This window comes from Lacibacter sp. (assembly GCF_057361365.1).
This window is the reverse complement of sequence record NZ_JBMQSG010000011.1, coordinates 230,687-346,029: the sequence shown is the minus strand read 5'-3', so window position 1 is coordinate 346,029 and position 115,343 is coordinate 230,687. Positions and strand designations below refer to the sequence as shown.

The following is a 115,343-nucleotide window of genomic DNA, read 5'->3' as shown; positions in this document are numbered from 1 at the left end:
GTTGCAGAGCGTAAACCAACAGTTGGTACAGCATAGCTCACATCGCCCACATCAGTGCTGCCACCTCCAGCATCCATTTCTATTTTCAATGGTTTTACAACGCTGGCATTGGCAACAGGAGGAGCAGGGAAACCAAATGTTGTTTGAATTTTATTAGCAAATTCAACTTCAGCAGATGTGTATTGCACACCGCCTGTTTTGTATAAATTCTTTTGCATTACTTCGGCAAGGGTTCTGTTCAATAACAGATCGTGCGTGCCGCCTATCATTTCAAATTCCATTTTTGTTTCTGTGCCAAGTCCTGCACCGTTCGCCGCATTTACAACACGATTGAAAATGCTTTGCACCTGGTCACGTTTTGGGTGACGTACATAGTAATACACTTCTGCATAATCAGGAATAACGTTTGGTGCTTTCCCTCCGTTTGTAATTACATAATGAATGCGTGTTTCCTGTGGAATATGTTCACGCATCATGTTTACCATATTGTTCATTGCTTCAACACCATCCAATGCAGAGCGACCCCGTTCAGGTGATGCTGCTGCATGCGCAGAAATTCCACGGAAACGAAATTTAGCACTCATATTTGCCAAAGCACTTGTCATGGTTACACTATTATCATTACCGGGATGCCAGTGAATAGCCACATCAACATCTTTAAATAATCCCGCTCTCACCAAATACACTTTACCACTGCCGCCTTCTTCTGCAGGGCAACCAAATACTTTAATAGTGCCGGTGAACTTTTTTTCTTCAATTAGTTTTTTAATGGCGATACCTGATGCCACTGATGCGACTCCAAACAAATGATGTCCGCATGCATGACCTGCATCTTTGCCTGCGCTTATTTTTTCAGGTGCGTTTGTTTGTGATAATCCTGGTAACGCATCAAACTCAGCAAGAATAGCGATAACAGGTGAACCGCTGCCGTATGTGGCAACAAATGCAGTTGGTATGCCTGCAACACCGGCTTCTACATTAAAGCCATTTTCTTTTAAGGTTTGTTGCAATAGTGCGCTACTCTTCACTTCTTTATAACCCACTTCGGCGTAATCCCAAATCTGCAAAGCCATGGTTTTGTATTGCTCGTAGTTCGACTGAATAGAAGTTGAAGCCAGTGTCTTTAACTGATCATCTTTTGTAACAATGGACATCTTTTGTGCCTGTGCAAATGCGAACAGAAACAGGGCGGTAGTTAATAAAACGCTTCTCATGCTGATGTGATTTTTTTGAAAGGCCGGAAGATAAGGAGCAATCGCTACATAAAGTCTGCAGTGGGGGGTATTTAACTCATAAGATCGATCAGGCCTTTAAAAACCAAAATGATTCCAATAATGGTAAGACCGTATAAAGCAAAGTTGAAATCGTTGTTATTGGTAAATTGAAGTACGGCAAATAAGAAACCGGTTGTTAACAGGAACACACCAATGCCACAGTAAATAAACGCCGCATTGCGTTTTTTTTCAAGCCGGTTCTTTTTCCATTCGTTAAAATATTGTTGTGCTGCATCGCCAGCCAACCCTTTTTCAAGTAATCGTTTAAGAATTTCTTCACTGTTGAAGCCCTGTTGCTTTAACGTGGAGATGTGCAGAAATACATCCTGTGGTTGGGTTGGGTTCATGAATGGCAAGTTTTAAGGAAGATAGAAATTTTCGGCGATTCAGTTAAAAGTTGCATTACCTTTTTTTATCCATTCTGCAGCTAGTATCAACGCAATGCCACCGGTATAGGCAAGTATATCTTTCCATTCAAAAGAGGAGCCGAGGATGAGGCGGGCAACTTTTGAATCCTGCAAGCCCAGTTTCTGCACAAGGTTGAAATATTGCGAAGCTTCAACTGCAAAAGCAATGAGTAAAACAGCAATTGCCGTTTTTATGATAGAAGCTGCAAAGAAAGACTTGATAAAACAGTAAATTAGAATTACCACCAAAAGGTCTCCTATATAGGGCCGGATGATGGGATCGTTTAAATAAAGGGCGATGATAATTTCTGTGACTAGAAGAACAACGAAGCCAATGAAATATTTGAAGCTGAATTGAAGTTTCATTCATGTAATGTTAAGAGGATTGCTTGAATCTTTAGTTCTAAAAAAAAGATAATGCAGATTTATCCCTGAGCCACTGAAGGCAGGAAGGTGACTTGCCGTACAATAGTACAAGAGTGCGACGCAACTGCTGCTCCACAATGCTCAACAACCCGCTACCAAATCGGCTTTCTTGTCTTTATCCCCACCTCTGATGCATCGCTTTCCGCACGCCTAATTCACCTATCTTTGCCGCCTTGAAATTGAAGGAGAATTAATGAAGAATATCAGAAATTTTTGCATCATTGCGCATATCGACCACGGAAAAAGTACCTTGGCAGATCGTTTATTACAAAGTACCGGCACCATCAGCGACCGTGATATGATGGACCAGGTGTTGGACGACATGGATCTTGAGCGTGAAAAAGGCATCACGATTAAAAGTCATGCGATCCAGATCAACTATAAACACAAAGATGGCCAGGAATACATCCTGAACCTCATCGATACTCCCGGTCATGTGGATTTTAGCTATGAAGTGAGTCGTGCTCTTGCAGCCTGTGAAGGTGCTTTGTTACTGGTTGATGCGGCACAAGGTATCCAGGCGCAAACAATTTCAAATCTTTACCTCGCTATTGACAACGACCTCGAGATCATTCCCGTAATCAACAAAATTGATATGGATGGTGCGATGATCGAGGAAGTGAAAGACCAGATCGTTGAATTGATCGGTTGTAAACCAGAAGAGATATTATTAGCCAGTGGCCGTGCAGGCATTGGCATTGAAGAGATATTAGAAGCCATTGTAACCCGTATTCCTGCTCCTGTAGGTAAGCCCGATGAACCATTGCAGGCGCTCATCTTTGATAGTGTGTTCAACAGTTTTCGTGGTGTGATCGTGTATTACAGAATCCTCAACGGAAAGATCCGCAAAGGAGATAAGGTGAAGTTTGTTAGTACCGACCAGGAATATGAAGCCACCGAGATCGGCATTTTGAAACTGAAGATGACGGAGAAAAAAGAAGTGACTTGTGGTGACGTAGGTTATATCATTACCGGCGTAAAAAATGCAAAAGAGGTGAAAGTGGGGGATACTATTACACTGGCATCGAACCCCACACAAGAGCCAATTAAAGGTTTCCAGGAAGTGAAGCCGATGGTATTTGCCGGTATATTCCCTGTAGTTACTGAAGACTTTGAAGAGCTACGTGATTGCATGGATAAACTGCAGTTGAACGATGCTTCACTCACCTTTGAACTGGAAACATCCCAAGCGCTTGGCTTTGGTTTCCGTTGCGGCTTTCTCGGTTTGCTGCACATGGAAATTATCCAGGAGCGTTTGGAAAGAGAGTACAACCAAACAGTAATTACTACTGTACCCAACGTGAGTTTTATTGCCTACACTACTCGTGGTGAAAAGATACAGGTGAACAATCCTACTCAAATGCCTGAACCAACGGCAATGGACAGGATTGAAGAGCCTTTCATTAAAGCACAGATCATCACCAAGCCCGATTATATTGGTAATATCATGACGCTTTGTTTGGGCAAGCGTGGTATCCTCATCAACCAAAGTTATTTAACACCAACCCGTGTTGAGTTGATTTTTGAAATGCCGTTGACAGAGATCGTGTTTGATTTTTATGATAAACTGAAATCACAAACCCGTGGTTATGCATCATTCGATTATCATCCGATTGGTTACCGTGATGCTGATATCATTAAAATGGATGTGCTGTTGAATGGTGATAAAGTGGATGCATTAAGTGCACTGATCCACCGCAGCCGTGCACAGGATTTTGGCCGTAAGCTTTGCGAAAAGCTGAAGGAGTTAGTTCCCCGTCAGCAGTTCCAGATCGCTATACAGGCGGCTATTGGTGCAAAGGTTGTTGCCCGTGAAACCATAAGTGCCATGCGTAAAGATGTTACTGCAAAATGTTATGGTGGTGATATCAGCCGTAAACGTAAGCTTCTTGAAAAGCAGAAAGAAGGTAAAAAACGCATGCGCCAGATCGGTAACGTTGAAGTACCGCAGGAAGCATTCTTAGCGGTATTGAAGCTGGATGATTAATTCTTAAGCAACTAAATTAAACTTGATTATGATAGTATAAGCACAATGAAAAGCATTGTGCTTTTTTGTATAGTTACTTTTAGAAAATTAGCCGGGTTCGAAATAACAGTTTCGACTTTTTATCATCCAATAGTTCAACCACTTCAATTTCTCTTATTGATGAGGAATAATTAAATCGCACAGGGATTTCCGTTTGCACCAACTGAATTTTTCTTGTTTCAAATTCATTCCTATCGTTTGGCAGCTCAACATCCTGAATATGTGGATCGTTGAGGGTGATGGAATCTATTCGTTTGCCCTTTTCATTTAACAGTGAAATTTGCCAATTACCGGGTTTTAATTCAATCTCATTCCAGTTGTCAATATTCCCATTTGTTAATCGCTGTTGAATAATTTTCATTGTCGGATTACCTGTAACCGAATCGATGACTGATTCAATTATAAAGTAAATTACCTGTGGGTTATTAGTTGTTGTTTTTTCTTTATTTGAGGAAGCAGTCAATGCCTGTTTTCTATTGCAGTTACTGTTAACCGAAAGCAGAAAAAAGCAAAGAAGTAATTGTAAAAAGAAAGTATATTTATAATATGGCGCTTTCATGCGGCATGGAATTAAGTAACCGTGTAAAAATACTGTATTCACCACATTGTTTACCCAAACAAAGTTTATACTATGAGCGATTTTACACTTAATAGAGAACCCGACTTGGTAGTGACCGCCCGTTTTATTGAAAAGGGAGATGATGCTCCTTTATATGGCGAAGACTACACCGTTAGGTTATACGACCGTGATATTGCAGATGATGATTTTTTAGGCGAAAGCAGGTTAGATGCGAGTGGCCATATTCGCATTGCATTTGCTCATGATGCATTCGTTAACGATGCGGCATTTAATGAAGCAAGACCAGATTTTTATTTTATGATTATGAAAAATGGTCAGCCGGTTTATACTACCAAAGTGTTGGAAGAACTAAGTATTGAAGACTTACAGCAATTCAGAATGGGAGAGGGTGATGTAGTTGACCTTGGAAGTTTTCTGGTAGATGTAAAGTAAAGTTTGCTTTTAACTATAATTTTTCTCCACCTTCTGTGCCATAGAATATTACCCATGTTGCAAAATCTGCACTGAAATCTTCGAAGTGATGTTCTATGCCTGCAGGAACAAACAGCAGGTCGCCGGTTTTGCAATTACAATCAGTTCCGTTTATGAAAAAGCGGCTGGTGCCTGATGCAATGAGATAAATTTCATCCTGGCTGTGCGGTTGTTGCGTGTCTTTAATAAGTGGTGCAAAATATTCAACACGCATAGTTCCGTGTTTCATCAATTCAACAAACGGAAGCGTTTTTTCACTTTGCAATTGAGCAACCGCATCATCCAAAGCAATTTTATATTGCATATCAATTTCTATATTCCTTAAAAATTATATTATTCTGTTTTAACTCTTCAAGCACCGGGCCATAAATTTCTCTATGTGTTGGTATGTGCAGTCCTTTCAATTTTATTTTTTCTTCGAGTATCAGTTTTGCTGCAATGCCCAGCGGCAAACCTACTGTTTTTGCCATAGCTGTTCGCAGGTTGTCTTCACCTTTCACCACTAAACTGCTATTGATTGTTTTTGTTTCCGTATTCAGCTCGTATTCTATTTCATGAAGCATAACAATCATGTCTTTGTCATGGGGTTGCAATGCAAGTTTTTGTTCAATTTTATGCTGCAGAATATCAGCGCTGCATTTTACCGTTACAGGCAAAGCATCTTCTTTTTCTAATTCTAAAAATGAAAATTGCTCAAGAATAATGTCATGATCAGCTTCTTTTACATATAATTCAAGATACATGCGCAGACTTAAATCTTTCCCTTCAATTTGCCGAAGCTTTAGTGTAAACCAATCATTGTACGTTTTGCATTTACTTACAAGGGCTTCATCAGTTTCATTGGTAAGATCAAGATCAACCATTACATCCCAGCCTTTGCAAAAATCAGCATAACGCAATGTCGTTCGAATAAAGGTGCTGCAGTTTTCTAATCCATACAGCGGCATATAACTTAACGAATCACGGTTGGGATACCAGGCAAATGCGGGCAGATCATCCATCTTAATTTCCTTACAGTTTTCAAAAACCTCGTTGTAGGTTCTTTGTACAAGTTGATTATTTTCTTTGTAAGCTGCACCGGCCGATCCGGCCATTACAATATTGCGTGGATTCCAGCTTATTTTATAATGCCAGGGGTTGTCATCACTTTCGGGAGCAACCAATCCGCCACAGTGAGATTTAAATGAAGTGATAGTTCCGCCTTGTGCTCTTATTTCATCAAACAATTGCATGGCGCTCATATGGTCAATTCCGGGATCAAGCCCCATCTCACATAGAAACAATAATTCTTTACTTTTTATCTCTGCTTCAAGATTTTTAATAGCATCATCAACATACGATGCGTTTAACAGGTTTCTCCCTAGGGCCACACAATCTTTCAGCACGTGTATATGCAGGAAGGGAGGTAATAGGGAAATTACAATGTCAGCCGACTCAATAAGCATTCTGAGTTCATCTGCATCCGTTACATTTACTCCAATTGCTTCGGTGTTAGTAGCATTCGCCAGCTTTGCATTGGCTTGTTCAACATTAGCATCTGCTACTACCAGTTTCCAGTTCTTTTCGCTAACAGTTGTTTTCAGATAATCAATTAAAACTGTTGCAGATTTACCTGCGCCAAATACAAGAATCGTTTTCAATCAAAATGAATTTAAGAACGATAAAGTAAGGTGAGAATTTGCATATAACCATGTTGATTTTGTTGGCTGAATCAGTTTTGGGTTTTTGGCCTTCTATCAATAAATTTGCGCTCCCGAGAACTATCGGGGTTAAAAACAATCTATGTCAATGAGAACAATTGCCATGCGTGAAGCCCTGCGGGAAGCAATGCAGGAAGAAATGCGCAGAGATGAGAAAGTGTTTTTGCTGGGTGAAGAAGTTGCAGAATACAACGGAGCCTACAAAGTTAGCCAGGGTATGCTTGATGAGTTTGGTGAAAAACGTGTAATTGACACGCCCATTTCTGAACTTGGATTTGCTGCTGTTGCAGTTGGTGCTGCACAGAATGGTTTACGTCCGATAGTTGAATTTATGACCTGGAACTTTGCTGCATTAGCATTGGACCAGATCCTTAATACTGCTTCCAAAATGCTTGCAATGAGCGGTGGACAAGTAGGTTGTCCGATCGTTTTCCGTGGACCAAATGGTTCTGCCGGTCAGTTGGGTGCTCAGCATTCAACGGCTTTTGAAAGCTATTATGCCAATATTCCTGGTTTGAAAGTGATTTCTCCTTCTAATCCATATGATGCAAAGGGCCTATTAAAAGCTGCTATTCGTGATAACGACCCGGTTGTTTTCATGGAATGTGAGGTGTGTTATGGCGATAAAGGCGATGTACCGGAAGGTGAATACCTTGTTGAAATTGGCAAGGCAGATGTAAAGCGTCCAGGTCGTGATGTTACAATTGTTTCTTACAATAAGATGATGAAAGTAGCTCTTAATGCTGCGGAAGAATTGGCAAAAGAAGGTATTGAAGCTGAAGTGATCGATCTGCGTACCATCCGTCCATTGGATTGGTTCACAATCCTTGAAAGCGTGAAGAAAACAAATCGCCTGGTGATTGTGGAAGAACAGTGGCCTTTCGCTTCAATTTCATCTGAAATTGCCTATCGCATTCAGAAAGAAGGGTTTGACTATCTCGATGCACCCATCCGTCGAATCACAAGTGCTGATGCACCTATGCATTATGCGCCAACATTAGTGGGCGGATATCTTCCCGATGTACCACGTACAGTGAAGCTGGTTAAGGAAGTAATGTACATGAAGAAGTAATGAATTCTAAATAAATGCTTTAAAGCCGGTCAGTTTGATCGGCTTTTTGCATTAAGGCACAAATAAATGCCCGTTTAATTTTTTATTCAAAAGAATTGCAGCATATTTGCCACGGTTTTTCATAGGATATTGGATTTTAAACGAAGCTGGATTTCTATCCGGCTTTCTTTTTTTTCGGAACATGGGAGAGTCAGCCGCATTGCGGAAATACTAAAAAGTGGAAGCAAGGCTCATTACGGCATAAGTCCTTCAACAAAAAGCCGAAGGGTACTTAGAAGTAACCAAACGAAACCGTAAGTGATGAAAACCAGTGAAAGGCCTAATGCTGAAATTTTTACAGCAATCTTCCAGGCCGGCTGCGTAGAAATTGAACTCAACTTCATAGGGATTGGTTTTGGTACGTATCAAAAGTAATCATCATCCAAATCAAAAACAATCGGAGAAAACCTCTATTTTCTTTCGGTAATTACCGAAGCTGCACTAACGCCAGGTACGTAGCTCGGTTGCGTAGAATGTCCATTCAGGGGTTGCTATTGTTTCAGCTGAAGATATTCGATACCATGGGCTTAGATGTTTATCACTAAAATTTTGCAGCACATGAATGTCTTGGGCGGGCATGTAACTTTGGGCCAGCAGGAAGATAAGCTCGCCGGAGGATTTGTGGCGTGCAAAGTCCATCACAATTATTGCATGCCCCGGAGATTCGCCCTTGATGAGCACATCACCTGCCGTTAAATTGGTCCACTCTTTTTGTTTCAACTCTTTTTCAAGTGAAAGAGTGCCGCACATGCCAAACACAGTTTCGAGGTAGGCTTGCCATCCCCGGTTTTTGAATTGATCCCAACAATATTTCTTACCAGTATCATCCGAAAAGCAAATTGACTGTTGCTGTTGCTTCAAAAACTCAGCACGCAGGCGCATTACTGCATCGGCACATTGTTAAAGATCTTTGTTACCTATCGAAATATTTAGGACAGCATATTGAGCTGATTGATTGTGTTTCTTCTGACCATTGAAGAGATAAACAGTCTTGTCGGTTCGTAGGGGTTGATCACGCAAAAAATTACCGAAATCGTTTTTGGGTAAGTATACTCTTTCATAACCATGGGGCAACGGAATTTCTTTCACGTGCTTAATTAAACTGTTATTGTTTAAGCTATCGTTTGTAGAGAAAGCAGGTGTTGCAATGAAACAAACAACTAGAAAGAAAAAAGAAGCTGCACACATACTTGCATGGTTTTTGGTTAGCTTTGAAGCAATTCGAAAAAAATTCCATAAAAGAATAAGTTAAACCAATGAGCCACATATTAATTATCGACGATGAGAAAGCAATCAGGAAGACTTTAGGTGAAATCCTCTCTTATGAAGGATATAAAATTGATGATGCAGAGAATGGTGATGAAGGGCTTAGAAAAATTAAAGAGAAAGCATATGATGTTGTGTTGTGCGATATCAAAATGCCAAAAGTAGATGGTCTTGAATTTTTAGAGAAAGCAAAAGAGATAAACCCAGATGTTCCCATCATCATGATCTCAGGTCATGGTACTATTGAAACAGCTGTAGAAGCGGTGAAGAAAGGTGCCTTCGATTACGTGGCAAAACCACCAGACTTAAATCGCTTGCTTATTACTATCCGTAATGCTATGGATAAGCAAACCCTTGTTACCGAAACAAAGGTTCTGAAGCGTAAGGTGAGCAAAGTGCAGGAGATGATCGGTGAAAGCACTGCATTGAAAAAGATCAAAGACACAATAGATAAAGTGGCGCCAACCGATGCACGTGTATTGATCACGGGTGAAAATGGTTCAGGTAAAGAATTAGTGGCAAGATGGATGCATGAAAAAAGCAACAGGGCCGGTGGGCCCATCATTGAAGTGAACTGTGCGGCTATTCCAAGTGAGTTGATCGAAAGTGAATTGTTTGGTCATGAGAAAGGATCGTTTACATCGGCCATTAAACAACGCATAGGAAAGTTTGAACAGGCAAATGGCGGTACATTGTTTCTTGATGAAATAGGCGATATGAGCTTAACGGCACAAGCGAAAGTGCTACGTGCGTTACAGGAAAGCAAGATTACACGTGTTGGTGGCGAGAAAGATATTACGGTTGATGTGCGTGTGATAGCAGCAACAAACAAAGACCTTTTGAAAGAAGTGGAAGCAAAAAATTTCCGCCTTGATCTTTACCATCGTTTAAGCGTTATTATTATTCATGTTCCTTCATTGAACGAACGAAAAGAAGATATCCCGTTATTGGCCGATCATTTTCTGCAACAGGTGGCTGACGATTACGGACAAACGAAAAAGGGTATCGACAAGAAAGCCGTAGAAGCCTTACAAAAACATAACTGGAGCGGAAACATCCGTGAGTTCAGGAATGTGATGGAACGTTTGGTTATCCTTTCAGGTAAAGTGATCTCTGAAGAAGACGTTTACAATTTTGTGATCCCAAGGGCATGAGCCAATTAATTTATTGCATCAGTGGATTAGGAGCTGATGAACGGGCATTCTCCCGTCTTCAGCTGCCGGGCTATGAACTGCATTTTATCCGCTGGATAGATCCCCAAACAAACGAGTCGTTTGCAGATTATGCCAAACGGATGAGCCAATTTATTACCGAACCAGAACCGATCATTATTGGTTTGTCGTTTGGCGGTATGCTCGCTATTGAACTCACGAAACTGATGATAGTAAAAAAGCTCATTCTTATTTCATCTGTTAAAACCAGGAGCGAAGAACCATGGTGGATGCGAACATCCGGCAAGTTGAAACTGCACCAACTCATCAGGCCAAAACCGCATCCATTACTCTATCCAATTGAAAATTATTTCCTCGGCACACATTCAAAAGCTGAGAAAAAATTGGCCAACCATTTCCGTGAAACTGTTAATAAAGTCTATCTCCAATGGGCCATTCACCAAATTGTAAACTGGAGCAATGTAACAATTCCGTCCAATTGCCTACATATTCATGGAAATGCCGATAAACTGTTTCCGCTGCGAAATATAAAAGCCGATCATGTGATTGATAAAGGCGGGCATTTTATGGTATTTAATAAAGCAGAAGAGATCAGTCGTATTATTTCCGAAGAGTTGCAGCGGAGTTAATACATCCAGAATATTTCAAGGGTGGTTCGGGCTGCAAAACCGAAACCCTTACTTTTGTGAGCATTAAAAAAAGAGAGCATGTCTTTAAACGAGATTCTTTGGATTTTTTACATCAACCTGTTCCTGGTTTTATTTCCTGCTATTGGTTTGTATGGCATGTTTAAAAAAGCCGGTGTGGAAGGATGGAAAGCATTTGTGCCTTTTTACAACACGTGGATCATGGTTGAACTGTCGGGCATGAAACGCTACTGGTTTTTCCTTCAGTTTATTCCCATAGTGGGTTGGTTCATCACCATTGCCATATTGATAGACTTTGTAAAAACATTTGGCAAGTTTGCTTTTTGGGAACATGCGCTCACTGTTCTTGTGCCTATTCTCTATTTCAGTTACATCGGCTACAACAGTACCGATAAATATCTTGGTGCGGAGATCGTACATAAACATAAAAAATCGGTAATACGTGAATGGGTTGATGCGGCCATCTTCGCTATTGTAGCGGCCGGTCTTATCCGCATGTTTATTTTTGAAGCTTATGTTATTCCCACGCCATCAATGGAACGTTCATTGCTGGTTAATGATTTCCTTTTCGTAAGTAAAACAGCTTATGGTACACGTGTGCCCAATACGCCGTTGGCTTTTCCTTTAGTACATCATACATTTCCGGGTATCAAAACAAAATCTTACCTCGAGTGGATCAAGCTTCCGTATCGTCGTTGGTTTGCAAAGCCTGTTAAACGTAATGATGTGGTGGTGTTTAATTTGCCGGTAGGTGATACCGTTATTAACGATGAAGTAAATTTTGGATCGAAAGTAACTTATTATGATGCCATTCAAATGGCAGGTGGCGACCGGAATCGTATCTGGAACGACTATGGTGATATCATCATTACACGACCCGTTGATAAACGTGAAAATTTTATTAAGCGTGCTGTTGCAGTGGCAGGCGATACGCTTGAAATTAAAAACGGAGTGGTGTATATCAATGGCAAAATAAATGACATACCTCACGGTGTTCAAACAAACTATTATTTGAGAACTAAAGGACAACCGCTTGATTACACAATGCTGGAAGAAGAATATGGCATTCGTGAAAGTTTGCGTGAAGTATCACAAATACCGGGCTTGGGCAATAATATCTACGAGATATTTTTAACCCAGGAGCAGTTAGATGCATTTAAAAAACTACCGTATATCGATTCAATTGCACCATTTGTTTCTACTTATTCGGCAAATGGTCCAACCATGGGTGGCGAAGTTTTTCCGAACGATACAGTTTATTGCAAATGGACGCTCGATAACTTCGGTCCGCTTTATATTCCCAAAAAAGGAGCAACTATTCAACTCACACCTGAAATTTACAGCCGTTATCAACGTGTCATTCGCACGTATGAGCATAACGATTTTGAAATGAGTGATGGCAAATTTATGTTGAACGGACAACCAGCTACCAGCTATACATTTAAGATGAGTTATTATTGGTTGATGGGTGATAACCGCCATAATTCACTTGATAGCCGCTATTGGGGTTTTGTGCCCGAAGATCATGTGGTTGGTAAGGCATCGCTTATTTTCTTTAGTTGGGATAGTGGCCCAAGATGGAAGCGAATTTTCCGTTCAATCAAATAAAACCTTATATTTGATACCGAGCTTTTATGATGGATCCTCCGACATGTTCGGGGGATTTTTTGTCTTTTACCCTTTTTTAAATCCACTGTTGTATTCACGGTTTAAGGAGAGGTAATATGCCGAATAAAGCTTCGGTATAAATAAGTGAACATGAATAAACACGAGTATCAATTCGAGTATGAGGTGTACGATTCCATTGATGACCTCCCGGAAGAAGACAAGTGGTTACTTGATGAAGCGAGAGAAGTAACCCAACATGCGTATGCGCCTTATTCCCGTTTCCAGGTGGGTGCTGTTGCGAAACTGAATAATGGAGAGATCATTGCCGGAAGCAACCAGGAGAATGCATCTTTCCCTGCCGGACTATGCGCTGAACGTGTTGTGTTGGCATCTGTTTCATCTTTATATCCTAAAATACCTATTGAAACCATTGCAATAAGCTACTTCAATAACAACGGTGAAAGTAATCATCCCATTTCGCCCTGTGGTATTTGCCGGCAGGCTTTACAGGAGTTTAAAGAGAAGACCAAACAACCGACACGTTTAATATTAGGTGGCATGCATGGCAAAGTGTACATTATTCCAGACGCAGCCATGCTGTTGCCACTTTCATTTACAAGCACCGACCTTAAATAAATCAGAAAAGAGAAGATTGTTTGCCGGCCATTTTTGCTTCATGCTCAAGTAGCCATTGCTTGCGATGTAATCCACCGGCATAGCCAGTTAATTTACCATCGGCACCAACTACACGATGGCAAGGGATAATAATTCCGATAGGGTTTTTTCCATTGGCCGATGCTGCAGCACGAATGCTTTTTACATTTCCTAATCGCTTGGCCATATGCAAATAAGTTACCGTTTCGGCGTAAGGTATTTTTATTAATTGATCCCACACTTTTTGTTGAAATGCGGTGCCTTGCGGACTTAGGGGAAGATCAAACTGTTTTCTAGCTCCAGCAAAGTATTCATCTAATTGTTTGATGGTTGTTTGCAGCGCAGCAGATGTAGTAGTTCCGGTTTCCGTGATAGCAATATCATCCCGAAACGACACAACCGTTAATTGTTCATCTTCCGCTTCCAATAAAATGCAGCCGATGGGCGAATGATAATAAACAATATGTGTTAACACTTCAACCAATTATACCTCCGTTTTGTACTTTCTTATCGGGCGTTAAAAGTATCACTTCTTTGTTTTCATCATACACACCTAATACCAAACACTCGCTGAAAAAATTTCCAATTTGCTTTATTGGGAAATTAATGACAGCAACAATTTGTTTACCTATCAATTCTTCTTTCTTATAATGATGCGTGATTTGTGCCGATGAACGCTTAATGCCTTGCTCTCCAAAATCAATAGTTAATTGATAAGCGGGTTTTCTCGCATTCGGAAATTCAGTTACATCGATAACCGTTCCAGCGCAAATGTTCACTTTTTCGAAGTCAGCCCATGTGATCAACTCATTCATCCGAATCGCTTAATTGTGCAGCAAGTGAAAGAAGATCGTTTTTCTTGTAGGCATTTTTTTCTGAATCGAAACATCTTGCATATTCTTCCAGCATGCGCTGAATGATGCGTTTGTTATTAAGTGGTTTGAAATAAGAAGCTGTGGGAGATACGCTGATGCGTTTAAAATAAGTTTCAACATCCTTATGTGAAAATATCTGGCCCGATGCACCATCCATATAAAACTGGATATGTTCAGGTGGAAAGTCAACCCCCGTATTGTTTTCCGGATCATCATCGAAATACGCCAGTATAAACTGCCGTGGTATATTCACCATGTAAAGATTTATATCGAGCAAGCTTGCCATAGAAAGTACCAACACACCAATGGGTATTGCATTCCCCTTTTTTGATTCCACAAGTTTATGAACCAGGAAATCATCGGGGTGACTGTAGTTGATCTCCGTGCCTTTTATTTTATAATAATTGAACAGGATATTATTCAGCACATTTACTTTCTCCAGCGAAGTGAGGAAACTGTTGAGTTCAAGCCACACATTTCTCCTCATTTTTTCCAGTTCCTGGTAATAGGTAAGTAAATTAAGATCGGGGTATTGATAGCGGCTTACAAGTAATGCCCCGGTAAACAGGTCATGTTCTTTATCGTTGGCCCATGCTTTCAGATCTATTTGCAGATCACGGAAATGAAGGCTGTGAATTAGCATTTCAATTCGCTCCTGGGTATATTCATCAGCAGTTGTTTCCCATAAATGTTCAAGGTTGGGAATGATCTCTTTTCCAAATGAAATGATCTTTTCACTCACTTGTGAATACACTTCATCGTCAGGATCGTCGATGAGGTGGAGTAGGGCTGTTATTTCTTTTGTTTGTTCCATCGAATGGGTTTCAGTAATCTAACGCTGTAAATCTGGATTTTAAATTGCAAAAACTGTCAAACATTTCTAAAAAAAGTTGTTCACAGCGATGTGAATGAAAATAATTTGAAGTGAAAGCAGCTAAAACCGTGCAAATAGGTAATACCACTTAGTGAAGCCCAAGGTTAGTACGAATTTTCGAAACAAACCCTCAACAATTGTAATAAAGACAATTTAAGTGGGGTATCATTGCACTACCAATAGTAATCCAATACCGAAAAACCAAGTCGAAATCCATCCTTAAATCCAATTAAAGACCTGTTAGAATCCTGACCCAATGAATTAACCAAAGCTCGCTTCTGTACCTTAAGAGAACGGACAAAGAAACAGAACAATTTTGAAGCAGCATAAGAGCCCCCGCATAATGGGGGCTTTTTATTTTTCACTTAAGGGAGTTAAGGAACTGTGCAGAATGGCCATGAAGTGAAAACAATAAGTTCTGTATTTTCAAGCCCGGTATTTATACACTCAACTCATCTGCATGCAAAAAAAGTTTACGCTTCTTTCAATTATACTCTTCTCCTTTATTTCGTTTAATAAAACAATTGCGCAGAAAGCGAAGAAAAAAGAACAAACTCCTGCTGTTGTAACCGGCCAGCAAGACAGGGCGTTTTGGGTAAATACGTTGTATAAGATCGCTTATCCTGTTGTGCACAATCTTGCAAAAGGAACGTTGAAACAGAATCTTCCCCTGGAGCAAGGCCCGAATTATTATTTACCTGTTAAGAAAGTTACTTACCTGGAAGCTGTTGGGCGAACAGTAGCTGGCCTTGCGCCTTGGTTAGCATTACCTGATGATGAAACTGCTGAAGGAAAAATGCGCAAACAATTGCGTGAAGAAGTCTTGAAGGGATTAGCGAATGCTGTTGATCCCAATCATCCCGATTATTTAAATTTCAGAACAGAAGGCCAGCCAATTGTTGATGCGGCTTTTATGGCGCATGCTTTTTTGCGTGCACCGAAAGCATTGTGGGAGCCGTTGAGTGCTGTTACGAAACAACGTTTTGTTGAAGAATTTAAATCATTACGCAACAGGAAACCGGCTTATAGCAACTGGTTATTATTTAGCGCACTTACTGAAGGTTTTTTACTAAGCATTGGTGAACAGCACGATCCTATGCGTATCGATATTGCCATACGCAAAATGAAAGAGTGGTATGTCGGCGACGGTTGGTATAGTGATGGAGAAAAGTTCAGCATGGACTATTACAATTCATTTGTCATACATCCCATGCTGGTTGATGTGTTGCAGATACTTGTGCAAAAGAAAATGGCGCAGCAACAAGATTATGATCTTGCTTTGCAGCGTATGGTTCGTCATGCTGAATTCCAGGAACGCATTATTGCACCCGACGGATCATTTCCTCCCTTTGGTCGTTCTATTACTTATCGCACAGCAGCTTTCCAAATATTAACACAAACAGCATTGATGGAAAAACTTCCGGCGCATATATCGCCTGCGCAAGTGCGTTGCGGGTTAACAGCTATTATGCATAAGATGTTTGATGGTAACCAGAATTTTGACCGCAATGGTTGGTTAGTGTTGGGCTTTAACGGACATCAACCGATGGTGGCCGATCAATATACTTCAACCGGGAGTTTGTATTTAACAACCCTTGGCTTTTTAACGCTCGGTCTTCCAGCAGATAATAAATTCTGGACCGATGCTGCTGCTGATTGGACAAGCAAGAAAGCATGGAGCGGCGATGTGTTGAAAAAGGATTATAAAGTAGAATACTGATCTCTATCAGCAGAAACTGTGTAATCGCTCAACCGTTTGCACAATCAATTGAGGCGATAAGAAAGTAAGTTTGGGCAAATGAAACTTCTATTTACGATCACGTTCGCAGCGTTGTTTATACAAGCTGCTTTGTCACAGGAACTCCCCACAGAATTACAAACCCCGGATGTTGTTTCCATCAATCGCATGCCCATGCGTGCATCGGCGTTTGCATTTGAAAATCGTGCATTGGCACAAAGCCGCAACAAAGAACAATCAGCGTATTTTCTTTCGCTGAATGGTAACTGGAAATTTAACTGGGTGCAGGATCCACGCAAACGTCCGCTCGATTTTTATAAAACAGATTTTAATGATGCAGCATGGAGCAACTTTAAAGTGCCTGCCAACTGGGAATTGAATGGCTATGGCTTGCCCATTTATGTAAACCAACCGTATGAATTTGCAGGCAGCACCAGAACAGGTGCAAGAATGACGCCGCCGTTTGATATTCCGGTTGATAATAATCCTGTTGGTTCTTATCGCAAAAAAATAAACCTGCCTGAAAGCTGGAATGGCCGACAGGTGTTTATTCATTTAGGTGCAGTGAAGTCTGCGTTTTTTATATGGATTAATGGAGTAAAAGTTGGTTACAGTGAAGACAGTAAGCTTGCTGCTGAGTTTGATATTACAAAATATGTAAAGCCGGGAGAAAATTTGGTGGCATTACAAGTGTATCGCTGGAGTGATGGCAGTTATCTCGAATGCCAGGATATGTGGCGCATCTCCGGTATTGAACGTGATGTGTATCTCTACTCAACTCCAAAACTTGATGTGCGTGATTTTAAAATAATGAGCACGCTCACCGATAATTATACGAATGGTTTGCTGAATATCAAAACAGAGGTCAACAACTATCGTATCGATCAACGTACCAACCACAGTAAACCTGATACCTTTGCAGTTGAAATAGAATTAACAGATGCAGCAGGCAATAGTGTGTTGAGGAAATCAACAACAGGAATTCAAACGGTGCTGGGTAATTATAAAAGCACAGTTTCATTCAATGAAAAGATCAGCAATGTAAAACAATGGTCGGCTGAGTTACCATATCTCTATACACTTTACATTACTTTAAAAGATAAGCAGGGAAATGTGGTGGAAGTTATTCCGCAACGTGTGGGCTTCCGTTCCATCGAGATCATTAACAATAATTTTTTAGTGAACGGTAAGCGTGTGTTTCTGAAAGGTGTAAACCGTCATGAGCATAATGCTACGCAAGGTCATACATTAACGAAGGAAGACATGCACAAGGATATGGAGATGATGAAGAAATTGAATGTAAATGCAGTTCGTCATTCGCATTATCCGCCCGATCCATACTGGATGGAGTTGTGTGATGAGTTTGGCTTGTATGTTGTGGATGAAGCCAACATTGAATCGCATGGTCGTTATTATGATCTTGCTTACACGTTGGGTAATGACAAGCAATGGCGCATGCCGCATCTCGAACGTATTTACCGCATGTACGAGCGGGATAAAAATCATGCATCGGTTGTTACATGGTCGCTGGGTAATGAAGCAGGCAACGGTGTGAATTTTTATGAAGCATACGATTGGTTGAAACAAAATGATATTCGACCGGTGCAATACGAACGTGCAGAGAATGACTACAACACTGATATGATCGTTCCGCAGTATCCTGATCCGAATTGGTTGAAGCGTTATGCGTCACGTAATCCTTCACGCCTGATGATTATGAGTGAATACGCACACATCATGGGTAACAGCCTCGGTAACTTTAAAGAGTATTGGGATGCGATTGAAAACAATCCCAACCTGCAGGGTGGATTTATCTGGGAATGGATTGATCAATCAATCGATACCGTAAAGAATGGTAAACGCATTATGGCTTATGGCGGCGACTTTCCATTGGAAGGACCGGTGCCGCAACATTTCACCGATAATAATTTTTGTGTGAAAGGTGTGGTAACAGCATATCGTGATTTAACACCCATGGCTGTTGAAATTAAAAAAGTGCATCAGTTCATTAAATCATCGCTGAACAACAATGAGCTGACGATCCGCAACAGCTATTTCTTCCGCACAGTTGATAATGTGCAGCTGACATGGGAACTGCAGGAAGATGGTAAAGTGATTGAAAAAGGAATCATCACTCAGCTTTCTGTCGCACCACAACAATCAACAGTTGTAACACTACCCATCAAATCAAAACAGAAAGAAGCAAAAGAATACTTCATCAATGTGCATTATACATTGAAAGAAGCGGAGCCGTTCTTAGAGAAAGGATATGAGATAGCTTATGATCAATTTGCGTTAAGTGCAATTCCTGTTGTGCAGGATATGATCACCGGTAAAGGAAACCTGCAGGTGAAGCAAACTGAAACAAGTTGTACAATTACCGGCAAAAAATTCGCTGTCAACTTTGATTTGACGAATGGTACAATGGGTTCTTACATCGTTAACGGAACTACTGTGGTTGAACAAGGTCCGAAACCAACTTACTGGCGTGCACCAACCGATAATGATATTGGTGCAGGCTTCAACCGCAACCTGCGCATGTGGCGCAACGCATACGAGCAGGGCAAGTTGGTTACAGCAACAGTAACAAAGCAAGCAGATGGATCATATATCATTCTCTTTAAAAAAGAAGTCGTGAATGGCGATGCAGTGAGTGAACAACAATTCACTGTTTATGCAGATGGAAAAATAAAAATAACCAGCAGTATTGATGCACTGAAAGGAAAGTATCCGTTGCTGTTGCGTGTTGGTAACGATCTGCAGTTGAAAAAACAATTCGATCAGATCAGTTTCTATGGTCGTGGCCCTTGGGAAAATTATTGGGATCGTAAGTCGGCTTCCATGATTGGTTTATACAAACAAACCGTAAGCAATCAATATTTTTCATATGCCCGTCCGCAGGAAAGTGGTAACAAAGCCGATGTGCGTTGGGTAAAGCTGACGAACAAAGCAGGCAAAGGAATTGAGTTTGTGTATGCAGATAGTCTGCTCAACTTTTCTGCATTACCTTACAGTCTCGATGATCTTGATCCGGAAACAGAAAAGAAGCAATATCATTCCGGTGAGTTGATTATGAAAGATAAAATTTATATGCATGTAGATCTGCAGCAAAGTGGTTTGCAGGGTATCGACAGCTGGGGTTCAATGCCCATGCAGCAATACCGCATTCCGTTTGCAGATCATCGCTATACTTACTGGATTGTACCGGTTAAATAAAAAATAACAATGCGCCATTCTTTAGTAAAATATTCCTTTGCAGTTTCTGTTTTGTTTGTTGCAACAACTTCTATTGCACAAACGACAGGCAAGAATTATGTACTCATCAATCCAGGCGATACAGAACAACAGCTTATTGCAAAAGCAGCAGCTGTTACGCCGTCTGCAAGACAGCTGCGTTGGCAAAAACTTGAGTTGACTGCATTCTTCCATTTTGGTGTAAATACTTTTACTGACAAAGAATGGGGGGATGGAAGTGAAAGTCCTTCCATTTTCAATCCTGTTTTGCTTGATGCCGAACAATGGGTGCGTACAGTGAAAGCTGCTGGGTTTAAACAGGTGATCATTACTGCCAAGCATCACGATGGTTTTTGTTTGTGGCCCACAAAAACAACTGCACACTCGGTGAAAAACAGTCCGTGGAAAAGTGCCAAGGGCGATGTGGTGAAAGAAGTGGCTGCGGCCTGTAAAAAATACAATGTTGGTTTTGGTGTGTATTTATCACCGTGGGATCGGAATGCATCTGTGTACGGCACTGAAGCATACAATGATTTTTTTGTAAAGCAGTTAACCGAGTTGCTTACACAATATGGCCGTGTAGATGAAGTATGGTTTGATGGTGCCAATGGTGAAGGACCGAATGGTAAAAAGCAAGTGTATGATTTCAATCGTTGGTACGATGTAATACGTAAACTGCAACCTACGGCAACTATTGCTATTATGGGGCCCGATGTGCGATGGGTAGGCACTGAATCAGGAATGGGTCGTGAAGAGGAGTGGAGTGTAATACCAGCTGATGAAAATATGATGGAGAAAATTGCAGATGGTTCACAGAAAGATGTGGCCTTTGCACCTAAGGGCGATAAGATGCAAAAAGATCTCGGCAGCAGGGAAAAGATAAAAGATGCAAAAGCATTGGTATGGTATCCTGCTGAAACAGATGTGTCCATCAGGCCAGGGTGGTTTTATCATGCGAAAGAAGATAACAAAGTCAAGTCTCCTAAAACATTAATGGATATTTATTTCAGTTCAGTTGGGTATAATAGTGTGTTGCTGTTGAATATTCCGCCAAACAAAGATGGATTGTTATCAGCAAGCGATGTAAAGAGCCTTGAAGGTTTTTCTGCATTACTCAAAAAAACATTTGCAAATAACCTGGCAAAAGGAGCAACAGTTAAATGCAGTAACGGCATCAACACAAATGCATTACTCGATCATTCGTACGAAACATTCTTTACAACCAAGGGAAAAGACACAACTACAACCATTGAGTTTACATTCCCAACAGCAAAAACATTTGATGTGCTGAGTGTGCAGGAGAATATCAGCATTGGTCAACGTGTAGAGAAATTTGTACTGGAATATAAAGACGGTACTGAATGGAATCAGCTTGCAGAAGGGAGTACTATTGGTTACAAACGTTTATTGAAATTTAATGCTGTTAAAGCTAAACAGGTAAGGCTTCGTATTCTTTCATCAAGATTAAATCCAACGCTATCTTCTTTTGGAATTTATAAACTGGCCGAATAAAATATTACGCCAGTTTATAAAAGTTATTTTTTGATTTCTGATGACAGTAGTGGCCAGTCAGGATTGTACACATGTTCCTGTTTCATGATCTGGTCAATTACTTTTACTATTTCAGGATTTTTATCGGCGACATTGCGTTGCTCTGATGGATCATTATTAAGATTGTATAATTCAATCGGGGCATTTTCATTTTTACTTACTCCCAAACGAACGCCTTTCCATTTTCCCCAGCGCACAGCTTGCCTGCCATCATTTTCATGAAACTCCCAATAGAGATGCTCATGTAGTTTTTGACGGCCTTTATTTAAAGTAAGTAAGGGGACAATTGAAATGCCATCGATTTTTTCTTCTACAGGAATTTTTGCCAGTTCTAAAAAAGTAGGATACATATCCCATAACGCAGCAGGTTGTGTAACCACAGCAGGTTTAATTTTCGTTGGCCAGTAAGCAATAAATGGCACACGCATACCACCTTCGTACAAGTCACGTTTAATGCCACGATAAATACCATTGCTGTTAAAGAATTCAGGGTCGCCACCGTTTTCTCTATGCGGCCCATTGTCGCTGCTGAAAATGATGAGTGTGTTTTCTGCCAATCCTTTTTCTTTAACTGCTTTCACAATTTCTCCCACGTACAAGTCCAATCGGCCAACCATTGCCGCAAACTGTGCATGCGGGTAAGATTCAGGTTTCATGTTATGCGGTCTTGTTTTTAGCGCATTACCAGTAAGAGGCTGTTCATCGAATTTTTGCTTGTAGTAATTGTACAAACTGTCGTGCGGACCAATTACATCGCCATGTGGTAATGTATAAGACAAATACACAAAGAAAGGCTTCGATCCTTGCTGGTTTATATATTGCAAAGCCTCTTTATGAATTAAGGCTGCTGAGTAAATTGAATCATATGTTTTGTTTACATCAAATTCAACTTTGTTATGATTATTCCAGAGATAAGGTGGATAGAAATCATGTGCTAAACTTTGATCATTATACCCGTAAAAAAGATCAAATCCTTTTTTGTTCGGATCACCACTGTTCTGGTTAAAGCCCATTCCCCACTTACCGAATGTTGCAGTAGCATATCCATTTTGTTGAAGATAATTGGCAAATGTTTTTGTTGATTCAGGTAATGGTGCTTGTCCTTCAGGTTCAAATTGTTTGTTGCCACGAATAGGCGTGTGGCCTGTATGCAAACCTGTCATTAACGATGCACGTGAGGGGGCGCATACCGATGTGCCGGAATAAAATGAAGTAAATTTCTTTCCTTTTGCAGCCAATACGTCAAGATTAGGCGTTTCAATTTTTAGCTGACCATAACATCCTAATTCGCCATAACCAAGGTCATCCGCAAAAATAAAAATGATATTGGGTTGCTGCGCAAAAGCTGTTGCGGTATTTAGTAGGAAGATCAGCAGCAATAATTTCAAACAGAATTTCATTCAATAATATTTTAGGGCACTATCAATTAGTTAATGACACTTTCATTAAACCGGTTTCAGTTTTATTGGTAAAAGGAACGATAAAATAATTGTCGTCCACAGTTTGCAATAATGGAAGGATAAAGTTAAACTGATTATACACACGAAGCGAAATTGCGTCGAAGTATCCTTCTTTGTTGGGAGAAACCAAAAGCAACCCTTTTTTCTTTGCAACGAGTTCCTGCACAAGTAAAAGAAAAGGCGTGTTGTTTATCACAAACTGTGCATGTGGTCCTGGATGAATTTTATAATAGCGACCATTGTTTTTTACAAGACTGTCTTTTTCTTTTTCCAACCTATTGTTGAGTAAAGTCATACGAACAGCATTAGGCGGCGAATTGTAGGATACATCATAAGAATAGGGAAAATTGATACCGGGTGAACTGGTATTTAAATCTATATTATTACTTCCAATTACCCGGGATCTTCTGCTGTTTAACCAAGGTGAAAAATATAGCCAGCCTGTGTTTTTATTTTTTTCTACTATAAAACTCGAAGCAGTGTTATCCTTAAAAACATCCGGCACAATACTGATAGGTGTAATTTCTTCCAATGAATTGTTTAATCGCACCATAAAAACGCCGGGCCTTACACCTCTAAATGCAAGGGGAGTATGAAGCATTGAATAGATGAAAGTGCTTGAATCCGCACTGTTGTAGCGAACTGTTGGTGAAGCGTAAAGATATTTGCCACTTTCAAATTGTTTCGATAAAATATTTCCCGTCGTTCGGTTGATTTTTAAAAGGTTTAGAATGCTTGAACCAGCTTCGTTCTGCGATGTTTTTACAACAAACAATTCATTGTTGATCAACGTTACTTCTTTTAACTGATCGGTGTGCATATTAAAAGGGAATTTCAGTTTTTGCACTACTTCAGCTTTTTGTTCAGTTTCAAGCTTTACAATAGTGCTTTCAATTCTTTTAATATCATCGAAGTACGAATGGGAAACCAAAAACAAATTATTGTCAACATTAAAAAGCTGGAAAGTGGCTTTGCTTTTATTCCATGATGAATCAACAGGGTCAGTTAAAAGATATGAAACGTCGCTGATAGCTCCGTTTCCGTAAATTTTAAAAATTTGATGATGCAGTGGGCGGTGTGTATGCACATACAATACATAATAATCATTTAGTTTGAGAAGCCGGATGTTGGCATTTTCAGGGGGCCTAATATTCAGTTCCCTTGTTGCCTGTAACTGCAACTGATCGTTAAAAATGTAAACGACAGGTTTTTTAGTATTACTGAAATAGATGAGATGATGAAAACCTTTCACACCAGCAATTAGTCGCAGGTCACCAGCACCTGGCGTTTTTACAACACTTTTGCTATATTGTATTTTTTGTGCCACTGTAATGTTACAGCAAACAAAAAATAATATGGTAAGCAGTCGATACATGATAATACTAAAAAAGAATAGCCGATTTTATAAAAATAACCGGCTATTTCTAAAGGATCTGTTACAAATTATAATAAGACAATGCTAGTTTACCGGCTCATAAATCTCTGCTTCAATGATGCTTAATCGTCCTTTGCTGTTGGCATCGTTACGACTTACACCGTCATCTAATTTTTTGCCAGACACTTCAGTTGTTGTTTCGCCGCTCAAATTACTGGAATTAATTAATTCAATTCGCACTTTTGAACCGGTCAATCGTTTGCATACAATATTGCAATAGCCGAGGCTTGTTGTTGTATTGCCTTTAAATACTTCTTGCCCATCTACCGTAATACGTAATGGATAAGATTTTGTTCGGAAATTATTCAGCTTCAGATTTACTTCACTTACAACCGATGGTTTACTCAACTCATATTCGATCCATGCAGTTGAAAGATTTCCGTTATTATACCAATCGGTTAATTCATTATCATCAAAGCTGGCAAAAGCGCTGTCGCTTTTTGAACCTGCAGTTGCTTTTATAATTTGTAATGCATTTCTTTTTTGAATAAATGATGGAGTAGAAGGAGTAGGGCCACGCTGCAAATTTCCTTTTAACCCATGGAAAGGTAGTTGGATACTCAGTCCATTGTTCACTAAAACTGCTGTTGATTGCAATTGAAGTGCAGCTGGTTTTAAACCATCTGCTGTTGCAGTAAGTTTTATGACTCCTGCTTTTGTAGTGCTTCGTACAAGTACACGGTTTACACCGCATTCGACAGGTAATTCTTTTGCTAAAATATAATTGTCCGGTCCTTGTGCCATGCCGCCTCTCCATTCAGCTTCGCCTTCCAGTTTAAAGTTGATCATGTTAAACGCCACAGGACAACGTTGTCCATTTGCATCAACCACTTCTACTTCAAATAAAGCAAGGTCATGACCATTTGCCTGCATGCCTTTTGGGTGAGTGATTGAAGTCAGTCGAAGTGCAGCTGGTTTGCCCGCAGTTTTCTTTTCAGCAGAACAGATCTGCTTTCCATTTGCATCATATCCAATTGCTTTAATGCTGCCTGGCAGCCAACTAACTTGTTTAAATGTAAACTGGAAGCGATTGCTTTGTTCGCCAAAGCCTAAGGATTTACCGTTTACAAACAATTCCACTTTATCGGCCGATGAAATGACAAATACATCTTTTGTGGTAGTATCACTGTAATTCCAATGACCAATAATGTGAATGCCTGTTTTTTCTACATCAACCCAACCATCCCACATGATCTTATGCGCATAAAAATTTTCTTTGATGATACGCAATGCATCCACTTCGCCGCTTCTTCGATAATTTTCTGCACCACGATGATGTGTATTTGTCTCAGAGAAAATAATGTTCACCCCCCCGGAGCTTACACGCCTGCCTGTGCCCGGTCTTTCTTTCCAGTAATCGTACCAACGTGCAACATTTTCCAAAGCATGCGATTCCATATTGCGGTTGTAGATCTTCGCCGGTTCACCTTTATGTAATGGCCCGTCACCATCTTTATGATAGGGTGGAGAATAATCATCCCAATACTTACGCAGGCCTTCATCTCTGGAATATTCCATTGCCCAAACAGGAATGTTTGCACTCTTGTTGATGTATAACATTTCACCTCCATACTCGGCGGTTTTACTGTCGAGCATTTCACGGCTGCCAATTGCACGGCCGCCAAAAGGATCGTATGCACCCCGAATGGCTTTCATTTCTTTCATATGATCTTCGGTAATGCTTTCATTGCCGCACTCGTAAAATATAATACTTGGATTATTGCGGTTATAAATGATTGCATCACGCATAACAGTCTTACGTTGTTCCCAGCGAGTGCCGGTTACATCCCGTTCCGCATCACCGGCAGGCATTGCCTGCATTAAACCAACACGGTCGCAACTTTCAACATCCTGTTTCCATGGAGTAATATGCATCCAGCGTACAAGATTGCCATTGCTTTCCACCATCAGCTTATTACTGTAATCACTCAGCCATGCCGGTACACTCATACCCACTGCAGGCCATTCGTTTGATGTACGTTGCGCATAACCATGTACTTGTATCACACGATCATTGAGATAGATCATGCCGTCTTTAAATGCAGTTTTACGAAAACCGGTTTTTGTTACAACAGCATCAACAACTTTTCCATTGATGAGTAGGCTTGTTTCTACATCATACAAATAACCATAGCCCCAGCTCCAGAAGTTTAGATTACCCGTTGCAGCCGATGCGCTGATTGTTTTCGTTTCGTTGGGTTGAACAATTAATGGCGCTGATGAAAATGTTTTCACCAAAAGTCCATTCATATCTTTCAACGAAACTGCATAGGATACTGTTTGCTCTTTACCTGATTCGTTTTTTATTTCTGATTCTGCTACAATGGTGGCTTTCCTGTTTTTTATGTCGAAATCTTTGGCGTAGATGTAAGTTCCGGTTGTACCTAGATTGTTATACAAAGGAAGTGTTTGATAAACATTGCCGGCAATATGCAGGAAAACATTTTTACATAAGCCGCCATAATTGGCATTGAAGTTTTTATCGATCCATTGATATTTGGTGTTGGTTGCTTTTTCACGATATTCCCAACTATTATCTGTTCTTACGGCAATGATATTTTCTTCATTACCATACTTCAGCAATTTGCTGATGTCGTAACCGAAAGCAGTTACACCGTTTTCATGCAAGCCAACGTATTTGCCATTTACATAAACAGCGGCAGCCTGGCGAACACCTTCAAATTCAATAAATATTTTTTGATCTTTTGCAGTTAAAGGCAACCTGAATTTTTTCCTGTACCACGCAATGCCGGTTGACAGATCAACGATGTCTTTCTTAAACGCTTCATCTTCGTTCCAGGCATAAGGAAGTGTTACCTGTTTCCATTTCGAGTCATCGAATGATGGACGAATGCACGAAGAATCATCTCCTTTAAATACTTTCCAAACAGCGTTGAAATTGTATTTTGTGCGTTGTGCAAATGAAGTAACGGCTGTTGATAGTACAACAGCAATAAGCAGCAATCTTTTCATGAGTGAATTATTTTAATTTACTTATTTCTGTTCCCGCCAGCAGGAAACAGCCTAAGCCATAATCTTCGAAATCAGGAGTACTTGTATATGAAACAGGTTGTCCGTCTTTTGGTTCTTTACCCGTGCCTTGCACAAAGCCTAATTTACCATCGGGGTGAACGGCTTCTTTGCACATTGCATTCCATGCTTTTGCTATAGAAGCTTTATATGTTTTTTTGTCGAGGATGCCATTGTTTATGCCCCATGCAAATCCATATATAAATAATGAAGTACCAGAAACTTCTTTTCCACCAAAATTATTTGGATCATTCAAACTCACATTCCAATAGCCATCTGCACGTTGCAATGGTAACAATGCTGCACACATATCTTTAAAGTCTTGTAAATATTCGTTGTAATGTGGATCAGACTTTGGAAGATCCTGCAATGTTTTTGCTAACGCTGCAACTACCCAACCATTTCCACGGCTCCAGTAACAATCATCACCGTTTGGTTCTTTATAAGGAGGATCAAAATCTTTATCTCTCCACCATAATTTTTCAGCGGGGTTGTACAAACCTTTTTCGCCATGTTTGTTTTTTGTGTATGCATACATTTCATACATGCGTTGAAAATATGCCGGTTCATTATAGAGGTTGCCAAGTTTTACAAACACGGGCATGGCCATTTGCAATGCATCGATCCAGTTCCAGTCATCAATCTTTGAGGTGATCATCATTGAATCAATAGATGCTTTAATATCTTTTACACGTTCAGGGTTTTGTTTGTTATCGATCAGATACATATCGATATACGTTTGTCCGCAACATTGATTATCGGCATTGCGTGTTCTAATTCCTCCACGCAAACCCCACTTATGTTTTTCGCCCCATTGCAATGTATAATCGTAGTAAGCCTTTTGTTTGTCGATGGCATAGAGAGCCATCAACCCTTCATAATAAACAGCTCTTGTCCAGATATTGCTTGGCCTTTCGATATTCGTAAAAATCGTCTTGCCAGCATCGGGCCATTTGTTCATGAAATACTGGTTGGTAACACGAAGCGTTTTTAATATTTTTTTCTTCGATGGAATTTTTTGCGCTGATGTGGCAATAGTAACAATACAAAACAGCAGTAAGTAACTGATTCTTTTTAGCATAGCAGCAATGTTATAGTAATTAAGCTTCAATATTAATTGATTATGAAACGCATTGCATCCTGCTGCATCCTGAATTGTGGTAAGAACAAAATAGAATTAATCGTTTATCAGTTGCTGACCTATTTACGGTTACCACTTGTTTTGATTTTGGAGTAAACGGTTCGAAAAATGCGGACCAATTTTTTATGAGTTGTATACTTGAATCATCATATTGTTTCGGGAACGATTGCGTAAAAAAACTGGTTTTACAGGACAGGGCAGGATACTGCCGCTGCGGAATTCGGTTATTTTAGTAACCTTAAACCTTTATAACTGCTGCTATATGAAAGAAAAAAAACGAGTACGCTCCTGCGTACTGCTTTTGCTGTCATTGCTATTTGTTTCCACTTCCTTTTCACAATCAACATTTAAAGTTTCAGGTAAAGTTTCTGACGATGCAGGTCGTCCGGTTTCCGGCGCAAGCGTGTTGGTGAAAGGAACTACAATTGGTACCGTCACTGGCACCGATGGTGGATTTGAATTAAATGCTCCCTCAGGAAAATCTGTATTGGTAATTTCTTCTGTAGGCTTTGCCGACCAGGAAATTGATGTCAATAACCGGTCAAGTATTAATGTCTCTCTGGCAACCGGCGCATCTACTACTTTGGAAGATGTGGTAGTTGTAGGTTATGGTACCCGTAAAAAAAGCGATGTCACGGGTTCTGTAGCCGGCATTAATCAAAAAGAGATAAGATCACGACCGGTTACAAATGCATTACAAGCAATGCAGGGTAAAGTGGCTGGTGTTGATATTACATCAAATGAACGCCCTGGTACAGTTGCAAGTATTAATATTCGTGGTGTGCGTTCCCTCACTGCATCAAACTCTCCTTTATTTGTGGTGGATGGTATTCCCTTAACAACAGGAGGAATTGACTATATCAATCCAAACGACATTGAATCAATTGATGTGTTGAAAGATGCATCTGCAACCGCCATTTTTGGTTCAAGGGGCGCCAACGGTGTTGTAATTGTTACCACCAAACAAGGTAAAGCCGGCAAACTTCAATTAAGTTTCAACACTTCAGTTACAACAGAGAAAATAGTGGATTTTGCGCCGTCGATGTCTGCAGGAGAAGCCATCGAATTTCGTCGTTGGGCCTATCATTATTCAAACACAGCTTTATATCCCAGGGGCGACAATCCTACGATAGCTAATGACAAAGTAATATTTGCCGCTTCGGCAGATCCGGCTGCATGGGCTAATATTGAAAAAGGCTGGGCTGGTGGTAAATGGGATGGGTCAAAAGTTGCAACCACCGATTGGAGAGGTTTAGTATCTCAACCAGGTCTTACGCAGGATCATACATTGAGTGTAAGTGGTGGTACTAATAAAATGAAAGCGTATGGTTCTTTTGGTTATTTAAATAACAAAGGCACATCTATAGGCCAAAAGTTTACAAGGTATTCTGGCAAAGCTAGTATAGATATACAGGCTACCGATTGGTTTTCGATGGGTCTTACAATGAATGTAACTAACAGCATTCAGGAGTTTGGTCAATCAAATGGTTTTATCGGATCATTTGTGGGAAGCCCGGCTACAAGTATTTATGAATCTGCAAGAAGATTGTATACGTATGCAGTGCCATACGATGCTACAGGTGCAAGGGTTATTTACCCCGGCGGTGATGTGGCATTTAAAAACGTGGCTGAGGAATGGAAATATAACCAGGATCAACGTAAAACGCTTCGTGCTTTTGGTAGTTTATTTGGACAAGTTGATTTTGGCGGAATACATTCTGTATTGAAGGGATTAAAATACCGGATGAATTTCGGCCCTGATTTTTCTAGCTATCAGGATGGAATTTATATTGACGCACTTTCTGCTGCCAACACTGGTACTAACTCTGCCTCCCTGCAAAAAAGTCAAACTTTTTCTTATACAATAGATAACTTACTATATTATGATAAGGTAATCAAGAAACATAGTTTCGGTCTCACGTTGTTACAAAGTGCAACAAAGTTTGTAGCTGATCCTGTTACAACTATTACAGGAACAGGTGTGCCTTTTGCCAGTCAAAAATGGTACACGCTTAATAAAGATGTTATTCCTGCTGCGAACCTCACAATCGCAAAAAATGCTGATTTAATAGAGCGACAATTGGTGAGTTATATGGCCCGGTTGAATTATAATTTTGACGATAAATATCTCTTAACTATATCAGCCCGCCAGGATGGAGCTTCGCAATTTGCAGAGGGTAACAAAACTTCTTTATTTCCAAGTGCGGCGTTGGCATGGCGCATAAGCAGGGAGAATTTTCTGCAAAATGTTAATTGGATAAATGATTTAAAGCTCCGTGTTGGTGCTGGCGTTACCGGCAATTCGGGTGTGGATGCTTACACTACAAAAGGTGCAGCTACTCCATTATTTTACCCGTTTGGTGTTACAGTTACCGCCGGTTCTCTTCCATCTGCAATATTACCGAACCAGCAATTAGGCTGGGAAAAAACCACGCAGTATAACTTAGGACTTGACTTTTCTTTATTCAAGAGAAAGGTTTCAGCAGTAGTAGATGCATATACTTCAAATACAACTGACCTGTTGATGTCACGTCAAATTCCAACCGTAACGGGTTACACCACTACTTTACAGAATATTGGCAAAACATCTAACCATGGAATTGATATCAATATTAATACTGTAAACATCAGCCAAAAAGATTTCCAATGGACGACAACTTTCAACGCCTCTTGGCAAAAAGAAAAGATTGTTTCCCTTGCAAATGGAAAACAGGATGATATTGTTAATACCTGGTTTATTGGTCAGCCAATTGGCGTAATTTATGGAATCAGATCAAATGGATTATGGCATGTAGGTGATTCAGTTGAAATGAATAAGTTTAATGCGAATCTGCCTGCAAATGCTAAGTTTACTCCTGGTAACGTAAGACCGGTAGATCAAAATGGTGACTATAAAATAGATGCCAATAATGATCGGGTGATTATAGGAAATACAAGGCCAAGATGGATAGTGGGGATGACAAATTCCTTTAATTATAAAAACTTCGAACTGTCAATATTTGTATACGGTCGGTTAAGCTATGTATTTAATACCGGCGGAGAGGCCATGGTTGCAAGAGCCAGTACACGTGCTTTGAATTATTACACAGAAACGAACACGAATTCCGAGTATCAAAAACCAATTTATTCCACTGGATCAGGAGATCTCTATTCTCCTTCTTTGGGATACCAGAAAGCATCTTTCATTAAAATCAGGAATATTTCTGCGTCCTACAATGTAGATGCAAGGAAATTAAAGGGTCTGAAGATGTCCAGCCTCAGGGTGTATATCCAGGCAGCAAACCCGGGAATGCTTTTTTCAAAAATCAAATTCATGGATATGGATGTAGCTGCATTAACAAGCAACCGTGGATTGACATTTGGAATTAATGCAGCATTTTAACTAAAAAAAACTTCAGCTCATGAAAAAGAATAATTTTTTTATTACCATAGCAATCATTGCAGTACTATCAACTGCTGTTTCCTGTAAAAAGAAGTTCTTAGATGAAACTCTTAATACGGCAGTGAGTTTGGATTATTACAAAACTGATCCTGGAATCGTATCTCTTGTTAACGGTGCTTATCATCATTCATTTTGTGTGCCTTTTAATGGCGAGCATATTTTTTCAAATATGAACTATGGAACGGATGAATTTCATATGGGAGGAGATAACTCAAACGCACAACATAATTCTTATGGTAATGGACTGGCAGCCGTTATTCCCAGTATTACAACGAATACTATTACTGCCCAGGCACAATGGGATCATTTATACATAGGCATTGGTCATGCAAACCTGATTATTGAAAATGCAACAGCAAGTGCATCCACTGCAGACCTTATAAAGAAGACTGCTTTAGGAGAAGGATACTTTATTCGTGCATACAATTATTTCAGACTTGTAAGCCAATACGGAGGGGTGCCGTTAAAAACTAAATCCAGTACAACGGTAGAATTAGAATTTACACGTGCAACTCCAAAAGAAGTATTTGAACTTATAATTGCAGATTTCACACAGGCTTTTAATCTCTTATCAAATACAGGTGGCCCTTCTAAGATAACAAAAGATGCAGCTGCACATTACTTAGCGAAAGCATACCTCAGTCGTGCAAGTGAAATAAATAATTCATGGAACAGTGGTACCAAGGCAGCAGATCTGGCGGCCATTATTCCGTTATGTGATGGTATCATTTCCCGTCATCCTTTGGCACCCAACTTTGGCGATTTGTGGAAATATACCGCTCCTAACAGTGCCAATGAAAACCTGAGTGAAATAATCTTTTCTGCACAATTCACTTCAGATCTTTCTGCAAGCGGCTCTAATCAGCAGCATCTTTACTATGGAGGTCGTTATGAAGATGCGGGCGTACCGCAAATGCAGCGGGATGTAAGCGGAGACAGGCCATTTAGTCGTCTTGCCACGGGCTATTTTATGTTCAGAGCGTATGATTTAGTAAATGACTCGAGGTTCTGGAAAAGTTTCCGGACAAAGTACCTCGTAAATAAGGCTGTAGCGCCTTATGTAAATGGAGATATGGGGCTTGTATTTATTATTAATCAACCCGGCGATAACAGGTTTGCATCATATAAAATGCTAAATACCGTACCGTATGAAAGAACGGGCCGTCCAATTGCAAATGTTTATGTAGCCTATCCTGGTGGCACTACAACTGATGGGGCCTTCTATGCAGATGTTCGTTTCCCATCTCTGAGTAAATTCTTTGATGGCTCGAGGGTAGGAGGTATTGCCGATACAAGAGGGCTACGTGATATCACTTTAGCACGAAGTGCAGAAACTTATTTAATAGCTGCTGAAGCTAAAATACGACTTGCTGCTATGGGCACTGGCACGTTTAACGATGCATTGGCTTACATCAATCCTGTTAGAGTAAGGGCCCAATACCAAGCAGGCGAAAACCGCAACGCATATTATGATGGTGGCGGTGCCAGCAATGCAACATTGCAGGGGGGAATACCTTTTTCCTTTGTCGCTGAAAATTCATATGCTGAATCCAACAATTTTAGCCTGCTGGCAACCCCTACAACAGCTACCAGTTTGAATGTAACAACCATTTCTCCATTACCAGCACAGGATGAATATATCATTTCCAAATTGGGTTACACATCTGTTTATGATCGAATGTTGTGTTTTGTATTAAATGAACGTTCAAGAGAATTGGCGGGTGAGTTTAAAAGATGGGAAGATTTATCCCGAACTAAAACTTTAGTAGCCCGTGCTAAAGCCTTTAATCCGGAAGCAGCTCCCAACGTTCAGGATAAACATTTGTTACGCCCTATTCCTCAAACATTTCTTGACGGTATTCAGTTAAACGGGAAGAACCTGACTGGAGCCGAAAAACAAGCAATGCAAAATCCAGGTTATTTGTAATTGGTTCGATAAGACATTTTTAAAAGGCTGCTAAGTGCAGCCTTTTTTCATTGAAATACTTTTGGCATCGATTGAGTGAACAGTCTATCCTTCTCAGGACGGCACATGACGGTTAAACATGTACACTGAATTAATTTAGTACTGTTATTAAATCATTAATTGCTGTATTAATGGTTTAAATAAAAGTTGATTGCTGAAACAAAGATTGCTGCTGTATGTCCATTGCTAAAAAACTTGCTGCTGTATACTGCCATTTCCGGCACCAGTTTTCCCTTTTACACCTCACATTAGCCGCTCCTTTTCAAACAATCGATTTGTATGTTATATCAAATCCGAAATTCTGTATTTATCAAACGAAATAAGAAATGATCTGTAGTATGTCTAAAAAAATAAAACAGGTATTCCTCTTTTTGGTCACGACAAGTTTGTTGTTTGCGTGCCAAAAGAAGTTCGACAAATTTTATGAGCGCCCATCCAATTTAGAGCAGCCTATTTACCAGCAATTGCAGGCAAAAGGTAAGTTTGCAACTTTACTTAAGGTAATTGATAAGGCGGGTTATAAGGGTACGCTGTCTTCAGCAGGGTACTGGACGCTGTTTGCTCCCAATGATTCTGCATTTACAAAGTTCTTTCAAGACAGGGGTATAGCCGGCACTGACAATATCGATTCCGCAATGTCACGAGCAATGGTGCAATACCTGTTAACTTACAATGCATTTACCAAAGAAACATTGGACGACTATCAGTCATCTACCGGCTGGATGCCTAACCTGGCATTCAGACGCCGCACCGCTTATTATACAGGTTTTTATAACGATACAGCGCAGAATGGACAGGTATTGCCATCCGACGCAAAATTTATTCAGTCAAACCGTAACGGTACTGCCAATCCCTATGTAAGCGTTGATAATAACAACAAATACATTACTTATTTTACCGACCAATATTTTACGAACAGAGGATTAACTGCTACTGATTACAATTATTTTTTTCCTAATTCCCAATACAGCGGTTTCAATGTGGGTGAAGCCAAAGTGGTAACAAAAGATATCGCCGCAGAAAACGGCATTATACATGAAATTGACAGAGTCATCTCACCTCTGCCCTCGATTGATGAGTATTTACGAAGCAAACCTGAATATAGTGAGTTTAAAAAACTTTACGACAAATACCTGGTCAGCTTTACCTTGAACGCAGATGCCACCAATCGCTATAAGTTGTTATCGGGTGAGAACAAACAGGTTTTTGTAAAAACGTATAACAGCGCTCTTGCCTTTTCATTAAACAACGAGAATTATCTTAAACTACAGGATAATGATGGACAGCAAAACTGCTGGACAATTTTCGTTCCCACAAACGATGTGCTCTTAAACTATGAGCGAAATGTTCTCCTTGAATATTATCAGTCTTTCGATAATACTCCTCCTTCCATTTTACAGGATTTTTTAAATGCACATATGTGGCAAGCGCCTGTTTGGCCAAGCAAGTTTTCTTCAACTAATAATTTTTTAGGAGAGGAAGCACGCTTTAATCCTCTTACCGAGATAATGGATAAAAAAATATTAAGCAACGGTATTTTTTATGGAGCCAACAAAGTGCAGGAAGCAAATGTTTTCTCCAGTGTGTATTCAAGGGCTTATCTTGATCCCAGGTTTTCGATTATGACAAGGCTGTTGAATACGGATCTGAAATTTATAGTTAGTTTTCTCGGCTCAAGATTTACAGTGTTTATGATGCCTGATGACGTGTTAAGAGCTGCAGGTTACGATTATAACACAAACAGTAACCTTTACACGTTTACATCCGGTACTACCACTACATCAGGAGAAGCTGTCCGTCAGAATTTGCTGCGTATTCTAAATACTAGTGTAATACCTGGCGATTTAGCAGATATATCAAATTCCGCTGGAATTGCAGAAGCTTATAACGGTGAGTTTATAAAGTGGAATAACAACCAGATTATTTCGGTTGGCACGCAGGATAATAGTAAAGTGGTGACAGTAGACAGTTCAAGGACCACAAAAAATGGAAAGGTGTACTATCTCAATGGTTTGCTAACATTCACTTCTGTCAATATCGGAAAACACATTCTCAACCTTGGCGATACATCGGCGGCAATAACTTCTGACTTTAATAATTTCGCCAAATATTTAGTTCGCTCCGATGTATATACAGCAGCAACAGGTGAAATAACCGGTACTGTTGCCGGAACACTTTATACAGTTTTTGTTCCTTCTAATGCTGCTATATCGCAGGCAGTAAAAGATGGCGTTCTTCCTGGCAATACTTCTACAGGTGTACCGAATTTCAATGCTCCGTCATGGACGTCAACTCAAAGAGGCCAGGTGAGCAATTTTATTCTCTATCATATCCTTGCTAAAAGGACTTTAATACCTAATGGAAAAGAGTCGGGGGCTTTCGAAACATTGTTGAAAAATCCAGTAGGAGAAATAATGCCGCTTTCGGTGATCAACCTACCCGGCAGTATGAAAATTACAGACATGAATAACCGGCAGGCAAACCTGATTTTAGCAAAAAGTAATAACCTTTCTAACAGAACGGTCATTCATTTAATCGACAACTATTTAAAGTATACATTTTAGTGAACTACACAAACTGCAATATGAAAAAAATGGTACCGCAACTGATTGTTTTATGCTTTGTTTTTCTTTTTGCAAATACTATTGCAAAAGCACAGGGCACTCCGGCTTCAATCACGGTTCAGGGACGTGTGGTTGACAAGGACAAGAAACCGCTTCAGAATGTTACTGTTGCTGAAGTTGATCGTGATCAACGAACGGTAAGAGCTGTGAAAACTGACGTTGAAGGTAATTTTGCCCTCAGGATTCAAAGCAAGTCAGACTCCCTTACATTTTCGTACATAGGCACGGAAACGATTCAATTAGCTATTGGAAACCGAACCAACTTTAATGTTACAATGAATACTGTTGCGGCAAGTCTCGGGGAGGTAATTGTCATTTCACGTAGAAGAAGTGACAATGGTATGATGCAAATAAAGGAGAGAGATATTACAACTGCTACCACAAGAATTAATGCAAAAGACCTGGAAGAAATGCAGGCCACTTCCATTGACCAGGCATTGCAAGGAAGACTTCCGGGGATGGATATTACAGCTAACTCTGGTGATCCTGGTGCGGGCATGCAAATACGCATCAGAGGCACATCTTCCATTAATTCTTCAAGCGATCCATTGATTGTTGTTGATGGTATGCCGTATGAAACATCGGTACCTGCCGATTTCAATTTTGGTACAGCCGATGAATTAGGATACGCATCATTATTAAATATTGCACCAACTGATATCAGGGACATTACTATTTTGAAAGATGCTGCAGCAACTGCTGTATGGGGCTCAAGAGCCGCAAATGGAGTTATTGTCATCAACACAAAAAGAGGTGCTATCGGAAAACCTGTTTTAACTTATACATTTAAAGGCTCTGTATCAAAACAGCCTAATGCCATTCCCATGCTTACCGGCGACCAGTATTCATCACTGATCCCGGAAGCATATATGAACAGAAATGGAGTTCCTTTAAATACGCAAACTGTAAAGGAATTTCAATACGATCCTAATGATCCTTATTGGTATTATAACTATAGCAACAATACAAATTGGGTAGATGCCATTACAAAGCTTGGTTCTACACACGACCATAATATTTCAATGACGGGTGGGGGAGATAAAGCACGTTATTATGCCTCGTTAAGTTATTTGGGTCAGCAGGGTACAACAATCGGTACAAACCTGAGCAGGATCAGCACAAGAATAAATTTAGACTATAATGTTTCAACAAGAATTAAGTTCCGCAGCGACTTGTCTTTTTCGCATACCAATAATGACAGGAATTATGCAAATAATTTGAGAGACATCGCATATAGAAAAATGCCCAACATGAGCATTTATGAATACGATGAATTTGGGAATAAGACGCCAAACTTTTTTTCTCCTGCTTCAAACATACAGGGAGGATATGCAGGTATTAACAACAGCAATAATATAGTTGGTACTGTTAATCCCGTAGCAATGGCTACCGATGCACGCTACAATATTGTCACGGAAAGAGTAACGCCGCATTTTAACCTCCAGTATTCAGTTATTCCTACAGTATTGCAAGCCGTTTTTGATGTTCAGTTCGACATCAATAATACCAAGAACAAGTCTTTCCTACCGCAAACTGCTACAGGCCGCCCGTGGACAGAAACTTCGGTGAACAGAACTTACGATGGTGATGTAGATGTATTTAATGTGCAAACAAAATCAAGCTTAATTTTTACACCAAAAATAAAAAGCACGAAACACGATTTAATGTCGTCGCTTATCTTCTTCACTTACGACAATAAAGGGATAACACAGGAAGCACGTACATCTAACACGGCATCATCACTTTTTGTAGATCCATCTAATCCTTCACGAACTCAAAACAATGACCTTGCGCTAAGTTCAGGAGTTTATCAAACAAGGAGCATTGGTGCAACATGGAGTACACAATATAATTTTCTCGACCGTTACATTATCAATGTAGGGTTGCGGGGTGATGGCAATTCAAGATTCGGTGCCGATTACCGTTATGGATTATTTCCGTCTGTCTCTACCCGTTACCGTTTGTCTGGTGAACCATTTATGAAGAAGTTTGAAAAATGGATGGATGATTTAAGCTTTAGAGCCAGTTATGGTATTAGTGGTAACGCCCCTCGAAAAGACTATACCTTTTACAATACATATTCAAACTTCGACTGGGGTTATCTAGGTCAGGCTGCTGTTTATCCTGCTAATATGGAATTGAAAAATCTGCGTTGGGAAACTATAACAGGTATGAACGTAGGTATTAATTTAAACATGTTCAAGAACAGAGTTATTCTTGACGTTGAGATGTATAAAAACCGCACAGAAAATCTGTTTTTTGAAGGGTTGCAAATTTCATCATTTACAGGTTTCAATGCAGTAAATATGAATGTGGGTACACTCGATAATCAAGGGTGGGAGTTGGGTTTAAATACTATTCCCTTTAAAAGTAAAAACTTAACGGTCGATTTCAATTTCAACATTTCACGTAACGAAAATATCATTCGTGAAATATCACCATTCTATCCAACAGAAAAAGGAAACATCACAACTAACGGTCAATACAAAACCTACATGCAGGTTGATAATCCATTTGGTTCCTTTTACGGTTTCAGATACTTAGGTGTATATAAAGATGAGCAGTCAACCATCGCAAAGGGTGCAGGCGGCAAACCCATCATCGGCCCCAATGGCCAAACAGTTTATATGCGGTTTAATTATCCTAGTGTTGATTATATTTTCAAACCCGGTGATGCTATTTACGAGGATATTAACCACGATGGAAATATCAACTATATGGATGTTGTTTATCTCGGTAACAGCAATCCTAAATTCACTGGTGGCTTTGGTAGTGGAATAACTTACAAAGGTGTTTTAAAATTTACTGTGTTCTTTAATTATCGTTATGGATACGATGTTGTTAACCAAACGAAAATGACAACGACAAACATGTATGGTTACGATAACCAAAGTACTGCAGTTTTAGGAAGATGGCGCAAGCCCGGCGATGAAACAGATATTCCAAGAGCCTTATTTGGCTCGGGTTATAACTGGCTTGGTTCCGACAGGTACGTAGAGGATGCTTCCTTTGTTCGTTTTAGAACAGCCACTGTTCGTTATACTCTTCCGCAAACTCTTGTAAAAAAATTAAAGCTTAAAAATTTGAGCGGCTATTTAACGATGGAGAATTTGTTTACATGGACACGTTACACCGGCCAGGATCCAGAAGTGTCAACACGTGGAAGCGATCCGTTTCGTGTAGCAACTGATCAGTCAATGACGCCTCCTACAAAAACACTTACACTTGGATTAACCGCTTCGTTTTAAAGTAAAAAACTAAGAAAATGCAGAAACTGCGTAATAAAATATTTAAATGCTTGTGCTTGCTGGTTATCCTTTCTTCGGCAAGTTCCTGTAAAAAATGGCTGGCGCTCGAACCAGAAAATGGAATTATTCGTCAAAACTTTTGGAAAACAAAAGAGCAGGTGCATGCTGCAGTTTTGGGTTGTTATGCTTCTCTTCTTATAGGTCCATCAGGAAGCGGCCTTAATTACGATAGGGGAATAACTGAAAATCTTTTTCTCTGGGGCGAGTTAAGAGCAGACATGTTAACGCCTTCCACCGGTATAATAAATGAGGAGCTTGATGTGATGAATGTCAATATTCTTGAAACCAACAGCATTACCAACTGGAGGTCGGTGTACAGGACAATTAATTATTGCAATACTGTTATTGATTTTGCGCCGGAAGTATTGAAAAACGATGCAACATTTTCGCAACAGGCTTTGAACAGTTATTTGGCTGAAGCCAAAGCATTGCGGGCATTAATGTATTTCTATTTAGTGAGAACATTCAAAGATGTACCCCTTGTATTGAAAGCCACTTCAAGTGATGACCAACTTGAACAGTTGGCGAAAAGTACTGGAACAGTAGTGCTACAGCAAATTGTAAAAGATTTGAGCGAAGCAGAAACAGATGCACTTCTAACTTATAATAACCAGGCGGCAGATAAGGGAAGAATCACCCGTTTTACAGTAAACGCAATTCAAGCCGACGTATATCTATGGATGGAAAAATATCCTGAGGCGATTGCGGCCTGCAATAAGGTTATTAATTCAGGAAGATATGGCTTAGTGTCGGGCAATTCAAATTGGTTTCCAACTGTATTTTTTAATGGCAATTCAAACGAAGGCATTTTTGAAATTCAGTTTGATAAACAAAAACTGAACAGTTTCTATCCAATGTTTCGCACCAGGCCTCGTTTCCTGGCTTCAAATATTGTAACAGATCCTAATGACGGTCTATACCAGGCAGATCCCTTGGATCCTACAAAAAAAGATATCCGCGGCGAAGGTGCGGCTGCCAATTTTGGTGATAGTCGTATATGGAAATACGTGGGTGTTGATGACAATAATGTTCGTGCAGAAGCGGAATCGTATGCACATTGGATTGTTTACCGGTATGCAGATATCTTACTGATGAAAGCCGAAGCTTTAGCAATGACCGGCAGCGGTCAACAGGCTCTCGATTTAATTGATATAATACGCCAAAGAGGACGAGCTTTAAATACGGGTGGAAGCTCCGGTACAGGCACCTCACGCATTGTTGATCCTTCCAATACACAAGCTGTACTTGAATATCTTTTAGAAGAAAGGGCTCGTGAGTTTGCCTACGAAGGCAAAAGGTGGTATGATGTTTTACGCTTTGCTAAAAGAAATAATTACCAGCAGCTTAATATTTTGCTGGAGATGGTTTCAAGAACAGTTCCGGGAAATCTTCAGCAATCGGCTATTGCTAAATTCAGAGACTTTAACAGTCATTATTTGCCAATCAACCAATACGAATTGCAAACAGATAAAAATTTAGTTCAAAATCCATTCTATAAATAATTTGAAATGCGTACAAAATATTCTTTCATCATAGCAGTTGTAGCGTGTATAATTACATTGGGCAATTTAAGCAGTTGTAAAAAACTGGTAATTGTTACTGCTACCACTGATGATGTAAACATTTATGACTACCTGCTCAAAGACCCCGGCAATTTTTCGGAGTTTGCAAAAATGGTAGATAAAGCAGGCTACAGCAGTTTTCTGAATGCTTATGGTTCGTATACTGTTTTTGCGCCTACTAACGCAGGCGTGAAAAAATTCCTTACAGATATGGGTAAGACTTCTATTGATGCTTTTACTCTAACTGAAATACAGGATATTGTTAAGCTCCACATGATCCAGGATACTATCAACACGAATTCTTTCACCGATGGTAAACTGCCAAAAGTGACGATGTTAGGTCAATACTTGTTGACAGGTGTTACAACTGTTAACGGAGTTTCAAGCTATACTGTGAACAGGCAGGCACTCATTGTTCAACCAAATGTTCGACTGGCAAATGGCAATATACATGTACTCGACAATGTTTTAAGAGCTGCTACAAAGACTGTTGCACAAACTGTTGAAGCAAATCCTGATTTTTCAATCTTTACGCAGGCTTTGAAAGAAACAGGTTATTTCGATTCACTAAACATTTTAAACAATCCCGATACAACACGACGCTATCTTACAGTAATAGCGGAAAGTAACCAGGCACTTGCAGATTCAGGAATTACAAGCTATGCAGCGTTAAAGGCGAGGTATTCCAAAACTGGAAATCCGAAAAATGTGAATGACAGTTTACATATGTATGTTGCTTACCACATTTTTACTGATGCAAGATATCTTGCTGATATTGTTTCGACAGTTTCTGTACCAACACTTCAACCACTTGAAGTGGTAACGCCAAGCCTTGATGGTGAAGTGGTATTGCTGAACGATATTATTTTTAATGGCAAGCATGAACCCGGAATTCCATTGAACCGAATAAAAAGCGATGTTACTGCAAGTAATGGTGTAGTGCACACTGCCACAGCGCATTTTGCTGTCAAGATAAGAGTACCGATAAGAATTGATTTTGACGTGGCTGAACAGCCGGAATTAATGAAACTGACGAATGTTTACCGCCAGGCTACAACGGCTAATAATATTACCAGTACCGGTGGCGGAACTTTTTTTGCCAAAGGAACATTCGCTGGTATCACCAGTTTTGCCAACACCTCTACAACCAGCTATACAGCCTATTGCTGTGTTGCACCAACCAGCACTACGTATTATGGATGGCGGGCTGATTATTTGAGACCTGGTATGGGGAATACATCAAGAAATCTTTGGATTGAGTTCCGTACTCCATTGCTGGTAAAAGGGCGATACAAGATTTGGGTTTGCTATTATCGTGGACGAGCATCCACTAACAACCCCGCCTTTCCTAACCGTGTAGATTTTGATGGGGTACCTATGCAAAGGACATTTGATTTTTCCGAACAAAAACCTGTTGGTACGCCGGGTGAATTGGAAGCATTGGGTTATAAGCAATACACAGAGGCTCCAACAGATAATACAACACCTGACCGCAACAACGTAGCAAGGTTAGTAGGTACTGTGGATGTGGCAACTACGGACAGACATACTATAAGAATCACTTTTCTCGCAAATTCTTCAGGGCAGGAATTGAACTACCTGGATATGATACAATTCATTCCGGTAAATGATAATCAACTACGGCCAATTTTTGCAAGGAATGGTAACATTATCCCATAACATACGCAATTTGAAATGTGATAAAAGAATAAAAACGAAAGAGATAATAAAAAGCATTGCATTATAAATTAAAAACGATGTATTTGAAAACAAAATTTTTGTGGCTATTCGCATTCGTCGTGGTGATGTCAGGATGTGAGAAATGGGAAGACCATACCAATATAGAAAACCCGGATTTGACAAAGACTTTGCTGGATGAAATCGGTGGACGTGCTAATCTTAGCAAGTTTTTCGAATATGTTAAAAAAACGGGTATTGATAAAGAGTTGGCTTCTTCAAAAACTTACACTGTGTGGGCACCTGTCAACGATGCATTACAGACACTTGATCCGGCCATTGTAGCGGATAGTGTTCGTTTAAAACAATTTGTTTCCAATCATATTTCTTATCAGTCTTACTTCACACGAAACGCAGCGATACCTCTTAGGGTGCCAATGTTGAATGGTAAGAGAGTAACATTTACAAGTACCAAATTTGATGAGGCAACAATTACTGAAGCAGATAAATATGTAAGCAATGGTGTGTTACAGGTAATAAATAATTTTGCCCCCGTATACCCCAATGCATGGGAACTTGTGAACAACACAAAAACCACATTTCAGCAGAGTGCATTTATAGCATCGCTTACCCGTAACGTTTTTGATGCTACCAATGCCATCATTGACAGCATCAGTACACAAACGGGCCAGCCGATTTATCGTCCAGGTACTGACAGTGTGCTTCGTAACCTGTTTAATACTGATGTATATAACCTGGAGAATGAAGAAAAGCAATACACTTATTTTATTTTGAATGATGCCGCTCTTAATGCAGAAGTCATCAAAATGAATCCCTTCTTTAAAACCAGCACTGCCGACAGTACTAAAAATCTTGCTTCGTTTCATGTAGTGAAAGACCTGATTGTAGAAGGCGTGTATACCCAGGCTCAATTACCGGCTTTCCTCACGTCGAAATATGGTGTTAAGATCCCTATTGATGTAAGCAAAATTACAGAGACACGTAAGATGAGTAATGGTATTGCTTATGTAATGAGTGACATAAACTTCGATCCCAAAGAAAAAATACGTGCAGTAGTCGTAGAGGGAGAAAATTACCGTGGTTTTTTTGATGTAAACGGAGTTGCGGTTACTCCGAGGCAAAACAATGTGTCGGCTGTATTTATCCGCTCACGCATTTCAGCCACCGGCAAATTGTTTACTGATATGTTTGCCTATGGTCATGGTATTACTTCTTTAAATGCACAGTACAGTGTACAAAGGTTGCCTTCTGTTAAGTATAAGGTTTATTGGGTAGCACCTAATGATACACTTAACATAGGAGGTAATATAGCAATTGCTGCATTTACACAGCGCTTAGCTATGGGAGCAAGAGGAACAAACTTACTTCCAACAGTGGCGCCTTTAGCTCCATTAAATGTTATTCCACGAAATTTCAATGAAGTGTATTTAGGCGACTATACAATGTTAAACTACGGTACATTAAATATGTTTCTCACGAATGCCACTGCCACAACAGGAGAACCGGGAGGCAACAGGTTAAATCTTGATTACATAAAGCTTGTGCCCGATTTATAGAAAATCTACTTCTAATTATTATTTATATCATCATACTAATAAACTTACTTGTGAATAATATATTTAAAAAGGGATTGCTTATACCAGTATTGTGTTTAGCGTTTGTGACGGTAAAAGCACAAAACGATACTGTAGCTATTCAACAAGAGCAGAAAGGTTTGTCAAACCCGATAGAAATAACGGGAACAATTACTGATGCTGCTACCCGCATGCCTTTGCGTGCGATTAGTGTTACCTATCAAGATTACTCTGCTGCAATTACAGATAGTTCCGGCCATTTTAGATTAAAAGTTCCTAATGCAAATGTTACTATTACTGTGCAGGGAGAAGGATTTCAGCTTAAGGAAATTGCTTTGAAAGGCAGAAAAACAGTTGATTTTTCGATGTATGAAGACAACTTCATTTCTTTTTACGATGCCGCTGTTGTTCCTAATGGTTCTGTATCAAACAGCCGTATTCCCTATGCTGTTACCTCCATTCAATCAAAAGGTAACTGGACCCGTACATATGAAACACCAGATGCTTTTTTGCAGGGTAAGGTAGCTGGCTTGAATGCTATTCGCCGGTCAGGAACGCCTAACAGCGGTGCTAATTTATTTCTTCGTGGAATTTCTTCTTTATATACAAACAATCAGCCTTTGGTAATCGTTGATAACATTATATATGATATTACCGACTACGGTGGAACCATTAACTCAGGTAGCTATACAAATCCGTTAGCGTACGTTGACATAAAAGATATTGATAACATTACTGTAGTTAAAGACGGTTCTTCTACTTATGGAACTAAGGGCGCAAACGGTGTTATTATTATTACTACAGCAAGGGCAAATGAATTGTCAACAAGAATTGATTTCGCAGCTTACGGAGGCGTAAACTTTTCTCCAAAAAATCTTCCGTTGTTAAATGCGGTTCAATACCGAACTTATCTTTCAGATGTATTACAATCAGCCGGCGCTACTGAAACGCAGATAAAAAGTTATTCGTTCATGAATGATAATTCATCCAATCCCGAATATTATCGCTATCACAATAATATCAATTGGCAAAAGCAGGCGTTCAACAATAGTACATTCCAAAATTATCATCTTAAAGTAACAGGTGGCGATAACATTGCCAAATATGCCTTGACATTAGGTGTTATGTCTAATGCAGGTGTGTTGAAAGAAACTAAGATTAATCGTTACAACACTCGTTTCAATGCCGACTTTAATCTTAGCAGAAAGTTGACGTCTACTGCAAACCTTAGTTTTACGTATAATGATTTAGGCTTAAAAGACCAGGGGCTTACTTCCAAAACTAACCCGTTGTATGTAGCGCTCATAAAGTCTCCGCTCATTGGTGTAAACGAAGTTTCATCGACCGGCGCTGTTTCTCCTGTAATTACTGATGTTGACACATTTGGTGTCAGCAATCCCGTTGCATTAATCACAACAATGCAGGGCTTCAATAAAAACTACCGCTTTGTTGGATCTATGGGATTTAATTATACGTTCTCAAAATTGTTTAGTTTAAGCACTCTTGCTGCAGTAACGCTTGACAAGGTTCGTGAAAATTTATTTATCCCTTCCAAAGGCGTTGTGAATGATACATTGGAAAATGGTACTGTTGCCGACAATCGTCTCGGAGCGCAAACAAAGCGAATGCTGAGTATCTATAACGATACCCGTTTCTCTTATGATCAGACTTTTCGACATATTCACCATTTTTCAGGTCGTGCCGGTGTGCGTTTCCTGCAATCAAATACCGAACAGGATATTGCATTAGGTGCCAACTCTGCTACGGATCAATTGCGTAGTGTAGGAAATGGTGTTGCAGCGTTACGAAGAACAGGAGGCGATTTGGGAAAATACAGGTGGATTAATACATATGTAGGTGCCGACTATTCATTGCGTGAAAAGTATTTTCTGTCACTGAACCTGGCCGTGGATGGTTCTTCACGCTTTGGAAAAAATGTTCCTGGTGCTTTATCAATGAGTGGAAACAGTTTTGCAGTTCTTCCTTCTGTTGCAGGAGCATGGATCATATCATCAGAGACTTTCATGGCGAACAACAAGACAATCAGCTTACTGAAACTTAGGGCTTCTTATGGTCTTTCGGGCAACGATGATATCGGTAATTATAATGCCAGACAGTATTATGTTTCGCAAAATTTTCTTGGAACACAAGGGTTGGTTAGAGGCAATTTCGGCAACGATCAATTGCAATGGGAAAGTGTAACGAAGTTGAACGGAGGTGTGGATGCGGCATTCTTCAATGAACGGTTTAATTTTTCAATTGACGTTTATCAAAACAAAACAAACAAGATGCTGGTGAATGAAACCTTACCCAGCATAACAGGTACAACCTTTGCCCTGACCAATTCAGGCAATATGAAAACAACAGGAGCGGAGGCGTCAGTTACTGCACGCCTTATTAATCAACCTTCATTAAAATGGGATGCAGGCTTTAATGTAGCAACGTATAAATCAACAATAACTGGCTTACCCAATACTATATTTACGGAATATGCCGGCGGTACAATTATCAGTAGCGTAGGTAATGGCCCAAATATGTTTTATGGTTATAAAACGAATGGTGTATTTACTTCAGATGCCGAAGCTACGGCAGCAGGTTTAAGCATCGTGCAAGCTAATGGCAACGTCCTTCCTTTCAGAGGTGGTGATATTCATTTCCAGGATGCAAACGGCGACCATATAATTGATGACAAAGACAGGCAGATTATCGGAGATCCTAATCCCGATCTTACAGGTGCCATTACTAACAGAATTGAGTGGAAACGTTTTGCGCTGGATGTATTATTTACCTTCTCAAAAGGAAACGATATTTACAACTACACCAGGAGACAATTGGAATCGCAATCGAACTACAATAATCAAACGACTGCAGTAATAAACCGTTGGAGAAGCAATGGCCAGGTAACAAACATTCCTCGTGCATCATTTGGTGATCCCATAGGTAACAGTCGTTTCTCTGACAGGTGGATTGAAGATGGTTCTTACTTCCGGTTAAGAACAGCTTCACTTACCTATCAGTTGCCAATCAAAGCCGGGTTTCTACGATATTCAGTGTTATATGTTACAGGAAATAATTTGTTCACACTTACCAAATACCTCGGCTTCGATCCTGAAGTAAGCGCCATGCCGGGTGTGCTGGCGCAAGGTGTAGATATAACGCTTGAGCCGCAATTCAGGTCGGTGCAGGTTGGGCTTAGATTTGGATTATAAGTTTTAAAAAGTATAAGATATTAAAATATGAAATCGAACTTTTTTAAATCGTGTTTTTGCTTGTGGGTAGTTGCAGGAGTATTGTCGTTGTCTTCCTGCAAAAAAATATTAGATGTAGAACCCACCAGTGTGCTTACCGGTGAACAAACTTATCGCAACGTATTTGATGCAGATGCAGCGGTTTTAGGAGTGTACGGTAAGTTTATGCAACTTGCCAAACCTTATGTATTACTGAACGAGTTGAGAGCCGACCTTATGTCTCCAACCGGAAACGCTGACCTTTATTTACAACAGTTGAGCAATCACACCGTTGCTATTGACAATCCTTATATAAGTCCAACGCCGTTTTATGATGTCATCCTCAATTGCAACGATGTGATGATGAATTTCGATAAAATGTTAGCAGAGAAAAAACTTAAAACCGACGAATACAACCAACGTTATTCCGATGTAGCTGCAATACGCACCTGGGTTTACCTGCAGTTAGGTATTCATTTCAGCAAAGATGCGCAAGGCGCAACAGGTATTCCGTATGTTACTAATCCTTTGGGGTCTATTGCTGATTTAAAGAACGAAGCAAACTATCCTTACCTTCCTTTTAAGCAGTTGTTAGCCGAGCTTATTAAAACAATGGAAGCTTTACCATCTAAAGAATTGTATACTACCAATACAACATTGATTACAACGGTTGACCAATACAGAACCAACAAATTTTTCATTCACAAGAAAATTTTACTTGGCGACCTCCATTTATGGAATGCAGCTTATGATCCTGCATCCTACAACAAAGCAGCTACTAATTACAGGGATGTTATTTCAACGTATGACAACGACGGCAATGGAAACACACAGAAAAATTATTATCATCTGGTTGGAAATTTTGATCCCAATGTAAGTACGAACTCGCTCGCCATTGCATACACACGTTTCCGTGAAAGTGATATAAATGCGATGTACGATAGTAATACTGAGGGCTGGCGTTCGATGTTCGCCAGGGGTAAGATCAGCTACGATGCGCTATTTGACTGGGAGTGGATTTGGGTGTTACCTTTCAGCAGCAACTTCGCTCCAAAAAATCCTTTTATTGAGTTGTTCTCACCCATTGGTGGCCAATACCAGGTAAAACCTTCGCAGCAAGCGTTAGATGCCTGGAACAGTGAAACACAGTTCAACGGATTTCCGTTTGATGCACGTGGACGGTTAACCTACAAATTCATAGGCGGACAGCCCGTGATTATGAAATACCTGTACTATTATATGGATGGCAATACATTCATTCCATCTCTTAATTCAAACGGAAGAAGTGGAGATTGGTGGTTGTACCGTGCTGCTTCTTTATGGCAGCATTTTGGTGAAGCCGCTAACCGTGATGGGTACCCGAAACTTGCTTATGCTGTAGTTAACCAGGGTATCAGGAGTGCTTATTCGCCCAATCCTACTCCGGCAAATGTAACTGCCATTCAAAACACCCTGAACCTTCCTTATCCTTATAACTTCGATGCAAGGAGTGGCGACAACCCACAGTTCAGGGCTGTATATAGGGATATGAACGGATTGCGGGGAAGGGCTTACTTGCCTTCACGTCCGCTTACCGCAGCAAATGTTCAGGATAGTATTTCGCAATTAGAAACTCAATTGGTGGACGAAGGGGGATTAGAACTGGCATATGAAGGACAACGTTGGTCCGATTTATTAAGAGTAACCATCAGGAGAAATGAACCTGCATTTATTGCTGATAAGGTTTATAACAAACTCATCAAATCAGGAATATCATCTGGTGCCGCTTCAGCTGCAAGAGCAAAGTTGATGGCGAAAGATTATTACCTACCTTTTAAATGGTAAGCTAAATAGTTTTTACGGCAAAGCAATCGATAGAAAAGGGCAGGGAATAAAGTACCTGTCTTTTTCATTTAAACAAACATAGATTACGAAATCGGTTAAGCTGAAATCTAATCACTGTTTGTAAAAGAGATAATATATTTAGCAGAATTACGAAACCGAATTGTTTGTTATGAAAAAAATGATCCTAAGTGCTGCACTTATTACTGCGGCTGCGGCCAATGCACAGGTTAAACTTAAACCGAAGCAAAACGATGTGACTACGCCGTTACATGCCATGAAGGTGGATTATCCTTCTCCCTACGGAGCGCCCACAAAAGAAAGCGTAAAGGCTGTGGTGGATAAAGTGTACAACTATCTCAATGCTGTTACACCTGCAGAAATGATGAATAAGAAAACAGGTGCAGCAGTAACCGATGTAAATGCATTGGATACAAACACTGTCTTGAAGCAAGGTGATTTTCGTTTAACCAGTTATGAGTGGGGTGTTACGTACTCTGCATTTCAACGTGCAGCCGAAACAACCGGCGACAAAAAGTATGCTGCGTATGTAAAAACGAGATATGATTTTCTGGCGAAATGGATTCCTGCAGTAAAACAGAAGTTCAGCCCCGAGTACATCAATAAAACAAAACTTTTAAATCAGCCTATCAACCCGCATGCATTGGATGACGGCGGTGCAGTTTGTGCATCCATGATCAAAGCACAAAACAGCGGCTTAAGTAATAACCTGCGTCCAATTATTGATCATCTTTCGGATTATGTAGTCAATAAAGAATACCGTTTAAATGATGGCACACTTGCACGTATGCGTCCGCAGGCAAATACACTTTGGCTTGATGATTTGTATATGGGTGTACCTACCATGGCTTTCATGGGCAAACTTACAGGCGAAACAAAATATTATGATGATGCAGTGAACCAGTTGCAGCTTTACACCAAACGCATGTTTAACAAAGAGAAAGGTGTGTATATGCATGGTTGGGTAGAGAGCATGGAACATCATCCTGAGTTCCGTTGGGCAAGAGCAAACGGTTGGGCCCTGATGACCATGAGTGAAATGCTGGATGCATTACCCGAAACACATCCCGGCAGAGCATTTGTGTTGCAACAATTCAAGGCACATGTAAATGGTTTGATGCAATACCAGGATGGTACTGGCTTCTGGCATCAGTTATTAGACAGGAGTGATTCTTATCTCGAAACATCAGCAACTGCTATTTATGCCTACTGCATTACACATGCTATCAACAAAGGATGGATCGATGCGATGACCTATGCACCAACTGCAATACTTGCATGGAATGCAGTAACCACAAAAGTAAATGCGCAGGGACAGGTAGAAGGCACCTGTGTTGGCACAGGTATGGCCTTTGATCCTGCATTTTATTACTATCGTCCGGTAAATGTATTTGCTGCACATGGTTATGGCCCGGTGATTTTAGCGGGTGCTGAAATGTATCAATTATTAAGTCAATTCAAATTTGTGATCAACGACAGTTCACTGCAACTGTTGAAACCATAAGCACATGAAATTTTCTGCTCTTTTTATTGCTGTTTTATTGGTAGCTGTTTTTGTAAAAGCCCAACAAACCAGTTACAAGTTTGATTTTGGTAACGAACGGCCCACCAAAGGATATATCACTATTGGCGAAGGATCAAATTATACAGAAGAGCTTGGTTATGGTTTTACAAATGGATCGCAGGTGAAAGCGTTCGATCGTGGGGGCAACACATTATCAGGCGATTTTATTACTTCAGATAAACCATTTTACTTTTCCGTGAAATTGCCCGATGGTAATTATGATGTGAAAGTTATTCTTGGTGACGCTAAAGGAACATCAGCTACAACAGTACGTACTGAATGCAGACGATTGATGCTGGAGAATATCAAAACAGCAAAAGGGAAAATTGTTTCACAAAATTTTACGGTGTATGTAAAGGATAGCTTGATCCGTGATGCAAATGGCAGCGTCATTTCCAAGGTGCGTTTAAAACCAAGAGAATCGGAATACCTGCATTGGGATAATATGCTGACGATTGAATTCAACGATTCATTGCCGAAAGTTTGCGCAATAGAAATCATTCCGAATAAAACGGCAACAACAATTTTTCTTGCAGGAAATTCAACAGTGGTTGATCAAAGCAGGGAGCCATGGGCATCATGGGGGCAAATGATTCCACGTTTTTTTATTCCGGGCAAGGTAGCTGTTGCTAATTATGCAGAAAGCGGAGAAGCATTGAATTCTTTTCTAAGCGCAAAACGGTTGGAGAAAATTTTGAGTGTTATGAAACCGGGTGATTACCTGTTCATTGAGTTCGGTCATAATGATATGAAGCAAAAAGGAGAGGGCATCGGTGCATTTACTTCTTACAAGAAAAACCTGCAACGTTATATCAGTGAAGTAAAAAAGAAAGGCGGTATTCCTGTGCTGGTAACTTCGATGCATCGCAGAAGATTTGATTCAACCGGGCATATCGTTAATACATTAGAAGATTATCCTGATGCGGTTCGTCACACAGCTAAGGAAGAAAATGTTGCTGTGATTGATCTCAATGCAATGAGTAAAGTATTATACGAAGCATGGGGGCCGGAAAAATCTATCAAGGCATTTGTTCATTACCCTGCGAATACATTTCCGGGGCAAACAACCAGGCTGGAGGATAATACACATTTCAACACCTATGGTGCTTATGAACTGGCGAAGTGTATTATAACCGGTATCCGCAATCAAAACTTACCGCTTGCAAAGTATATTAAAAAAGAAGTTCCTGTTTTTGATCCTGCAAAACCATTGGCATTTGAAAAGTTTTATTGGCCAATGAGTTCGTTTGTAACCGCAACAAAGCCCGATGGGAACTAAAATCAAATAAGACAAAATGAAACGATTGCTGTTTTTCCTTTTCTTTTTCTCGAAAGCATTTGCGCAAACAGCATCCATCAATGTTGATCTGAAAAAAGAAACAGGCGATATGAAACCCGTGTGGGCTTGGTTTGGTTATGATGAACCGAACTATACTTACATGAAAGATGGAAAGAAATTGCTCACAGAGATTTCAAAACTCAGTCCTGTTCCTGTTTATGTTCGGGCACATAGTTTGTTGGTAACAGGTGATGGTACACCTGCATTAAAATGGGGAAGCACCAATGCCTACACCGAAGATGCAAACGGCAATCCCATTTACAATTGGAAAATCATCGACAGCATTTTTGATACATACATTCAACGTGGAATGAAACCGTTGGCACAGATTGGTTTTATGCCGGAAGCTTTATCAACTAATCCGCAGCCATACAAACATGATTGGAAACCCGGCGATCCTTATTTCAAGATCATTACAGGTTGGGCTTATCCACCAAAAGATTATAACAAATGGGCCGAGTTGGTTTTTCAATGGGTGAAACACAGTGTGGAGCGTTACGGCAAGAAAGAAGTGGAGAGTTGGTATTGGGAATTATGGAACGAACCGAATGGTTACTGGAAAGGAACAAAAGAAGAATTTTTCAAATTATACGATTATACGGCTGATGCAGTGAAGCGTGCATTGCCCACTGCAAAGATCGGCGGTATTAATATTGCCGGTACTGCAAGTAAAGGTGCGCAGGAGTGGTTACACGCATTTGTAAAACATTGCTACAGTGATACCAATTATGTAACAAAGAAAATAGGTTCACCCGTTGATGCGATCTTATTTCATGCAAAAGGTTCACCTAAAGTTGTAAACGGACATGTGCAGATGAATATGGGAACGCAACTGCGGGATATCAATGCCGGTTTCAAATTTGTTGCATCGTATCCGCAGTTAAAACATCTTCCTGTGATCATTGGAGAATCTGATCCCGAAGGTTGTGCTGCCTGTGGTATGCATACGAATCCTGAAAATGCATATCGCAACGGAACGATGTTTTCCAGTTATACAGCTGCATCTTTTGCACGTAAATATTTATTAGCTGATTCATTCAAGGTTAACTTTCTTGGTGCTGTATCATGGGCTTTTGAATTTGAGAATCAACCCTGGTTCTATGGCTTTCGTGATCTTGCAACGAATGGTGTTGATAAACCCGTGCTGAATGTGTTCCGCATGTTTGGTATGATGAAAGGGAAACGAGTATTGGTGCAAGGCAACCAAATGTATGATTTGAAAACAATGGTTGATTCAAGTGTACGTAGAAAATACAATGATGTTGGTGGATTAGCCGCAAAAGATAAACGTTCCGCAACTGTGATGTTGTGGAATTATCATGATGATGATGTAAAGAAGGATGCATTGGCTGTTGCCGTAAACATCAATGGATTAACTGCAACAACAGTAACCGTTACTGAATATCGTATTGATGATGAACACAGCAACAGTTATGAAGTGTGGAAGAAAATGGGCTCGCCGCAAAATCCAACAAAAGAACAAATTGCAGTTTTGGAAAATGCGGGACAATTAAAAACCATCGGTGCTGTCAAGAAGATAAAAGTTGTGAATGGAGCTGTGCAATTGAATATTGTTCTGCCACAGCAGGGTGTGAGTTTATTAAAATTAGATTGGTAAATATATATGGGCTAAAGCCCTTAATATTTTGCGATTATTACTTGCCCTGCCCTTAAGGGCAGGGCAACCTCAAAACAAGAAACATGAAACAGTTTTTTATTCTTGCAGGGTTATGTGTGTCGATGTTTGCATCTGCACAAATCGGTAAACGTTTTCCATCGGAGCGAAAGGAAATGAAAGATCCTGTTACTGGTGCACGTTTGGTGTTTTTAACATCAACACCAACAGGTGATTCTAAAATTTATCAAACACATAATCAATGGACGAGCGATGGCGAATGGCTTATCTTTCGCAGCAACCGTGCACGCAATGAAGCATTGGCTGTGAATGAAAAAACGGGCGAGATGGTGCAGGTAACAGAAGGTGGCTACGCCGGTATGCTCAACATTGCACGCAAAAGCATGAAGCTGTATTTCATGCGTTATCCACAGCGTGATACTGCAAGAAGAACACAAGGAGATACAACACGCAGAAGAAATCCTATTCCGTTGCAGATCGTTGAAGTTGATTTAGCAAAAGTATTCGCCGACAGTAAAGCAGGAAAGATGCAGCCTGCACATATCTATCAACGTATATGCGGCACAATCCCAATTGAACTGGAAGGTGGTGGCGATATGGCATTGGATGGAGATGAGGAGTGGGCTTATTTTCGTGTTGGCAAAACGGCTGCAGCAAAGCATTTAACTGAAGGAACAAAACCGGCTGATAATTTCGGACCACGCAATATGGGTGCAGGACCAAACGGTATTGCAGCAATGAATGTATTAACCGGAGAAATAAAATATGTGATATCAGTTCCGTTTCAGATAGGTCATATACAAAGTAATCCGTGGATGCCCGGTGAAATTGTGTTCTGTTGGGAAACCGGTGGTAAATCACCGCAACGTACATGGACGGTGAAGCGTGATGGAACCGGTCTTCGTCCGTTGTACCCCGAAGCAGAATACGAATGGGTAACACATGAAGCGGTAATAGGTAAAGATGAAGTGGCAATAGCGATTATGGGTCACCGTAAGATTGGTGGCGTTGATACCACAGGTACAGCTGTTGGTGGTGCAAATCCCGGACAGGATCCTGCATGGGGCCCATCGGGTACCAGAGAAAAGCCAACCGGTTTAGCCATTGTGAATTTGCGCACAAGAGAAAGTTATATTGCCGGACAAACAAAAAGCGGAAGTGGTTTGTGGCATGTGAGTGGATCGCCGGACGGACGTTGGGCTGTTGGCGATGATTTCAAACGTGATATTTATCTCATCGACAGACATAGTAATGAAATGATCTTGTTGTCTGCAGGTCATAAGCCAACTGCGGCCGATCATCCGCATCCAACCATGAGTGATGATGGAACAAAAATTCAGATTCAATCAGCGATGTTATCAGCAGATGGAAAATCGATGAACATCTGCATTATTTATTTACCGGAAGAATGGTTGAAGAGAAAATATAAATAATTCATGAAGCAATTTCTTGCCCTTAAAATTGTTGTGCTGTTGATGTGCTTGAGTGCACACGCACAATTCCTCAACATCAAGAACGATGTGTTCTGGAATACAAAAGAGGGGCAGCCCATCTATAGTCAGGGTGGCGGTATCTTTAAGTTCAACGATGTAAACGGAAAAGAAAAGTATTACTGGTACGGCGTGCATTACAAAGAAGCAGAGACTTATCGAAACGATCCTTCTGTAACCTTACCTAATGCCACGTTTGAAGCGGTAACCTGTTACAGTTCTACCGATCTGGTGAACTGGACCTTTGAAGCAAATGTGTTCACCAAAGAAGAAGCATTTAAAAATTCGCCCAGAACATGGGTAGGCCGTTTAGGTGTTGCCTACATCAAAGAGATGAGCAAGTATGCAATGTTTGTGCAGCATGGTAACCAGGTGTTGATTGCACTTGCCGATTCTCCTACAGGTGCATTCAAATGGCATCAACGCATTAGTATGAAGGAAATGATCGGCACAACTAATACCGGCGATCAAACAATATTTACTGATGAAGACAGTGGTAAATCGTATCTCATCTATTCTTATGGCAGCGGAAGAAATAAAATTTATGTTTCTGAGATTGGTGTAAAAGATGGCATGGTGAATCTGCTCGACTGCACAAAAATATTCCAGGGCGAAAGCAGGGAAGGGAACTGCATGTTTAAATACGAAGGCAAGTACTACATGGCTGCTTCAAACATTTATGGTTGGGATGCATCGTATGCGTATTACTTAGTGGCCGATGATATTCGTGGGCCTTACACGCCAACCAATAATATGCAGGTGATGAAAGGAAGTGAAAACGATTATGCGCATGTAACACAAACGGGATTCTTCTTTAATGTGAAAGGAAGTAAACAGGAAACAGTTGTGTATTGTGGCGATCGCTGGGCCAACTTTGCAGGCAATGGATTGGGTTATAATCAATGGTTTCCGCTTTCATTTGCTGGAAGTGAACCTTATTTCAATTCACTTGGCTCCTGGCACATCAATGCAAAAACAGGCGAGTGGAAAATTGCTGCTGATAATAACTATGTCATGAATGGAAGCTTTGAAGCAGACAGAAGAAGAATCCCCAGTCATGTAAAACCAGTACAGGAATTTTTATTGGGATGGATTACGACTGTGATTGAAGGCAACAAAGTTTCACTCGACAGTAGCAACTCACCTGTATTGAATTATTTCAATACAGAAAGCGACCGAAAGATTGTGATTGGCGAAAAGAGTTTGCAGATCAGCGATAAAGTCAACTTTAAAAGAAAAGTATCACAAATTATTACTTCATCTCCCTATGTAAAACTGGAAGACGGCAATTACACACTCACAGCTAAAGTAAAGAACAGCACCGGTTTTGGAAAGCTTGCAATGTATGCTGAGAGCAATGGTAAAATTCTAATTTATGGTATTCAAACAGAAAATACCTCATGGAAAACAATAACTATTGAGGGCATTATGGTGAAAGCCGGAAAAGTAGAGATCGGCTTTCTTGCAGAAGGAATGGCCAATGCGTTTTGTTATGTAGATGATGTAACACTTGTGAAGATCAAATAAAAAAAGAATCGTTTAATGAGAATAAATATTTATCGCATATTGAGTGCAGTAAGTTGTTTCCTGTTCATGAATGGAGCATTGTTTGCACAGCAAACGGAGATCCGTTACTTGTCAGGCACAGATAAAGATCATACGGTCAACTGGGAATTCTTTTGTACAGGCGGAATGAACAGCGGTAAATGGACAACCATACCTGTTCCATCCAATTGGGAATTGCAAAGCTTTGGTGCTTATAACTATGGACACGATGAAAAAGGCAATGACAAAAAGAAAAGCACGGAACAGGGTTTATATAAGCGTCGCTTTGTTGCAGATAAAACATGGGCCAACAAACAAATTGAAATTGTGTTTGAAGGAGTGATGACAGATACTGAAGTAAAGTTGAATGGACAAGTGGTTGGGCCGATTCATCAAGGCGGGTTTTATCGTTTTCAATATAACATCACAGCATTTATTAAACCCGGTGTTGAGAATTTGCTGGAAGTAAATGTCAGCAAAGTAAGTGCCGACAGTACTGTAGACAATGCAGAACGTGAAGGAGATTTCTGGGTCTTTGGTGGTATCTATCGTCCGGTGTATTTAAAAATTTTACCTGCTTCTTTTATTCAGCGTGTGGCCATTGATGCAAGAGCCGATGGAAAATTTGCAATGGATGTATTTGCTGAACAAGTGAAAGAAGGAGATGAAATAACTGCACAGGTTAAAACATTAAAAGGCATTGCGTTTGGAAAACCATTCACTGCAACTGTAACAAATACTTCAGAGAAAATTCAGTTAACAAATAGTTTTGCGAGTCCAAAACAATGGAATCCTGAATTTCCAAACCTTTATACTGTTGAAGTAAGTCTTCGTCGCAAAGGGAAAGTTGTACATCTATTTCATCAGCGATTTGGTTTCAGAACAGTGGAAGTAAGAAAAGGAGATGGCATCTATGTAAATGGCGTTAAGATCATGATGAAAGGTGTGAACCGTCACAGCATTTGGCCGGAGAGTGGAAGAACATTAAGCCGTAAAATTCATTTGATGGATATTGAAATGATGAAGGACATGAATATGAATTCGGTTCGGATGTCACATTATCCACCTGATCCTGAATTTTTAGATCTATGTGATTCACTCGGTTTGTTTGTATTGGATGAATTAACAGGCTGGCAGAATAAATATGGAACACCCGTAGGTGAAAAATTGGTGAAAGAAGTGGTGACAAGAGATATAAATCACCCTTCCATTTTATTTTGGGACAATGGTAATGAAGGTGGCTGGAACACTGATCTCGATGATGATTATGCATTGTACGATCCCCAAAAAAGAGTCGTGTTACATCCCTGGAGTAATTTTAATAACGTTGACACCAAACATTATCCTGATTATAGTTATGTAGAAAAAGCTGCAGAGAAAGGCGATGTGTTGTTGCATACAGAAATGATTCATGGGTTATATGATGGAGGTCATGGTGCAGGGTTAGATGATTACTGGAAACTCTTTCGTAAAAATCCAAGACATGCAGGCGGTTTCTTATGGGTATTAAGTGATGAAGCAATTGTGCGGAAAGATTTGAAAGATAGTTTAGACACTGATGGCAATCATGCACCCGATGGCATTGTTGGGCCACATCGTGAAAAAGAAGGTAGCTATTATACCATCAAAGAAATATGGAGCCCTGTACAAGTTGCAAAACCAATACTTGATAAAAACTTTGCAGGAAAATTATCCATTGAAAATAATTATCTCTACACGAATCTGTCTTCCTGCAAATTCAAATGGGAGTTGTTGAAGTTTCCATTGGCAAAGGATAAGAAGACCGGTCATGCTGTTATCATATCCGGCAATACATCCATTGCGCTGCCAGCAGGAAAAACAGGAACACTTCAATTAACGCTTCCTGCAAATTGGATGAATGCAGATGCATTATCATTCACAGCAACGGATCAATACGGTCGTGCATTATGTACATGGGTATGGCCCATTCAACAACCGGCAACAATTACTGCATCAAATATCGCAGCAACAAAGAAACCCGCAAATACTATAAAAGAATCTGTTGAAGGTAAAATACTCTCCATCGTTTGCGATGGTATCAGGTACGATTTTGACACAAGCACCGGTTACTTAACAACTGTTACCAAGAATCAACAACTGATTCCTTTTGGGAATGGACCTGTGTTAGCAGGAGAAAAACAAGCACTGCAAAAATTTAATCATTCAAAACGCAGCAACAATACGTATGAAGTAGAAGCAGAGTATACAGGTGATGCTTCACTCAATGTGAAGTGGACATTTACAGGTGGTTCACCTGCAAAATTGGAATACAGTTATACGCAATCGAAAGCTGCAGATTTTTATGGCATCACGTTCAATGTAGATGAGACAAAACTGAAAGGAATGAAATGGTTAGGTGCCGGCCCTTATCATGTGTGGAAGAATCGTTTAAAAGGCGCACCACTAAACGTGTGGCAGAAGAAATACAATAAAGCTGTTACAGGCGAAGTCATCAGTTATCCTGAGTTCTCAGGTTATCATGGCAATGTATATTGGATAACGGTTGAAACGACGGCTTCTTCTTTTACGGTTTATACAGATAAAGAAGATCTGTTTGTGCAAATGTTGAAACCACGCAAGGCATCCACCACATTTATCCCGCATGTGAATCCACCATTCCCTGAAGGTAATTTTGGATTCTTAAATGCCATTGCACCTATCGGTACAAAGTTTAGAGCTGCCAATTCAATGGGCCCACAAAGTCAAAAGAATGATCCTGTTTCGGGAACAATAAGTGGAAGTCTTTGGTTTGAATTTTAAATCTTGTCAGTCGTTTACGAAAATCAACTTTGTTTCATCGCCTATCGATAGTATGAAACCGTAATTATGAGCTGCGAGGAGGTAAAACCGGTGAAATAAGTATATTGCAGTCCAGAGTTATTCCAAGTTCTTATGAGAAAAGTCATTAATCCCAAACTTTTTACGCTCGCTATTACAATCATCGTGCTTGAATGTACGATGGTCAGGTTCCGCTCGAAATTCCCAATCAATGTAGCCTACATCATCATTGTCGTTAATTTCCTCTATTTTAATTTTATCTTTTTCCCCGATGTACGCAGAAGGTACCGGGCGCTGAAACAGGCGGAAAAGTAGCAGGATTGTACAGGATAACCGTCCTGCTTTTAAGTCTTTACTTTATAGGCTGTTTAAAAGCTGTATAAAATGAAATTTCTCTCAACGGTTGCTCTGCTGTTCGCTACTGTATTGTCCCTGCATGCACAGGAAGTCCTCGAAACCGGTGGCAAAAAAATGCCGGACGAATGGATCGATAAAGACACCAAACATCGTGTCGTCAAATTAACAAGAATGGAAGGCAGGAGTAATCTCAGCTTTTACTTTCACAACAATCCTTTCATTGGCAACTCGATGGTGTTTTACAGCAGCAACAAAAACAATGTTGACAGCGTACGTAAACAGGAAATCTCAACCGTTGTTTCTGGTAACCGTCAAATCCATTTGCTTGATCTCAAAACATTAAAGAGTGAACAATTAACCTATCATCGTTTGCCTATGAATGGCGAGATCGTTGATAACAAAAAAGGAATTGTCTATTACCAGATCAGGGATACTGTATTCAGCGTAAATGCAAAAACAAAAGAAGTGAAAACTGTTTTTGTTTTCCCTGCTGATTTTAAAGGAACCGTTACAGCTATTAATGCAGATGGTACATTGTTAGGCGGAGCAAAATCAAGTGACGAAGAAAAAGAACTCTTTAAAAAATATCCCAACAAGTCAAGCTACTTCGATATTATTTACGAAGCAAAGCTGCCACGTACCTTGTTCACGATAAATGTAAAAACAAAGGAATTAGACAAAGTGCACAGCGACAGTGCATGGCTCAATCATGTGCAATTCTCAACTACCGATCCAAATCTTTTGATGTTTTGTCACGAAGGCCCCTGGCATAAAGTGAACCGTATCTGGACGATTGATGTAAAGACAAAGAAGATCACACAGATTCACAAGCGTATCATGGATATGGAAATAGCGGGGCATGAGTGGCCCAGTGTGGATGGCAAAATCATTTGGTACGATCTGCAACAACCACGCAGCACCAAATTTTATGTGGAAGGTCATAACGTCAACAACGGACAAAAAAAAAAATACGAGTTGCAACGGGATGAATGGAGTATTCACTTCAACAGCAATAAAGACAATTCATTGTTTTGTGGTGATGGTGGTAATTCAGGACAGGTTGCAAGAGCAAAAGATGGCATGTGGATCTATTTATTCAAACCCGATGGCGATAAGTTTGTCTCCACACGATTGGTGAATATGAAGCATCACAATTATCGTCTTGAACCAAATGTACATTTCAGTCCCGATGGCAAATGGGTGATCTTCCGTGCTAACTTCGAAGGCATTGAGAATGTCTATGCCGTTGAGATCAATGAAACAAAATAAACATCAGCTTATCAACACACGAATGAAAAAATTTATCAGCCTTCTTTCTTTTAGTTGTTCCATCATCATTGCTCAGGCACAGATCAATTGGCCTTCTGTTACAAACGTAACCAAACCATGGACACGTTGGTGGTGGGAAGGCAGTGCCGTAAATAAAGCTGATCTTACCTGGAACTTACAGCAATACCAGCAAGCCGGCTTAGGTGGCGTGGAGTTAACACCCATCTATGGAGTAGAAGGTTACGAAAAACAATTCATCGATTTTTTGTCGCCGCAATGGATGCAGATGTTCACCTACACACTCAACGAATCAAAACGTTTAGGTCTTGGTGTTGATTTAGCAAACGGAACCGGATGGCCATTCGGTGGGCCTTGGGTAAAGGATGAAGACGCCAGCAAAACAATTCTCTATAAAACCTATAAACTCAATGCTGGCGAACAATTAAGCGAAGCTGTTGAATACAAACAGGAAGGATTTATCCGCACAGCCAATAACAAACCTGCAACTTTCGATCAGGTGTTGAAACCTGTCTGGACAAATAAAAATTTGCAGGCATTGGCATTGGATCAGATTCAATATCCCGGCAAATTGCCTTTACAAACATTGATCGCTTATTCTGATAAAAATGAAACGGTTGATCTGACAACAAAGGTTGATGCAAATGGAAAATTAAACTGGACTGCTCCAAACGGCAATTGGACCTTGTATGCATTGTTCCAGGGCTTACATGGAAAGATGGTAGAGCGTGCTGCTCCCGGTGGTGAAGGTTATGCCATCGATCACTTTTCATTGAATGCAGCGACGAATTATTTTAAAAAGTTTGATGCTTCTTTCAAAGGTTATGATATCTCTTACCTCCGTTCGTTCTTCAACGATTCGTATGAAGTAGATGATGCACGAGGACAAAGTAACTGGACACCATCTTTCTTTGAAGAGTTTAAAAAGCGCAAAGGCTACGATCTCAAAACACAATTGGCTGCGTTGTTTGGAAAAGATGCTGCAGAGAAAAACAGTCGTGTAATTTATGATTACCGTTCCGTGATCGATGAACTGCTGCTGGAGCATTTCACCATGACATGGAAAAAATGGGCAGGCACCAAAGGCAAGATGTTGCGCAATCAATCGCATGGTTCACCTGCAAACACATTGGACTTATACAGCGTTGTTGATATTCCCGAAACAGAAGGCACAGATATTCTGCGTTTTAAATTTGCTACATCAGCAGCGAACGTATCGGGTAAACAATTGGTGTCGTCTGAATCTGCTACATGGCTCAATGAACATTTCTTATCAAGCTGGGGCGATGTGAAGAAAGCAATCGATCTTTATTTCCTCGGTGGAGTGAATCATATTTTTTATCACGGTACTGAATATTCACCCAAAGAAGCAAAATGGCCAGGCTGGTTGTTTTATGCAGCTGTGCATTTTCAGCCAACGAATCCGCAATGGAAAGATTTTCATGTGTTGAATCAATACATCACACGCACACAAAGTTTTTTACAGAAAGGGAAACCGGATAATGATGTGTTACTCTATTACCCAATCGTTGATCGGTATGCAGAGCCTGGCAATGTGTTGCTGCAGCATTTCGATGGTATGGAACGGAATTTTGTGAACACAGAATTTGAACATGTATCAAAATGGATGGTGGAGAAAGGATATAGTTTTGATTTCTTTAGTGAACGTCAGTTGCAGAAGTTTACCAATAGCGGAAGCAATATCATCAGTAGTGGCAATGTCTATCGCACTATTTTATTACCTGCGAATAAACTCATTACTGAAAAGGCAATGCAGCAGTTGATGAAGCTTGCACAACAAGGTGCAACCATTCTTATTTATAAAAACCTGCCACAGGATGTACCGGGCCTTAATCAACTGGATGCAAGAAGAAAAACATTTCAGCAACTCATCAGCCAGTTGAAGTTTTCAAAATCAGATAATTTACAGAAAGCAATTGTCGGCAAAGGCGCCTTCATGATCAGTGATGACCTCGATGTATTGTTACTCACTGCAAAAGCAAGAAAAGAAAGCTATACCGAAAAAGGCCTGTCTGTTCTTCGTCGTAAGAATGCAGAAGGAACCATGTGGCTCATCAACAACCGCACTGATAAACCTTTTGAAGAATGGATTGAATTAAACAGCAATGCCGCTTCTTTTGGTTTGTTTGATGCCATGACTGGCAAGAAAGGCTTAGCGAAATGGAGAAAGAATGAAAAAGGCGCTGTTGAAGTGTTGTTACAATTACAATCGTATGAAGCCGTCATTGTACAATCGTACACAACAAAGAAAACAGGCACTGCATTTCCATACAAAGAGAGCATGGCACAGCCACAGGAAATAAAAGGAGAGTGGACGATCAATTTTCTTGATGGCGGACCAACCATTCCTGCACCCATCACAACAACAGAACTAAAATCATGGACTTTATTAGGTGCTGATGATGTAAAGAATTTCTCCGGCACTGCGAAGTATACCATCTCATTTGCAAAACCATCCAATCATACAGGTTCATGGTTACTTGATCTCGGCAATGTTGATGAAACAGCGGAGGTAATTCTCAACGGTAAAAAAATCGCAACTGTTATCGGGCCCGTGTTTCAATGTGTAATTCCTGCATCGGCAATGCAATCAAATAGTCAACTCGAAATTGTTGTTGCCAACTTAATGGCCAACCGCATTATTTACATGGATAAGAACAAACTTCCCTGGAAAATATTTTACAACACCAATATGCCAGCACGCAGAGCGGAGAATGCAAAGAATGGAATTTTTACAGCGGCAGCATGGAGTCCGTTATCATCCGGATTGCTTGGCCCTGTTACACTCACTGCATTAAAATAAATCTATGCATCGTAGAACGTTGATCAAACAATTAGCTGCATCTGTTCCTGCAATATGGCTGGCACATCATACCGATGCTGCTGCTTTCTTTTCACCCGATGATCTGCAAATTGCAGATGGACCTTTTCAACCGAATTGGAATTCGTTAGAACAATATAAAACGCCTGATTGGTACAGGAATGCCAAGTTCGGCATCTGGGCACATTGGGGACCGCAATGCGAACCTGAGTTTGGTGATTGGTATGCACGTGAAATGTACATGGAAGGAAATGGTAAATACAAATATCATGTTGAGAAGTATGGCCATCCATCGGAGTTTGGTTTTAAAGATGTCATCAACAAATGGAAAGCAGAGGAATGGAATCCTGATGAATTATTGGAGTTGTATAAAAATGCAGGTGCTAAATATTTTATGGCACTGGCGAATCATCATGATAATTTCGATTTGTACAACAGCAAATACCATAATTGGAATTCAACCAAGATCGGACCTAAGAAAGATTTAGTGGGAGGTTGGGCGAAAGCAGCACGCAAGCAAGGTTTGCATTTTGGTGTGAGTGTGCATGCAGCGCATGCATGGAGTTGGTACGAACCTGCACAGCGTTCCGATGTAAAGGGACCAAAAGCCGGTATTCCTTATGATGGAAAACTCACAAAGAAAGATGGCAAAGGAAAATGGTGGGAAGGATTGGATCCACAGGAACTCTATGCACAAAATCATCCGTTAAGTAAAGAGAGTAATGATAATGCAGTCATTCATGCACAGTGGGATTGGGGTGCAGGTGTAAGCGTTCCGGATAAAGCATACTGTGAGAAGTTTTTTAAACGCACGATCGATCTCATTGATAAATACGATCCGGATGTTGTTTACTTCGATGATACGGTGTTGCCTTTATATCCAATCAGTGATGTGGGCTTAAAGATCGCTGCACACCTGTACAACAAAAGCATCAAAACAAAAGGATCATTGCAGGCGGTGATCAATGGAAAAATATTGAATGAGCAGCAACGCAAATGCATGGTGTGGGATATTGAGCGTGGACAAAGCAACAGCATTGAACCATTGCCCTGGCAAACCGATACCTGCATCGGCAGCTGGCATTACAATAAACCCATCTTCGATAATCATCGCTACAAGTCTGCACAAACAGTGATCCATACATTGGTCGATGTAGTGAGTAAGAATGGTAATCTAATGTTGAGTGTTCCTGTAAAAGGTAATGGAACTATCGACAGCGATGAACAAAAGATCGTTGAAGAGATTGGCCGTTGGATGAAAGCAAACAGCGAAAGTATTTACGATACAAGACCATGGACGATTTTTGGTGAAGGACCTGCATTGGAAAATGCAGCACCACTTTCGGCACAAGGTTTCAATGAAGGCAAAGGCAAACCAATGGGTGCGGAAGATATCCGTTTTGTTACGAAAGTCGATGTGTTGTACGCAACTGTAATGGGCTGGCCGGATAATGGCAAAGTGCTTATTAAAAATCTCGGCACAAACAGCAAGCATTATAATAAGAAAATCAGCAAGGTTGAATTGTTGAGTACAAAGCAATCACTTTCATTTGAACAAACAGCAGAGGGATTGGCCGTAAGCTTTCCTGAAAACCGGCCTGCTGAGTTTTATGCAAACGCTTTGAAAATAATTTCATGATGAAACAACTGTTTTCGTTCCTGTTCTTGTTTGCGTTTGCTGCAAATAGTGCATATGCCCAACACAACTCCGTTCCCAAACCTTTGTATGATGATCCTGTTTATCACGGCGCAGCCGATCCCGTCATCATCTACAACAAAGCAAAAAAGAAATGGTGGATGCTCTACACCAATCGCCGTGCATCAATCGATGATTCAACCGTGCAATGGGTGCATGGCACACGCATCGGTATTGCAGAAAGTAAAGATGGAGTGAAGTGGACTTATGTTGATACAGCCAATATCAATTATCGTCCCGATGTTGGTTATACGCATTGGGCTCCTGATGTCATCGAACACAAAGGCACGTATCATATGTATCTCACCTACGTGCCCGGAACTTTTAAAGACTGGAATCATCCGAGAGTGATCGTTCATCTCACCAGTAAAGATTTAAAGAACTGGAATTATCAATCAACACTCAAACTTGTAAATGAAAAGGTGATTGATGCATCGGTGTACAAGATCAACGATACAACCTTCCGCATGTGGTACAACAATGAAAAGGATGGTAAGAGTATTTATTATGCCGACAGTAAAGACCTGTACAACTGGGTTGATAAAGGCAAAGCCATTGCTGCAAGGGGCGAGGGGCCGAAAACTTTTTATTGGCAAGGCAACTATTTTATGATCGTGGATGCATGGAAAGGCATGGAAGTGTATTCATCAACTGATTTATTAAACTGGAAGAAACAAAGCAAACGAATTTTAGAAGAGCCCGGCAAAGGAAGAGACGACCAGGCGATTGGTGGACATTGTGATGTGGTAGTTAGTAATGGTCGTGCATTTGTGTATTACTTCACACATCCGGGAAGAAGCAAAGCAAACCCTGCAACGAGAGGTTCCTTTGATGATAAACGCAGTGTGATACAGGTAGCTGAATTAAAATATGTAAAAGGAGAAATTGTCTGCGATCGGGATGAACCGATTGCAGGGAATAAAAAAGGAATAAAAATATTATGAAGCAATTAATAGGATTGGTTTGTTTGTGGACGTTTGCATCAATTGCATCAGCACAAGACTATATCATCACCAAACACGGTGTAAGCAACGACAGTACAAAGCTGCAAACAGCAGCTATTCAAAAAGTGATTGATAAAGCAGAAGCAAATGGTGGAGGCACTATCATTATTCCAAAAGGTGTTTATCTAACAGGTGCCTTGTTCTTCAAACCGAAAACAAAACTCTTGTTGCAGGAAGGTGCAAAGCTGAAAGGTTCGGATCATATTGATAACTATCCATTGATCCCTTCACGCATGGAAGGCCGGAGTATTTACTATTATGCGGCACTCATCAATGCCTATCATGTAGACAGTTTCCAGATCAATGGGCCGGGCACCATTGATGGGAACGGTTTGAAGTACTGGAAATATTTCTGGTTCTACCGTGACTCGGTACAAAAGACCGGGCGCTCAGCAACCAATCTCGAAGTGCATCGTCCACGTTTATTGTTTATCTGGGGAAGCAATAATGTAACAATCAAAGATGTAAAACTGCACAACGCCGGTTTCTGGACAACACATTTGTATCAATGCAACAATGTACTCATTGAAAACTGTGATATCCGTTCGCCTTTTAAACCCGTGAAAGCACCAAGCACTGATGGGATAGATATTGATGTGTGCAAAAAAGTAACGGTGCGGAAATGTTATATCTCCGTGAATGATGATGCCGTTTGTATCAAAGGTGGCAAAGGACCTGATGCACATCTTCGGAGGGAGAATGGAGTAGTGGAAGATATCCTCATCGAAGATTGTGTGTTTGGCGAATCGCATGGCACACTCACGTTTGGCAGCGAAAGTATTCATGCACGCAATATTGTGATGCGTAATTGCAGGATGGAACATAATACATCGATCCTTCGATTAAAGATGCGACCCGATACTTATCAAATCTATGAAAACGTACGCATCGAAAATATCACCGGTAAATGTGGTACCATCATCAGCATGGCACCGTGGACGCAGTTCTTCGACATGTTTGGCAGTACCGAAAAACCTTTTGCTATCGTTCGCAATATCAGCTTCAGCAATATCAATGTGCAATGCAAAACAGTTGGTACCATGCAGGGCAATCCTGCTGATACCGTTTCCAATATTCTGTTCAGCAATATCACAGCTATTGCAGAGAAGGCAGAGTTGAAAACAAAATACAGCGGTATCCAGTTTCAAAATGTAACTGTAAACGGGAAGGCATTCGATCTTTCAAAACAGGAGTAAAGCAGGCAGGAAACCTTAACTTTCAGCGGTAAAATTCAACAGATGGCTTACTCAGCAAACGAACAACGTTATCAGCAAATGCAATACCGCCGCTGCGGCAAAAGCGGTATTCAGTTATCGGCACTTTCATTGGGACTGTGGCACAACTTCGGCGATGTGGATGATGAAGCCGTGTATCGCAAAACCCTGCACACTGCTTTTGATTGCGGCATTACGCATTTCGATTTGGCCAATAACTATGGCCCGCCTCCCGGCAGTGCTGAAATTAATTTCGGTAAGATCTTAAAAGAAGATTTTGCTGCTTACCGTGATGAGCTGATCATTTCAACCAAGGCAGGTTATTATATGTGGCCCGGCCCTTATGGCGAGTGGGGCAGTAAGAAAAATCTTGTTGCAAGTCTCAACCAGAGTTTAAAACGTATGCAGCTGGATTATGTTGATATTTTTTATCATCATCGTCCCGATCCCAACACGCCCTTGGAAGAAACCATGACTGCTCTCGATCTCATCGTTCGGCAAGGCAAAGCATTGTACGTGGGTATTTCCAATTACAAAAATGAAGATGCTGCAAAGGCATTTGCCATTTTAAAAGAACTGGGTACACCTTGTCTCATTCATCAGCCCAAGTATTCCATGTTTGAAAGATGGGTGGAAAAAGATGCTTTGTTGAATACACTTGAAGCAAACGGTGTGGGTTGTATTCCGTTCTCTCCATTGGCCCAAGGTTTATTGACCAATAAATATCTCAAAGGAATTCCGGAAGGTTCACGTGCAACGAAAGGCGTGTTCTTAAAACAGGAACAGATCACCGAAGAAGTGTTGACGAAAGTAAGAGCACTCAACGATATTGCAATTACACGCAATCAATCATTGGCGCAAATGGCATTGGCGTGGCTGTTGAAAGATGAACGGGTAACATCGGTGCTCATTGGAGCAAGCAGCCCGGCACAGTTACTTGATTCGGTTGATTGTTTGAAGAACCTGGAGTTCAGTAAAGATGAGTTGGCAAAAATTGAAACGATTTTAAACGCATAATGCAGAATCTGTAAAGGTAGGAAGTGAATTGTAATTAATACTGCAGCTGCTATTACCAATGTTTCAATAGAGCTGTCATCCCGACGAAGGAGGGATCTGTTGGGCTGTAATGCAATATTCAGGCAGATTCCTTCCCGTAAAGCGGGACAGGCTCTTCGTCGGAATGACAAAAAATATGAGCTAATGGACATATGTGTAAAGATCGTATTCAGACTAAAACCATATTAACCAGTTAAGCGGCCATTACATTTCGGTTAACAATGTTATCATCACAGAATAAATATATTTATCGCTCTAACGCAAACTCAATTGATATGAGAAAAATAAGCTTGCTTCTTCTAAGTTTTCAATGCATCGTCATCGTTGCAGTTGCTCAGCTAAAAGTCGATCAACTCAAAACAGAAAACTTAACCAACCCCATTGGTCTTGATGTTTTGCAACCAACCTTCAGCTGGCAGTTGGTTTCCGATCAACGCAATACAATGCAATCAGCATATGAACTGAGAGTAGGCACAGAACCGGCAGCATTGGTAAAAGGCGAAGGCATTTGGAAAACAGGCAAGATCAATTCCGATCAATCGATTCATGTGCCTTATAAAGGAGCAGCACTTTCATCCAACCAAAAATATTACTGGCAGGTGCGAGTGTGGGATAACAAGGGTAAAGCATCAGCATGGAGTACAATAGCCAACTGGCAAATGGGTTTACTTAGTGCGAATGACTGGAAAGCACAATGGATCGAACCAGGTTATACTGAAGACAAGGAATTTGCAGCACCGTTAATGCGTAAAGAATTCAGCAATGGTAAAAAAGTAAAAGCAGCAACTGCTTATATTACTGCACATGGTTTATACGAAGCACAGATCAACGGCACACGAGTAGGTGATGCTTATTTAACTCCCGGCTGGACGAGTTATAACAAACGCCTGCAATACCAGGCTTATGATGTAACAAATCTTTTGAAGAACGGAGCCAATGTTCTTGCTGTTACATTGGGCGATGGTTGGTATCGTGGTAATTTCTCCTTCGATCATCGTAGAAATATTTATGGAAAAGATATTGCACTGCTGTTTCAACTCGAGATCAGTTATACAGATGGAACAACAGCAACTATTATTTCAGATGCAAGCTGGAAATCTGCTACCGGTGCCATCCGTGCAAACGGAATTTACCAGGGCGAAGTTGTTGATGCACGGCAGGAAAAAAATGGATGGACAGTTGCAGGTTATGATGATAACAACTGGTCTGCCGTTAAAACAAGCAATGCATCAAAAGCTATTTTAGTAGCTACGTATAACGAACCCATTAAGAAACACGAAACATTACCGGCCATCAAAGTGATCACTACACCAAAAGGAGAGAAGGTGATCGACTTCGGACAAAACTTAGTAGGCTGGGTGCAGGTGAAGTTAAATGGCAAAGCCGGTGATAGTATTAAACTATCGCATGCAGAAGTGTTAGATAAGAAAGGAAATTTTTATACAGATAATTTACGTGGTGCAAAAGCACAGGCAACATATGTATTGAAAGGAAACGGTGTTGAAAGTTTTGAACCGCATTTCAGCTTCTTTGGTTTCCGTTACATTAAAGTGGAAGGTGTTGCAGGTGAATTGAAACCTGAAAACTTTACAGCAGTTGCATTGTACTCGGCTATGCCGCAAACAGGAAGCTTTACTTCATCCGATACTCTCATCAATCAGCTGCAGCATAATATCGAGTGGGGACTAAGAGGAAATTTCCTGGATGTTCCAACTGATTGTCCGCAGCGTGATGAACGCATGGGGTGGACAGGTGATGCACAGGCATTCTTTCGCACAGCAACTTTTTTACGTGGTGTAAATAATTTCTTTACCAAGTGGCTGAAAGATGTTTCGGCGGATCAATTGAAATCGGGTAGTGTACCGCATGTTATCCCAAATGTATTGGGCGATGAAGGTTGGGCAGCAGGCGGCAGTGCAGGCTGGAGCGATGTGTCGACCATTATTCCATGGGAAATGTACCTGGTGTATGGCGATAAACGCATTCTGGAAAACCAATACAACAGCATGAAAGCATGGGTGGGTTATATGCAAAGCCAAAGCACAAATGATCTATGGAACAAAGGCAGTCATTTCGGCGATTGGTTGTTTTATACCATGGCCGATGATAATGATGGTAACGCCGCCATCACCAATAAATATTTAATTGCACAATGCTTTTACGCTTACTCTACACAGTTAGTTATTAATGCTGCAAAAGAATTGGGAAAGAATGATGACGTGGCTACATACACAACCTTACTGAAAAAAATTAAAGAAGCATTTCTGAAAGAATATACAACGCCCAATGGTGCCACTATGAGCAATACGCAAACATCGTATGTGCTGGCTTTGCATTTCGATATGTTCCCCGAAGCGTTGCGCCAGCAGGCGGCTGATCGTTTGGTGAACAACATCAAACAATACGGTAATCATTTAACCACCGGATTTTTAGGAACCCCTTATTTATGTCATGTGTTGAGTCGTTATGGTTACAGCGATGTGGCCTATACGTTACTGTTACAAAAAACATATCCGTCGTGGTTGTATCCTGTAACAAAAGGAGCAACCACTATCTGGGAACGTTGGGATGGTATCCGCACCAATGGCGATTTCCAGGCCATTACTATGAACTCGTTCAACCACTATGCATACGGTGCCATCGGCGATTGGATGTATCGTGTAATGGTGGGTTTGGATATGGACGAAGATGGAATTGGTTATAAGAAGATCCGCATCCGTCCGCATGTAGGTGGTAAGTTCACACATGCATCTGCAAACTATCAAACACAATACGGTACACTCAGCAGCGGTTGGAAACTGGAGAATGGAAAATTGTTGTTGCATGCAGAAGTACCTGCCAATACAACCGCTACCATTTATATTCCTGCAGCTGCTGCAGGCGATGTATTGGAAAACGGTCAGCCACTTTCATCTGCAAAAGATATACAGGTAGTGGGTAAGGAGAAAGAATATGTGGTAGTGAAAGTTGGTTCGGGCAAATATGCGTTTAGTACAAACTATACGGAGAAGAAATAGAAACACCAACGTCTATCCGGGGTCTGGTATTAGCCGAGCCTAGCGAGTTCAGTAAACCGGGAGTTTTTCTGTCACTTTTTGCTTGTCCAAAAAGTAACCCCCGCCTGACCGACGTCAGATCGGGCGGGAAAAAGGACCCCGATTTCGCATGACGGCCCGAAATCGGATTGTTCCCTGATTTGGTTTTTGTACTACTGTGGTGAAGAGCAGCAATGCACACACGATCATCTTCGGTGACGCATCATCCTGATTTTTTAACCGTAGGCGTTGCTATCGTCACCAACCGAAATAATATCTAGCGTCGGCCCGGGGGCTGGCTTTAGCCAACCACGGGAAGTCAGAACTCTTCTTTTGTAAATTGCATCATCATTTTTTAACTCTCGCAACAAAACTTATGAACTCAATCGAATCCATCAGAACCGGGCTTCAAACATTTATCAGCGTAGATAAATATGTGGAATATCAACATTTACAACCAGCAGTTGAAAATTCAACAGCAGACACAAAGGCATTTGTGAAAACTGAAATGAATGCATGCTGCAATGAACTGTTGCAACATCTCGAACAAAAGAAGCCAAACGAAACAGCATTAAAATTAATCGTTCGCAACTCCCTTGATAAAATTGAAGACGAGGAGCTCGATACGGAAGACCGTGAATTTTGTTATGAGCTATATGCCGTAATAGGAGACATACTCGGGATAGATATTGAAGACAACTCAATCAGCATGGAAGAAAAGCTTATGCAAGACCTTCAAAAAATGGCAGCAAAGGCAGGGATCAACTTAAAGGATTTTCTTCCTCCCAATACGAATCTTAAATAAATTTGCGGATCACAACTATTAACTCTTTCATTTATTCATTCTTTAGATTACCCTTTATGAAAAAATCCTTTGCTCTTATTTGTCTCGTCTTTCTATTTACAGCACAGGCTACAGCCCAAAGTAATGATGCATGCAGTGCTATGAAAACAATTATGAATGCACTCACTTCCAAAGAATTTGATAAGGTGGTTGACTGGAATAAAAAATTAGGCATGTTCCGTTATGCCAGTAAGGTGAATGTGCCCGGGTTCAGGAATTGCCAGTTCTTTACTGTTGAAAGTGTTGTTTACTTCCAGGCAGAATACGAAGGGAGTAATATTGCGGACAACCGGCAAATGCTGGATGACCTGGGTTGGATCATTGCTCCCTGTTTCACCGGGTTTACCTCTTCCAGAAGCGGGAACCAACGGGAGTGGTTTAAAGATGGCAATCCCTCGGCGGGAAGAATTACTGTATACGACCGTGGCAACGGCAAATACCTTGAGCTGGAAATTTCAGGTGTATCCAGAAGATCAGTACCGTAATAAAAGACTGAACGTGGTTTTATCTGCTGCCCAGCATCTGCCCTTAGCCCACGCCGTTAGTTGGCAATAACAGTACAGCAGTTACAACATAGCTTTCATCCCGACAAAGGAGGGATCTGTTGGGCTGGAGTGCTACAGATGAGCAGATTCCCCGTGCCTCGGAATGACAAGTTTTTTCATCGTCCATCTCATTATAAAACCATCCGGGCAAACGAATTCTATCAACCTGAATAAAAAAATAAAAGCCACCTCCCGGGTGGCTTTCATAATTATTCCAAACCTTTAAAACAACCAACGGCTATATCACCATGCGGCTCACCGGGTCGCTGTAAAGCAACTGGTTGTTGGTGCCCACCGCACCCACACGGCAATAGTAAACAGTACCCGGCTGCAGGTTGGTAAACTGCATTTTGCTGGTGGTGCCACTTGTGCTCACCCAGCTGCCCGGCGCCAGCGTAGCATCAGTCGTGTACTCATGAAAATAGGCATACGCACCCTTTACCGCTTTTACACTCACCAGTAAGCTGCCACTGGCCACACCATTCTCCACACGAATATTTTCAGGGCGTGTGAGAACAACGGGCTGACGGTCTTTGCTAAGGTCGAAGCCTGAACTCAGGATCATGGTAGCGTCGCCATTGGCAACAAGGTTTACATAAGTGCTGAGGCTGCGGAGCAAACCGATCAATGTTTCCCGTTTGGCATTTTTGTCGGCCACTTCAATACGGTTACCCGTACCCGCTTTTGTGAGGGCAGTGGAGTAAGCAGTGGCAGCAGCTGTTAAATCAACCAATGCAGGAATGGGCGCAGGGAAATTTGTGTTGCCCGTCATAGCAGTAAGGATCTCATGCGTTTTACTTTCCAGGTTACCGTCGGAAAGCGACGCAAAGCTTGTAGTAGCTTTTTTCATACAATCAGATTTTAGAATAAAAATTTCCGTGCGTTACACGTAGTGCAGGAGAGAGGTGTTGTTTCACACGGTTTAACGCAACAAAACAACAGAGCGATTTTTATTTTTGCAAGCCTGCTCCGTTGCATGTTTTTTAACGCTTGCACAAATCATTTTTTTGTATATATTGAATATATATAGGGCCGCTTACCAGCCGCATAGCAGTATTTATTTTTGAGGATTTTACGGGTTTGTTCGCCCCAAAGATTGAGGGAAATCACCCGAAAAAAGTTTTCAGCTTTATGCCGCAGCAGCATTTCTTACAGCTTCTTCTTTCTTTTTTGTTGCTTTCTTCAACCATACTTCAGCAAAAACAATCAGGAAAAAAGTAAAAATAACCAGGAAGAAAAGCAACATGATGTATAAGGAAGGTGAAAAAGATAAACAGGAAGAGCTTCCTCATGTATAAGTAAGGGTTTCAAGATTAACAAGATGAACGTCCTTATGTATCGGGAAGCTCTTAAAAATAAACGTTGAGGGCTTCCTTATGTATAGTGAAGGCTTTCGCAAGGAAGAAGAAGGGCTTCCTTATGTATAGGAAAGGCTTTCACAAGGAAAAAGAAGGGCTGCCTGTTTTTTAGTGATGGTTTGAAAAAAAATGTTTCCCTTGGCTCTGGGGCTGCCCTTAGCCGACCCCGTGAGTTAGAAAACTTTTCTCATATAAAGAAAAATCCTATTTTAGAGCTGCGCCAGCAAGTGAACCAGCAACCGTGAACCACCGGAACAGCCAGAGCTAACCCAAACTCCACGCTTTACCCCGGATAATTTTATGTTGATTGCTGCGCAGGAGAAGATCAGAGCAGAGGTGATGTGCCGGGATACTCCAGGAAAAGTCATTAGATAGAATATGTATAAGAGCTTATTCATAAATAAACTTTTGCAAATGAATAATGGGAAATACATATTATGCACCAACAATTGAAAATGCGCAATTGTCAATGGATTTAAAATTGGAGTTGCGGCAATTAATTCGTCGGTGAAATTATATCGTTAGCATTATGAACAATTTTCGCAGAGATTGTTTATAATATTGATGTACTTGTAATTTTAAATAGTTAACTATCTTACCCAAAACTAAATTTTGAAGGCACTCATTACCCACACTTAAGCAAATGAACGTAATCAAATTTGATATTGAAATTAAGCGGGGCTTTTGGACTTTTCAGAAAAAGAAAACCGCAAGGCAAATAATTGAAGAAAGTTTTATAGAAGAAATAGAATACAGTGGAACTTTAAAAGACGAATTAAAAGCCGAATGGGCAAATATTAAGCTTAGTTTGGTTAAGGCCCTGAATTCTCCTGAATATTTGCTTGGATATACAACTACAAAAAATATAAAAATTTTCCTTTTTGAGAAAACCAACAAAGGAATAAGAAGTAAGAATAATGTTTCTGTCGAAGTAATTTCTTTTGGAGATTTACAAGTCGAACAAATCGTAAATGAATCTTTTAAAAAAATTAAGAATGTCCTTGAATCCTTAGTTTGTGAACATATTAATGACACAAGAATTTTTATATTCCCCTATGATTCTCAACAAAAAGATATTTATTCCTATGAATTAAAAATTAGAGCGAGCCTCAAAAAGCCATACAGTGTAACTCGAAATGACCGCATTAGATGGGTTGGCATGTTTTTAATAACTTGTGTGTTTACCGTTCTTTATTACAATAAATTAAGTGAATCGCTCACAACCGCTGACAAAGAAAAAAATGCAACTGCACTCACGATATTTCTTTCCATAGCTGGTTCAGGCTTATTCTACTTACTTACAGATTTTATTATCTATTACATAATCCCTGTTTTTTCTAAAAGAGGCTATCGTAAAGTTGAAATAGACAATTTATCAAGCGTAGTAGAAAAAAATGACGAACCGCCAGCAAAAGAAGATTCACAAGATTTAACAATTCCTGGAAGATGAAATTATCATACATAAAAATAAAGCAGAGAAGTGAAACTTTTTTTATAACGAAGGTTAAAGCGAGCATTCTCTTAGAACACATTAATTTCCATTATCGGGAGCCATATTCTGATTTAGAAAAAGAGGATGTTATTTTAAAAGACAAAAAATATATTGAAACAATAACAAAAAAAGGAATTGATCTGCAGTCAAGTGATGAAGGTGTGCAACGACGTCTTCAAATAGATAGGATAAACAGCATAAAAAAATTCATAGAAACCGATCCCCAAAATTTTTTGCCAAATACTGTATTACTATCTGCGGACATTTCAGGTGATCCAAATTTTGAGGAAAAATATATTCAATATGAAAACAATGAGTTTGGAGAGTTTGAATTTCCTGATAATTTTCTTTTCTCAATTATTGATGGGCAGCATAGATTAGCTGGATTGTCACTTGTAGAAAAGCCGCTTTTAGAGGAATTTGAAATACCTGCTGTAATCTTGTTCAATGTTTCAAAGCCTACTGCAGCAAGGCTATTCGCAGACATTAATGGGAAACAAAAAGCAGTGAATAAATCACTAATCTATGATTTATATGCGGAAATTGATAAAGACGACTTAAATAACATAAGAAAATTTCATATAGTTTGTGAAAATCTCTATAAGTCACCCAAAAGTCCTTTATATAGACAAATAAAAATGTTAGGCATTGGAAGTGGCGCTATTTCACAAGCATTCTTTATTGACTATGCTAAAGATGCAATTAATAAAACCTCTCTCTCAAATGAAGGCCCACAAAAAATCTTCGACAACCTATATTATTATTTTAAAGCCTACCAAGAAGCCTTTCCGGAAGATTGGCCGGTACCTCTTTTTTTTAATGACAATAAAGAATTAGATAATTATTCTGAAAAGATATTAAAAAGAAGAAAAAGTCAATTGGTTAAAACAAATGGATTTGGAGCAATCTTACGTGCATTTCCAGCAATTTTTAAATTAGCTCAAGAAAACCATGATAAATTTAAAGGTTTAATCGAAAAACAAAAAGGTCATGTATCTTGGATCAAAACCACTGACACAGGGACTGGTAAGGCTTATCAAAATAAATTATATAGCTTAATAATGGAATGTTATAAATAACTACACCCAATAAGTATTTGAATAATAGAGCTGGCCTTAATAACAGCTTGAGTTTAATAGTAAGCTTTAGTTATTAACTTCAAAACATATTTTCAATTGGGCAGTTGTACATTGTTAGACAATCAACGAACTCTTTGCCTTCGCAAACAATAGGATGTTGGCTACAAACTAAAATTGAAATTTTATGCAAACACTTTCGTATATAGCGTTAACGATTTCCCTATTAAGTTTGACATTAGCTTTTTTGTCATATAGACTTAGTAAAAGGAAATCTCAATTCGACATCCAAAATTTCAAGGCTGATTTTTATGTAGGGGCAGAAAAACTTCGAGAGATGCTCATAATTGCAAAAAAAATTAGAAATATAAATCCTGAAAACCTGACTAATGAAAATTTCGTTTTTGACAAAGGTTTGATTTCTCAAATGATCTTTGTTTATGAGTCAAATGAAACTAAAATTATAAAGACAGTTTATTCATATCCTAAATATATTTCGGAAATAAAAAAAATTCTTCAGAGATTAGAAGATAATTTTAGTGGAGCAAAAAAGCATGCTTTCTTTACATTAGAACAAGAAAAAATTGAAAATTACAGGTCATTATTTTTTTATTTATCTCTATTTGGAACTCCAGTGAACATGATTGAAAGCTCAAAAGGAATTAACTCGGACGAAGATTACGCTACATATTTCATGAACTTATATTTAGTGTTTCAACAAGCGAACCCGATCTTTGATATAAAAGGAATGAAAAATATAATGGAAAAACTGGAATACCTTGAAAATAAATGAGAGTTTCATTTCATTGCCGTCTCCATGTACTTTCCTTCGCTGCCGAGTCTCCCGTTCTTTTCGTCGGCCCGGGGTCTGGTGATAACCGCCGCCCCGGAAGTTAGAATTCATCTTTTTGTATCTTTCATCATGGCCGTCAGCGGACAACTAGCAATACACGTTCAGGGCGAATGAAATAGTACAATGATTAGAATTAACAATAACTTTTGCATTTTTAAAATTGTAATAGTATCAAACTGAAAAAAAACGAAATACTGTTACCTTGCTAATGCTTCAACTTTATGAATAATTAAAACTTGCCTATGTCAAGAGGAATAACAATTACTAACTACTTGTCTAATGCTGACCCAGAGGGAGTGATATTCGCTTATATGTCGAATTGGACGGGTCAAGCTATCAAGATTCCAAGAAATCTTTTTGCAGATTCAAAAGATATCAACGAATTAAAGCGCCCTGGAGTTTATTTCCTTATTGGTCAAAACTCAGACAACCCTGATGACAAGATGGTTTATATTGGGGAAGCCAATAATTTGGCAGACCGCATAATTCAGCATCTGAGAGACACCGATAAATCATTTGCAGAGACTATTTTATGTTTTAGCTCAAAAGATGAAAACCTTACTGTTTCCCACACTAAGTACTTAGAGCAAAAATTAATCAATCAATTAAGCAGGTCTAGTGAATATAGAATGGTTAACAAAAAGGATGGTTCCAGCATAAGCCTACCAAGAATGGTTCAAGATGAAATGGATACTTATTTTGATAATATGAAAATCATCATTCCTACGTTAGGTTATTCTATTTTACATTCTAGTTCCAAAATTACAGCGGCAACATTAATCACAGAGTTGTACTATTTAGATATTGGCGGTTTTAAAGCTGCTGGCAAATTGACATCTAATGGTATAGAGGTAGGAAAAGGAAGTGACATGAACGTTAAAGAAACGCCTTCTATTTCCGGTAGCTACTCCAACCTTAGAAAAACTTTAATTGATAAAGGAATTATTTCCCTAAAAAATGGCAAGTATAAGTTTGAAGAACCCTACGAATTTACTAGCCCATCTACTGCTGCAGCAATTATCTTGGGTTATTCGATCAATGGCCGTACGGCATGGAAAAATAAACATGGCAAAACAATAAAAGAGCTTGAAGAAGAAAAGATTAGCAGCGTATAACGTTCCTCTCTGGCGCAGGTCTCTGACCTTTGTCCAGGCGTTACTAATCTAACCACAACATACTATTCCAAAATAAGTAACGGATAGGTACAGGTCGGGAGACCTGCACCAGTAAAGAACGTTCCAGTTTCTCATCATTTCTCCCCGTAACAGTACAGGATGTCCTTCTTCCTCAACCCACTTATTTTTATCCGGTTGCTAAAGCACGCTGTATGAAAAGATTGCTCACTGTTATTCTTGTTTCCTGTTTTGTGTTAACGGTTTCTGCTGCTCCTCCCAACAAGTACAATCTCATGATCGCTCCCGGCACGTTGTCTGAAACATCGGTGACCTTGTTGTGGGATAAGCAAACTGCAAAAGACAGTGTGGTATATGAAGTATTGCTCAATGGAAAGTGGAAGACAGCAACCGCTAAAACAAACAGCACCATCAATGGCTTGTTGCCGAATACTACTTATACCGTCAGCGTTCGGGTAAAGCAACAACAAGCAGTAAAAGAATTATACAGTCTGCAATTTAAAACAGCAGCCAAAGGAAAGGTTTATAATATTCTCGACTTTGGTGCAAAGGCTGATTCAACATTCATCAACACAAAGTTTATTCAAAAAGCCATTGATGCATGCACGGCAGGTGGCACGGTGTATATTCCCAAAGGAACATTTTTAAGTGGCGCTTTGTTTCTGAAAAGTAATATGATCTTGCATGTGGCAGAAGGCGCTGTGTTGCAAGGCTCGGTTGATACAACAGATTATCTGCCCCTGATCAAAAACCGTTTCGAAGGTTGGGAGATGTACACGTATGCAAGTCTCATCAATGCCGGTACCTTAAACCGTGATGGTTCGTACAACGTAAAGAACCTCCGCATCACCGGTGGCGGCACTATTAAAGGCGGTGGTAAAAAACTGGAACTGGCCTGCAAAGCTGCAAGAGGCATCCGCAGCAGGGGCCGCCTGATTTTATTAATGAACAGCCAGGATGTGAGCATCGACAACCTGACGATCACGGAACCTCCCTGCTGGACGATCCACTACGTTTACAGCGATAATATTTCCTGTCATAACCTCAGCATCATTACAAAAGGTATTCACAATGGTGATGGCATTGATCCTGATTCATCCACCGATTCATACATCTTCAACTGCACTTTCGATACAGGCGATGATTGTATTGCTATTAAATCGGGTAAGAACCCTGAAGGTTATTATGTAGGTAAACCAACCACCAATGTGCGGATCACCAATTGTAATTTTATTCGTGGTCATGGTATCTCCATCGGCAGCGAAATGAGTGGTGGTGTAAGTGGCGTGCTGGTGCAGGATTGTAAGGCAGGTGCGTTGTTGCATGGTATGCAGATCAAAGGCACCAAAGACCGTGGCGGTTATGTAAAGAATGTAACCGTAGACAATTGCCAGTTGATGAAGATCACTATTTTCTCAGCGGTGAATTATAACAACGATGGTGAAGCTGCTCCTGTATTACCCACGTTTGAAAATTTTGTGTTCAAAAATATTGATCTGTCGCAGGCGAATATAAAAGAGCCCGTGATCAATATCAACGGGTTTGCAGATCCGAAGCATAAACTGCGGAATGTTGTGTTTACAAATATTACGCTTCCTGAGAATGGAAAAGTAGTGATCAATGATGCGGAGAATGTAAAATTTGAAAAGGTGAAAACTGTAAAGGGCGGCAAACCTGTGTATGAAATAAAAAACAGTACTGGTATCAGTCATTAGAACAAATAAATCCCGGGGTCCACTTCGTGAGACCCCGGGCGGACAAACGGTTTCGCTGGCCTGCAAAAAATATCTTCACCGCTTATTGTTCCCTACCTGCTTTTGTTATGACTGGAAAGTGGAAATGAGTTTTAGCCATTATCTTCATCATGATTTTTTAACCGGCAGATGCCGGTGCTATCACTTTTTAAACCTTATCAATGAGTCATTCTTCCATCATTAAAACGACGGGGCTTTGCTATCACTATTCCAAAGACGTACAAACCTTGTTCGACATAAACCTGAATGTAGCACGGGGAAGCATTTACGGCTTTCTTGGTCCTAACGGTTCCGGTAAAACAACTACACTGAGTTTATTGCTTGGCCTGCTGAATAACCAAAAAGGAGATATCGAAATATTTGGTGAGCACCTGCATGCAAACAGGATCAATATTTTAAAAAAGACAGGTTCATTAATTGAAACCCCTTCTTTATACGGGCATTTAACAGCCAAAGAAAACCTGGAAGTTTACCGAACAGTTTACGGCGCACCAAAAGCAAGAATAGCTGAAGTGTTAGCCATTGTTGGATTAAATGACACAGGTAAGAAGACAGCAAAAAAGTTTTCCCTCGGCATGAAGCAACGACTGGCTATTGCGCTTGCCCTTTTACCAAACCCTGAATTGCTGATACTGGATGAACCTGCAAATGGTTTAGATCCTGCAGGTATCATTGAGCTTCGTGAATTGATTAAAACACTTAACAAAAATCATGGAATGACGGTGGTGATCTCCAGTCATCTGCTGGGTGAAGTAGAGAAAATGGTGAGTCATGTAGGCATCATTTTTAACGGGAACATGATCTTCCAGGGGCCGCTCAATGAGCTTCATTCGTTTCAACAAAAAGCAACAAGAGTATTTATCAACACATCCGATAATGAGCGAACGTTCACCTTGTTGCAGGAGTATCATCCCGAAAAGGAGGTAGATGCTGTGTCGGTGCCGTTTGAGAACATGCAGCAGGTAGCAGCGATCAACAGATTGCTTACCAATAACAACCTGGATGTTTATCTTCTTCATCCGCAAAAGAGCGACCTGGAACAATTATTCATTGACCTTACAACTGCCCAATCATGAACTTCATTATATCACTTCGCTCTGAGTTGTTAAAAACAACAAGAACAGCATCTTTTTATCTTACGCTGATTGGTGCGGCTGCGGGTCCGTTTATATTCCTGTTGAATATTTTATTTGATGAAGGTGAAGTTGATTCCTTAAAGAAAGACCCGTTGAATGCTCTTTTTAAAGTATTGTCTGAAATAAATGGTATGGCATTTTATCCCTGGTTCATCATACTCATCTGCACATTGCTGCCACAGATCGAGTACAGGAATAATACGTGGAAACAGGTATTGGCATCTCCTCTAACAAAGGCGAATGTATTTTTTGCAAAATTTATGAACGTGCAGTTATTGATGCTGGTTTTCCTTGTGGCCACGCATGTATTCATGTTGTTGACGATCGTGGGCGTAAACATCATGAAACCATCTTTGAATTTATTCAGACAGCCACTGAATATAAACACGGTTTTACTAAATGCAGCGAATGCTTATATTCTATTGCTTGCTGTTTGTTCCCTACAATTCTGGATGGGACTGCGTTTCCGGAATTTTATCGTCCCCATTGGAATTGGTCTTGTACTATGGCTGGCAGGCACCATCCTGGCGGTTCAATACAATTCAAAACTTACTTCTTTTTTTCCTTATAGTTTCCATGCTGTTCCGTTATCAAAATCATTGAAACCACAGCTAACGCAAATTGCCTGGACATCCCTGGGGTATGCGCTTTTATTTTTGATCGTTGGTTTTTTTGATTTCAGAAGGAGAGCGGTATCAAAATAACAACTGAACTGGTTTTTTGCCGGGTCGCTCGGGGTTTGATTGCCGGTACACACAAATTCATAATGAATATTCATGTTTTTTGAATGTAGTCTCTGAGTTGTAAAGAATTTACACTCCTTTACATTCATTTTACAACTGTAAGCAGGTTACATTATCCGCTATCATTATTGTTGCAGAAATACAATTTTGATGAAGAAAGTGACTGTGTCTTTTTTCGTACTACTGATTGCATCGACTTTATCTTTTGCGCAACAACCTATCCCCCCGAAGCTGAAAGTGTTTATTGATTGCAGCAACACCTGGTGGGATATGCAATACATCCGATCGGCCATAAATATTGTCGATTTTTTGCTCGACAATGCTGCAGCCGATGTGCATGTGCTTATCACCAGCCAAAGCACTGGCAGCGGTGGAGATCAATACCAGCTTATTTTCTTTGGGCAAAATTATTTCAACAACCAAAAAGACACACTGCGTTTCAGTACAGATCCCAACGCCACGGAATTTGAAGAAAGAGCGTTGCTGTTGAAATACCTTAAAACAGGACTTGTTCCTTTTATTGCTAAAACAGCAGCCGGTAAACATATTGAAATCAGTTTACTAACAGCAGACACAACTGCAACAGCAACTGCTGATTCAAACCTTACAAACGATCCATGGAATGCCTGGGTGATACGCATCGGCGCAGATGGAAATATTAATGCAGATGCGAACTATAAAAACGCCAACTATAGTGGCAATTTTTCAGCAAACAGAATTACTGACAAACTAAAAACAGGTATTGGTGTGAGCTGGGGGAAAAACAAATCCACTTTTGAGTATGAAGAAAACGGGACGATCCAAAAGTATGTGGTCAATAATCATAATTGGATGATCAACCAATACCTCGTGAGAAGCATCAATGCACACTGGAGCTGGTCGTATGAACTGAAATACAACCAGAATACGTTTTCTAATAATAAGGGACGTGTGTTACTGCGGTCTGCAGTTGAATACAATATCTTTCCTTATAAAGAAGTAAATACGAAGTCGTTTACATTGAGCTATGGACTTACAGCAAGAAGGAATTATTATTACGACTCTACCATTTATGATAAAACAAAAGAATCCCTGTATGGCCACCGGGCAACCGCCTACCTGTCGCTCAACCAGAAATGGGGCAGCTCTTATGCAGGCATCATGTATCATAATTATTTCAACAACTGGAAATTTTTTAATCTTGGAGTTGATGTTTACACGAGTGTGCGTATTACCGGTGGTTTATCATTCTACATTATGGCCTTTGGCGGCCTCACCCGTGACCAGGTTTTTCTTGTAAAAGGAAATACCACACCTGAAGAAGTATTGGCAAGAAGGCGGCAACTTGCTTCCGGCTACAACTATTACACAAGCATTGGCATCAATTACCGTTTTGGCTCAAAGCTTAACAATGTGGTGAACCCCCGCTTTAACAGGATCAGTTCTAATAGTGAAGATTGATTTAGGTCGTTGTTGGTCGGCCCGTCTCGTCGGCTCGGTTTTGCATGATGCAGCAGGATAGCTTATGCAGTGGGTTGCTTTATATTACAGCCCTTTAAACGATTGTATGCTGAACAAATTTGCTGCTGCCGGTTTCCCTGTCATTTCTCCGTTTAATACTGTAAATAACTGTTTGCTGAAACAGCTTCGTTTGCCCCTTGCTTTTCTCGTCTTTTTACTGTTTGCCGGCAACGGTTCTGCTCAAATAAAGTTTGACAATATTTTATACGGGGCCTCTTACTATCATGAGTACATGCCTTCCGAACGTTTGGAGAAGGATGTGCTGTTAATGCAGGACGCAGGTATTACCGTTGTACGTTTAGCCGAATCTTCCTGGAGTGGTTTTGAACCAACGGATGGCAAGTTCGAATTTGCATGGATGGACAGAATTATTGATCGACTACACAAAGCAGGTATTAAAGTAATTGTGGGCACACCTACTTATTCTATTCCGGCATGGCTTTGGAAAAAGCATCCTGAAATCATGATTGATTATGGTGATGGACGAAAAGCGCATTATGGTATTCGCCAGAATATTGATTTTACCAATCGTACCTTTTTAATTTATGCCGAAAGGATCATAAGGAAAATAGCAGCACATTATGCAAAACATCCTGCAGTGATTGGCTGGCAGGTAGACAATGAAACACTCACCAGAGGGATTAATAACAAAGGCTATGCAGCTGATTTTAAAAATTATATTCAAAATAAATTCGGCACTACGCAAAACCTGAATAAAATATGGGGACTTAATTATTGGGGCATGGCCCTGAATAACTGGAATGAATTTCCTGAACGGGATGGTGTAACCAATACAGGTTATAAGTTAGAGTGGGAGCGGTTCAAGATGAAATCCATTGCTGATTTTCTTTCCTGGCAAACAAAAATTGTGGGTGAATACAAACGCAAGGATCAGTTTGTAACACATTGTTTCATGACCACGCCTGAAATTGATAAGCCTGCTACCAGTAAGTACATGGATGTGTTGGGCTTGAATAAATATCCACCCGTGCAGGATAAATGTACAGGTGCAGAGTATGCGATGGCAGGCGATTATATCCGTTCGGTAAAACGATTAAACTATCTCGTTACAGAAACCACCGGACAAACAACCGGTTGGGATTCGAAAGAACAATATCCACCTTATGATGGACAACTTCGTTTGAATGTGTACTCCAATATTGGTTCAGGTGCCAACATGGTGGCTTACTGGCATTGGCATTCGATCCATTACGGACAGGAAACTTACTGGAAAGGAATTCTTTCACACGACCTGGAGAAAAACCGTGTATATGATGAAATGAAACAAACGGCACAGGAGTTGAAAAAGTTTGGTAATCGTTTGGTGAATCTGAAAATAAAACCTGAAGTCGCAATTCTGTTCAGCTATGATGCGAATCATGCATTGAATATTATGCCGTATAAGGATGGCGGCAATGCCTACCGTTCACAGGTCGACCAGGTGCATCGTGCACTGTACAATAACAGTGTGGCTGTTGATTATGTATTTGCAGAAAAAGCAAATCTCAGTGATTATAAACTCATCATCATTCCGCCGTTATATGTTGCTTCTGATTCTTTACTGAATGCTATTTCCGATTATGTACAAAAAGGCGGACAGGTAGTGATGATGTTTAAGAGTGGTTTCACCGATGAGAATTCTACCGTGCGTACGGCAATAGCACCGGGGCCGTTGCGTAAAGCTGCCGGATTTTATTACCAGGAATTTGCCAGCATCAAAGAACTGAAGCTGAAAGAAAATCCATTTGCTGTTGCAGAAAAAGATAATGCCGTGTATGATTGGGCTGAACTCATTATACCCGAAACTGCAAAAGCATTGGCCTATTATGATCATCCTTTTTATGGAAAATATCCGGCCATTACAAGCAACCAGTTTGGCAAGGGAACATTGGTATACGAAAGCTGCAAGCCATCTGATGTAATGCAGGAAAAAATTCTGTTGCAGGCAATGGAACGTGCAGGTATTAAAACGATCGATCAGTCGATTCATTTTCCCTTGATCACCAAACAAGGCACGAACGATTTTGGCAAGAAAGTTCATTTCTATTACAACTATTCCTCTCAAACAGCGACAGTGGGCTACGAGCATGCAGATGGTAAAGAGCTGACGGGTGATAAGAAAATAACCAAAGGCGAAAAGTTAAGCTTAAAGCCATGGGGTGTGTTGATTGTTGAAGAAAATTAAATCAGAAACTAATTTATAACAGATCGTATGTGCAGAAAATTGATGCTGTGTTTTGTTTTGATAACAGGAGTTATTGCAACAGGTAAGGCGCAACCCAAAAATGTATTGACGGTTACGGAACAAAATGCAGGTAATTCTTTTCGCTTGTTTAATACTTCTTCCATTACATCATTAACGATAGATGCGAAGGATGCAAAAGTGGTTTCACTTGCTGCGGATGCATTTATCAATGATGTGAAGCTGATCTCCGGTAAAGCAATAGAATTGAACAATGCTGCAAACGCACTGCAGATTGTGGTGGGTACGATCGGTCAATCAAAACAGATTGATGCGTTGATAAAAGAAAAGCGGATTGATGTAAGTGCTGTTCAAAATAAATGGGAACGTTTTCTCATTAAAGTAATCAGTCCAAACAAGTTGGTCATTGCAGGCAGCGATCCGAGAGGAACTGCTTATGGTATTTTCCACTTATCGAAACTGTTGGGTGTATCGCCATGGGTTTGGTGGGCCGATGCAACGCCCGCAACAAAAAAGCAATTGTTCATTTCAGGCAGCTATACTTCACAAGAACCATCAGTAAAATACCGGGGCATTTTTTTAAACGATGAAGACTGGGGATTGCAACCATGGGCCGCCAAAACATTGGAACCTGAAACAAAAGATATCGGCCCGAAAACATATGCTAAGATTTTTGAATTGCTGTTGCGGTTAAGAGCAAATCTTATCTGGCCGGCAATGCATGAAAGTACGAAAGCGTTTTTTCATTATCCCGGCAATGCACAAATGGCAACTGATTATGCGATTGTGATCGGCAGTTCGCATGCCGAACCTATGTTGCGGAATAACGTGGATGAATGGAAAGAGAAAACAATGGGTGAGTTTAATTTCATTACCAATCATGATACAATCTATAAATATTGGGAAGACAGAGTGATTCAAAGCAAAGGCTTCAATGCGTTTTATACCTTGGGCATTCGTGGAGTACACGATAGCAAGATGCTCGGTGCTAATACGCTGCAGGAACAAAAAGAAGTGATGGATAAAGCAGTGAAAGAACAACGTGAAATGTTGACGAAACATATTAATCCTGCTATTGAAAAAGTGCCACAGGCATTTATTCCGTACAAAGAAGTGCAGGATATTTATGATTATGGCTTTAAAGTGCCTGATGATGTAACATTGGTTTGGTGCGATGATAACTATGGTTACATCAAACATTTCCCCAATGAAAAAGAACGGAAACAGAAAGGCGGCAACGGTGTGTATTATCATATTTCTTATTGGGGAAGACCGCATGATTATCTGTGGTTGGCCAGCACGCATCCTGCACAATTGTATACACAAATGCGAATGGCTTATGATAAAGGAGCAAAAGACATGTGGGTGCTGAATGTAGGCGATATTAAACCCGGTGAATATTTAACGGAATTGTTTTTAGATATGGGATGGAGCATGGATTCCATTGCCAACAGTCAAAAAGGTTTAGAGCAACATTTACATAACTTCCTTGTGAGAGAGTTTGGCAAAACAAATGCAAAAGAAATGGTTTCGTTGATGAATGAATACTATCGCCTGGCGTATATCCGCAAACCTGAATTTATGGGCGCAACAAGAACCGAAGAAAGCGATCCGAAATATAAAATCGTTGCCGACTTACCGTGGAGTGAAGAAGAGATCAATCAACGGTTGAAAGAATATGCAGCACTTGATGCGAAGGCAGTACAATTGTCCAAACGCATATCGTCAACAAAACAGGATAGCTGGTTCCAGTTGATTGAATACCCCGTAAGAGGTGCCGCAGCTATTAATCAGAAATTACTAGTCGCACAATTGTCAAGACATGGCAAAGCAACATGGACATTCAGTGATGCTGCATACGATACCATTACCTCTCTGACAAACAAGTATAACAATCTCGGCAATGGAAAGTGGAAATACATGATGGATATGAAGCCACGTAAACTGACGGTGTTTGATAAAGCCATTCAGCAAACGTTTGACAAACCACTCGTACAAACAGCGAAGTCCTTGTTTGTCTTCAACGGAACAGATTACAAATCATATACCGGTGTAAAACCATTGGCACATGGGTTAGGCTACCAGCGTGGAGCGATCAGTTTGCAAAAAGGAAGTGCTGTCTCATTTTCGTTTACGAGTAACAGTGATTCAGTAAAGATTGTGCTGGCATTAGCGCCCAATCATCCTGCAGAAGGAACAAAGATCCGTTACAGTATACAGGTTGATGATGGTCCGGTGCAAACAATTGATTATGCCACACAGGGAAGAAGTGAAGAGTGGAAGCAGAATGTATTAACGAATCAAGCGGTTCGCACAACACGACATGCAGTTGGTAAATCTGCAAATCATGTAGTGAAGATTACGGCAGTTGATGAGGGAGTGATTGTTGACCAGGTGAAGATTTATGAGAGATGAGGAGGGAATGATCAATGGTCAATGGTGAATGGTGAATGGGTTGCTGAGCAAGTAAATTGTTTTATGATGGCAAGATGTTAAACTCAGGACTACCGCCACAAAGCCACGATGGACACAAAGACTTAGTGCAGCTTGGTGCCTTTCTGTCTTTGCGGTTCAAAAAAATAGAAAAAGAACAAAAGTTGATAACAAAAAAATACGATGATGAAGATTTTCAAAGTTGGGTTACTCATAACCCTTAACCTTATACTCATAACTTCTTTACAGGCTCAACAAAAGCAAATCCAATACCTCTCCGGTACCGATGCAAAGAATACTGTGCAATGGGATTTCTTTTGCACCGCAGGCCGCAACAGCGGCGAATGGAAAAAGATACAGGTGCCGAGTTGCTGGGAGCAGCAGGGGTTTGGGAATTACAACTACGGTCGTGATTACAAAACCAATGGCAAGAACTACCGTTTCTATGATGAAAAGGGAATGTATAAGTACCAGTTCAAAGTTCCTACTGCATGGAAAGGCAAACAGATCAGTATTGTGTTTGATGGCAGCATGACGGATACGGAAGTAAAGATCAATGGTAAGAGCACAGGCGATATTCATCGTGGTGCATTTTATCGGTTTAAATATGATGTCACTTCGCTGTTAAATTTTGATAAAGCCAACACGCTTGAAGTAACAGTAAGTAAGATGAGCAGCGATGCCAGTGTAAACAATGCAGAACGCCTGGCTGATTACTGGGTGTTTGGTGGCATCTTCCGCCCGGTCTTTTTAGAAGCAACACCAAAACAATACATCGACTATGTAGGTATTGATGCAAAGCATGACGGCAAATTTGCCATGCAGGTATGGACGAAAGGACTTGTACAAAATGCATTTGTTGTCACAACCATTACCGATGCAAATAAGAAAGTGATCTCCACAACAAAAACAGCTGTTGCAAAAACAGATGAGAATATCATTGTATCAGCACAAGTCAACAATATTAAATCATGGACATCTGAATCACCCAACTTATATTCTGCGAATGTAGTGTTGAAGGATGCAGCAGGTAAGAAATTATATGAACTCAATGAAAAGTTTGGTTTCCGTACGATAGAAGTAAAACATGGCCAAGGTATTTATATCAACGGCACACAGGTGAAAATGAAAGGTGCCAACCGGCATTGCTGGTGGCCTGAAACTGCACGATCATTAAGTAAAGAACAGGAGCTAATGGATGCACTGATCATCAAAGAGATGAACATGAATGCAGTTCGTTGCAGTCATTACCCGCCCGATAAATATTTCTTACAGCTTTGTGATAGTCTTGGTATTTATGTATTGAATGAATTGGCTGGCTGGCAAAAATTCTATTCAGCCAAAGCAGGAGAGCCCCTAGTGAAAGAATTGGTGTTGCGTGATCTCAATCATCCTTCGATCATCTTTTGGGATAATGGAAATGAAGGCGGCACGAATAAAGAACTCGATGATGATTTTGTAAAATGGGATTTTCAAAAACGTCCTGTCATTCATCCGCATCATCGCCCGGGAAATCATTTCAGTGGTGTTGATGGCAATCACTATGAAGATTATTACAGCACACAAAAGATACTCAACGATTCACTCATCTATATGCCTACAGAAATGCTGCATGCACAGGATGATGGCGGTGGTGGTGCTGCCATGGAAGACTTCTGGAACCTGCATTGGAAATCGCAGAAGAGTGGCGGTGTGTTTATCTGGGCATTGGTAGATGAAGCTGTGGTACGTACTGATCTCAACAATGCATTGGATGCAAATGGTCTTAATGCGAATGATGGTATTCTTGGTCCACATCGGGAAAAAGAAGGCAGCTTTTATGCACTGCGTGAAATCTTTTCGCCCATTCAGTTAAAATTACCTTCGCAATTGCCTGCTGATTTTAACGGAAAGATCGAACTCGATAATCGTTTTCATTTTAATAATGCCAATCAATGCAGTTTCTATTGGGCATTGGTTGATTTCAGCAAGCCCTTCGATCGTTTTGATGGTTATGTGGTGAAACAGAAAGGAACCATTACTGCTCCCGATATTGCTGCAACAAAACAGGGAACGCTCGCCTTACAATTGCCGGCAGATTATAAAAACTATGATGCACTGGTAATTGTTGCAAAGGATCCGTTTGGGAAAGAATTATACAAATGGACAAGTGAGATCAAAACCAAGCAGGCACAGCTCACAAATTTTGTAACGGTAAAAAACGATTCTACAGTAATTAAAGAAACCGATACCGTCTACAGTATTACAGGTGGTGAAATAACTGTTGTGCTCGATAAGAAAAGCGGCAATCTTGTTACAACAAAGAATACCGCAAATGATTATGTACTGTCGTTCAACAATGGCCCGGTGCTGGTAAAAGGAACAGCTGCAGTTGCATCATCAAAAGCTTACAAAGAAGGAAAGGATGCTGTTGTTGAATTCACCTACAGTAGTGATCTGAAAACAGTGAAGTGGAAGATCAATGCAAGCGGCTGGACGACGATGGAATATGAATACAGTGCACAAGGCGATCTGCCATTTGCAGGGATCAGTTTTAATTACCCGGAGAATTATGTGTTGAGCAGTCGCTGGTTGGGTAAAGGTCCATCACGTCAATGGAAAAACCGCATCGCCGGAACACCGGTGAATGTGTGGCAGAATATTTACAACAATACACACACGGGTTATTCACCGGTTGTGTATCCTGAGTTTAAAGGATATTATGGTGATGTTACCTGGATGGAGTTGAGTACAGTGGAAGGGAAATTATATATTGCCTCACCTGACAATGGATTGTTTGTGCGCCTCTTTGATTTTTATGCATTGAGTTCTGCAGGCAAGCCGCACCCGGAAATTCCGATCGGCAATATTTCTTTTCTTGATTGTATTCCACCCATCGGAACCAAACTGGCAACAGGTTTAACAACCAATACAAGAGTATACGGGCCAATGAGTGAATTGAATCATGTGAGTGGCAGCAAGAAACGGACGTTGTATTTTTATTTTGGTATGCCGAAGACAAGTGATTCAAAAGAGAATTACAGTCGTCCTGCAATTGATAATGTATTCTGATCTTTTGCCACAAAGACACGGAGACGCAAAGAAAAAAAAGCATCATTGTGTTTTTGAACTTAAATAAGACAATAAACTAAAATGAAATTCAACTTTCTTCTTAGTGCTTCTTTCTGCCTTAGTGCCTTCGTGGCAAATGCGCAAATCAATCGTGAGGCAGTGGTAAAACGTCACAATGTAAAAGTGAACAAAGTCGATTCACTTTCTTCGCTTACTGTTGGTAATGGAAACTTCGCCTTTACCGTTGATGCAACCGGTATGCAGAGTTTTCCGGATGCATACATCAAAGGAGTTCCATTGGGAACACAATCGGTTTGGGGCTGGCATAGTTTTCCGAATACAGAAAATCTTCGTGTTGAAGAAGCACAGAAAGTGTATGAGCTGGAAGGAAGAAAAATTTCTTACACCGTTCAGCCCAAAGAACCGGGCAGAGTGAAGATGGCAGTTGAATATTTTCGTGTCAACCCACACCGTTTGCAATTGGGCAATATTGGTTTGGAAATAAAAAAGAATGATGGCACACTGGCAACAGCAAAGGATATTCAAAAGATCAACCAGGAGTTAAATCTTTGGACAGGAGTGATAACAAGCAATTTTGCTGTTGAAGGTGTTCCTGTAAAGGTTACAACTGCAGCACACCAGCAACACGATGCCGTTTCTTTTCGCATTGAATCGCCTTTGTTATTTAAGAATAAGATCACTGTTCGTTTGCGCTTCCCTTATCCCAATGCACAGTTTAAAGATGGCGGGGATAACTTCAGTAAACATGAAGCTCATACTTCATCCATTTCAACCAGCAGCGGCAGTGCACTCATCAAACGAACACTTGATACAACCAATTATTATGTTGATGTGAACTGGACTTCATCCGCAACAATGAAAAGGGAAGGAGCACATGATTTTAAACTGCAGCCATCCTCGGGTAAAGGTTTGTTTGAATGCAGTTTCAGTTTCACTGAAAAGAAACCTGTAACAACTATTACCAACTTTTTCAAAACAAAACAAAGCAGTGAACTGACATGGAAAAAGTTTTGGTTAAGTGGCGGTGCTGTTGATTTTTCACAGGTAAAAGAAGCAAGAGCATTTGAACTGGAACGCAGAGTTGTGTTATCACAATACCTCACCAAAGTACAATGTTCAGCTGCCTATCCTCCACAGGAAACAGGCTTAACGTATAACAGTTGGTATGGCAAACCACATTTGGAAATGCATTGGTGGCATGCCGTGCATTTTGCACAATGGGGCAGACCTGAGTTGATGGAAAAAAGTTTAGACTGGTATTTTAAAGTTGCAGAAAAAGCAAAGCTTATTGCCAAGCGACAGGGCTTTGAAGGGTTACGTTGGCAAAAGATGACCGATAACAATGGTGATGAAGCGCCTTCATCGGTTGGTGCATTCCTTATCTGGCAACAACCGCATTTTATTTATATGGCTGAGTTGTTGTATCGTCATGACCCCACAAGTAAAACATTAAATAAATACAAAGAGTTACTGTTTGCTACAGCCGATTTCATGGCATCGTTTCCATCATACAATCAGCAAACAAAAAAATACAATCTTGGTAAAGGTTTAATTCCGGCGCAGGAATGTTTTGATGCGGTATCAACCTTTAATCCAACCTATGAACTTTCTTACTGGAGCTGGGGTTTAGAAGTGGCACAACAATGGCGCATCCGTTCCGGTTTGCCAAGAGAAAAGAAATGGGATGAGATCATCAACAATCTTGCACCGTTACCGCAATTGAATGGTGTGTATCTCGCTGCAGGTAATACACCTGATTGTTATGAAAAAGGTTCGAAGTATTTAACCGATCATCCGGCAGTGTTGGGTGCATACAGCACCATCCCTGCAGCAAATGGTTTGGATACAGTGGTGATGAAGAAAACATATTTCACGGTATTAGAAAAATGGGATTGGAATGAAACATGGGGTTGGGACTATCCACTGATGGCCATGACGGCAGCACGTTTGCATATGGGTGAAGAAGCAGTGAATGCATTGCTGATGCCGGTTCGCACAAATACGTATTTAGTTAATGGGCATAATTTCCAGGATGATCGCTTAACGATTTACTTACCGGGTAATGGTGGTGTGTTGAATGCAGTAGCGTTGATGTGCACCGGTGCGGATGCAGATAAGGGAATCAATATCGGGTTCCCGAAAACCTGGAATGTGAAATGGGAAGGATTGAAGAAAATGTTTTAGGGCCCCATCCGACTTCCCCGAAGGGGAAGCCACCAAAACACAGCCCACGCTTTTCAAAAATTTCGATTAAATGAATTGGTGTTGTGTTGATTAGTGATGCAAAGCAGATGTGGTAGATACAAAAATTCAATAAAGTAATAAAGTACCGCCTCCTCTCTACCGGAGAGGAGGAAGGGAGGAGAGGCCTCATGAAACAAATTATATTTCTTACATTCTTAATTACTGTTACACAATTTTCTTTTTCGCAAGAGAAAAAATTATGGCATGGCATTGAACGTGAAGTTCGTTATCGTCCCGAAGGAAATGATATTGTGGTTGTGAACGGAACCAAACGTTTCAACCGTGCATTGTATGGCGGTAATACAGCTTTCCGTGCGGAAGCGGGTGATTTGCCTGAGTTTGCATTGTATATGCCGGGCATGGGTGGTAATATCAAGTTCGGCATTGTGAGAGATGGAAAAAGTAAATGGCTGATCGAATGCAACGAGATCAAAGCCATCTACCGTGCAGGCTCGATGATCTATGAAATAAGAGACCCGTTGTTAGGTGCTGCGAAATTATATGTCCATGCCATTGGCATGTATGACCGTGAAGGATTGATCATCAAGCTGCATACTTCAACTGCCGTTGCAGGTTTGAAAATAGTAACAGCATACGGTGGTGCGACCGGTAAACGTTTTTCACGTGATGGTGATATTGGTGCCGATCCTGAATCATCATTTTATTTAAAGCCGGAATATTGTAAAGACAATCTGTTTACTATTCAGCAAAACAGTTTTCGTTTGTTATATGGTTTCAGTAAACCATTAAGTGAAGAAGAACGTTACGAAGTGCAGCATTTACCAAATGTACAAACGAAAAATGCAGCAACCGATAAGGGAAAAGAATTAACTGCTGTGTTCCCAACAGCTGCTGAATTAAAAATAGCTGATGCGACAAAACTCCAATCACCTTTAAGCTTTATTTCATCTGGAAGTTCAACAGAAGCACCTGCATTGGCAGCAGCATTTTCTTCATTAACACAACCAGTATATTTCTTAATACAAAAGCCTGAAAAAAATCAAACCGTTGTTTATTCGCAGTTGGCCAATTTATTTCAACAAACAGAAGCAGCAAGAAAAAAAGTAGCCGAACAAATAAAAATTCAAACACCTGATCCGTATATCAATACATTGGGTTCGGTATTAAGTGTGGCAGCCGATGCAGTGTGGGAAGATCCATCATTCATGCATGGTGCCATTGCATGGCGTATGCGTTTGAATGGCTGGCGTGGAGCGTATGTGGCCGATGTGTTGGGCTGGCATGATCGTGCAAGAAAACATTTTTCAAGTTACGCATTGTCGCAGGTAACGAGTCCGGCAACAGGACCTGTTGTTGCTGATACCGCTTTGCATTTGGGTCGGCAACAGGAAAAGCTTGGCACATCGTTGTTCAGCAGTGGTTATATCTCCCGTAATCCCGGTGGTGATTTTCGTGCACATCATTATGATATGAATCTTGTGTTCATTGATCAGTTGCTGAATCATTTTAACTGGACGGGTGATACGGCTTATGTAAAAGAAATGTGGCCGTTGCTTGTGCGTCATCTCGATTGGGAGAAACGAAACTTTGATGTGGATGGTGATGGTTTGTATGATTCGTATGCGGCTATCTGGGCAAGTGATGCGTTGCAGTACAGTGGTGGAGGTGTAACCCATTCATCGGCGTATAACTATCGTTCCAACAAAGTAGCGGCACAGTTGGCAACCATCATTGGTGAAGATGGAACGAAGTACGAAGCAGAAGCAAATAAAATTCTTACTGCCATCAATCAGCAGTTGTGGATGAAACACAAAGGCTGGTATGCAGAATATAAAGATCTGTTGGGAAATAAATTGCTCCATGAGTCGGCTGCATTGTGGACGATCTATCACGCACTCGACGAAGGTATTGCGGATCCTTTCCAGGCGTATCAATCGTTGCAATATGTCAACAATTCCATTCCGCATATTCCTATTCTTGCAAAGGGATTGAAGGATTCATCACTTTATACATTGTCGACAACCAACTGGCAACCTTACACCTGGAGTCTGAACAATGTTGCCTTGGCTGAACTGTTGCATACCGCATTAGCGTACTGGCAGGGCGGACAAAAAGAAGAAGCGTATCGCTTATGGAAAAGTTCGTTGATGGAAAGTATGTATCTCGGTGCAAGTCCGGGAAGTATTCAGCAGTTGAGTTTTTATGATGCCATGAGAGGAGAGTTGTACAGAGATTTTGCAGATCCGATTGCGATGGCAGGAAGAACATTGGTGGAAGGTTTGTTTGGTGTGATGCCTGACCTGCTGAATCGTAAGCTGCTTGTTAAACCCGGTTTACCACAGCAATGGAATAATGCTTCTATCAGCACACCCGATTTTCAATTTGTATTCAAACGTACACGGTTAACAGAGGAGTATGTTCTTGTGCCGAAGTTTAAACAAGCATTGCAATTGCAACTGATCATTCCTGCTTATCGTGAAGCTGTTGAATCAATTACTGTGAATGGGAAAGCAGTGAAGTGGAAAAACGTTGACAGTATAATTGGTATCCCTTCTTTACAGATCGATGCAGCGCCTGCAAAATCCTATTTGGTTGTAATCAAATGGAAAGGAAACTCATTGGAGAAGCCGGAAAATAAACAACCTTATAGTAGTAAAGAATTGGTACAGGTTCAATTGAAGAATGCAGTTATCTTAAAAACATACCAGCCGGTTGAAGTGTTGCGTAATTTAGTTGCTACAAACAATACTATTTCAGGTAATCTGAATAATGCAGGATTGAACAGTCTTTACCTGCAGCTGAAGCAAGGCGATTTTACCTGGTTTGAGCCATTAAACTTTTCATTGATTGCAGATGATCCATTTGTTGAAACAGTAACGATAACACCCGACACAAAATTTGAAACCGTTGATCTTACTCCGCATGTAAATGATGCGGTAACAAATATTTTCAAGAATGAATATTTATCACCACGACCAGCTGTACCAACTTTACAATTGCCCACGCAGGGTATCGGCAACTGGGCTTACCCGTTAACAACAGCAAACATCAGCGATAGTGGCCTACGTGTAAAAGCAGGCGTGAAGAACGAAGTGCGGATCAATAAGGTTCCCTTCAAAACAACTGCAACAGAAAAGAAGAATATCGTATTTACTTCGATGTGGGATAATTACCCTGATTCTGTTGTGATGCCTTTGAACGGTGCAGCATCTTATGCTTACTTTTTAATGGCAGGCAGCACCAATGCCATGCAAACCAGGATGGTGAACGGAACAGTTGTGGTGAACTATACCGATGGTACTTCATCTGTACTGGAGTTAAAGAACCCTGAAAACTGGTGGCCCATTGAGCAGGATTATTTTGTTGATGGATTTGCATTTACTGCCGGTGAAACAAAACCAACACGTGTTTTGCTGAAGACAGGAGAAGTGATGCCTGCCAATTATAAATACACAGGCATTAAAGGATTTTCCAATTTTGGTATTGATGGCGGAGCAGCAACAGTGCTGCACATAAAATTAAATCCAAACAAACAATTAAAAACTCTGACACTCAAAACCATTGCCAATGATATGGTGATCGGGTTGATGAGTGTAACCCTTGTTCGATAAAATGGATACATAAGGTTTCTTCATCTTATATTGCTGAATAAACTACCAGATATGTTGCCTGTAAAACGTTTTTCTTTATTGCTGTCTGCATATTTTTTGTTGCTGATGAGTTCTGCGCAAACAAAACACCAGCCGGATAAAAACTTATTAAAAACGATCGATCAGAATTTTGTTGATGCTGCAGCGCAGTACAAAGTGCTGATGCAAAATCTGCCTGCTGAGAAATTCCCGAAGACCTATTTTCCAACAACCGATAAATATGAGTTCAGTAATTCAGGTTGGTGGTGCAGTGGGTTTTATCCGGGCACTTTACTGTATCTCTATCAACAAACAAAAGACGAAACGCTTTATAAAGAAGCACAACGCATTCTTGAAGTATTAAAGAAAGAGCAGTTCAATACCACAACACATGATCTTGGGTTTATGATGTATTGCAGTTTTGGCAATGCCAATCTGATTCAACCATCAGGTGCTTACAAAGACATATTGGTGACGAGTGCGAAATCATTAGCAACAAGGTTCAGCCCGGTTACGAGTGTGATTAAATCATGGGATGGAAAACCAAATGAATATCTCGTGATCATCGACAATATGATGAACCTGAAATTATTGTTCTGGGCCACACAGGTAACAGGTGATTCTTCATTCTACAAAATTGCTGTTACACACGCCAATACAACTATCAAAAATCATTTTCGTGCAGATAACAGTTCTTATCATGTGATTAACTACAATTCACAAACAGGCGCTATTCAACAAAAAAGAACGGCACAGGGTTTTGCCGATGAAAGTGCCTGGGCAAGGGGACAGGCCTGGGGCTTGTATGGCTATACCGAAACATACAGGGAAACAAAAGACAAACAATACCTGGAGCAGGCGAATAAGATCGCTGCATTTATTTTGAATCATCCCAATCTTCCTGCAGATAAAATTCCTTACTGGGATTTTAATGCACCGAATATTCCCAATGCATTGCGTGATGTATCAGCAGCAACCATCATGGCATCAGCTTTACTGGAGTTAAGCGGTTATGTGAACAAAGAATTATCGGTGAAGTATTTTAAAACAGCAGAAACGATTTTAAAGAATCTTTCAACTAAGCAATACAAAGCAGCTGCCGGAACTAATGGTGGTTTTATGTTGAAGCACAGCGTTGGTCATTTCCCTGAGCAGACAGAAGTAGATGTGCCGCTGACCTATGCTGATTATTATTTTGTAGAAGCAATGATGCGTTACAAAGCGATGTTTAAATAATGAAATTGATGAAGAAATTTAGTTTGATTTTTATTGTGTTGATGCGGTTGTTCAGCGTAAATGCACAGAATGATTCGGTGCACATCTTTGCTTATTTTAAAAATAACGGACAGGATGGTTTGCATTTAGCATACAGTACAGATGGTTTTAAGTGGAGTGCATTAAAGAAAGACAGTTCATTTCTGAAACCAACTGTTGCAAAAGATAAACTGATGCGTGATCCTTGCATTATTCGTGGTGCAGACGGGTTGTTTCATATGGTGTGGACAGTTAGCTGGAATGATCGGGGTATTGGTTATGCAAGCAGTAAAGATCTCGTCAGCTGGAGTGAACAACGCTTTATCCCAGTGATGATGCATGAAGATTCTGCACGGAACTGCTGGGCACCGGAGATCACTTATGATTCTAAGAAAAAACAATACATGATCTATTGGGCTACGACCATCAAAGGAAAATATCCTGCTGACCCGACAGTAGAGAATGGTTATAATCACCGCATGTATTATGTGCTCACAAAAGATTTCAAAACCTTCAGCAAAACAAAACTGTTGTACGATAAAGGCTTTAATGTCATCGATGCTACGATTGTTCCTGATGGAAAACAATTTGTTATGTTTTTGAAAGATGAAACAAGAAACCCTGTACAGAAGAATATTAAGATTGCTACAAGTAAAAAACTTAACAGCGGTTACAGCAATGCATCATCACCCATCACCGGCAACTATTGGGCAGAAGGGCCAACTTCGTTAAAGATCAACGGCACATGGATCGTTTACTTCGATAAATACCGTGATCATAAATATGGTGCTGTGCAATCAACAAACTTAAAAGACTGGATAGATGTGTCTGATAAAATTTCATTGCCAAGCGGCATCAGGCATGGAACTATTTTAACGATCAGTAAGGAGGAATTTGAATTGTTGCCGAAGTAGAAACAGTCTTTGTTTTCTTTGTGCCCTCTCTGTGTTCTTTCTGCAGCGGCTTTACTGTAGCACTAAGTTCGCTAAGGATTTCACAAAGTGCACAATGTAAGAAATGCGTTACGCCAGCTTTATCTTACTGATCATATAACTGATCACCAACCCCAAAACAGCTATCACCGCAAACGAAGAACGCAACCCAGCGAGTTCAGCTATATAACCGATCAATGGAGGCCCCATTAAAAAGCCAAGGAAACCAACCCCTGAAACGGTGGCGATGGCAATACCACTCGCCACTTCTTTTACTTTACCTGCAGTGCTATACACTAATGGAATAATACTGCTTACACCAAAACCAACGATCATAAAACCAATGGTGGCAAAAATGATATTGGGCAACAGTACTGCGATCATCATTCCGGAAAAAATAAGTACACCACTCAGCTGCACCATTTTCTTACGACCGAAACGTTCTGCTAATCTGTCGCCGGTAAAACGTCCCGTTGCCATCATCACCATAAAGGAAGCATAACCCAGCGATACCAATTCGCCTTTTACTTCCACCACCTGTTTAAAATAAACACCACTCCAATCGAACATACATCCTTCGGCACTCAAACAACAGAAAGCAATTAAGCCCAACTGCAATAACAAACCTTTTGGAAACTGGAATCGTTTAAATGAAGATGCAGTTTTACTGGTGGGAGTGATGATCAGATATTTTTGGAATGAAATGTTTAATGTAATAACAATTGCTGCAATGATCATGAAATGATAAACGGGCAAGAGATCAAAACGCATCATCAGCAAGCCAACTAATGCACCGGTAAATCCTGCTGTACTCCATACGCCATGAAACGATGCAAGAATTGATCTTCCAAATAAATGTTCTGCATTCACCGCTTGTGTGTTTACGGAAATATTGCAAAGGTTACCTGATAAGCCAAAGATGTATAACGCAAGCGCAAGTTGCCATGAACTCGTTGTTGAACCGATCAGGATCAAGGTTAATGCATAACCGACGGCCGCTAATCGTAACACATACTTACTCCCAAATCGTGTCACCAGTTTACCACTGAAGGGCATCATGGTTAATTGTCCGGCTGGTAATGCTAATAAGATACTACCCAAAGCAGCTTCCGATAATTGTAAAGTAGTTTTAATGTCGGGGATGCGGCTTGCCCAGCTGGCAAAGCAAATGCCCTGGCAGAAAAAGAAGACCGATACCGCAATGCGTATCTGCAATTTTGAGTATGTGTTATTTGCTGCTGAAAGCGTAATGGCTGTCTGTTCCAAGTGGCAAAATTATCCGAAAATGCATTGGTATTCATAGCATAACCATAATAAAATCATGTAAACGTTTTCGCAAACGTTTGTACAGGATGCAGCAGGATAGATAGGGCTCCATCAATGGCTAATTTGTGAGCATAAACGCTGTGTATTGCTTTGCTTGCTGTTGCCGAAATATTCGCTGCATTCTTTTTATTTCGCTGCTGTACTGCTCTGTAATACCACCAACTACTAAAACAACATTGATGAAACGATTGCTGGCATTTATTCTGTGCTGTTCTTTTTCTTTTCCACTTTCTGCACAATTAACTACGCCTCCTGCATGGACAAAGAAAGTAGGAGCAAGAAGTTTTCCAACAATAAAAACAGTTTACTATGTAAACAGCTACGGAGCTGTGAGCGATACAACAACTGTAAACACTGTGGCTATTCAAAAAGCCATTGATGCATGTGCTGCAAAAGGCGGAGGCATTGTTGCATTTAAACCAGGAACATATGTAACAGGCGCTATCTTTTTAAAAAACAATGTGCATTTACGTATTGATAAGAGCGTACTCATTCTCGGCTCACAAAACTTTGCTGACTATCCTGATATGGATACACGTATTGCCGGACTTGAAATGAAATGGCCTGCAGCACTCATCAATGCAGTGAATGTAAAGAATGCGGCTATTACTGGCGAAGGTGTGGTGAATGCAAGAGGAAAGTTTTGCTGGGATAAGTATTGGGAAATGCGCAAAGAGTATGATAAAAAAGATCTGCGCTGGATCGTTGATTATGATGCAAAGCGTGTACGCACATTGGTGGTGCAAAATTCAACAGATGTTTCTGTAAAAGGATTAACGTTTAAGAATGCAGGTTTCTGGACAGTGCAGTTATTATATTCATCCTACTTAACAGTTGATGGTGTTGTGATCAGGAATAACGAAGATGGCAGCGGACCCAGCACCGATGGTATAGATGTGGATTCCTCGAGCTGGGTGTTGATTGAGAATTGTGATATTGATTGCAACGATGATAATTTTTGTTTGAAGGCCGGTCGTGATTGGGATGGCTTACGAGTGAATCGTCCCACAGAATATGTGGTGATCAGAAAATCGATTGCAAGAAGAGGAGCTGGACTTGTTACGCTTGGTAGTGAAACATCAGGAAGCATCAGACATATTTATTGTACTGATCTGTTTGCAAAGCATACCGATAATGGTTTGCGTATTAAATCTGCAACAACAAGAGGTGGTGTGGTAGAAGATGTGTACTTCGTTAATTCTGTTTTGGATAGTGTGCGTAATGCTTACCAGTTCAATCTCAACTGGTATCCTGCTTACAGTTATTCTGAATTGCCGAAAGGTTATACCATGGAAACTGTGCCTGCACATTGGAAGTCGATGTTGCAAAAAGTAACACCTGCTGAAAAAGGAATTCCGTCTGCAAGAAATTTTGTGATACAAAATGTAAAGATCACCAACGCACAAAAAGCATTTGAAATAAACGGCCTGCCAACATCTTTGCTGGAGGATTTTAAATTCATTAATTCCATCATCACTGCCAATACGCTGGGCACAATGGAATATACCAAAGGCTGGAAGTTCATCAACACAAGTATTGATGTATCAACCAAGCCTGCTGAAAAGAAAAAAGAACCCGCAGGTATTGAAGAACAGGAACGTCTAAAAGGTTAATCTTAAATTATGAAGAAAATTGCTGGTTTGATTGTTGCTTTATTTTTTCTCCTGCATGCAAATGCGCAATATCAAATGGAATTTCTTACCCGTGGTGTAAATGCAGTACCGGCAGGTAATGGAAAAGTATTTGTTAGCTGGCGTTTGCTGGGTACAGAAGATCAATTGCTATCATTTAATCTTTACCGTACCACAAATGGAAAAACAATTAAGCTCAATAAAGAGCCGATACAAAAAGTAACCAGCTATACGGATGCAGCACTTGATTCAAGTATTGCACATACATACACGGTAAAGGCAATCATCAACAAAAAGGAAGCCCGCCCGGATGACCTGGTCGGACGGGAAAGTAAAGGCGAATCGTTTACTCTTCCTGCAAATGCAAAAAACTATCTCTCTATTCCTTTACGAACACCAGCAGGTTATTCCGCCAATGATGCAAGTGTGGGCGACATGGATGGCGATGGTGTGTATGAAATTGTCATTCATTTAACCGGAAGGGCAAGAGATAATTCGCAAGCCGGAATTACTGATCCGCCAATTTTTCAATGTTATAAACTCGATGGAACATTTTTGTGGGAAATCAACCTCGGTAAGAATATTCGTGAAGGTGCACACTATACACAGTTTATGGTGTACGATCTTGATGGCGATGGCAAATCAGAGATCGCTATGAAAACTGCTGATGGCAGTATGGATGGTAAAAGAACAGTGATCGGCGACAGTACAAAAGATTACCGCAATCAACGTGGATACATTTTAAGTGGCCCTGAATATTTAACAGTGTTCAATGGATTAACAGGTGCAGCTATTTCAACAGTTAATTATGATCCTCCACGTTATCCCACTTCGCTTAACCCAACCGAACCAGAATTAAAAACAATGTGGGGTGATGGGTATGGAAATCGTATGGATCGATTTCTTGCATGTATTGCTTATCTCGATGGTAAACATCCATCACTCGTGATGTGTCGTGGTTATTATACAAGAACTGTTTTGGCAGCCTGGGATCTGAAAGGAGGAAAGTTAGTGAAGCGTTGGACATTTGACAGTGATACCAATAAACAATTTGCAGGACAGGGAAATCATAATCTAAGTGTGAATGATGTAGATGGCGATGGTAAAGATGAAATAGTGTATGGACAAATGACGATTGATGATAATGGACAAGGTTTGTACAGCACAGGCATTGGTCATGCTGATGCATTGCATGTAAGTGATCTTGATCCGACTCGTCAAGGTTTGGAAGTATTCAGCATCCAGGAAAAGTTTGGTGATGCCGGTGCAAATTTCCGTGATGCAAAAACAGGCGAAGTGATCTGGAAAAAAGCATCAGTTGCTGCTGGCGATGATGGCGAAGGCCCTGGCCGTGGTTTGGCATTGGATATTGATCCACGTTATCCCGGCTATGAATGTTGGGTAGCTGGTGCCGGTATCCGTGGTTTGTTTGATAACAAAGGAAATGTAATTGCTGATAAAACTCCTCCCTGCAATATGGGCATTTATTGGGATGGCGATGCGTTGAGTGAAATTTTGAATGGAGTAAACATCAGCAAATGGGATTATCTCAACAGCTCTATGGTAAAGCTGTTTGATGGTCGTGATTTTAATTGCATGAGTAACAACGGTACCAAAGCAAATCCATGTTTAAGTGCTGATCTTTATGGCGACTGGCGTGAAGAAATTATTTGCCGCACTGCAGATAGCAAAGAGTTGCGCATTTTCTCGACAGCTTTTCCAACCGATATTAAACTGTACACGTTAATGCATAATCCGCAATATCGCTTAAGTATTGCATGGCAGAATGTAGCGTACAATCAACCGCCACATGTAAGTTATTATTTGGGCGATGGAATGAAAACACCTGCTAAGCCAAATATTGTTATCACAACAAAAAAATAATCATGTTGAAGCGGGAGAATTATAAAACTTATTTACAGTTTGCTGTGTTCATGGTGTTGTTATCATCATTTGTAATACTCAACAATAAACCAACGCTGTACATCATTGGTGATTCAACGGTACGTAATACCAATCGTCCGCAATGCGGCTGGGGTGAAATGATCGGAGAATTGTTAGACACAGCAAAGATCAGCATCAGCAACCAGGCGATGGCCGGAAGAAGCACACGTACTTTCATTAAAGAAAAACGTTGGGAGAAAGTATTGTCAACATTGAAGAAGGGCGACTATGTGATCATGCAGTTTGGTCATAACGAGGGTAGCGAGCCCGATACTTCACGTGCAGGTTATCGTGGTGTGTTGCGTGGCACAGGTGATGAAACTGTTTCATTAACATGGAAAGACAGCAGTATGGAGGTTGTTCATACGTACGGCTGGTATTTGCGCAAATTCATTCGTGAAGCAAAAGAGAAAGGCGCAACACCTATCGTTTGCTCAATGATCCCACGCAATCAATGGACGGACGGTAAGGTGCGGCTTGCCGATAAAGACTTTGGTAAATGGGCAAAGGAAATTGCAGAAAGTGAAGGCGTTGCTTTTGTTGACCTTAATGCAATTACTGCAGAAAAGTACAACGCAATTGGGCCTGATGAAGTAGCGAAATTGTTTCATAAAGATCATACACATACAAATGAGGAAGGAGCAAGGATCAACGCAGCATCTGTAGCAGAAGGATTACGTTTGGTCAAAAACAATACACTTGCAGCTTATCTTAAATAAATTGAAAAGAACGAACTATATGAAACGGATTCAGTTTTTATTATTGGTAGTTATTGCAGCATTATTATCATTCACGATGCTGCAGACAAAACCTGTGTTTTATATTATTGGCGATTCGACTGTACGTAATGGTTCGGGTACCGGCAGTAATGGACAATGGGGTTGGGGTAGTTTTATGGCTGAGTATTTTGATACAACAAAAATCTCCGTTCAAAATCATGCATTGGGTGGCCGTAGTAGTCGCACATTTATTACCGAAGGACGTTGGGAAAAGATCACTGCCAATTTAAAGAAAGGGGATTATGTGATCATGCAGTTTGGACATAACGATGCAAGTCCGCTGGATGATACAGCACGTGCAAGAGGAACCATTCGTGGCATTGGTAACGATAGTTCTGTCATCTGGAATCCCATCAGGAAAGTACAGGAAACAGTTTACAGCTATGGTTGGTACATGCGTAAGTATGTGCGTGAAACAAAAGCGAAAGGCGCAGTGCCGATCGTTTGTTCATTGATACCACGCAACAACTGGAAAGATGGAAAAGTGAATCGTTCAAAAGATAATTATGCGTTGTGGGCGCTACAGATCGCTAAAGAAGAAGGTGCTTTCTTTATTGATCTGAATGAATTAATTGCTGATAAATATGATCAGCTGGGTGAAGCAGAAGTAAGCAAATATTTTCATGGCGATAAAACACATACAGGACTAGAAGGAGCAAAGATGAATGTGGAAATAGTCGTTCAGCAATTGATCAAACAAAACCCTGCTGAACTTGCACGTTATATTGTAAAGAAATAATCAACCCAAAAAATTACAGATATGCCACGTATTGCCTCACGCATGAAAATATTCAAAGGACAGGAAGAAGAATACAAACGTCGCCATGATGAACTTTGGCCCGACCTTGAGGAATTACTCCATCAAACAGGAATCAGCGATTACAGTATTTTTTTAGATGAAGCTACCGGGGATCTGTTTGCTGTGTTACAGGCCGAAGATCCTGCAAAGCTCAGCGATCTGCCCAATCATCCCGTAATGAAAAAATGGTGGGCTTACATGAAAGATATTATGGAAACAAATCCTGACAACTCTCCGGTAAGCACTTCGTTGAAGGATGTATTCTATATGAAGTAAGCGGCCGCTTACTTTTCGGTTTCCAAATGATTATTCAGATTAGGAATGAATTTCAACACAGAATGAAAATTCTTCTTGTAATGTTTTTTATCAAGCTTATAATAGAAAGCACCTTTCTTTGAATTCAATTTATCCTTATCCTTTTGCTTGATGAGCAAACCTGTTGAAATGATCTTGCGACTAAAATTGCCTTTATCAAAATTTGTTTCATACACATCTTCAAACAAACTCTGTAAGAGGGGCAGGGTAAACTTCGCTGGTAGTAATTCAAACAACAACGGATGCAATGCAGCTTTGTATCTTAATTTCTCCCTTGCCATTGCTATCATTTGTGAGTGATCAAAAATCAGCTCAGGTATCTGGTCGAGTTGAAACCACTCAGCATGATATTCTTCGCTGATTTGTTTTTCATATTGATGAATATCGATCAACGCAAAATATGCAACCGAAATAGTACGTTCGGTGGGGTCTCTGTCTTTCTCTGAAAAAGTATAAAATTGCTCGAGGTAAACACCATCCAGGCCAGTTAATTGTTTTAATACACGGCTTGCGGCTTCATCCGCACTTTCGTTGGGTTGCACGAAACCGCCCATCAAACTCCAATGGTCTTTCAATGGCTCAAGGCCTCTTTTAATTAATAAAATCTTCAGCTTATTACCATCAAATCCAAAAATGATACAGTCAACGGCAACAAGCAAACGAGTCTGGTTTTGATACTTCAGCATGGCTTCGAAGTTAAGGAACTAGGGATGAGGATAAAAATAAATGTAAAAATGACAATTACTATCAAAAAAGTATTTATTTTCATTTTTTAAACCAAAGGCTTCCGCCCAACTGCTGAAAATTGCTGAACAGCAGGGAAGCTTTCAAAACAAAAATTGCCATCATGATTGTTGCCATTTTCAAAAGAAAGTATGCTTCATGCAGTGCTTCCCGGCTAAACCTGCCTGGGAACTTCACCAAATCTTTAATTGTCTTCGGCTTTGTGTTTGCGCAGCTCACAGTGAGCGCACAAAACTCAGTTGTGATTAACGCCGATCTTGGAAAAGACAAGATCAGCAAACATATTTACGGCCATTTTGCCGAGCATTTAGGAACTTGTATTTATGGTGGTTTTTATGTGGGTGATACGAATAAGATCATACCAAATACCAATGGTGTACGTAATGATATTGTAAATGCACTAAAGAAATTAAAAGTGCCGAACCTTCGTTGGCCCGGGGGTTGCTTTGCCGATACCTATCATTGGAAAGATGGCGTGGGTCCAAAAGCAAATCGTCCTGCTATTGTTAATCGTTGGTGGGGTGGTGTAACCGAAGACAACAGTTTTGGTACACATGATTTCTTAAACATGTGTGAGATGATCGGTGCTGAACCGTACCTCGCAGGAAATGTTGGTAGCGGAACCGTACAGGAGCTTGGCGATTGGGTGCAATATGTAAATGGTAAACCCAATACAAGTCCAATGACAACGTGGCGTGTAAAAAATGGTCGTGAAAAAGCATGGAATGTAAATATCTGGGGTGTTGGAAATGAAGCATGGGGTTGTGGCGGTAATATGAAGCCTGAATATTATGCAAACGTGTATCGCCAATATGCTACTTACATGTCTGACTTTGAAAATGAGGCTAAAAAATTCAGAGTAGCATCTGGTGCAAACGGAAATGATTACAACTGGACAGAAGTGTTGATGCGTGATATTCCACACAACATGATGGAAGGTGTTGCATTGCATCATTATGCTGTTATTAACTGGAACCAAAAAGGTCCGGCAAGAGAGTTTTCAGAACAACAATATTTTGCAACGATGAGATCGGCATGGCGCATGGAAGAATATGTTACACGCCATAGCACCATCATGGATAAATATGATCCCAATAAACGTGTTGCTTTAGTTGTTGACGAATGGGGAGGATGGTATGATGTGGAGCCTGGTACAAATCCCGGATTTTTATTTCAACAGAATACAATCAGAGATGCGATGATAGCGGGCATTACGCTGAATGTGTTTAATAACCACGCTGATCGTGTTCGCATGGCCAATCTTGCACAAACGGTGAATGTGTTGCAGGCGGTGATCCTTACCAACCAGGAAAAAATGCTGTTGACACCTACTTACCATGTAATGGAAATGTATAATGTTCACCAGGATGCTACAATGCTTCCGATTCAATTAAAGACAAGCGATTACGTTTTGGGTAATGAAAAATTACCTGCAGTATCTGCGTCTGCTTCAAAAGATAATAGCGGCGCTGCGCATGTATCGTTGGTGAATATTGATGCTTCAAAACCACAAACTGTAAATATTGATGTGCGTGGCTTAAACATTAAAACTGTTAGCGGAAGAATTCTTACTTCTCAAAATCTGCAGGATTATAATTCATTTGATCAACCAACAAAAATTCAACCTGCTGCTTTCAATGGCGCAAAACTGAATGGTAATTCATTACAGGTTCAGTTGCCTCCTCATTCAGTAGTTGTTTTAACTCTCAAATAAATTTATCAATGCAGTTTTCATATAATAAGATGTTGAATAAAAGATTGGTGATTGCTACTGCCTCTTTGTTTGTCCTTTGCACCTCGTTAGGGGCGCAGGAAAAAAAGACATTTGTTATAAAAGCCAATCAACCGAAAGCCGACATACAACCTACGATGTGGGGTGTATTTTTTGAAGATATTAATCTTGGTGCTGATGGTGGCATTTATGCCGAGCTGGTAAAGAACCGTTCATTTGAATTTGTGAAACCACTGATGGGATGGAGAATTGATCAGCGTCCATTTGTTGAAGGAGCGGTTACGGTACAAAACAGGCAGGGTGCAAATAATCCTAACCCACGTTTCCTGCGTGTGCAGTTAAACAATGCAGGCAAAGGAAACTTGAGTATGACGAATGAAGGTTTCCGTGGTATGGGTATCAAGAAAGATCTGCGTTATGATTTTTCTGTACAATATCGTACTGCAGGCACTATTAAACTGCATCTTGAATTAATAAACAGCAAGAATCAAATCATTGGTAGCTCTGTTGTTGATGCAGCAGCAACCGGTGATGCATGGAAGAAGCTGGCGAAAAGTTTTCAATCAACTGATACGGCACAAAAAGGTCAGTTCAGAATTTGGTTTGAAGGAACTGGAACTATTGATCTAGATATGATCTCACTCTTTCCTGAAGATACCTGGAAGAAACGACCCGGTGGAATGCGTGCAGATATGATTCAGTTACTCGCCGATATGAAGCCTGGCTTCGTTCGTTTTCCCGGCGGTTGTATTGTTGAAGGTTTTGATCTTGCCAATCGTTACCAATGGAAAAAAACGATCGGGCCAATTGAAGAACGTCAGCTCATTATGAATCGTTGGAATATTGAATTTCCACATCGTTCAGCGCCTGATTATTTTCAAACATTTGGTTTAGGTTTCTTCGAATACTTCCAGTTGTGTGAAGATATTGGTGCAGAAGCATTGCCTATTCTCAACTGTGGCATGGCTTGCCAGTTTAATTCTGCTGAACTTGTTCCCGTTGATCAACTTGATCCTTATGTACAGGATGCATTAGACCTGGTTGAGTTTGCAAATGGCGATGTAACAACAACATGGGGTAAGAAACGTGCAGAGATGGGACATGCTGCTCCTTTCAATTTAAAATTCCTTGGTGTAGGTAATGAAAACTGGGGCCCGCAATATCTGGAACGTTTGAAGATCTTTCAAAAAGCTATCAAAGAAAAATATCCAAACATTAAGTTGGTAACAAGTTCTGGTACCGGCCCCGATGGTGATCGTTTTGAATTGCTGAATACAGAGTTGCGCAAGATGAATGCTGATCTGATCGATGAGCATTACTATCGCAGTCCTGAATGGTTTTTCAGCAGTGTAAGACGTTACGATAATTATCCAAGAACAGGATCAAAAGTATTTGCAGGTGAATACGCATCGCATGTTGATAAAACAAATGGTGCACAACGCAACACCTGGCTGGCAGCTATCAGCGAAGCAGCATTCATGACCGGCCTGGAAAGAAATGCCGATGTGGTTAGCATGGCATCTTATGCCCCGTTATTCTCGCATATTGAAGGTTGGCAATGGGCGCCTGATATGATCTGGGTTGATAATCTTCGTTCTTATGGTTCGCCTACTTATTATGTACAAAAACTGTTCTCCTTAAATAAAGGTTCAAAAGTTGTTCCACTCACATTCAATAATGATGTGGTGGCGGGGCAGGATAGTTTGTATGCATCATCAGTGATTGATGCAGCAACGAATGAACTGGTGATTAAGATCGTCAACGCATCAAACAAAGAACAGGCAGCTGTATTATCTGTTGAAGGTGCAAAGAAACTTGCAGCGCAAGGAAAGTTAACCGTGTTGCAAGGTAGCAGCTTAACTGTTGTTAACTCATTCGATCAACCAACACAGGTTTCACCGAAAGAATCAACCATCGCTATTAAAAATAAAAAGTTTGATTATACAGCAGCCCCTTATTCATTCTCCGTATTAAGAATAAAACTGCAGTAAGAAAATAAATGAAGTGTTTTGCAACGATAGTATTTGTGTTAGCTGTGTTGTTTACAACTGCGCAGGGAAGGGGTGATTCCGTTGGTACAATTAAACCAACACGCCAAACAGGAGTGCATGATCCTGTCATGATCAAAGAAGGAAATACTTACTACTTGTTTTGTACAGGCTTTGGTATTTCAGTTTTTTCGTCAACTGATCTGCAAAACTGGAAAAAAGAGAAACCTGTTTTTGCTGCAGCGCCTCAATGGGCTGTTGATGCAGTGCCTGGTTATCGTGGTCACACATGGGCTCCTGATATTGCTCATTACAACGGAAAGTATTATCTCTATTATTCTGTATCAACATTCGGTAAGAACGGTTCCTGCATTGGTGTGGCCGTGAATAAAACATTGAATCCTTCATCACCCGATTTTAAATGGGAAGACTTAGGGAAAGTGATTCAGTCTTTTCCCGGGAAAGATCAGTGGAATGCAATTGATCCCAATCTCATTGTTGATGAAAAAAATGTTCCCTGGTTAAGCTTTGGTTCTTTCTGGAGTGGATTAAAACTTGTAAAGCTTAGCAGCGATCTTAAAACGCTTGCCCAACCGGAACGGGTGCTCTCTATTGCTGCAAGAGCGAAAGGAAGTGGAAATGATTCTTCCGGTGGAAATGCTATTGAGGCGCCATTCATTTTCAAGAAAGGTGAATACTACTATTTGTTCGCTTCCTGGGATTATTGCTGTCGTGGTGAAAAAAGCAATTACAAAGTAGTGGTAGGAAGAAGTAAGCAGGTAACAGGCCCATATCTTGATAAAAATTCTGTAACTATGACCTCCAATGGCGGCACGCTGGTACTCGAAGGCGATGCTAAGGAATGGTTTGGTGCAGGACACAATGCAGTTTATCATGCTGATGGGAAAGACTACATTATTTATCATGGCTATGATGCACAGGATAAAGGACGATCCAAACTATTAATTAACGAACTCGCCTGGGATAAAGAAGGCTGGCCAACATTAAAAAAATAAAAACTTGCACATGAATCATCTTAAAAAATTCTTATTGATGACAACAATTACAACTGCTGCATTAACATCATGTGGCGATAATGCAGAAAAGAAAACAGATGAGCCTCCAACTCAAAAAGTAACAAAAGTTGCCTGGGGCGAGGCTGATGGCAAACCTGTTGATCTTTATACGTTGACCAATGCGAATGGTGTTGAAGTGAAGATCACTACTTACGGGGGCATTGTTACATCATGGGTTACACGCGATAAAGCTGGTAATAAGAGTAGCGTAGTGCTGGGTTTTGATAGCTTAAGTGGTTATTTAACTCCGCCTCCTTACTTCGGTGCAATCATTGGTCGTTACGGAAACCGTATTGCAAAAGGAACATTTAAAATTGACACTGCTACTTACAAGCTTGCAACCAACAATGGTGCAAATCACTTGCATGGTGGTAACAAAGGTTATGATAAAGTAGTGTGGGATGCAAAACCTGCTGACAGCACTGCATCATTAACGTTAACCTATTTAAGTAAAGATGGAGAAGAAGGTTATCCCGGTAATCTGAACATTACTGTTGTTTATACACTCACCGATGATAACGAGTTGAACATCGAATACACAGCAGAAACAGATAAAACAACTGTTGTGAATTTGACTAACCATAGTTACTTCAATTTAACAGGTGATGTAAACAATACAATTCTTGATCACCAGTTACAAGTGAATGCAGATAAATACACACCAGTTGATGCAGGTCTTATCCCAACAGGTGAATTAAAAGATGTAAAAGGAACACCATTTGATTTTTTACAACCGCATAAAATTGGTGAACGCATTGCTGCGGTTGAAGGTGGTTATGATCACAACTTTGTATTGACACGTAAGGGAAGCGATCTTGAACTGGTTGCTACTTTATCTGACTCAGTAAGCGGTCGTAAACTGGAAGTATTTACAACTGAACCAGGTTTACAGTTCTACTCAGGTAACTTTCTTGATGGATCTCTTAAAACAAATGATGGTAAATCAATCAATCTCCGCACTGGACTTTGTTTGGAGACACAGCATTTTCCTGATTCACCAAATCAACCTGCATTTCCATCAACCTTATTGAAGCCAGGTGAAAAATATCATACTGTAACCAAATACAAAATCTCCGTTAATTGATTTTATAAAGTGAAATTATGAGTAGTGAAGCGTCTTATGTAATTGGTGTCGACTACGGATCAGATTCCGTGAGAACCATTATTGTGAACACAGCAAATGGTGAGGAACTTGCTTCATCAGTGTTTTATTATCCCCGTTGGAAAAAGCAGTTGTACTGCAATATGAATGAGAACCAGTTTCGTCAGCATCCATTGGATTATGTGGAGGGACTGGAAGCAACCATTAAAGAATGTGTGGCAAAGGTTGGAGCTGATGTGGCTTCAAAAGTAAAAGCGCTTTCTGTTGATACCACAGGATCAACACCTGTTGCAGTTGATAAAACAGGAACGCCGCTTGCATTAACGCCCGGTTTTGAAGAAAACCCAAATGCTATGTTTGTGTTGTGGAAAGATCATACCGGTGTGGGCGAAGCAGCAGAGATCAATGCACATGCAGAAAAATTTGATACCAACTATTTACAATTCGTTGGTGGTATTTATTCAAGCGAATGGTTCTGGGCAAAACTATTGCGTGTGTTACGTGCTGATGAAAAAGTAAGAAACAACATTTATTCATTTGTTGAACATTGCGACTGGATTCCTTTCTTATTATCCGGCGGAACAGATGTACATGCAATGAAACGTGGTGTATGTTCAGCAGGTCATAAAATTTTATGGGCAAAAGAGTGGGACGGACTTCCTCCCAATGAATTCTTTACATCATTAGATCCATTGCTTGATGGTTTTATTGATCGTTTGTTCAAAGACACCTATCCGGCTGATCAATCAGTAGGCACTATTACCAAGGAATGGGCAGCCCGTTTGGGTTTGCCTGAAACAACAGTGATTGGTGTTGGTGCTTACGATGCACATATGGGTGCAGTGGGTGGACAGATCGAACCATATTACTTAAGTAAAGTAATGGGCACATCCACTTGTGATATGATGGTAGCGCCTGTGAAAGATGTGGAAGGAAAACTCATCAAAGGTATTTGCGG

The 115,343-nt window shown here is 40.4% G+C and carries 77 protein-coding genes (2 of these 77 running past the window's edge); 59 read left to right on the top strand and 18 right to left on the bottom strand.

The window, feature by feature from the left end; genetic code table 11:
• The 3 genes from ACO1QW_RS10895 to ACO1QW_RS10885 form a co-directional block, all read right to left on the bottom strand.
• Positions 1–1,214, bottom strand: the 5' portion of a protein-coding gene (locus tag ACO1QW_RS10895) for an amidohydrolase (RefSeq protein ID WP_486258418.1). 235 nt of this gene lie to the left of the window's left edge; the window shows 1,214 of its 1,449 coding nt (coding positions 1–1,214); the start codon lies at positions 1,212–1,214; the stop codon falls past the left edge of the window.
• Positions 1,215–1,285: 71 nt separating this feature from the next.
• A complete protein-coding gene (locus tag ACO1QW_RS10890) occupies positions 1,286–1,621 on the bottom strand; it encodes a hypothetical protein (protein WP_486258416.1) in 336 nt (111 codons plus the stop codon).
• A 39-nt stretch (positions 1,622–1,660) separates the two neighbouring features.
• Entirely contained in the window at positions 1,661–2,047 is a 387-nt protein-coding gene (locus ACO1QW_RS10885; protein ID WP_486258414.1) for a ribosomal maturation YjgA family protein, read from the bottom strand.
• A gap of 253 nt (positions 2,048–2,300) precedes the next feature.
• Between ACO1QW_RS10885 and lepA the strand changes: the two genes are divergently transcribed.
• Positions 2,301–4,094, top strand: a complete 1,794-nt coding sequence (lepA, locus tag ACO1QW_RS10880; protein ID WP_486258412.1) for a translation elongation factor 4 — start codon at positions 2,301–2,303, stop codon at positions 4,092–4,094.
• Between the two features lie 79 nt (positions 4,095–4,173).
• Here the strand turns inward: lepA and ACO1QW_RS10875 are convergent, their stop codons facing one another.
• The gene (locus ACO1QW_RS10875) at positions 4,174–4,692 is read right to left on the bottom strand and encodes a hypothetical protein (protein ID WP_486258410.1); all 519 of its coding nucleotides are present in this window, start codon (positions 4,690–4,692) and stop codon (positions 4,174–4,176) included.
• A 72-nt stretch (positions 4,693–4,764) separates the two neighbouring features.
• On the opposite strand from ACO1QW_RS10875, the gene ACO1QW_RS10870 reads away from it, so the two are divergent.
• A complete protein-coding gene (locus ACO1QW_RS10870; RefSeq protein ID WP_486258408.1) occupies positions 4,765–5,145 on the top strand; it encodes a hypothetical protein in 381 nt (126 codons plus the stop codon).
• Positions 5,146–5,158: 13 nt separating this feature from the next.
• On the opposite strand, the gene ACO1QW_RS10865 is transcribed toward ACO1QW_RS10870, so the two are convergent.
• Positions 5,159–5,488 (bottom strand): cupin domain-containing protein, encoded by a 330-nt coding sequence (locus tag ACO1QW_RS10865; protein WP_486258406.1) that lies wholly within the window; start codon positions 5,486–5,488, stop codon positions 5,159–5,161.
• Position 5,489: 1 nt separating this feature from the next.
• Positions 5,490–6,824 (bottom strand): saccharopine dehydrogenase C-terminal domain-containing protein, encoded by a 1,335-nt coding sequence (locus tag ACO1QW_RS10860; protein ID WP_486258404.1) that lies wholly within the window; start codon positions 6,822–6,824, stop codon positions 5,490–5,492.
• A 142-nt stretch (positions 6,825–6,966) separates the two neighbouring features.
• Between ACO1QW_RS10860 and ACO1QW_RS10855 the strand changes: the two genes are divergently transcribed.
• Positions 6,967–7,956 carry a pyruvate dehydrogenase complex E1 component subunit beta gene (locus ACO1QW_RS10855; RefSeq protein ID WP_486258403.1) on the top strand — a complete coding sequence of 330 codons (990 nt, stop codon included), beginning with the start codon at positions 6,967–6,969 and terminating at the stop codon, positions 7,954–7,956.
• A gap of 480 nt (positions 7,957–8,436) precedes the next feature.
• Here the strand turns inward: ACO1QW_RS10855 and ACO1QW_RS10850 are convergent, their stop codons facing one another.
• Complete coding sequence (locus ACO1QW_RS10850; RefSeq protein WP_486258401.1) at positions 8,437–8,877, bottom strand: DUF4846 domain-containing protein; 441 nt, start codon at positions 8,875–8,877, stop codon at positions 8,437–8,439.
• Between the two features lie 18 nt (positions 8,878–8,895).
• A complete protein-coding gene (locus ACO1QW_RS10845; protein WP_486258399.1) occupies positions 8,896–9,183 on the bottom strand; it encodes a DUF4846 domain-containing protein in 288 nt (95 codons plus the stop codon).
• A 68-nt stretch (positions 9,184–9,251) separates the two neighbouring features.
• On the opposite strand from ACO1QW_RS10845, the gene ACO1QW_RS10840 reads away from it, so the two are divergent.
• The 4 genes from ACO1QW_RS10840 (at position 9,252) to ACO1QW_RS10825 (ending at position 13,324) form a co-directional block, all read left to right on the top strand.
• On the top strand, positions 9,252–10,415 hold the full coding sequence (locus ACO1QW_RS10840; protein ID WP_486258397.1) for a sigma-54-dependent transcriptional regulator: 1,164 nt from the start codon (positions 9,252–9,254) through the stop codon (positions 10,413–10,415).
• A complete protein-coding gene (locus tag ACO1QW_RS10835) occupies positions 10,412–11,062 on the top strand; it encodes an alpha/beta fold hydrolase (protein ID WP_486258395.1) in 651 nt (216 codons plus the stop codon). The genes ACO1QW_RS10840 and ACO1QW_RS10835 overlap by 4 nt, the downstream gene beginning before the upstream one ends.
• Positions 11,063–11,140: 78 nt before the next feature.
• Complete coding sequence (locus tag ACO1QW_RS10830; RefSeq protein WP_486258394.1) at positions 11,141–12,688, top strand: S26 family signal peptidase; 1,548 nt, start codon at positions 11,141–11,143, stop codon at positions 12,686–12,688.
• Positions 12,689–12,838: 150 nt separating this feature from the next.
• Positions 12,839–13,324, top strand: coding sequence for a cytidine deaminase (locus tag ACO1QW_RS10825; protein ID WP_486258392.1), 486 nt, complete (start codon positions 12,839–12,841; stop codon positions 13,322–13,324).
• A gap of 1 nt (position 13,325) precedes the next feature.
• Here the strand turns inward: ACO1QW_RS10825 and ACO1QW_RS10820 are convergent, their stop codons facing one another.
• Genes ACO1QW_RS10820 through ACO1QW_RS10810 form a run of 3 tightly spaced genes read right to left on the bottom strand, consistent with a single transcriptional unit; the run spans position 13,326 to position 15,031 of the window.
• Positions 13,326–13,817, bottom strand: coding sequence for a methylated-DNA--[protein]-cysteine S-methyltransferase (locus tag ACO1QW_RS10820; protein ID WP_486258922.1), 492 nt, complete (start codon positions 13,815–13,817; stop codon positions 13,326–13,328).
• Position 13,818: 1 nt separating this feature from the next.
• Complete coding sequence (locus ACO1QW_RS10815; RefSeq protein ID WP_486258390.1) at positions 13,819–14,157, bottom strand: tRNA-binding protein; 339 nt, start codon at positions 14,155–14,157, stop codon at positions 13,819–13,821.
• Entirely contained in the window at positions 14,150–15,031 is an 882-nt protein-coding gene (locus tag ACO1QW_RS10810; protein WP_486258388.1) for a transglutaminase family protein, read from the bottom strand. The genes ACO1QW_RS10815 and ACO1QW_RS10810 overlap by 8 nt, the downstream gene beginning before the upstream one ends.
• Before the next feature lie 520 nt (positions 15,032–15,551).
• Between ACO1QW_RS10810 and ACO1QW_RS10805 the strand changes: the two genes are divergently transcribed.
• The 3 genes from ACO1QW_RS10805 to ACO1QW_RS10795 all read left to right on the top strand — a co-directional run bounded on the left by ACO1QW_RS10805 (position 15,552) and on the right by ACO1QW_RS10795 (position 21,575).
• A complete protein-coding gene (locus ACO1QW_RS10805) occupies positions 15,552–16,811 on the top strand; it encodes a DUF2264 domain-containing protein (RefSeq protein ID WP_486258386.1) in 1,260 nt (419 codons plus the stop codon).
• A 78-nt stretch (positions 16,812–16,889) separates the two neighbouring features.
• Positions 16,890–20,045 carry a beta-galactosidase, LacZ type gene (gene lacZ, locus ACO1QW_RS10800; RefSeq protein WP_486258384.1) on the top strand — a complete coding sequence of 1,052 codons (3,156 nt, stop codon included), beginning with the start codon at positions 16,890–16,892 and terminating at the stop codon, positions 20,043–20,045.
• Positions 20,046–20,054: 9 nt separating this feature from the next.
• Positions 20,055–21,575, top strand: coding sequence for an alpha-L-fucosidase (locus ACO1QW_RS10795; RefSeq protein WP_486258382.1), 1,521 nt, complete (start codon positions 20,055–20,057; stop codon positions 21,573–21,575).
• 23 nt (positions 21,576–21,598) lie between these two features.
• On the opposite strand, the gene ACO1QW_RS10790 is transcribed toward ACO1QW_RS10795, so the two are convergent.
• The 4 genes from ACO1QW_RS10790 to ACO1QW_RS10775 form a co-directional block, all read right to left on the bottom strand.
• Positions 21,599–23,014: an arylsulfatase gene (locus ACO1QW_RS10790; protein ID WP_486258381.1), complete on the bottom strand. Its 1,416-nt coding sequence runs from the start codon at positions 23,012–23,014 to the stop codon at positions 21,599–21,601.
• Between the two features lie 22 nt (positions 23,015–23,036).
• Positions 23,037–24,401, bottom strand: coding sequence for a hypothetical protein (locus ACO1QW_RS10785; RefSeq protein WP_486258379.1), 1,365 nt, complete (start codon positions 24,399–24,401; stop codon positions 23,037–23,039).
• Positions 24,402–24,533: 132 nt separating this feature from the next.
• On the bottom strand, positions 24,534–27,482 hold the full coding sequence (locus ACO1QW_RS10780; protein WP_486258377.1) for a DUF4982 domain-containing protein: 2,949 nt from the start codon (positions 27,480–27,482) through the stop codon (positions 24,534–24,536).
• Between the two features lie 7 nt (positions 27,483–27,489).
• A complete protein-coding gene (locus ACO1QW_RS10775) occupies positions 27,490–28,620 on the bottom strand; it encodes a glycoside hydrolase family 88/105 protein (protein WP_486258375.1) in 1,131 nt (376 codons plus the stop codon).
• 322 nt (positions 28,621–28,942) lie between these two features.
• Here ACO1QW_RS10775 and ACO1QW_RS10770 point away from each other — a divergent pair, with 322 nt between their 5' ends.
• The 24 genes from ACO1QW_RS10770 to ACO1QW_RS10655 all read left to right on the top strand — a co-directional run bounded on the left by ACO1QW_RS10770 (position 28,943) and on the right by ACO1QW_RS10655 (position 74,116).
• Positions 28,943–32,062, top strand: coding sequence for a SusC/RagA family TonB-linked outer membrane protein (locus tag ACO1QW_RS10770; protein ID WP_486258373.1), 3,120 nt, complete (start codon positions 28,943–28,945; stop codon positions 32,060–32,062).
• Between the two features lie 19 nt (positions 32,063–32,081).
• Positions 32,082–34,049 (top strand): RagB/SusD family nutrient uptake outer membrane protein, encoded by a 1,968-nt coding sequence (locus ACO1QW_RS10765; protein WP_486258371.1) that lies wholly within the window; start codon positions 32,082–32,084, stop codon positions 34,047–34,049.
• Between the two features lie 377 nt (positions 34,050–34,426).
• A complete protein-coding gene (locus ACO1QW_RS10760) occupies positions 34,427–36,652 on the top strand; it encodes a fasciclin domain-containing protein (protein ID WP_486258369.1) in 2,226 nt (741 codons plus the stop codon).
• Positions 36,653–36,672: 20 nt separating this feature from the next.
• Positions 36,673–39,960, top strand: a complete 3,288-nt coding sequence (locus tag ACO1QW_RS10755; RefSeq protein WP_486258367.1) for a SusC/RagA family TonB-linked outer membrane protein — start codon at positions 36,673–36,675, stop codon at positions 39,958–39,960.
• Between the two features lie 17 nt (positions 39,961–39,977).
• On the top strand, positions 39,978–41,522 hold the full coding sequence (locus tag ACO1QW_RS10750) for a RagB/SusD family nutrient uptake outer membrane protein (RefSeq protein WP_486258365.1): 1,545 nt from the start codon (positions 39,978–39,980) through the stop codon (positions 41,520–41,522).
• A 6-nt stretch (positions 41,523–41,528) separates the two neighbouring features.
• The gene (locus tag ACO1QW_RS10745) at positions 41,529–43,262 is read left to right on the top strand and encodes a fasciclin domain-containing protein (RefSeq protein ID WP_486258363.1); all 1,734 of its coding nucleotides are present in this window, start codon (positions 41,529–41,531) and stop codon (positions 43,260–43,262) included.
• A gap of 83 nt (positions 43,263–43,345) precedes the next feature.
• Complete coding sequence (locus tag ACO1QW_RS10740; RefSeq protein ID WP_486258361.1) at positions 43,346–44,836, top strand: fasciclin domain-containing protein; 1,491 nt, start codon at positions 43,346–43,348, stop codon at positions 44,834–44,836.
• Positions 44,837–44,886: 50 nt separating this feature from the next.
• On the top strand, positions 44,887–48,063 hold the full coding sequence (locus ACO1QW_RS10735; protein ID WP_486258359.1) for a SusC/RagA family TonB-linked outer membrane protein: 3,177 nt from the start codon (positions 44,887–44,889) through the stop codon (positions 48,061–48,063).
• Positions 48,064–48,090: 27 nt separating this feature from the next.
• Complete coding sequence (locus ACO1QW_RS10730) at positions 48,091–49,905, top strand: RagB/SusD family nutrient uptake outer membrane protein (protein WP_486258357.1); 1,815 nt, start codon at positions 48,091–48,093, stop codon at positions 49,903–49,905.
• A 169-nt stretch (positions 49,906–50,074) separates the two neighbouring features.
• Positions 50,075–51,427 (top strand): glycoside hydrolase family 88/105 protein, encoded by a 1,353-nt coding sequence (locus ACO1QW_RS10725; RefSeq protein WP_486258355.1) that lies wholly within the window; start codon positions 50,075–50,077, stop codon positions 51,425–51,427.
• Between the two features lie 4 nt (positions 51,428–51,431).
• Positions 51,432–52,766 carry a rhamnogalacturonan acetylesterase gene (locus ACO1QW_RS10720; RefSeq protein ID WP_486258353.1) on the top strand — a complete coding sequence of 445 codons (1,335 nt, stop codon included), beginning with the start codon at positions 51,432–51,434 and terminating at the stop codon, positions 52,764–52,766.
• 16 nt (positions 52,767–52,782) lie between these two features.
• Positions 52,783–54,444, top strand: a complete 1,662-nt coding sequence (locus ACO1QW_RS10715; protein WP_486258350.1) for a GH39 family glycosyl hydrolase — start codon at positions 52,783–52,785, stop codon at positions 54,442–54,444.
• An 83-nt stretch (positions 54,445–54,527) separates the two neighbouring features.
• Positions 54,528–55,895, top strand: coding sequence for a TolB-like translocation protein (locus ACO1QW_RS10710; protein WP_486258348.1), 1,368 nt, complete (start codon positions 54,528–54,530; stop codon positions 55,893–55,895).
• Positions 55,896–55,898: 3 nt separating this feature from the next.
• Positions 55,899–57,479 carry a family 43 glycosylhydrolase gene (locus ACO1QW_RS10705; protein WP_486258346.1) on the top strand — a complete coding sequence of 527 codons (1,581 nt, stop codon included), beginning with the start codon at positions 55,899–55,901 and terminating at the stop codon, positions 57,477–57,479.
• Between the two features lie 15 nt (positions 57,480–57,494).
• Entirely contained in the window at positions 57,495–60,278 is a 2,784-nt protein-coding gene (locus ACO1QW_RS10700; protein WP_486258344.1) for a glycoside hydrolase family 2 protein, read from the top strand.
• A 402-nt stretch (positions 60,279–60,680) separates the two neighbouring features.
• Positions 60,681–61,922 (top strand): oligogalacturonate lyase family protein, encoded by a 1,242-nt coding sequence (locus ACO1QW_RS10695; RefSeq protein ID WP_486258342.1) that lies wholly within the window; start codon positions 60,681–60,683, stop codon positions 61,920–61,922.
• Between the two features lie 22 nt (positions 61,923–61,944).
• On the top strand, positions 61,945–64,764 hold the full coding sequence (locus ACO1QW_RS10690) for a glycosyl hydrolase (protein WP_486258340.1): 2,820 nt from the start codon (positions 61,945–61,947) through the stop codon (positions 64,762–64,764).
• Positions 64,765–64,768: 4 nt separating this feature from the next.
• Positions 64,769–66,421, top strand: coding sequence for an alpha-L-fucosidase (locus tag ACO1QW_RS10685; RefSeq protein WP_486258338.1), 1,653 nt, complete (start codon positions 64,769–64,771; stop codon positions 66,419–66,421).
• Positions 66,418–67,422, top strand: coding sequence for a family 43 glycosylhydrolase (locus ACO1QW_RS10680; RefSeq protein ID WP_486258336.1), 1,005 nt, complete (start codon positions 66,418–66,420; stop codon positions 67,420–67,422). The genes ACO1QW_RS10685 and ACO1QW_RS10680 overlap by 4 nt, the downstream gene beginning before the upstream one ends.
• Positions 67,419–68,678 (top strand): glycoside hydrolase family 28 protein, encoded by a 1,260-nt coding sequence (locus tag ACO1QW_RS10675; protein ID WP_486258334.1) that lies wholly within the window; start codon positions 67,419–67,421, stop codon positions 68,676–68,678. The genes ACO1QW_RS10680 and ACO1QW_RS10675 overlap by 4 nt, the downstream gene beginning before the upstream one ends.
• Before the next feature lie 42 nt (positions 68,679–68,720).
• Positions 68,721–69,713, top strand: a complete 993-nt coding sequence (gene mgrA, locus ACO1QW_RS10670; protein ID WP_486258332.1) for an L-glyceraldehyde 3-phosphate reductase — start codon at positions 68,721–68,723, stop codon at positions 69,711–69,713.
• Between the two features lie 314 nt (positions 69,714–70,027).
• Positions 70,028–72,769 (top strand): family 78 glycoside hydrolase catalytic domain, encoded by a 2,742-nt coding sequence (locus ACO1QW_RS10665; RefSeq protein ID WP_486258330.1) that lies wholly within the window; start codon positions 70,028–70,030, stop codon positions 72,767–72,769.
• A gap of 394 nt (positions 72,770–73,163) precedes the next feature.
• Entirely contained in the window at positions 73,164–73,592 is a 429-nt protein-coding gene (locus tag ACO1QW_RS10660) for a hypothetical protein (protein ID WP_486258328.1), read from the top strand.
• Between the two features lie 56 nt (positions 73,593–73,648).
• On the top strand, positions 73,649–74,116 hold the full coding sequence (locus ACO1QW_RS10655; RefSeq protein WP_486258326.1) for a hypothetical protein: 468 nt from the start codon (positions 73,649–73,651) through the stop codon (positions 74,114–74,116).
• A 298-nt stretch (positions 74,117–74,414) separates the two neighbouring features.
• Here the strand turns inward: ACO1QW_RS10655 and ACO1QW_RS10650 are convergent, their stop codons facing one another.
• Positions 74,415–75,026: a fibronectin type III domain-containing protein gene (locus tag ACO1QW_RS10650; RefSeq protein WP_486258324.1), complete on the bottom strand. Its 612-nt coding sequence runs from the start codon at positions 75,024–75,026 to the stop codon at positions 74,415–74,417.
• A 1,151-nt stretch (positions 75,027–76,177) separates the two neighbouring features.
• Here ACO1QW_RS10650 and ACO1QW_RS10645 point away from each other — a divergent pair.
• From ACO1QW_RS10645 to ACO1QW_RS10575, 15 genes are all read left to right on the top strand, one after another.
• Positions 76,178–76,984, top strand: coding sequence for a hypothetical protein (locus ACO1QW_RS10645; RefSeq protein ID WP_486258322.1), 807 nt, complete (start codon positions 76,178–76,180; stop codon positions 76,982–76,984).
• Positions 76,981–78,105, top strand: coding sequence for a DGQHR domain-containing protein (locus ACO1QW_RS10640; RefSeq protein WP_486258319.1), 1,125 nt, complete (start codon positions 76,981–76,983; stop codon positions 78,103–78,105). The genes ACO1QW_RS10645 and ACO1QW_RS10640 overlap by 4 nt, the downstream gene beginning before the upstream one ends.
• Before the next feature lie 184 nt (positions 78,106–78,289).
• Positions 78,290–78,895, top strand: coding sequence for a hypothetical protein (locus ACO1QW_RS10635; RefSeq protein WP_486258317.1), 606 nt, complete (start codon positions 78,290–78,292; stop codon positions 78,893–78,895).
• Between the two features lie 302 nt (positions 78,896–79,197).
• Entirely contained in the window at positions 79,198–80,070 is an 873-nt protein-coding gene (locus ACO1QW_RS10630) for a GIY-YIG nuclease family protein (protein ID WP_486258314.1), read from the top strand.
• Between the two features lie 212 nt (positions 80,071–80,282).
• Positions 80,283–81,803 carry a glycosyl hydrolase family 28 protein gene (locus ACO1QW_RS10625; RefSeq protein WP_486258312.1) on the top strand — a complete coding sequence of 507 codons (1,521 nt, stop codon included), beginning with the start codon at positions 80,283–80,285 and terminating at the stop codon, positions 81,801–81,803.
• A gap of 200 nt (positions 81,804–82,003) precedes the next feature.
• Positions 82,004–82,918, top strand: a complete 915-nt coding sequence (locus ACO1QW_RS10620) for an ABC transporter ATP-binding protein (protein WP_486258310.1) — start codon at positions 82,004–82,006, stop codon at positions 82,916–82,918.
• Positions 82,915–83,682 carry an ABC transporter permease gene (locus tag ACO1QW_RS10615; protein WP_486258308.1) on the top strand — a complete coding sequence of 256 codons (768 nt, stop codon included), beginning with the start codon at positions 82,915–82,917 and terminating at the stop codon, positions 83,680–83,682. Before ACO1QW_RS10620 ends, ACO1QW_RS10615 begins: the two co-directional genes overlap by 4 nt.
• Before the next feature lie 189 nt (positions 83,683–83,871).
• On the top strand, positions 83,872–85,161 hold the full coding sequence (locus tag ACO1QW_RS10610) for a hypothetical protein (RefSeq protein ID WP_486258306.1): 1,290 nt from the start codon (positions 83,872–83,874) through the stop codon (positions 85,159–85,161).
• 106 nt (positions 85,162–85,267) lie between these two features.
• The gene (locus ACO1QW_RS10605) at positions 85,268–87,406 is read left to right on the top strand and encodes a beta-galactosidase (protein ID WP_486258303.1); all 2,139 of its coding nucleotides are present in this window, start codon (positions 85,268–85,270) and stop codon (positions 87,404–87,406) included.
• 27 nt (positions 87,407–87,433) lie between these two features.
• A complete protein-coding gene (locus ACO1QW_RS10600) occupies positions 87,434–89,839 on the top strand; it encodes a glycosyl hydrolase 115 family protein (protein WP_486258301.1) in 2,406 nt (801 codons plus the stop codon).
• Positions 89,840–90,040: 201 nt separating this feature from the next.
• Positions 90,041–92,908: a glycoside hydrolase family 2 protein gene (locus ACO1QW_RS10595; RefSeq protein WP_486258298.1), complete on the top strand. Its 2,868-nt coding sequence runs from the start codon at positions 90,041–90,043 to the stop codon at positions 92,906–92,908.
• Positions 92,909–92,989: 81 nt separating this feature from the next.
• Positions 92,990–95,113, top strand: coding sequence for a hypothetical protein (locus ACO1QW_RS10590; protein WP_486258296.1), 2,124 nt, complete (start codon positions 92,990–92,992; stop codon positions 95,111–95,113).
• 188 nt (positions 95,114–95,301) lie between these two features.
• Positions 95,302–98,745 (top strand): DUF4450 domain-containing protein, encoded by a 3,444-nt coding sequence (locus ACO1QW_RS10585; protein WP_486258294.1) that lies wholly within the window; start codon positions 95,302–95,304, stop codon positions 98,743–98,745.
• A 51-nt stretch (positions 98,746–98,796) separates the two neighbouring features.
• Positions 98,797–99,999: a glycoside hydrolase family 88 protein gene (locus ACO1QW_RS10580; RefSeq protein WP_486258292.1), complete on the top strand. Its 1,203-nt coding sequence runs from the start codon at positions 98,797–98,799 to the stop codon at positions 99,997–99,999.
• A gap of 8 nt (positions 100,000–100,007) precedes the next feature.
• Positions 100,008–100,931: a glycoside hydrolase family 43 protein gene (locus tag ACO1QW_RS10575; RefSeq protein WP_486258290.1), complete on the top strand. Its 924-nt coding sequence runs from the start codon at positions 100,008–100,010 to the stop codon at positions 100,929–100,931.
• A gap of 108 nt (positions 100,932–101,039) precedes the next feature.
• Here ACO1QW_RS10575 and ACO1QW_RS10570 read toward each other — a convergent pair whose 3' ends face one another.
• A complete protein-coding gene (locus ACO1QW_RS10570; protein WP_486258288.1) occupies positions 101,040–102,215 on the bottom strand; it encodes an MFS transporter in 1,176 nt (391 codons plus the stop codon).
• 239 nt (positions 102,216–102,454) lie between these two features.
• Between ACO1QW_RS10570 and ACO1QW_RS10565 the strand changes: the two genes are divergently transcribed.
• From ACO1QW_RS10565 to rhaM, 5 genes are read left to right on the top strand one after another with little or no spacing between them, the layout of a single operon-like run.
• On the top strand, positions 102,455–103,888 hold the full coding sequence (locus tag ACO1QW_RS10565) for a glycoside hydrolase family 28 protein (RefSeq protein ID WP_486258286.1): 1,434 nt from the start codon (positions 102,455–102,457) through the stop codon (positions 103,886–103,888).
• Between the two features lie 9 nt (positions 103,889–103,897).
• Positions 103,898–105,790, top strand: coding sequence for a rhamnogalacturonan lyase (locus tag ACO1QW_RS10560; RefSeq protein WP_486258284.1), 1,893 nt, complete (start codon positions 103,898–103,900; stop codon positions 105,788–105,790).
• Between the two features lie 2 nt (positions 105,791–105,792).
• A complete protein-coding gene (locus tag ACO1QW_RS10555; protein ID WP_486258282.1) occupies positions 105,793–106,569 on the top strand; it encodes a rhamnogalacturonan acetylesterase in 777 nt (258 codons plus the stop codon).
• Positions 106,570–106,588: 19 nt separating this feature from the next.
• Entirely contained in the window at positions 106,589–107,368 is a 780-nt protein-coding gene (locus ACO1QW_RS10550; RefSeq protein WP_486258280.1) for a rhamnogalacturonan acetylesterase, read from the top strand.
• A 21-nt stretch (positions 107,369–107,389) separates the two neighbouring features.
• On the top strand, positions 107,390–107,704 hold the full coding sequence (gene rhaM / locus ACO1QW_RS10545; protein WP_486258278.1) for an L-rhamnose mutarotase: 315 nt from the start codon (positions 107,390–107,392) through the stop codon (positions 107,702–107,704).
• Positions 107,705–107,712: 8 nt separating this feature from the next.
• Here rhaM and ACO1QW_RS10540 read toward each other — a convergent pair whose 3' ends face one another.
• Positions 107,713–108,429 carry an NUDIX hydrolase gene (locus ACO1QW_RS10540; RefSeq protein ID WP_486258276.1) on the bottom strand — a complete coding sequence of 239 codons (717 nt, stop codon included), beginning with the start codon at positions 108,427–108,429 and terminating at the stop codon, positions 107,713–107,715.
• A gap of 161 nt (positions 108,430–108,590) precedes the next feature.
• On the opposite strand from ACO1QW_RS10540, the gene ACO1QW_RS10535 reads away from it, so the two are divergent.
• The 5 genes in view from ACO1QW_RS10535 to ACO1QW_RS10515 are tightly spaced (at most 17 nt apart) and all read left to right on the top strand, a layout consistent with a single transcriptional unit that may run on beyond the window.
• A complete protein-coding gene (locus tag ACO1QW_RS10535; RefSeq protein WP_486258274.1) occupies positions 108,591–110,201 on the top strand; it encodes an alpha-N-arabinofuranosidase in 1,611 nt (536 codons plus the stop codon).
• A gap of 8 nt (positions 110,202–110,209) precedes the next feature.
• Complete coding sequence (locus tag ACO1QW_RS10530) at positions 110,210–112,210, top strand: alpha-L-arabinofuranosidase C-terminal domain-containing protein (RefSeq protein ID WP_486258272.1); 2,001 nt, start codon at positions 110,210–110,212, stop codon at positions 112,208–112,210.
• An 8-nt stretch (positions 112,211–112,218) separates the two neighbouring features.
• Positions 112,219–113,223, top strand: a complete 1,005-nt coding sequence (locus ACO1QW_RS10525; protein ID WP_486258270.1) for a family 43 glycosylhydrolase — start codon at positions 112,219–112,221, stop codon at positions 113,221–113,223.
• A gap of 10 nt (positions 113,224–113,233) precedes the next feature.
• Positions 113,234–114,367 (top strand): aldose epimerase family protein, encoded by a 1,134-nt coding sequence (locus ACO1QW_RS10520; RefSeq protein ID WP_486258268.1) that lies wholly within the window; start codon positions 113,234–113,236, stop codon positions 114,365–114,367.
• Positions 114,368–114,384: 17 nt separating this feature from the next.
• Positions 114,385–115,343, top strand: partial view of a ribulokinase gene (locus ACO1QW_RS10515; RefSeq protein WP_486258266.1) — the 5' portion only. The gene runs 742 nt beyond the window's last position; only the first 959 of its 1,701 coding nucleotides appear in the window; its start codon is at positions 114,385–114,387; the stop codon falls past the right edge of the window.

Coding starts and splice junctions, on each gene's coding strand:
- mgrA (WP_486258332.1), top strand. CDS start 68,721: ATGGCTTACTCAGCAAACGAACAACGTTATCAGCAAATGCAATACCGC.
- ACO1QW_RS10765 (WP_486258371.1), top strand. CDS start 32,082: ATGAAAAAGAATAATTTTTTTATTACCATAGCAATCATTGCAGTACTA.
- ACO1QW_RS10875 (WP_486258410.1), bottom strand. CDS start 4,692: ATGAAAGCGCCATATTATAAATATACTTTCTTTTTACAATTACTTCTT.
- ACO1QW_RS10835 (WP_486258395.1), top strand. CDS start 10,412: ATGAGCCAATTAATTTATTGCATCAGTGGATTAGGAGCTGATGAACGG.
- ACO1QW_RS10725 (WP_486258355.1), top strand. CDS start 50,075: ATGAAAAAAATGATCCTAAGTGCTGCACTTATTACTGCGGCTGCGGCC.
- ACO1QW_RS10635 (WP_486258317.1), top strand. CDS start 78,290: ATGCAAACACTTTCGTATATAGCGTTAACGATTTCCCTATTAAGTTTG.
- lacZ (WP_486258384.1), top strand. CDS start 16,890: ATGAAACTTCTATTTACGATCACGTTCGCAGCGTTGTTTATACAAGCT.
- ACO1QW_RS10610 (WP_486258306.1), top strand. CDS start 83,872: ATGAAGAAAGTGACTGTGTCTTTTTTCGTACTACTGATTGCATCGACT.
- ACO1QW_RS10850 (WP_486258401.1), bottom strand. CDS start 8,877: ATGCGCCTGCGTGCTGAGTTTTTGAAGCAACAGCAACAGTCAATTTGC.
- ACO1QW_RS10630 (WP_486258314.1), top strand. CDS start 79,198: ATGTCAAGAGGAATAACAATTACTAACTACTTGTCTAATGCTGACCCA.
- ACO1QW_RS10625 (WP_486258312.1), top strand. CDS start 80,283: ATGAAAAGATTGCTCACTGTTATTCTTGTTTCCTGTTTTGTGTTAACG.
- ACO1QW_RS10600 (WP_486258301.1), top strand. CDS start 87,434: ATGTGCAGAAAATTGATGCTGTGTTTTGTTTTGATAACAGGAGTTATT.
- ACO1QW_RS10575 (WP_486258290.1), top strand. CDS start 100,008: ATGAAGAAATTTAGTTTGATTTTTATTGTGTTGATGCGGTTGTTCAGC.
- ACO1QW_RS10690 (WP_486258340.1), top strand. CDS start 61,945: ATGAAAAAATTTATCAGCCTTCTTTCTTTTAGTTGTTCCATCATCATT.
- ACO1QW_RS10675 (WP_486258334.1), top strand. CDS start 67,419: ATGAAGCAATTAATAGGATTGGTTTGTTTGTGGACGTTTGCATCAATT.
- ACO1QW_RS10535 (WP_486258274.1), top strand. CDS start 108,591: ATGATTGTTGCCATTTTCAAAAGAAAGTATGCTTCATGCAGTGCTTCC.
- ACO1QW_RS10855 (WP_486258403.1), top strand. CDS start 6,967: ATGTCAATGAGAACAATTGCCATGCGTGAAGCCCTGCGGGAAGCAATG.
- ACO1QW_RS10810 (WP_486258388.1), bottom strand. CDS start 15,031: ATGGAACAAACAAAAGAAATAACAGCCCTACTCCACCTCATCGACGAT.
- ACO1QW_RS10655 (WP_486258326.1), top strand. CDS start 73,649: ATGAAAAAATCCTTTGCTCTTATTTGTCTCGTCTTTCTATTTACAGCA.
- ACO1QW_RS10700 (WP_486258344.1), top strand. CDS start 57,495: ATGAGAATAAATATTTATCGCATATTGAGTGCAGTAAGTTGTTTCCTG.
- ACO1QW_RS10665 (WP_486258330.1), top strand. CDS start 70,028: ATGAGAAAAATAAGCTTGCTTCTTCTAAGTTTTCAATGCATCGTCATC.
- ACO1QW_RS10730 (WP_486258357.1), top strand. CDS start 48,091: ATGAAATCGAACTTTTTTAAATCGTGTTTTTGCTTGTGGGTAGTTGCA.
- ACO1QW_RS10720 (WP_486258353.1), top strand. CDS start 51,432: ATGAAATTTTCTGCTCTTTTTATTGCTGTTTTATTGGTAGCTGTTTTT.
- ACO1QW_RS10580 (WP_486258292.1), top strand. CDS start 98,797: ATGTTGCCTGTAAAACGTTTTTCTTTATTGCTGTCTGCATATTTTTTG.
- ACO1QW_RS10775 (WP_486258375.1), bottom strand. CDS start 28,620: ATGCTAAAAAGAATCAGTTACTTACTGCTGTTTTGTATTGTTACTATT.
- ACO1QW_RS10695 (WP_486258342.1), top strand. CDS start 60,681: ATGAAATTTCTCTCAACGGTTGCTCTGCTGTTCGCTACTGTATTGTCC.
- ACO1QW_RS10530 (WP_486258272.1), top strand. CDS start 110,210: ATGCAGTTTTCATATAATAAGATGTTGAATAAAAGATTGGTGATTGCT.
- ACO1QW_RS10605 (WP_486258303.1), top strand. CDS start 85,268: ATGCTGAACAAATTTGCTGCTGCCGGTTTCCCTGTCATTTCTCCGTTT.
- ACO1QW_RS10750 (WP_486258365.1), top strand. CDS start 39,978: ATGCAGAAACTGCGTAATAAAATATTTAAATGCTTGTGCTTGCTGGTT.
- ACO1QW_RS10555 (WP_486258282.1), top strand. CDS start 105,793: ATGTTGAAGCGGGAGAATTATAAAACTTATTTACAGTTTGCTGTGTTC.
- ACO1QW_RS10550 (WP_486258280.1), top strand. CDS start 106,589: ATGAAACGGATTCAGTTTTTATTATTGGTAGTTATTGCAGCATTATTA.
- ACO1QW_RS10790 (WP_486258381.1), bottom strand. CDS start 23,014: ATGAAATTCTGTTTGAAATTATTGCTGCTGATCTTCCTACTAAATACC.
- ACO1QW_RS10715 (WP_486258350.1), top strand. CDS start 52,783: ATGAAACGATTGCTGTTTTTCCTTTTCTTTTTCTCGAAAGCATTTGCG.
- ACO1QW_RS10745 (WP_486258363.1), top strand. CDS start 41,529: ATGCGTACAAAATATTCTTTCATCATAGCAGTTGTAGCGTGTATAATT.
- ACO1QW_RS10825 (WP_486258392.1), top strand. CDS start 12,839: ATGAATAAACACGAGTATCAATTCGAGTATGAGGTGTACGATTCCATT.
- ACO1QW_RS10705 (WP_486258346.1), top strand. CDS start 55,899: ATGAAGCAATTTCTTGCCCTTAAAATTGTTGTGCTGTTGATGTGCTTG.
- ACO1QW_RS10840 (WP_486258397.1), top strand. CDS start 9,252: ATGAGCCACATATTAATTATCGACGATGAGAAAGCAATCAGGAAGACT.
- ACO1QW_RS10805 (WP_486258386.1), top strand. CDS start 15,552: ATGCAAAAAAAGTTTACGCTTCTTTCAATTATACTCTTCTCCTTTATT.
- ACO1QW_RS10520 (WP_486258268.1), top strand. CDS start 113,234: ATGAATCATCTTAAAAAATTCTTATTGATGACAACAATTACAACTGCT.
- ACO1QW_RS10890 (WP_486258416.1), bottom strand. CDS start 1,621: ATGAACCCAACCCAACCACAGGATGTATTTCTGCACATCTCCACGTTA.
- ACO1QW_RS10645 (WP_486258322.1), top strand. CDS start 76,178: ATGAACGTAATCAAATTTGATATTGAAATTAAGCGGGGCTTTTGGACT.
- ACO1QW_RS10620 (WP_486258310.1), top strand. CDS start 82,004: ATGAGTCATTCTTCCATCATTAAAACGACGGGGCTTTGCTATCACTAT.
- ACO1QW_RS10710 (WP_486258348.1), top strand. CDS start 54,528: ATGAAACAGTTTTTTATTCTTGCAGGGTTATGTGTGTCGATGTTTGCA.
- ACO1QW_RS10870 (WP_486258408.1), top strand. CDS start 4,765: ATGAGCGATTTTACACTTAATAGAGAACCCGACTTGGTAGTGACCGCC.
- ACO1QW_RS10865 (WP_486258406.1), bottom strand. CDS start 5,488: ATGCAATATAAAATTGCTTTGGATGATGCGGTTGCTCAATTGCAAAGT.
- ACO1QW_RS10680 (WP_486258336.1), top strand. CDS start 66,418: ATGATGAAACAACTGTTTTCGTTCCTGTTCTTGTTTGCGTTTGCTGCA.
- ACO1QW_RS10660 (WP_486258328.1), top strand. CDS start 73,164: ATGAACTCAATCGAATCCATCAGAACCGGGCTTCAAACATTTATCAGC.
- ACO1QW_RS10815 (WP_486258390.1), bottom strand. CDS start 14,157: ATGAATGAGTTGATCACATGGGCTGACTTCGAAAAAGTGAACATTTGC.
- ACO1QW_RS10590 (WP_486258296.1), top strand. CDS start 92,990: ATGAAATTCAACTTTCTTCTTAGTGCTTCTTTCTGCCTTAGTGCCTTC.
- ACO1QW_RS10585 (WP_486258294.1), top strand. CDS start 95,302: ATGAAACAAATTATATTTCTTACATTCTTAATTACTGTTACACAATTT.
- ACO1QW_RS10525 (WP_486258270.1), top strand. CDS start 112,219: ATGAAGTGTTTTGCAACGATAGTATTTGTGTTAGCTGTGTTGTTTACA.
- rhaM (WP_486258278.1), top strand. CDS start 107,390: ATGCCACGTATTGCCTCACGCATGAAAATATTCAAAGGACAGGAAGAA.
- ACO1QW_RS10845 (WP_486258399.1), bottom strand. CDS start 9,183: ATGTGTGCAGCTTCTTTTTTCTTTCTAGTTGTTTGTTTCATTGCAACA.
- ACO1QW_RS10565 (WP_486258286.1), top strand. CDS start 102,455: ATGAAACGATTGCTGGCATTTATTCTGTGCTGTTCTTTTTCTTTTCCA.
- ACO1QW_RS10770 (WP_486258373.1), top strand. CDS start 28,943: ATGAAAGAAAAAAAACGAGTACGCTCCTGCGTACTGCTTTTGCTGTCA.
- ACO1QW_RS10560 (WP_486258284.1), top strand. CDS start 103,898: ATGAAGAAAATTGCTGGTTTGATTGTTGCTTTATTTTTTCTCCTGCAT.
- ACO1QW_RS10650 (WP_486258324.1), bottom strand. CDS start 75,026: ATGAAAAAAGCTACTACAAGCTTTGCGTCGCTTTCCGACGGTAACCTG.
- ACO1QW_RS10795 (WP_486258382.1), top strand. CDS start 20,055: ATGCGCCATTCTTTAGTAAAATATTCCTTTGCAGTTTCTGTTTTGTTT.
- ACO1QW_RS10755 (WP_486258367.1), top strand. CDS start 36,673: ATGAAAAAAATGGTACCGCAACTGATTGTTTTATGCTTTGTTTTTCTT.
- ACO1QW_RS10640 (WP_486258319.1), top strand. CDS start 76,981: ATGAAATTATCATACATAAAAATAAAGCAGAGAAGTGAAACTTTTTTT.
- ACO1QW_RS10540 (WP_486258276.1), bottom strand. CDS start 108,429: ATGCTGAAGTATCAAAACCAGACTCGTTTGCTTGTTGCCGTTGACTGT.
- ACO1QW_RS10885 (WP_486258414.1), bottom strand. CDS start 2,047: ATGAAACTTCAATTCAGCTTCAAATATTTCATTGGCTTCGTTGTTCTT.
- ACO1QW_RS10760 (WP_486258369.1), top strand. CDS start 34,427: ATGTCTAAAAAAATAAAACAGGTATTCCTCTTTTTGGTCACGACAAGT.
- ACO1QW_RS10685 (WP_486258338.1), top strand. CDS start 64,769: ATGCATCGTAGAACGTTGATCAAACAATTAGCTGCATCTGTTCCTGCA.
- ACO1QW_RS10615 (WP_486258308.1), top strand. CDS start 82,915: ATGAACTTCATTATATCACTTCGCTCTGAGTTGTTAAAAACAACAAGA.
- ACO1QW_RS10595 (WP_486258298.1), top strand. CDS start 90,041: ATGATGAAGATTTTCAAAGTTGGGTTACTCATAACCCTTAACCTTATA.
- ACO1QW_RS10830 (WP_486258394.1), top strand. CDS start 11,141: ATGTCTTTAAACGAGATTCTTTGGATTTTTTACATCAACCTGTTCCTG.
- lepA (WP_486258412.1), top strand. CDS start 2,301: ATGAAGAATATCAGAAATTTTTGCATCATTGCGCATATCGACCACGGA.
- ACO1QW_RS10780 (WP_486258377.1), bottom strand. CDS start 27,482: ATGAAAAGATTGCTGCTTATTGCTGTTGTACTATCAACAGCCGTTACT.